The 111,281-nt window shown below is 62.5% G+C and carries 117 protein-coding genes, 2 tRNA genes and 5 pseudogenes (1 of these 124 running past the window's edge); 52 read left to right on the forward strand and 72 right to left on the reverse strand.

Annotated features, from left to right (window positions below; genetic code table 11):
* From DXY03_RS12820 to cysK, 5 genes and pseudogenes are all read left to right on the forward strand, one after another.
* Positions 1-71, forward strand: a pseudogene (locus DXY03_RS12820) (photosystem II protein D2); the annotation flags it as partial.
* Complete coding sequence (psbC, locus tag DXY03_RS08165) at positions 55-1,443, forward strand: photosystem II reaction center protein CP43 (RefSeq protein ID WP_011364942.1); 1,389 nt, start codon at positions 55-57, stop codon at positions 1,441-1,443. The pseudogene DXY03_RS12820 and the gene psbC, both read left to right, overlap by 17 nt.
* Positions 1,444-1,552: 109 nt before the next feature.
* Entirely contained in the window at positions 1,553-2,695 is a 1,143-nt protein-coding gene (locus DXY03_RS08170) for a PLP-dependent aspartate aminotransferase family protein (protein WP_115009993.1), read from the forward strand.
* Positions 2,692-4,149, forward strand: coding sequence for a PLP-dependent transferase (locus DXY03_RS08175; RefSeq protein WP_115009994.1), 1,458 nt, complete (start codon positions 2,692-2,694; stop codon positions 4,147-4,149). Before DXY03_RS08170 ends, DXY03_RS08175 begins: the two co-directional genes overlap by 4 nt.
* A gap of 93 nt (positions 4,150-4,242) precedes the next feature.
* Positions 4,243-5,229 carry a cysteine synthase A gene (gene cysK, locus DXY03_RS08180; RefSeq protein WP_006850945.1) on the forward strand — a complete coding sequence of 329 codons (987 nt, stop codon included), beginning with the start codon at positions 4,243-4,245 and terminating at the stop codon, positions 5,227-5,229.
* Positions 5,230-5,304: 75 nt separating this feature from the next.
* Here the strand turns inward: cysK and queA are convergent, their stop codons facing one another.
* From queA to lipB, 9 genes and pseudogenes are all read right to left on the reverse strand, one after another.
* Positions 5,305-6,405 carry a tRNA preQ1(34) S-adenosylmethionine ribosyltransferase-isomerase QueA gene (gene queA / locus DXY03_RS08185; RefSeq protein WP_115009995.1) on the reverse strand — a complete coding sequence of 367 codons (1,101 nt, stop codon included), beginning with the start codon at positions 6,403-6,405 and terminating at the stop codon, positions 5,305-5,307.
* Positions 6,406-6,417: 12 nt separating this feature from the next.
* On the reverse strand, positions 6,418-7,749 hold the full coding sequence (locus DXY03_RS08190) for a dihydrolipoamide acetyltransferase family protein (RefSeq protein ID WP_115009996.1): 1,332 nt from the start codon (positions 7,747-7,749) through the stop codon (positions 6,418-6,420).
* 146 nt (positions 7,750-7,895) lie between these two features.
* A pseudogene (locus tag DXY03_RS08195) lies at positions 7,896-8,143 on the reverse strand (DUF1651 domain-containing protein).
* Positions 8,144-8,967: 824 nt separating this feature from the next.
* Positions 8,968-9,636, reverse strand: a complete 669-nt coding sequence (locus tag DXY03_RS08205; protein ID WP_115009998.1) for a VTC domain-containing protein — start codon at positions 9,634-9,636, stop codon at positions 8,968-8,970.
* Positions 9,633-11,858: a hypothetical protein gene (locus DXY03_RS11890; protein ID WP_136987668.1), complete on the reverse strand. Its 2,226-nt coding sequence runs from the start codon at positions 11,856-11,858 to the stop codon at positions 9,633-9,635. Before DXY03_RS11890 ends, DXY03_RS08205 begins: the two co-directional genes overlap by 4 nt.
* Before the next feature lie 77 nt (positions 11,859-11,935).
* Positions 11,936-12,652 (reverse strand): DUF4956 domain-containing protein, encoded by a 717-nt coding sequence (locus DXY03_RS08210; RefSeq protein WP_136987669.1) that lies wholly within the window; start codon positions 12,650-12,652, stop codon positions 11,936-11,938.
* A gap of 579 nt (positions 12,653-13,231) precedes the next feature.
* A complete protein-coding gene (locus tag DXY03_RS08215; RefSeq protein WP_115010000.1) occupies positions 13,232-13,675 on the reverse strand; it encodes a YlqD family protein in 444 nt (147 codons plus the stop codon).
* 92 nt (positions 13,676-13,767) lie between these two features.
* Positions 13,768-15,681 carry an AMP-binding protein gene (locus DXY03_RS08220; protein WP_115010001.1) on the reverse strand — a complete coding sequence of 638 codons (1,914 nt, stop codon included), beginning with the start codon at positions 15,679-15,681 and terminating at the stop codon, positions 13,768-13,770.
* A 28-nt stretch (positions 15,682-15,709) separates the two neighbouring features.
* The gene (gene lipB / locus DXY03_RS08225) at positions 15,710-16,408 is read right to left on the reverse strand and encodes a lipoyl(octanoyl) transferase LipB (protein ID WP_115010002.1); all 699 of its coding nucleotides are present in this window, start codon (positions 16,406-16,408) and stop codon (positions 15,710-15,712) included.
* Between the two features lie 11 nt (positions 16,409-16,419).
* Between lipB and hpf the strand changes: the two genes are divergently transcribed.
* Genes hpf through DXY03_RS08250 form a run of 5 tightly spaced genes read left to right on the forward strand, consistent with a single transcriptional unit; the run spans position 16,420 to position 21,086 of the window.
* Positions 16,420-17,007: a ribosome hibernation-promoting factor, HPF/YfiA family gene (gene hpf, locus DXY03_RS08230; protein ID WP_115010003.1), complete on the forward strand. Its 588-nt coding sequence runs from the start codon at positions 16,420-16,422 to the stop codon at positions 17,005-17,007.
* Between the two features lie 14 nt (positions 17,008-17,021).
* Positions 17,022-17,702, forward strand: coding sequence for a deoxyribose-phosphate aldolase (deoC, locus tag DXY03_RS08235; protein WP_115010127.1), 681 nt, complete (start codon positions 17,022-17,024; stop codon positions 17,700-17,702).
* The gene (gene recO, locus DXY03_RS08240) at positions 17,703-18,476 is read left to right on the forward strand and encodes a DNA repair protein RecO (protein ID WP_115010004.1); all 774 of its coding nucleotides are present in this window, start codon (positions 17,703-17,705) and stop codon (positions 18,474-18,476) included.
* A gap of 28 nt (positions 18,477-18,504) precedes the next feature.
* Positions 18,505-19,884: an MFS transporter gene (locus DXY03_RS08245; RefSeq protein WP_115010005.1), complete on the forward strand. Its 1,380-nt coding sequence runs from the start codon at positions 18,505-18,507 to the stop codon at positions 19,882-19,884.
* 32 nt (positions 19,885-19,916) lie between these two features.
* Positions 19,917-21,086, forward strand: coding sequence for a glycosyltransferase family 4 protein (locus tag DXY03_RS08250; RefSeq protein WP_115010006.1), 1,170 nt, complete (start codon positions 19,917-19,919; stop codon positions 21,084-21,086).
* Positions 21,087-21,095: 9 nt separating this feature from the next.
* Here DXY03_RS08250 and DXY03_RS08255 read toward each other — a convergent pair whose 3' ends face one another.
* The 4 genes from DXY03_RS08255 to DXY03_RS08270 all read right to left on the reverse strand — a co-directional run bounded on the left by DXY03_RS08255 (position 21,096) and on the right by DXY03_RS08270 (position 23,254).
* Positions 21,096-21,614: an isoprenylcysteine carboxylmethyltransferase family protein gene (locus DXY03_RS08255; protein ID WP_115010007.1), complete on the reverse strand. Its 519-nt coding sequence runs from the start codon at positions 21,612-21,614 to the stop codon at positions 21,096-21,098.
* Complete coding sequence (locus tag DXY03_RS08260) at positions 21,615-22,133, reverse strand: L,D-transpeptidase (protein ID WP_244272366.1); 519 nt, start codon at positions 22,131-22,133, stop codon at positions 21,615-21,617.
* Positions 22,134-22,288: 155 nt separating this feature from the next.
* Positions 22,289-22,672 carry a hypothetical protein gene (locus DXY03_RS08265; RefSeq protein ID WP_115010008.1) on the reverse strand — a complete coding sequence of 128 codons (384 nt, stop codon included), beginning with the start codon at positions 22,670-22,672 and terminating at the stop codon, positions 22,289-22,291.
* A gap of 21 nt (positions 22,673-22,693) precedes the next feature.
* The gene (locus DXY03_RS08270) at positions 22,694-23,254 is read right to left on the reverse strand and encodes an acireductone dioxygenase (RefSeq protein WP_115010009.1); all 561 of its coding nucleotides are present in this window, start codon (positions 23,252-23,254) and stop codon (positions 22,694-22,696) included.
* Between the two features lie 68 nt (positions 23,255-23,322).
* Between DXY03_RS08270 and cobI the strand changes: the two genes are divergently transcribed.
* On the forward strand, positions 23,323-24,033 hold the full coding sequence (gene cobI / locus DXY03_RS08275) for a precorrin-2 C(20)-methyltransferase (protein WP_115010010.1): 711 nt from the start codon (positions 23,323-23,325) through the stop codon (positions 24,031-24,033).
* Here cobI and proC read toward each other — a convergent pair.
* The 6 genes from proC to der form a co-directional block, all read right to left on the reverse strand.
* Positions 24,030-24,806 (reverse strand): pyrroline-5-carboxylate reductase, encoded by a 777-nt coding sequence (proC, locus tag DXY03_RS08280; protein WP_244272377.1) that lies wholly within the window; start codon positions 24,804-24,806, stop codon positions 24,030-24,032. The two genes, cobI and proC, sit on opposite strands and share 4 nt — an antisense overlap.
* Before the next feature lie 44 nt (positions 24,807-24,850).
* Positions 24,851-25,417: a cell division protein SepF gene (locus tag DXY03_RS08285; protein ID WP_115010012.1), complete on the reverse strand. Its 567-nt coding sequence runs from the start codon at positions 25,415-25,417 to the stop codon at positions 24,851-24,853.
* A gap of 75 nt (positions 25,418-25,492) precedes the next feature.
* Positions 25,493-26,155 carry a YggS family pyridoxal phosphate-dependent enzyme gene (locus DXY03_RS08290; protein ID WP_115010013.1) on the reverse strand — a complete coding sequence of 221 codons (663 nt, stop codon included), beginning with the start codon at positions 26,153-26,155 and terminating at the stop codon, positions 25,493-25,495.
* 4 nt (positions 26,156-26,159) lie between these two features.
* Positions 26,160-26,426: a PipX family protein gene (locus tag DXY03_RS08295; RefSeq protein WP_025362464.1), complete on the reverse strand. Its 267-nt coding sequence runs from the start codon at positions 26,424-26,426 to the stop codon at positions 26,160-26,162.
* Between the two features lie 14 nt (positions 26,427-26,440).
* Positions 26,441-27,349 carry an energy-coupling factor transporter transmembrane protein EcfT gene (locus DXY03_RS08300; protein WP_115010014.1) on the reverse strand — a complete coding sequence of 303 codons (909 nt, stop codon included), beginning with the start codon at positions 27,347-27,349 and terminating at the stop codon, positions 26,441-26,443.
* Positions 27,350-27,352: 3 nt separating this feature from the next.
* Entirely contained in the window at positions 27,353-28,720 is a 1,368-nt protein-coding gene (der, locus tag DXY03_RS08305) for a ribosome biogenesis GTPase Der (protein ID WP_115010015.1), read from the reverse strand.
* Between the two features lie 130 nt (positions 28,721-28,850).
* Here der and DXY03_RS08310 point away from each other — a divergent pair, with 130 nt between their 5' ends.
* Positions 28,851-29,234, forward strand: coding sequence for a L,D-transpeptidase (locus tag DXY03_RS08310; RefSeq protein ID WP_115010016.1), 384 nt, complete (start codon positions 28,851-28,853; stop codon positions 29,232-29,234).
* A gap of 14 nt (positions 29,235-29,248) precedes the next feature.
* Here the strand turns inward: DXY03_RS08310 and DXY03_RS08315 are convergent, their stop codons facing one another.
* Positions 29,249-29,716, reverse strand: coding sequence for a DUF1823 family protein (locus DXY03_RS08315; RefSeq protein ID WP_115010017.1), 468 nt, complete (start codon positions 29,714-29,716; stop codon positions 29,249-29,251).
* A gap of 6 nt (positions 29,717-29,722) precedes the next feature.
* Between DXY03_RS08315 and dusB the strand changes: the two genes are divergently transcribed.
* Positions 29,723-30,724, forward strand: coding sequence for a tRNA dihydrouridine synthase DusB (gene dusB, locus DXY03_RS08320; protein WP_115010018.1), 1,002 nt, complete (start codon positions 29,723-29,725; stop codon positions 30,722-30,724).
* Between the two features lie 258 nt (positions 30,725-30,982).
* Positions 30,983-32,416 carry a class II fumarate hydratase gene (locus DXY03_RS08325; protein WP_115010019.1) on the forward strand — a complete coding sequence of 478 codons (1,434 nt, stop codon included), beginning with the start codon at positions 30,983-30,985 and terminating at the stop codon, positions 32,414-32,416.
* Positions 32,417-32,418: 2 nt separating this feature from the next.
* Here the strand turns inward: DXY03_RS08325 and DXY03_RS08330 are convergent, their stop codons facing one another.
* The gene (locus tag DXY03_RS08330) at positions 32,419-35,193 is read right to left on the reverse strand and encodes an RNA helicase (protein WP_115010020.1); all 2,775 of its coding nucleotides are present in this window, start codon (positions 35,191-35,193) and stop codon (positions 32,419-32,421) included.
* Positions 35,194-35,437: 244 nt separating this feature from the next.
* On the opposite strand from DXY03_RS08330, the gene DXY03_RS08335 reads away from it, so the two are divergent.
* Positions 35,438-35,668 (forward strand): hypothetical protein, encoded by a 231-nt coding sequence (locus tag DXY03_RS08335; RefSeq protein WP_114989413.1) that lies wholly within the window; start codon positions 35,438-35,440, stop codon positions 35,666-35,668.
* Here the strand turns inward: DXY03_RS08335 and DXY03_RS08340 are convergent.
* Positions 35,665-36,585, reverse strand: coding sequence for a bile acid:sodium symporter family protein (locus DXY03_RS08340; RefSeq protein ID WP_115010129.1), 921 nt, complete (start codon positions 36,583-36,585; stop codon positions 35,665-35,667). The two genes, DXY03_RS08335 and DXY03_RS08340, sit on opposite strands and share 4 nt — an antisense overlap.
* Positions 36,586-36,639: 54 nt before the next feature.
* On the opposite strand from DXY03_RS08340, the gene DXY03_RS08345 reads away from it, so the two are divergent.
* Genes DXY03_RS08345 through DXY03_RS12310 form a run of 5 tightly spaced genes read left to right on the forward strand, consistent with a single transcriptional unit; the run spans position 36,640 to position 40,019 of the window.
* Entirely contained in the window at positions 36,640-37,779 is a 1,140-nt protein-coding gene (locus tag DXY03_RS08345) for an 8-amino-7-oxononanoate synthase (protein WP_115010021.1), read from the forward strand.
* Positions 37,779-38,465 (forward strand): alpha/beta hydrolase, encoded by a 687-nt coding sequence (locus DXY03_RS08350; protein WP_244272367.1) that lies wholly within the window; start codon positions 37,779-37,781, stop codon positions 38,463-38,465. The genes DXY03_RS08345 and DXY03_RS08350 overlap by 1 nt, the downstream gene beginning before the upstream one ends.
* Positions 38,447-39,211 carry a methyltransferase gene (locus DXY03_RS08355; protein WP_115010023.1) on the forward strand — a complete coding sequence of 255 codons (765 nt, stop codon included), beginning with the start codon at positions 38,447-38,449 and terminating at the stop codon, positions 39,209-39,211. The genes DXY03_RS08350 and DXY03_RS08355 overlap by 19 nt, the downstream gene beginning before the upstream one ends.
* A complete protein-coding gene (bioD, locus tag DXY03_RS08360) occupies positions 39,208-39,867 on the forward strand; it encodes a dethiobiotin synthase (RefSeq protein WP_115010130.1) in 660 nt (219 codons plus the stop codon). The genes DXY03_RS08355 and bioD overlap by 4 nt, the downstream gene beginning before the upstream one ends.
* Positions 39,864-40,019 carry a hypothetical protein gene (locus DXY03_RS12310; protein WP_170951106.1) on the forward strand — a complete coding sequence of 52 codons (156 nt, stop codon included), beginning with the start codon at positions 39,864-39,866 and terminating at the stop codon, positions 40,017-40,019. Before bioD ends, DXY03_RS12310 begins: the two co-directional genes overlap by 4 nt.
* A gap of 4 nt (positions 40,020-40,023) precedes the next feature.
* Here the strand turns inward: DXY03_RS12310 and DXY03_RS08365 are convergent, their stop codons facing one another.
* The gene (locus DXY03_RS08365) at positions 40,024-40,284 is read right to left on the reverse strand and encodes a hypothetical protein (RefSeq protein WP_244272368.1); all 261 of its coding nucleotides are present in this window, start codon (positions 40,282-40,284) and stop codon (positions 40,024-40,026) included.
* A 31-nt stretch (positions 40,285-40,315) separates the two neighbouring features.
* On the opposite strand from DXY03_RS08365, the gene bioA reads away from it, so the two are divergent.
* Positions 40,316-41,614 (forward strand): adenosylmethionine--8-amino-7-oxononanoate transaminase, encoded by a 1,299-nt coding sequence (bioA, locus tag DXY03_RS08370; protein ID WP_115010024.1) that lies wholly within the window; start codon positions 40,316-40,318, stop codon positions 41,612-41,614.
* An 11-nt stretch (positions 41,615-41,625) separates the two neighbouring features.
* Here the strand turns inward: bioA and DXY03_RS08375 are convergent, their stop codons facing one another.
* Together DXY03_RS08375 and DXY03_RS08380 are read right to left on the reverse strand one after the other, a co-directional pair.
* Complete coding sequence (locus DXY03_RS08375; protein WP_244272369.1) at positions 41,626-41,898, reverse strand: DUF3143 domain-containing protein; 273 nt, start codon at positions 41,896-41,898, stop codon at positions 41,626-41,628.
* Positions 41,840-42,379, reverse strand: a complete 540-nt coding sequence (locus DXY03_RS08380; RefSeq protein ID WP_115010026.1) for a J domain-containing protein — start codon at positions 42,377-42,379, stop codon at positions 41,840-41,842. Before DXY03_RS08380 ends, DXY03_RS08375 begins: the two co-directional genes overlap by 59 nt.
* Positions 42,380-42,404: 25 nt before the next feature.
* On the opposite strand from DXY03_RS08380, the gene rsmG reads away from it, so the two are divergent.
* Positions 42,405-43,136, forward strand: a complete 732-nt coding sequence (gene rsmG / locus DXY03_RS08385) for a 16S rRNA (guanine(527)-N(7))-methyltransferase RsmG (protein WP_115010027.1) — start codon at positions 42,405-42,407, stop codon at positions 43,134-43,136.
* Between the two features lie 9 nt (positions 43,137-43,145).
* On the opposite strand, the gene DXY03_RS08390 is transcribed toward rsmG, so the two are convergent.
* The 14 genes from DXY03_RS08390 to rpsT all read right to left on the reverse strand — a co-directional run bounded on the left by DXY03_RS08390 (position 43,146) and on the right by rpsT (position 60,218).
* Positions 43,146-44,345 (reverse strand): aldo/keto reductase, encoded by a 1,200-nt coding sequence (locus tag DXY03_RS08390; RefSeq protein ID WP_115010028.1) that lies wholly within the window; start codon positions 44,343-44,345, stop codon positions 43,146-43,148.
* Positions 44,345-44,695: a ferredoxin gene (locus tag DXY03_RS08395; protein ID WP_244272378.1), complete on the reverse strand. Its 351-nt coding sequence runs from the start codon at positions 44,693-44,695 to the stop codon at positions 44,345-44,347. Before DXY03_RS08395 ends, DXY03_RS08390 begins: the two co-directional genes overlap by 1 nt.
* Positions 44,696-44,698: 3 nt before the next feature.
* Positions 44,699-45,091 (reverse strand): DUF1257 domain-containing protein, encoded by a 393-nt coding sequence (locus tag DXY03_RS08400; protein WP_011365007.1) that lies wholly within the window; start codon positions 45,089-45,091, stop codon positions 44,699-44,701.
* Positions 45,091-45,294 (reverse strand): DUF2997 domain-containing protein, encoded by a 204-nt coding sequence (locus DXY03_RS08405; RefSeq protein ID WP_115010030.1) that lies wholly within the window; start codon positions 45,292-45,294, stop codon positions 45,091-45,093. Before DXY03_RS08405 ends, DXY03_RS08400 begins: the two co-directional genes overlap by 1 nt.
* Positions 45,295-45,369: 75 nt before the next feature.
* On the reverse strand, positions 45,370-46,182 hold the full coding sequence (locus DXY03_RS08410) for a HEAT repeat domain-containing protein (protein ID WP_115010031.1): 813 nt from the start codon (positions 46,180-46,182) through the stop codon (positions 45,370-45,372).
* 30 nt (positions 46,183-46,212) lie between these two features.
* Complete coding sequence (locus tag DXY03_RS12760) at positions 46,213-46,338, reverse strand: hypothetical protein (RefSeq protein WP_255487747.1); 126 nt, start codon at positions 46,336-46,338, stop codon at positions 46,213-46,215.
* A gap of 30 nt (positions 46,339-46,368) precedes the next feature.
* Entirely contained in the window at positions 46,369-48,123 is a 1,755-nt protein-coding gene (locus DXY03_RS08415; RefSeq protein WP_115010032.1) for a sodium:solute symporter family protein, read from the reverse strand.
* A 54-nt stretch (positions 48,124-48,177) separates the two neighbouring features.
* A complete protein-coding gene (rlmN, locus tag DXY03_RS08420; RefSeq protein WP_115010033.1) occupies positions 48,178-49,236 on the reverse strand; it encodes a 23S rRNA (adenine(2503)-C(2))-methyltransferase RlmN in 1,059 nt (352 codons plus the stop codon).
* Positions 49,233-49,385, reverse strand: a complete 153-nt coding sequence (locus DXY03_RS08425) for a hypothetical protein (RefSeq protein ID WP_006850847.1) — start codon at positions 49,383-49,385, stop codon at positions 49,233-49,235. Before DXY03_RS08425 ends, rlmN begins: the two co-directional genes overlap by 4 nt.
* Before the next feature lie 35 nt (positions 49,386-49,420).
* The gene (locus tag DXY03_RS08430) at positions 49,421-53,509 is read right to left on the reverse strand and encodes a DNA-directed RNA polymerase subunit beta' (protein ID WP_115010034.1); all 4,089 of its coding nucleotides are present in this window, start codon (positions 53,507-53,509) and stop codon (positions 49,421-49,423) included.
* 47 nt (positions 53,510-53,556) lie between these two features.
* Entirely contained in the window at positions 53,557-55,461 is a 1,905-nt protein-coding gene (locus DXY03_RS08435; protein WP_115010035.1) for a DNA-directed RNA polymerase subunit gamma, read from the reverse strand.
* Positions 55,462-55,509: 48 nt separating this feature from the next.
* Complete coding sequence (gene rpoB, locus DXY03_RS08440; RefSeq protein WP_115010036.1) at positions 55,510-58,803, reverse strand: DNA-directed RNA polymerase subunit beta; 3,294 nt, start codon at positions 58,801-58,803, stop codon at positions 55,510-55,512.
* A gap of 281 nt (positions 58,804-59,084) precedes the next feature.
* The gene (locus tag DXY03_RS08445; RefSeq protein ID WP_115010037.1) at positions 59,085-59,873 is read right to left on the reverse strand and encodes a TatD family hydrolase; all 789 of its coding nucleotides are present in this window, start codon (positions 59,871-59,873) and stop codon (positions 59,085-59,087) included.
* 48 nt (positions 59,874-59,921) lie between these two features.
* Complete coding sequence (gene rpsT, locus DXY03_RS08450) at positions 59,922-60,218, reverse strand: 30S ribosomal protein S20 (protein ID WP_115010038.1); 297 nt, start codon at positions 60,216-60,218, stop codon at positions 59,922-59,924.
* Positions 60,219-60,320: 102 nt separating this feature from the next.
* Here rpsT and hisD point away from each other — a divergent pair, with 102 nt between their 5' ends.
* Complete coding sequence (gene hisD / locus DXY03_RS08455; RefSeq protein ID WP_115010039.1) at positions 60,321-61,634, forward strand: histidinol dehydrogenase; 1,314 nt, start codon at positions 60,321-60,323, stop codon at positions 61,632-61,634.
* Here hisD and rpiA read toward each other — a convergent pair.
* Both rpiA and DXY03_RS08465 read right to left on the reverse strand, forming a co-directional pair.
* Positions 61,627-62,346 carry a ribose-5-phosphate isomerase RpiA gene (gene rpiA, locus DXY03_RS08460; RefSeq protein WP_115010040.1) on the reverse strand — a complete coding sequence of 240 codons (720 nt, stop codon included), beginning with the start codon at positions 62,344-62,346 and terminating at the stop codon, positions 61,627-61,629. The two genes, hisD and rpiA, sit on opposite strands and share 8 nt — an antisense overlap.
* A 38-nt stretch (positions 62,347-62,384) precedes the next feature.
* Positions 62,385-63,449 (reverse strand): trypsin-like peptidase domain-containing protein, encoded by a 1,065-nt coding sequence (locus DXY03_RS08465; protein ID WP_115010132.1) that lies wholly within the window; start codon positions 63,447-63,449, stop codon positions 62,385-62,387.
* 462 nt (positions 63,450-63,911) lie between these two features.
* Here DXY03_RS08465 and DXY03_RS12420 point away from each other — a divergent pair.
* The 7 genes and pseudogenes from DXY03_RS12420 to DXY03_RS12625 all read left to right on the forward strand — a co-directional run.
* Positions 63,912-64,079 (forward strand): annotated as a pseudogene (locus DXY03_RS12420) (GRRM system radical SAM/SPASM domain protein); the annotation flags it as partial.
* A 116-nt stretch (positions 64,080-64,195) separates the two neighbouring features.
* Complete coding sequence (locus tag DXY03_RS08475; RefSeq protein ID WP_115010042.1) at positions 64,196-64,453, forward strand: hypothetical protein; 258 nt, start codon at positions 64,196-64,198, stop codon at positions 64,451-64,453.
* A gap of 110 nt (positions 64,454-64,563) precedes the next feature.
* Positions 64,564-65,031, forward strand: a complete 468-nt coding sequence (rimP, locus tag DXY03_RS08480) for a ribosome maturation factor RimP (protein WP_115010043.1) — start codon at positions 64,564-64,566, stop codon at positions 65,029-65,031.
* A 54-nt stretch (positions 65,032-65,085) separates the two neighbouring features.
* Positions 65,086-66,537, forward strand: a complete 1,452-nt coding sequence (nusA, locus tag DXY03_RS08485; protein WP_114989434.1) for a transcription termination factor NusA — start codon at positions 65,086-65,088, stop codon at positions 66,535-66,537.
* Positions 66,534-66,812, forward strand: a complete 279-nt coding sequence (locus DXY03_RS08490; RefSeq protein ID WP_115010044.1) for a YlxR family protein — start codon at positions 66,534-66,536, stop codon at positions 66,810-66,812. Before nusA ends, DXY03_RS08490 begins: the two co-directional genes overlap by 4 nt.
* A 69-nt stretch (positions 66,813-66,881) precedes the next feature.
* Positions 66,882-70,235: a translation initiation factor IF-2 gene (gene infB / locus DXY03_RS08495; protein ID WP_115010045.1), complete on the forward strand. Its 3,354-nt coding sequence runs from the start codon at positions 66,882-66,884 to the stop codon at positions 70,233-70,235.
* Positions 70,236-70,249: 14 nt separating this feature from the next.
* Positions 70,250-70,810, forward strand: a pseudogene (locus DXY03_RS12625) (low-complexity tail membrane protein); the annotation flags it as partial.
* Between the two features lie 567 nt (positions 70,811-71,377).
* Here DXY03_RS12625 and DXY03_RS12315 read toward each other — a convergent pair.
* Complete coding sequence (locus DXY03_RS12315) at positions 71,378-71,650, reverse strand: DUF3493 domain-containing protein (RefSeq protein ID WP_371637734.1); 273 nt, start codon at positions 71,648-71,650, stop codon at positions 71,378-71,380.
* Between the two features lie 43 nt (positions 71,651-71,693).
* On the opposite strand from DXY03_RS12315, the gene DXY03_RS08505 reads away from it, so the two are divergent.
* The 3 genes and pseudogenes from DXY03_RS08505 (at position 71,694) to DXY03_RS08515 (ending at position 73,468) form a co-directional block, all read left to right on the forward strand.
* Positions 71,694-71,766: transfer RNA gene (locus DXY03_RS08505), tRNA-Thr, on the forward strand.
* A 317-nt stretch (positions 71,767-72,083) separates the two neighbouring features.
* Positions 72,084-72,575 (forward strand): annotated as a pseudogene (locus tag DXY03_RS08510) (succinate dehydrogenase/fumarate reductase iron-sulfur subunit); the annotation flags it as partial.
* Positions 72,576-72,688: 113 nt separating this feature from the next.
* Positions 72,689-73,468 (forward strand): prohibitin family protein, encoded by a 780-nt coding sequence (locus DXY03_RS08515; RefSeq protein ID WP_115010047.1) that lies wholly within the window; start codon positions 72,689-72,691, stop codon positions 73,466-73,468.
* Positions 73,469-73,487: 19 nt separating this feature from the next.
* On the opposite strand, the gene DXY03_RS08520 is transcribed toward DXY03_RS08515, so the two are convergent.
* The 5 genes from DXY03_RS08520 to DXY03_RS08535 form a co-directional block, all read right to left on the reverse strand.
* Positions 73,488-73,760, reverse strand: a complete 273-nt coding sequence (locus DXY03_RS08520) for a hypothetical protein (protein WP_244272371.1) — start codon at positions 73,758-73,760, stop codon at positions 73,488-73,490.
* 218 nt (positions 73,761-73,978) lie between these two features.
* Entirely contained in the window at positions 73,979-74,167 is a 189-nt protein-coding gene (locus DXY03_RS11895) for a hypothetical protein (RefSeq protein WP_115080922.1), read from the reverse strand.
* A 66-nt stretch (positions 74,168-74,233) separates the two neighbouring features.
* Positions 74,234-75,118 carry a tRNA glutamyl-Q(34) synthetase GluQRS gene (gene gluQRS / locus DXY03_RS08525; protein WP_115010134.1) on the reverse strand — a complete coding sequence of 295 codons (885 nt, stop codon included), beginning with the start codon at positions 75,116-75,118 and terminating at the stop codon, positions 74,234-74,236.
* 62 nt (positions 75,119-75,180) lie between these two features.
* Positions 75,181-75,456, reverse strand: a complete 276-nt coding sequence (locus DXY03_RS08530) for an HU family DNA-binding protein (RefSeq protein ID WP_006850925.1) — start codon at positions 75,454-75,456, stop codon at positions 75,181-75,183.
* Positions 75,457-75,589: 133 nt separating this feature from the next.
* Positions 75,590-76,249: an MBL fold metallo-hydrolase gene (locus DXY03_RS08535; RefSeq protein ID WP_115010048.1), complete on the reverse strand. Its 660-nt coding sequence runs from the start codon at positions 76,247-76,249 to the stop codon at positions 75,590-75,592.
* Between the two features lie 41 nt (positions 76,250-76,290).
* Between DXY03_RS08535 and DXY03_RS08540 the strand changes: the two genes are divergently transcribed.
* On the forward strand, positions 76,291-78,396 hold the full coding sequence (locus DXY03_RS08540; RefSeq protein WP_115010049.1) for a glycogen-debranching protein: 2,106 nt from the start codon (positions 76,291-76,293) through the stop codon (positions 78,394-78,396).
* Positions 78,397-78,400: 4 nt separating this feature from the next.
* Here the strand turns inward: DXY03_RS08540 and DXY03_RS08545 are convergent.
* A tRNA-Gly gene (locus DXY03_RS08545) sits at positions 78,401-78,471 on the reverse strand.
* A 131-nt stretch (positions 78,472-78,602) separates the two neighbouring features.
* Here DXY03_RS08545 and DXY03_RS08550 point away from each other — a divergent pair.
* From DXY03_RS08550 to plsY, 5 genes are all read left to right on the forward strand, one after another.
* The gene (locus DXY03_RS08550; RefSeq protein ID WP_115010135.1) at positions 78,603-79,931 is read left to right on the forward strand and encodes an MFS transporter; all 1,329 of its coding nucleotides are present in this window, start codon (positions 78,603-78,605) and stop codon (positions 79,929-79,931) included.
* Positions 79,928-80,677 carry an ABC transporter permease gene (locus DXY03_RS08555; RefSeq protein WP_006850673.1) on the forward strand — a complete coding sequence of 250 codons (750 nt, stop codon included), beginning with the start codon at positions 79,928-79,930 and terminating at the stop codon, positions 80,675-80,677. The genes DXY03_RS08550 and DXY03_RS08555 overlap by 4 nt, the downstream gene beginning before the upstream one ends.
* A complete protein-coding gene (locus tag DXY03_RS08560) occupies positions 80,674-81,099 on the forward strand; it encodes a DUF3119 family protein (protein ID WP_115010050.1) in 426 nt (141 codons plus the stop codon). The genes DXY03_RS08555 and DXY03_RS08560 overlap by 4 nt, the downstream gene beginning before the upstream one ends.
* A gap of 107 nt (positions 81,100-81,206) precedes the next feature.
* Entirely contained in the window at positions 81,207-82,226 is a 1,020-nt protein-coding gene (locus DXY03_RS08565) for a DUF3086 domain-containing protein (RefSeq protein WP_115010051.1), read from the forward strand.
* Positions 82,223-82,828 carry a glycerol-3-phosphate 1-O-acyltransferase PlsY gene (gene plsY, locus DXY03_RS08570; RefSeq protein WP_115010052.1) on the forward strand — a complete coding sequence of 202 codons (606 nt, stop codon included), beginning with the start codon at positions 82,223-82,225 and terminating at the stop codon, positions 82,826-82,828. Before DXY03_RS08565 ends, plsY begins: the two co-directional genes overlap by 4 nt.
* A 19-nt stretch (positions 82,829-82,847) precedes the next feature.
* Here the strand turns inward: plsY and pyrF are convergent, their stop codons facing one another.
* From pyrF to DXY03_RS08585, 3 genes are read right to left on the reverse strand one after another with little or no spacing between them, the layout of a single operon-like run.
* A complete protein-coding gene (gene pyrF / locus DXY03_RS08575) occupies positions 82,848-83,576 on the reverse strand; it encodes an orotidine-5'-phosphate decarboxylase (protein WP_115010053.1) in 729 nt (242 codons plus the stop codon).
* A complete protein-coding gene (gene tyrS, locus DXY03_RS08580; protein WP_115010054.1) occupies positions 83,576-84,823 on the reverse strand; it encodes a tyrosine--tRNA ligase in 1,248 nt (415 codons plus the stop codon). The genes pyrF and tyrS overlap by 1 nt, the downstream gene beginning before the upstream one ends.
* Positions 84,824-84,868: 45 nt before the next feature.
* The gene (locus DXY03_RS08585) at positions 84,869-85,198 is read right to left on the reverse strand and encodes a DUF1825 family protein (protein ID WP_115010055.1); all 330 of its coding nucleotides are present in this window, start codon (positions 85,196-85,198) and stop codon (positions 84,869-84,871) included.
* 201 nt (positions 85,199-85,399) lie between these two features.
* Between DXY03_RS08585 and DXY03_RS08590 the strand changes: the two genes are divergently transcribed.
* The 5 genes from DXY03_RS08590 (at position 85,400) to DXY03_RS08610 (ending at position 89,103) form a co-directional block, all read left to right on the forward strand.
* Positions 85,400-86,107: a response regulator transcription factor gene (locus DXY03_RS08590; protein WP_115010136.1), complete on the forward strand. Its 708-nt coding sequence runs from the start codon at positions 85,400-85,402 to the stop codon at positions 86,105-86,107.
* Between the two features lie 95 nt (positions 86,108-86,202).
* Complete coding sequence (locus DXY03_RS08595) at positions 86,203-86,772, forward strand: hypothetical protein (RefSeq protein ID WP_115010056.1); 570 nt, start codon at positions 86,203-86,205, stop codon at positions 86,770-86,772.
* The gene (locus tag DXY03_RS08600; RefSeq protein ID WP_115010057.1) at positions 86,772-87,344 is read left to right on the forward strand and encodes a GIY-YIG nuclease family protein; all 573 of its coding nucleotides are present in this window, start codon (positions 86,772-86,774) and stop codon (positions 87,342-87,344) included. Before DXY03_RS08595 ends, DXY03_RS08600 begins: the two co-directional genes overlap by 1 nt.
* 56 nt (positions 87,345-87,400) lie before the next feature.
* Complete coding sequence (locus tag DXY03_RS08605) at positions 87,401-88,870, forward strand: leucyl aminopeptidase (protein WP_115010058.1); 1,470 nt, start codon at positions 87,401-87,403, stop codon at positions 88,868-88,870.
* Complete coding sequence (locus DXY03_RS08610) at positions 88,867-89,103, forward strand: hypothetical protein (protein ID WP_114989453.1); 237 nt, start codon at positions 88,867-88,869, stop codon at positions 89,101-89,103. The genes DXY03_RS08605 and DXY03_RS08610 overlap by 4 nt, the downstream gene beginning before the upstream one ends.
* Here the strand turns inward: DXY03_RS08610 and DXY03_RS08615 are convergent, their stop codons facing one another.
* The 5 genes from DXY03_RS08615 to DXY03_RS08625 form a co-directional block, all read right to left on the reverse strand.
* Positions 89,104-89,286, reverse strand: coding sequence for a hypothetical protein (locus DXY03_RS08615; RefSeq protein ID WP_115010059.1), 183 nt, complete (start codon positions 89,284-89,286; stop codon positions 89,104-89,106).
* A 223-nt stretch (positions 89,287-89,509) separates the two neighbouring features.
* The gene (locus DXY03_RS12320; protein WP_170952018.1) at positions 89,510-89,677 is read right to left on the reverse strand and encodes a hypothetical protein; all 168 of its coding nucleotides are present in this window, start codon (positions 89,675-89,677) and stop codon (positions 89,510-89,512) included.
* A 227-nt stretch (positions 89,678-89,904) separates the two neighbouring features.
* Positions 89,905-90,057: a hypothetical protein gene (locus DXY03_RS12325; protein WP_170952019.1), complete on the reverse strand. Its 153-nt coding sequence runs from the start codon at positions 90,055-90,057 to the stop codon at positions 89,905-89,907.
* Between the two features lie 134 nt (positions 90,058-90,191).
* Positions 90,192-90,359, reverse strand: coding sequence for a DUF4278 domain-containing protein (locus DXY03_RS08620; RefSeq protein WP_244272372.1), 168 nt, complete (start codon positions 90,357-90,359; stop codon positions 90,192-90,194).
* Between the two features lie 189 nt (positions 90,360-90,548).
* Positions 90,549-90,839, reverse strand: a complete 291-nt coding sequence (locus DXY03_RS08625) for a DUF3104 domain-containing protein (protein ID WP_115010137.1) — start codon at positions 90,837-90,839, stop codon at positions 90,549-90,551.
* A gap of 231 nt (positions 90,840-91,070) precedes the next feature.
* Here DXY03_RS08625 and DXY03_RS12330 point away from each other — a divergent pair, with 231 nt between their 5' ends.
* The gene (locus DXY03_RS12330; RefSeq protein ID WP_170950491.1) at positions 91,071-91,223 is read left to right on the forward strand and encodes a hypothetical protein; all 153 of its coding nucleotides are present in this window, start codon (positions 91,071-91,073) and stop codon (positions 91,221-91,223) included.
* Between the two features lie 27 nt (positions 91,224-91,250).
* On the opposite strand, the gene DXY03_RS12485 is transcribed toward DXY03_RS12330, so the two are convergent.
* The 9 genes from DXY03_RS12485 to DXY03_RS08670 all read right to left on the reverse strand — a co-directional run bounded on the left by DXY03_RS12485 (position 91,251) and on the right by DXY03_RS08670 (position 99,602).
* Positions 91,251-91,430: a hypothetical protein gene (locus tag DXY03_RS12485; RefSeq protein WP_206749729.1), complete on the reverse strand. Its 180-nt coding sequence runs from the start codon at positions 91,428-91,430 to the stop codon at positions 91,251-91,253.
* A gap of 347 nt (positions 91,431-91,777) precedes the next feature.
* Complete coding sequence (msrA, locus tag DXY03_RS08635; RefSeq protein WP_115010062.1) at positions 91,778-92,401, reverse strand: peptide-methionine (S)-S-oxide reductase MsrA; 624 nt, start codon at positions 92,399-92,401, stop codon at positions 91,778-91,780.
* The gene (gene lpxB, locus DXY03_RS08640; RefSeq protein WP_115010063.1) at positions 92,398-93,579 is read right to left on the reverse strand and encodes a lipid-A-disaccharide synthase; all 1,182 of its coding nucleotides are present in this window, start codon (positions 93,577-93,579) and stop codon (positions 92,398-92,400) included. The genes msrA and lpxB overlap by 4 nt, the downstream gene beginning before the upstream one ends.
* On the reverse strand, positions 93,579-94,403 hold the full coding sequence (gene lpxA, locus DXY03_RS08645; protein ID WP_115010064.1) for an acyl-ACP--UDP-N-acetylglucosamine O-acyltransferase: 825 nt from the start codon (positions 94,401-94,403) through the stop codon (positions 93,579-93,581). Before lpxA ends, lpxB begins: the two co-directional genes overlap by 1 nt.
* A gap of 5 nt (positions 94,404-94,408) precedes the next feature.
* Complete coding sequence (gene fabZ, locus DXY03_RS08650) at positions 94,409-94,864, reverse strand: 3-hydroxyacyl-ACP dehydratase FabZ (protein WP_115010065.1); 456 nt, start codon at positions 94,862-94,864, stop codon at positions 94,409-94,411.
* Positions 94,861-95,688, reverse strand: coding sequence for a UDP-3-O-acyl-N-acetylglucosamine deacetylase (gene lpxC, locus DXY03_RS08655; RefSeq protein WP_115010066.1), 828 nt, complete (start codon positions 95,686-95,688; stop codon positions 94,861-94,863). Before lpxC ends, fabZ begins: the two co-directional genes overlap by 4 nt.
* On the reverse strand, positions 95,688-97,901 hold the full coding sequence (locus DXY03_RS08660) for an outer membrane protein assembly factor (RefSeq protein WP_115010067.1): 2,214 nt from the start codon (positions 97,899-97,901) through the stop codon (positions 95,688-95,690). Before DXY03_RS08660 ends, lpxC begins: the two co-directional genes overlap by 1 nt.
* A 43-nt stretch (positions 97,902-97,944) precedes the next feature.
* Positions 97,945-98,697, reverse strand: coding sequence for a phosphoribosylaminoimidazolesuccinocarboxamide synthase (gene purC, locus DXY03_RS08665; protein ID WP_115010068.1), 753 nt, complete (start codon positions 98,695-98,697; stop codon positions 97,945-97,947).
* Entirely contained in the window at positions 98,694-99,602 is a 909-nt protein-coding gene (locus tag DXY03_RS08670; RefSeq protein ID WP_115010069.1) for a hypothetical protein, read from the reverse strand. The genes purC and DXY03_RS08670 overlap by 4 nt, the downstream gene beginning before the upstream one ends.
* Before the next feature lie 58 nt (positions 99,603-99,660).
* Between DXY03_RS08670 and purD the strand changes: the two genes are divergently transcribed.
* Positions 99,661-100,968, forward strand: coding sequence for a phosphoribosylamine--glycine ligase (purD, locus tag DXY03_RS08675; protein ID WP_115010070.1), 1,308 nt, complete (start codon positions 99,661-99,663; stop codon positions 100,966-100,968).
* On the forward strand, positions 100,965-103,031 hold the full coding sequence (locus DXY03_RS08680; protein ID WP_115010071.1) for an ATP-binding protein: 2,067 nt from the start codon (positions 100,965-100,967) through the stop codon (positions 103,029-103,031). Before purD ends, DXY03_RS08680 begins: the two co-directional genes overlap by 4 nt.
* A gap of 1 nt (position 103,032) precedes the next feature.
* Here the strand turns inward: DXY03_RS08680 and kaiC are convergent, their stop codons facing one another.
* From kaiC to DXY03_RS08695, 3 genes are all read right to left on the reverse strand, one after another.
* Positions 103,033-104,571 carry a circadian clock protein KaiC gene (gene kaiC / locus DXY03_RS08685; protein WP_011365071.1) on the reverse strand — a complete coding sequence of 513 codons (1,539 nt, stop codon included), beginning with the start codon at positions 104,569-104,571 and terminating at the stop codon, positions 103,033-103,035.
* Positions 104,572-104,636: 65 nt separating this feature from the next.
* Positions 104,637-105,002: a circadian clock protein KaiB gene (gene kaiB, locus DXY03_RS08690; RefSeq protein WP_114989467.1), complete on the reverse strand. Its 366-nt coding sequence runs from the start codon at positions 105,000-105,002 to the stop codon at positions 104,637-104,639.
* Complete coding sequence (locus tag DXY03_RS08695; protein WP_115010072.1) at positions 104,999-105,883, reverse strand: circadian clock protein KaiA; 885 nt, start codon at positions 105,881-105,883, stop codon at positions 104,999-105,001. Before DXY03_RS08695 ends, kaiB begins: the two co-directional genes overlap by 4 nt.
* A gap of 132 nt (positions 105,884-106,015) precedes the next feature.
* Between DXY03_RS08695 and rplU the strand changes: the two genes are divergently transcribed.
* Entirely contained in the window at positions 106,016-106,381 is a 366-nt protein-coding gene (gene rplU / locus DXY03_RS08700) for a 50S ribosomal protein L21 (RefSeq protein WP_115010073.1), read from the forward strand.
* A 45-nt stretch (positions 106,382-106,426) separates the two neighbouring features.
* On the forward strand, positions 106,427-106,693 hold the full coding sequence (rpmA, locus tag DXY03_RS08705) for a 50S ribosomal protein L27 (protein WP_114989469.1): 267 nt from the start codon (positions 106,427-106,429) through the stop codon (positions 106,691-106,693).
* 82 nt (positions 106,694-106,775) lie between these two features.
* Here the strand turns inward: rpmA and DXY03_RS08710 are convergent, their stop codons facing one another.
* Entirely contained in the window at positions 106,776-107,528 is a 753-nt protein-coding gene (locus tag DXY03_RS08710; protein ID WP_115010074.1) for a bifunctional 2-polyprenyl-6-hydroxyphenol methylase/3-demethylubiquinol 3-O-methyltransferase UbiG, read from the reverse strand.
* Positions 107,529-107,569: 41 nt separating this feature from the next.
* Here DXY03_RS08710 and truB point away from each other — a divergent pair, with 41 nt between their 5' ends.
* The 3 genes from truB (at position 107,570) to DXY03_RS08725 (ending at position 109,551) form a co-directional block, all read left to right on the forward strand.
* Positions 107,570-108,478 carry a tRNA pseudouridine(55) synthase TruB gene (gene truB, locus DXY03_RS08715; RefSeq protein WP_115010138.1) on the forward strand — a complete coding sequence of 303 codons (909 nt, stop codon included), beginning with the start codon at positions 107,570-107,572 and terminating at the stop codon, positions 108,476-108,478.
* Positions 108,479-108,531: 53 nt separating this feature from the next.
* The gene (locus DXY03_RS08720) at positions 108,532-109,275 is read left to right on the forward strand and encodes a YebC/PmpR family DNA-binding transcriptional regulator (RefSeq protein WP_115010075.1); all 744 of its coding nucleotides are present in this window, start codon (positions 108,532-108,534) and stop codon (positions 109,273-109,275) included.
* Between the two features lie 105 nt (positions 109,276-109,380).
* Complete coding sequence (locus DXY03_RS08725; RefSeq protein WP_071823080.1) at positions 109,381-109,551, forward strand: Nif11 family protein; 171 nt, start codon at positions 109,381-109,383, stop codon at positions 109,549-109,551.
* A 30-nt stretch (positions 109,552-109,581) separates the two neighbouring features.
* Here DXY03_RS08725 and DXY03_RS08730 read toward each other — a convergent pair whose 3' ends face one another.
* The 3 genes in view from DXY03_RS08730 to DXY03_RS08740 are tightly spaced (at most 19 nt apart) and all read right to left on the reverse strand, a layout consistent with a single transcriptional unit that may run on beyond the window.
* The gene (locus tag DXY03_RS08730; RefSeq protein ID WP_114989473.1) at positions 109,582-109,845 is read right to left on the reverse strand and encodes a hypothetical protein; all 264 of its coding nucleotides are present in this window, start codon (positions 109,843-109,845) and stop codon (positions 109,582-109,584) included.
* Between the two features lie 19 nt (positions 109,846-109,864).
* Entirely contained in the window at positions 109,865-110,632 is a 768-nt protein-coding gene (locus tag DXY03_RS08735; RefSeq protein WP_256377246.1) for a glucosamine-6-phosphate deaminase, read from the reverse strand.
* Positions 110,592-111,281: the end of a SpoIID/LytB domain-containing protein gene (locus tag DXY03_RS08740; protein ID WP_115010077.1), read on the reverse strand. 798 nt of this gene lie beyond the right edge of the window; the window shows 690 of its 1,488 coding nt (coding positions 799-1,488); the start codon falls outside the window, past its right edge; the stop codon is at positions 110,592-110,594. Before DXY03_RS08740 ends, DXY03_RS08735 begins: the two co-directional genes overlap by 41 nt.

Consider the following 111,281-nt stretch of genomic DNA (forward strand, 5'->3'; position numbering starts at 1 on the left):
CACCGGCTGACCAGCCGCACGAAAACTTCGTCTTCCCTGAAGAGGTTCTGCCCCGTGGTAACGCTCTCTAATCCCGGTCTTGGCGCCACTGGCGGCAAAGACCTTCCCTCCACCGGGTATGCCTGGTGGTCCGGCAACGCTCGCCTGATCAACCTGTCCGGCCGTCTGCTTGGTGCCCACGTGGCCCACGCTGGTCTGATGGTCTTCTGGGCCGGCGCCATGATGCTTTTCGAGGTGAGCCACTTCACCTTCGACAAGCCCATGTACGAGCAGGGCTTCATCTGCATGCCCCACGTCGCCACCCTTGGCTACGGCGTGGGACCCGGCGGTGAGGTCACTGATCTCTTCCCATTCTTCGTGGTCGGTGTCCTGCACCTGATCAGCTCCGCCGTGCTCGGCCTCGGCGGCCTCTATCACGCCCTGCGTGGTCCGGAGATCCTGGAAAACTATTCCTCCTTCTTCTCCCAGGACTGGCGTGACAAGAACCAGATGACCAACATCATTGGTTATCACCTCATCCTTCTGGGCGTCGGCTGCCTGCTGCTGGTCTTCAAGGCCATGTTCTTCGGCGGCGTCTACGACACCTGGGCCCCCGGCGGCGGTGACGTCCGCATGATCACCAACCCGACCCTCGATCCGGGAGTGATCTTCGGTTACCTGTTCCGCGCTCCCTTCGGTGGCGAGGGCTGGATCATCGGTGTGAACTCCATGGAGGACATCATCGGTGGCCACATCTGGCTGGGTCTGACCCTGATCTTCGGTGGCATCTGGCACGCCATCACCAAGCCTTTCGGCTGGGTGCGTCGCGCCTTCATCTGGAACGGTGAGGCCTACCTGAGCTACAGCCTTGGCGCTCTGAGCTTCATGAGCTTCATCGCTTCGGCCTACATCTGGTTCAACAACACCGCTTATCCCTCCGAGTTCTGGGGCCCCACCAACGCTGAGGCATCCCAGGCTCAGAGCTTCACCTTCCTGGTGCGTGACCAGCGCCTTGGCGCCAACATCGGTTCCGCCATGGGCCCCACCGGCCTTGGTAAGTACCTGATGCGCTCACCCACCGGTGAAATCATCTTCGGCGGTGAAACCATGCGCTTCTGGGACTTCCGTGGTCCCTGGCTGGAGCCCCTGCGTGGCCCCAACGGTCTCAGCCTCGACAAGCTGCAGAACGACATTCAGCCCTGGCAAGTGCGCCGTGCGGCTGAGTACATGACCCACGCTCCCAACGCCTCGATCAACTCCGTGGGCGGCATCATCACCGAACCAAACTCGGTGAACTACGTGAACCTCCGCCAGTGGCTGGGTGCAACGCAGTTCGTGCTCGCCTTCTTCTTCCTGGTTGGTCACCTCTGGCACGCCGGCCGCGCTCGCGCTGCTGCTGCTGGATTCGAGAAAGGCATCGACCGCAAGGCTGAGCCTGTGCTCGGCATGCCCGACCTCGACTGATTCACCGGTTCAACCCAAACGATCGTCATCAACCCTCGCCACACGGTGGGGGTTTTTTATTGGGATGGGAGAGGCGATTTCTTAGCCTGTCCGAATCGATGGATCGTCCGTGAACACAGGCTTGAACACCCGGGTGATCCACCACGGCGACAGCTTTGCGGGAGACACCGGCACGGTGATGCCGCCGATCTTCCCCACCAGCACCTTTGCCCATGGCAACGCTGGCGGATTTGATTACACCCGTTCCGGCAACCCCAACTTCCGCATCCTTGATGGGGTGCTCGCTTCGGTTGAAGGTTGCGCCCACGCCACCGTGTTCGCCTCCGGCGTCAGCGCCATCACCGCCGTGGTCTCCCAGCTGAAGCAGGGCGATCTGGTGCTCTGCGAAGAGAACCTCTACGGCTGCACCGTGCGGCTGTTCGAGCAGGTATTCGCCAAGTTCGGCCTGAAAACCGCGTGGGTGGACTTCACCCAGCCGGCCGCACTGGAGCAGATCAAAGCCCAGAAGCCGGCGATGGTGTGGCTGGAGAGCCCGACCAACCCTCTGCTCAAGGTGATCGACCTGGAGGCGGTCTGCGCCATCACCCAACCCCTCGGCATCCCCGTGGTGGTGGACAACACCTTCGCCACCGCCCTGGTGCAGCGCCCTCTGGAGCTGGGCGCCACCCTCTCACTTACCAGCACGACCAAGTACATCAACGGCCACTCTGATGCCCTCGGGGGAGCCGTGTGCACCAACGATCCTGAGTGGCACCAGAAGATGGTGTTCTCCCAGAAGGCCCTGGGCCTGCAGCCCTCCCCCTTTGATTGCTGGTTGATCACGCGGGGCATCAAGACCCTGCCGCTGCGGCTCAAGCAGCAGATGGCCAACGCCGCAGCCCTGGCCGATCAGCTGGCGGGACACGCCAAGGTGAACTGGGTGCGTTACCCCCGCCGCAGTGATCACCCGCAGCATCAGGTGGCAACCCGTCAGATGCGTGCCGGTGGCGCCATCGTGACGGTGAGCTTCAACGCCAGCCAGGAGCAGACCTATGCCCTCTGCAAACAACTGCGCTGGTTCACCATGGCCGAAAGCCTGGGCGGCATCGAAAGCCTGATCTGCCACCCCGCCACCATGACCCACGCCGCGGTGTCGGCTGAGGTGAAGGCCAAGCTGGGCATCGACGATGGCCTGGTGCGCTTATCGGTGGGCTGCGAAGACCTCGCCGATCTGCAGGCCGATCTGGACCGGGCCCTGGAGCTGCTGGCGTGAGTCCTCGCAATCTGCTCAGCGATCCGGCCTGGCAGGGCTCTGATCTCGGCCATCCCCTGCCCGACTCCCCCCATGCGGTGTCTGTGGCGCTGCCGCGATGGCGCGATGTGGTCGCCTACGAGGAGAAGGATCCGGCCTGCCGCAATGCCCTGCAGACGATCTATCCCCGCTTCGGCCTGCATCCGCTGATCCGACAACTGGTTAAGCCTTCGGAGCTTGCAGGCACCTCGGTCTGGCCCTACCCCACCGAAGCGGCAGCCCAGGCAGCCCTGGCCCACTGCCAACGCAAGGCACCGAAGAGCCGCTCGGAGCTGATCGCCATTGCTGGGCTGACCTGCATGCGCAGTGATGCAGCGGCGAGCCCCCATGCCAAAGCGTTCTGGCAGCACACCGGCCTGGGCCTCTCCTCCCGCCAGGCCGCCATCGCCCTGGGGAAAGAGACATCCCCCAGCAGCACATCCGGCGACGCGGCCCGCGAGCTGATTCGAAAGCGCCTGGCATCCATCCATGGCGTCGACGCCCAGCAAATCAGCCTGCATCCAGCGGGAATGGCCGGCCTGCATGCGGCCCTCAGCGCCATCCAGACGCTGCGGCCTGAGAAGCCCACGCTGCAGCTGGGCTTCCCCTATGTGGATGTGCTGAAGCAGCCGCAGGTGGTGTTTCACGGTGGCGAGCTGTTGCAACCGCAGAGCCTCGCCGAGGTGGAAACGGCCCTGGATCAGCTCCAGCCGGCGGCCGTGATTGTGGAGCTGCCCAGCAATCCGCTGCTGCGCTGCATGGATCTGCCGGGCGTGTCGGCCCTGGCCCGCAGCCGCGGCATTCCAGTGATTGCCGATGACACGATCGGCACCGGCATCAACCTCAATGCCCTGCCCTACGCCGATCTGATCTTCACCTCACTCACCAAGAGCTTCGCCGGCCGCGGTGATGTGATGGCTGGCAGTGTGCTGGTGAGCCCGCAGTCGACCTGGGCGGCCTCCCTGCTGGCGGCGGTTCCAGCCATCGCCCCCCTCAGCGATGCCGATGCCATCGCCCTGGAGATCGCCAGCCGGGATGTGCTCCAGCGGGTGCCGCAACTCGATGCAAACGCCCTGCTTCTGGCGGAACGGCTCGAAGCCCATCCAGCCGTGCAGCGGGTGCTGCATCCAAAGAGCTGCCCCAACTTCCGCGCCTTGATGCGCAGCGGAGCTGGCCACGGCTGCCTGCTCTCCTTTGAACTGAAGGGAGGCCAAGAGCACACCAAACGGGTTTACGACGCGCTTCGGATCAGCAAAGGCCCCAGCCTTGGCACCGATTTCAGCCTGGTGTGCCCCTACACCCAGCTGGCCCACTACGACGAACTGAGCTGGGCGGAGCAATGCGGTGTGCCGGCTGATCTGCTCCGGGTGTCCGTCGGTCTGGAAGACCCCGAGGCGCTGTGGATGCGATTTAAGCAAGCGTTTGCTGACCAATAGACCGGTGAGACTCTGAAAAAGCCCTTAACAACCGGGTGAGGAGAGGCTTTCGATCATTAGTTTGTTTTCTTCGGGCCCCTCTAGAGCAGCTCCATGTCCCGCATTTACGACGACAACAGCCAGGCCATCGGCAACACCCCGCTGGTCAAGCTGAACAACGTCACCAAAAACTGCAAGGCCACTGTGCTGGCCAAGGTTGAGGGGCGCAACCCCGCTTACAGCGTCAAGTGCCGGATCGGCGCCAACATGATCTGGGACGCCGAAAAGAGCGGAAAGCTCACCAAGGGCAAGGTGATTGTTGAGCCCACCTCCGGCAACACCGGCATCGCTCTGGCCTTCACCGCCGCGGCCCGCGGTTACAAGCTGATCCTGACGATGCCTGAGTCGATGTCGATCGAGCGGCGTCGGGTCATGGCCGTGCTCGGGGCTGAACTGATCCTCACCGAGGCCGCCAAAGGCATGCCCGGTGCGATCGCCAAGGCCAAGGAAATCGCTGAGAGCGATCCGGCCAAGTACTTCATGCCCGGCCAGTTCGACAATCCCGCCAACCCCGAAATCCACTTCAAGACCACCGGTCCTGAAATCTGGAACGACTGCGATGGCGCCATTGACGTGCTCGTGGCCGGCGTCGGCACCGGTGGCACCATCACCGGCGTCTCCCGCTACATCAAAAATGAAGCGGGCAAGGCGATCGAATCCGTGGCCGTTGAACCAACCAACAGCCCGGTGATCACCCAGACCATGAACGGTGAGGCCGTCAAACCCGGTCCTCACAAAATCCAGGGCATCGGCGCCGGCTTCATCCCCCAGAACCTCGACCTCTCCGTGGTCGACAAGGTGGAGCAGGTGACCAACGAGGAGTCCGTTGCCATGGCCCTGCGCCTGGCCCAGGAGGAAGGCCTGCTGGTGGGCATCTCCTGCGGCGCCGCAGCTGCAGCCGCCATTCGTCTGGCCGAGAAAGATGAGTACGCCGGAAAAACCATCGTGGTGGTGCTGCCCGACCTGGCCGAGCGTTACCTCTCCTCGGTGATGTTCGCTGAAGTGCCTACCGGCATCATCGAGCAACCGGTGGCTGTTTGAGCTGGCTCCACCAAAAGCCTTGGCCCCGTCGTTGACGGGGCTTTTTTTATGGCCTCACCGTGAACCGTTCAGGTCTCAGCGTGCTGGTGGGCGGGCATGGGGCTGCACCGCCGTTGCATCAATCCACATGGCATCGCCATATGAGAAGAAGCGGTAGCTCCTCTCAATCGCTTCAGCGTAGAGCTTCAACAGGGTTTCCCGGCCAATCAGGGCACTCACCAACAGCAGCAGAGAACTTTTGGGCAGATGAAAGTTGGTGAGCAGGGCTTGAATCACCTTGAACTGATAGCCCGGCTGAATCACCAGATCCACCGGCCCCGTGTAGGGCTTGAGGACACCGCCATGGGCTTGAGCGGCCCCCTCTAGGGCACGAACACTCGTGGTGCCCACCGCAATCACCCGGCCTCGACAAGCCTGCACCGCCTCCACCACAGCAGGGCTGACATCGACCCATTCACTGTGCAACTCCAAGGTGGTGAGGTCTTCCGTTTCAACGGCGCGAAAGGTGCCGAGGCCCACATGCAGGGTGATCCGGGCCAGATCCACCCCTTTCCGCTGCAAGCCCGCCAGCAGTTCATCACTGAAATGCAACCCCGCCGTCGGGGCCGCCACCGCACCGGGGCGATCGGCGTAACGGGTCTGATAACGCTGGCTGTCGCTGGGGTCATGCCGTTCGATGTAGGGAGGTAAAGGCACCTCGCCCACGTCATTGAGCAAACCCTCAATGGTTTCGGCATCCCTGCAATCACTGGGGAACTGCACCACCCGTCCACCACTGGCGGGGTCTTCCGCAAGCACCGTCAGGCTGATCGAGGTGCCATCAATCGTGAGGGTGTCGCCAGGCCGCATGCGCTTGGCAGGACGGGCCAGACAAAGCCAGCGCCCCTCCCCCCGCGGCTCCAGCACGAGCAACTCGGACAGTCCGCCCCCGGAACGGCGCACCGCCAGGCGGGCCTTCAGCACCCGGGTGTCGTTCACCACCAGCAGATCACCAGACTGCAGCTGCTCGAGCAGATCCCACACCTGGCCATGAGCGGCATCCGTTGATGGCTCCCCCTGGGGGGGAACCATCAACAAGCGAGCGCTGTGGCGGGGCTCGACCGGTGCCTGAGCGATGCGCTCAGGCGGCAGCGGGTAGTCGTAACTGCTGAGTTGCAGGTCCCTGGGGTCAGGCACGCGGGCGACCGGTCAGAGCGCCAGGCTTTCTGGACGGTTCTCGATCAGATCGGCGAGATCGTTGAGGAATGCGGCACCGTCGGCGCCGTAAATCACCCGGTGATCCGCCGTCAGATTCACCTGCATCTGACGCTTGACGGCGATGGAGCCGTCCTTGTTCGCCACCACCGTGGGGCGTGATGCAGCGACGGCGAGAATGGCTCCGGTGCCTGGGGGAAGGATCGCGTCGAAGCGATCAACACCGAACATGCCGAGGTTGGAGAGGGTGAAGGTGCCCGTGGAATACTCCTCCGGCTGCAGCTGCTTGCTGCGGGAGCGCTTGACCAGATCGCCCCACTGGCGCGACATCTCGTAGAGATCGGTGCGGTCGGCATTGCGCAGCACCGGCGTGATCAAGCCGCCGTCTTCCATCGCCACGGCGACAGCCACGTTCACGTCGGCTGGATAGGCCATGCCGGCAGCGGTAGTAGCAGCATTCACCTGGGGGTGACGCGCCAGGGTGACGGCCACAGCCTTGGCCAGCAGCGCCGTCATCGTGACGCCCTTGGGCTTCACCTGTTTGTAGAAGGCATCCAGCTTGTCGGTGGTGATGGTGTAACCGACGCGGAAGCAGGGAACCGCAAGGCTCGCCTCCATGTTTTTGTTCACCGCACCCTGGAGGGTGTTGAAGGCCACGGTCTCGCCGGGCCGACCAAAGCTGTTGCCCGCCGGCGCTGCCGGGGCCGCTGCTGCTGCAGCGCCAGCCGAGGAAACAGCTGGAGCGGTTCCTTCCGCCACCCGGGGCACGGAGATGGGCTGACCGGAGGCTTGCTGCACGTCTTCCGCCTGAATCCGGCCGTGGGGGCCACTGCCGCGCACGGTGGCCAGGTCCACACCCATCTGGGAGGCCAACTTCTTGGCCCGGGGGCTGGCAACGATGCGACCGTCGTTCACCACCGGTGCCGACGGTGCAGGGGCAGCAACAGGTGCCGGTGCAGGGGCAGCAACAGGTGCCGGTGCAGGGGCAGGAGTCGGAGCTGGGGTCTGAACCGCAGCTGGCGTTGGGGCCGGAGCCGATGCAGGGGCGCTGGGGGCCTTGGCCTGCGCGTCGGCGATCTCAGCTTCGGTTTCGACAATCAGACCGATGGTTTCGCCCACCGGTGCCGTGCTGCCAGCAGGCATCAGGACCGCTGCGAGGTAGCCGTCCTGGAACGACTCAACGTCCATGTCCGCTTTGTCGGACTCAACGACAAGAACCGACTCGCCCCGAGCCACCTTGTCTCCGGGCTGTTTCAGCCACTCCACGATCTTCCCCTCCGTCATGGTGGAGCTGAGGGCAGGCATGAAGATGTCCGTGGTCGCCAATGTCCTGCTCCTGACTGGGATTGAAGGGGGTGTTCCAACGCTTGTTCCAACAATCTGACCGAAATCAGACCCCGAAACAGGCGTTCAGTGGGTGGATTTTACGACTTGGAAGCAGGGCAGAAAGAACCCTCCGCCCTGTCCCCTACTCAAATCTTCGCCCCAGCACCCCACGCCGCTTCTTTCAACGGTCTCCATCCCTGACCTTGAAGGGTCTTCCACATTCGCTCTGCGTCTTCCTTCCGTAGATAACGACGCTCTTTCAGCAGGGGTACTTCGCCAGGAAGCAGTCGCCCCCTATCTAGAAAACCTTTGGGTCACGAACCCAAGCACTCTCATCCCGCCAGAACCGCCATATCCAACGGTCGTCGCCGTCAATCAACCATCCCTCTCTCATCACGCCACCTCCGGGCACCAACCCACTTCCGCCTCTCTGCGGACCATCCAGTTACGGCACCTCTTCGTTAGATGCTCGCCATGAGGAACCTGACGACGCTGAAGACCACAGGTCAGCAGCGTGTGGCAGTGCTGGTCGCAGACATAGGATAAGTGCTGGCAGGTCATACAGACGCAAGACGACCTGGTGCTCTTCAAACCGTCAACGAAGTCCCATTCCTCTTCGACAATCGAACCCTCTCGTAATTAGTGCAGACGTACTAGCCAGTGTTTCGAGTGATGGTCCAATAAATTTTCCCTATTGAGGGATGTCGTTGACCTTCTCGGCGAAACTACGTCGTAAGACTGTCTCACGCGAGCCCCTATTGAACCTCTAAAAACCGGCACCTTATCTGGCACTGAGATCTTTGGTTGGTCTTTCCGCGAAAGTTCAACCTAGGGCTTGAAGGTGGTTGCCAATTGGCGTCTTATTAAAGAGATTGTCATAGATAACCCATGAATCCTTTGTCTGTCTTTCACAAAGTCAATCGTGCAGGGAAGTCCAAAGTACTTTCTCCTTAGGAAAGGTCCCTGATCCAGTAGCGAATCCCTAAGAAGCAGCGACTTATCTCTGAGGTTCTGGACTGGACAGCAGGTCGGATCTATGAAGTTCTGTCAATTGACATTCGGGACCTAGTTCCTGAAAGAGCAATAGCTAGCCTAGAAGTACTATCAGAAAAACATTCAGAAAAAGACTTCAAAATTAATTTGAGCCATTTAGGCTAGGTGAGTATTTAAGATTCCAGATCGATGCAAGATTCATTGCCTAAGTATCACCTTCTTGGCTTAATAAAGAGCAGCAACCGCATTGCAGTATTTAGAGTGCCTTTCGCTAACCAAGTTAATTGCTGCAAAAGCTGAAACTCCAATAGACGAAAATTGCTCTTTCGAGCTTGAATGTTTTACTTCTAAAACATTTCGACTAGCGAAAGCCGAGATTTCAGCGGCAAATCTTTTCGCACCAGCACGAATATTCAATATTCTTCCATGGCGGATATTTGAATCGAGCGTGATTCTCAAATCCGCCTTAATTGAACTTACGAAATATTTCCTAAAATAAGTAACAACGACTTTTGGTGTGTATATTGTGTTTATCGACTCAGGTATTTGCATTGTGACGTATTTAAGATCTGTATTATCGGAATAAGATACTGAACACCAAGAATCTGAGAGAATCAGACGATCACCATTTAATTTATAGCCTGTGTCGAAAGCACGAACTTTATCCTCTAAAGTGCAGTTATTATTTAAGTTATAGAATCGTGCCCTGAATTTATGGCGACTTCCATTTCCATGAATGGAATCTGAGTATAAGGAAAAGTCACAGCTATCATAGTAAAAACTGGTGATTAATCTTGGCTCATATTCAGAAATAAAACCTTGCTCTGCCAGCGAAAGCTCAAGACTATCAGTACAAGTCGGAATGAAGCTATATTTTTTTTCGTATCTTTTCATCGAATTGTTTTTGCCCCAAACTCATTTCCATATAGTTTACCAAGCACCTGTTTTGAAGAGTATATACCATTAGTAATTTGACCATTGACAATAAACTTTGAGTCATCAGAGACTAAGGAGCGAGACAGCAAAGTCTCAGAAAACTTATTTGCAATGATGAGTTCTGGAGATCCAAACTCAGGCTTTTTTACAAATAAAGAAATAGGAACTTTGACATTACTCAAAGATATCGTATCGATATTGACCGTGGATTGGTCTTTGGCAACGATTCCTATTTCAGAATTAGTGATGTTTATACTTTTTAATTTGAGGCTAGATTTTTCTCCTGCACTCACCGCCTTATCTTTAATGTTATTCGCAGCCAATGTGCCTACATAGGCTTCAGAGAAAGATATATCTAAACAGTCATTTTTCACTTTCGAACATGCAATACTATCAACTTTAAGTTTAGAAAAATCAGAATCAATAGCATCTGATTGAATATTTTCAAGTTTAATTGACTTAAGATTCATATCACTATCGATAAAATTAACACCATCTTCACTATATGAATTGCGCACAGTCAACTCGTTGATAACAAGGCTTGAATTAATAAAGTTGAGACCTCCATGCAAGATTTTAAAATCACTAGGATTGACCCCTAATTTATTAGCTGTTAGCTTTTCGAGCTTACCTGAAATATTTTCAAAAACAACCATAGAACTTTTTTTTCCACTAAGAAATATTTGTGTATTGCCTGACGCTTTCATTGTCGAGTTTTTAAATGAGAGAGTTGTCCCTGGGGAAATAATAAATTTTGTATTTGAATTGAAAAATATAGTCTTATCTTTGTAAATTGTATCGGAAGTAATGAATACCTTACCAGAAAAATATTGAATCTCCCGATCATCAGCGCTTGCGGTATCCATGAGATTTACATACGCTGCAACTTCTTTGTTAATTGAGGGCAGCTTTACACGTATGCTACGTGCTCGATTTTTTATCTTATCCAATAAAAGAACGTGAGGAACAATAGATTTATAGAATATAGAGTCAGAGGGAGCAAAGGTTCTATATAATTCTCCTCTTACATTGGAATACATGTCAACATACGATAGAAACTTTGCAACGTAAGCTTTGCTTGAATAATAATTTAAATGATAAAGATATCTACGTACAAATTCTTCATTGGGCTGTTCCTTGGTCCCCAGAAATACTTCATAAAAAGCTTTATCTTTACAAATCCATTCGCATCTTGGCTTTTCTTTTGTCAGAAAGTCTATTAATAGAAAATCTTTGAATGATCCTGCGCCTGTGTGACCATCCACAAAAACAGGTTCTATTTTGCCATAAACTGGATTCAAGTAGAATTTAACGCTTTTCCTGACGGAGCCATGATATAAATTAAAAACATCTATGTAAGCAAAGTATCTTGCCCATTTGTCAACCAGTATATTCTCTCTTAGTAATTGTGGATCAGTGTAAATTTTATTCAATAGATGTAAGCCGTGACGTGCTATTTCCGGATTTGACTCTGACCAATATTTTCTATCTTGCAATTCAAAAGTTTTTGGTTGCTGAGATAATTCGTTTAAAGAGAATGTCGGTCCATAGCGGCGTGCATTGCTTTCGATTAATTCTCTAGCTATGTTCTCCTCAAAATGCTTGATGCCTTTATTTACGCCATTTAAATATAGCTTTGCATAATAGTGCCTAGGGGTGACTATTCCCTCGTCTCTTAAAGCTTTGCTAGAGAAAGCTTCATAAGTATAATTTCTTATAATAGGATCTTGTATTGAAAATTCTTCCATTCCCCATAATCTAGGATTCCCTCTGATATCAACTTTTGTTGAAAAGTCATTAGGGTTCTCGTAATGTAATTTGCGATCACCCTTTGGTCTTAATTTAACTCGGAATTTTTTGTAATCAGATATCAATGTTCCTTTAGATTGCATATAAGTATAGCCTGGGCAATTGTTATTCTTCATTTTTTCGCGACGTTGACATTCTAAATTCATAAGATTCTTATAATTAATAGATAATTTTACTGTCGGGATATTTGCATTATTTTGATTAAAGCTGGATAACTCTTGAATATATCGGGAAATATCATGTATAGTTAGTTCAGAATTTGCTAGACGCTTTAAATCAACATATCTTTGATAGACGATTGAAGAATAGGGGCTTAATTTAAATCTGTAAATATCATATCCAAGGAGTGAAAATGCCGCAAATGCAGACACAATTAAATAGTGCCGCTTGAGAAAGCGTAAGCTTGCGGGAATGGTAATATAGAACGATTCGTTATTAAAAAATGGTTTCATTCGATCGCATTATTGTAGAAAGAGAAAGAAATTATTTCGGGATCTTGCTCTAGAGCTTTTGTTATCAATTCGAGCTCTTTTGTATCACTAATATTTAGCATTAGGACAGCTGAAGTGTTTTCTGAAGTGGAAGATAGAGACTTTACATTGAATGACTTAATATGTTTCGAAAGTGTGTCAAATGCTCTGTAGATCGATGAAGGCTTTTCTGTCGATAACAACAATGTGTCTGAAACAAATTGGTTGATGTAACTACCTGATTTTGTTTTTGACGGTAAGATTGTTTTTCTGAAAAGCATGAAAATTATCAAAGCTCCTGCTATTAGTATCAAAGCAGTAAAAGTAAATTGCTCTGCTCCAATTGAAATACCTAGGCATACACTCCAGAGAATGAAAGATAATGTAAAGGGTTCCTTAACGGCTGTCCTAAATCTGACTACAGATAACGCGCCGACAAGACCGAGTGACAACGCTAATGATGACTTAACTATCGCTATTAGAGCACTTACGCTAAGGAGCACCATAGCCAGAGTGTTTGCAAATCCCCTAGGCGAAGAGTAAGTTAATGTATAGTTCAAATAAAGTTTACGTACAATAAAACCACACACTAATGCAACTAAAGTTATTATCAACCCTTGCCTTAAAGTAAGAGTAATCGATTCGGATAATTGATCGCTTGGGATTGATATTTCACTCAAAAGAAAGTTGGGCATAATGCTTGTGAAGATTTGAATCAATTAAAGCGCTTGTAAGGCTGAATAATTCTTAATTAATCGCTGCGTTACGTTTATTTCTGCTTGAAATCGGTAACAAGTTTAGGTAGACATGAGGCATGTGTTTTCCAAAATTCATGTGATTCTAAATCGCATAATCTTCATCATAGCATAATTCCTAAAAGCGCTACATTAGGGGGGTCGTACACCTGCCTCATTTCTCGTCTCACTAAAGCCCGAGAATCACGAATGTAGCTAGGAACTCGCTTGCCTGTTGGACTATCCATGAAAGTAGAACCTAATGATCTCATCGGAGGAGATGAAGTTAATAAAAGTTCCAAGTATCTGATAAAGCAACTGAATATCCCCCCTGAAAAGGGTTCGTGTACCTTTCAACTGCTCTTACATTCAGGATCTCTTCCTTGAATTCGATTTTGGGCGTGAGAACTGGAAATGCCCAACCTTTGTTCAACCCACAAAGGACTTGTAGTTTGGCAAATTAGAGAATATCTGTGGCCGGCAAACCCGTCTCCGGGCGGGCAGATTCGGAGAGTTTACGAGTCAGCAGAGGCAAGCCGATCAGGCTTGCTCAATCGACTGCACAACACCATCCTTCACAACGATGGCTACCTGCATCTTCTGCACCAGGTTGTCGCCAACCTTCAGTTCACAGCTGCTCTCCAGCTGACCCTGTTCAACGATCTGGTCCATCTCCAGCTCACGCACCTGAGCCTGCTGCTGAAGCAGGTTGCGCTTCTGCTCCTCCAGCTCAGCGCGCTTTGCCGCTACCTGCTGTTGAATCTGCGCCACCTGATCCTGCACGCGGGGGTCAAGCGGGTTGGCGCTCTGGCGACGCACCTGGTCCACCACGTCCTGGCCTTCCTGTTCCAGCTGAGCCAGCTGTTGGTCTGCGGTGGCAATGCCATTGCTGAGCTCGCGCTCTGCTTCTTCTTTCCAGGTGGGCGTCACGACGGCGCGGACGGTGATCGGACGCTTGATCGTCAGGGAGGTGCCGTCGGACATGGGTTCTTGGGAGACGGCCAAAGCGTGTCAGCCCTTTCACGTGGGGTCAATCACCGGACAACCGACCACACCCCAACCCTCGTCAGCCGCGGTCAACGTCCGTAAAGGCCATCGATCAACTGCTGATCGCGGCTGGTGATGCGATCACGGCGCTGCTTCAGGGTCTGGGTCAGGAGTCCGTTCTCAATGCTGAAGGGATCCACAAGCACCACCCCGGCCAGCCGTTCATCACCCCGGGAACCCGACCGCTGCTTGAGCAAGCGGTTGCATTCGCGCATCAACAAACGAAGCAGGGCCGGATCACCGGGTTGGCCGCCCAGATCCTGCGCCACGCTCACGCCGGCTTCAGCCGCCCAGGCCACGATCGCCTCAGCACGGGGAACGATCAGGCCACCGAGCTGGCGTTCGTCCTGACCCACCAGCATCACCTGCTCGATCAGGGGGCTGGCCACCAGGGCCTCTTCCAGGGGGCCGGGCTCGATGTTCTCGCCACTGCTCAACACAATCGTGTCCTTGGCCCGGCCGGTGAGGGCCACCGAACCATCCGGCAAGAGCATGCCGAGATCGCCGGTGTCAAACCATCCCGCGGCATCGAGAACCTTGGCGCTGGCCTCGGGTTTGCCGAGGTAGCCCGCCATCACCTGGGGGCCCCGCACCATCACCCGCCCCCGTTGCCGGAAGCCCAGGGGCTGGCCGTTGTCGGGATCGACGATCCGGAATTCGGTCTGGGGCATCGGCAGCCCGGAGCTGCCGCGGATGTTGCGCCAGGGCCTGCGGCAACTCACCACAGGGCTGGTTTCGGTGAGGCCATAGCCCACCAACAGCTCAATCCCCACGGCTTCAAAAAAGGCATCGATGTGGGGGGCGATAGCACCGCCACCACTGATCGGATAGGCGAGCTGACCGCCACTGAGCTGGCGACGTAGCTTCGGCCAGATCAAGGTCGAGGCCAGGGCATGCAGGGGCCAGCGCAGCGCCGCGGAGCCGCAGGCACGCAGCCGACCGGCCGCTGACACCGGTTCCAGCAGGAGGTTGCGCGCCGTGCGCACGGCTTTGCGCTGGGCAGCGCTGTTGGCCAACGCCGCCCGCAGCAGGCGCTGCCGGGAGGGGGGGAAGGTCTTGAGCACATCCTCAAATCCAGCCTGAACCGCCTCCCACAGCCGCGGCACGGTGGCCATCGCGATCGGCCGGACCCGCGGCAGATCCTTCTTGAGTTGCTTGATGGTTGTGTAGGTCTGCGTGCAGGCGCAGGAGAGGAAGAAGTAGCTGGCACTGCGCTCGTATGCATGCCAGATGGGCAACACACTCAGCACCGGAGCACCGGGATCGGGATAGGCCACACAGGCCAGTGAGCTCATCTGATGCAGCAGGTTGGCGTGGGTCAACGGGACCCCTTTGGGTTGGCCGGTCGTACCCGAGGTGTACAGAACAGTGGCCACGGCGTCTCGCCCCCCCGCCGGGCCAACGGGATCAAGGCCGGCCCCTGACGCCAGAAACGCCTCCCAGCCCATGGCGCTCTCGGCAGGCTCCCCTTCCAGCTGAAGCACGAAACGCAGCTGAGCCCTTTGCTCTGGGGGAAGGGCCAGACGACGCCACACATCAGCGTTCTGCACCACCAGGGCCGTCGCCCGGCAATCCGAAAGGATGTAGCGCAGCTCCTCCACCGGGGCCGAGGCACCGCGCACGGCATCAGCGGCACCGGCACGCATCAGGCCCTGATCCGCCACCAGCCAGCGGGGGCTGTTCTCAGCAAACAGAGCCACCACATCGCCATCGTTCACGCCATGGCGCCTGAAGGCGGCGGCAGCGGTGGCGATGCGCTCCGCCAGTTCGCCGAAATTGAAGCGTTCGGGATGCGCCACATGGGGCGCATCGACGGCGGCAATCAGCCCGTGGCGGTCGGCGAGCCAGGGCCACACCGCATCGACCCTCTGCAACTTCTGAACGTGGGCATGACGCTGCAAAGCGTCCGTTTCACGGGTTGTCGGGCTCCAGCTGGCCGTCATCTGAGGCGGGGGTTCAAACAGCTCAGGTCTATCTCGCTTCCTCCTCCCAGACCAGACCGAAACGATGGGCCAGGGCTTGCCGCAGCAACGGCTGCACCTCAGCCGACGTCAGCCCTGGCAACCAGTCCGCAAGCCGCCCGACCGCACGACCGGTGAGCCCACAGGGGGTGACCCGCTCAAACCCCTGCATCGAGCAATCAACGTTCAGGGCCAGGCCGTGCTGGGTGATCCAGCGGCGACAGCCCACACCGATGGCGGCAACCTTGCGGTTGTCCAACCAGAGGCCGGTCAACCCCGGCAGACGCTGACCCTCCAGGCCCAACTCCGCCAGAACATCCAGAACGACTTGTTCCAACTGACGCAGATACCAGTGCAAATCGGGCGTGCGGCGCTGAAGGTCCAACACCGGGTAGGCCACCAATTGGCCGGGCAGGTGATGGGTCACCTCCCCGCCCCGATCGATCCGATACAGGGGTGCCGGTGGGTCAGTGGGATCGAAATGCAGGTGCTCCTCGCTGGCACCACGGCCAAGGGTGTAGCAGGTCTGGTGCTGCAGGATCCAGACCGCCTCCGGAGCAGATGGATCAGCAAGAAGAGTGCTTTGCCAGCGCTGTTGCGCCGACCAGGCGGCATCGAATCGAACCGGATCACCGGGCTCGAAAAGAAATGCACGCTGGGGGTGGGCCGAATCGTGCGCCGTAACTAGCTTGCCGATAACAACCGGCACAGGAGTGAGGCATGAAGTTGCTGATCCATGGTCGCAACCTCGAGATCACGCCGGCGTTGCGGGATTACACCCAGACCAAGTTGGAGCGGGCCACATCGCACTTCGGTGATGCTGTTCGCGAGGCCGACGTCCATCTCTCCGTGGCCCGCAATCCCCGGGTGCCGCAGCAGACCGCCGAGGTGACGGTCTTTGCCAACGGCACGGTGATCCGCGCCCAGGAACGCAGTGAAAACCTGTACGCCAGCATCGATCTGGCCGCTGGGAAACTGGCCCGCCAACTGCGTCGCTGGAAGGAACGCCACAGCGATCACCACCACAGCCACGGCCACAGCGCCAGCCACACCCCCAGCACGGATGTGGTCAACGATGCATCCACCGTTGAAGCCTCCCTTCTGCAAGGGCGTGAGGCGGAACTGCCGGATCCGGGAGTGCGACGCAAATATTTCGCCATGCCGCCCATGGGCCTTGAGGAGGCACGCCGCCAACTGGATCTGATCGACCACGACTTTTATCTGTTCCGGGAGAAGGAGAGCGATCAGCTGCAGGTGATCTACCGCCGCAACCACGGTGGGTATGGGGTGATTCAGGCTCGTGAGTGACCTCCCGGCCCGCCATGGCTGATCCAGCCCAAGAGCTCCCCGACCTCCCCCCCCGGCTTGATCAGGCGATCCTCGACCCCCTGCTGACCCGGGACCAGCTCCAAGCCCTCTGTGATTCCGGGATGCAGGAGGGCGTGCGGGCCATCTGCACCACACCGCGTCAGCTGCCGCTGCTGCGGGAGCGCATCGGCACGACCGACGCAGGTCCTCGCCTGGTGGCGGCCATCGGCTTTCCCTTCGGAACCATTCCCGCTGAGCTCAAGCTGGCGGAAGCGGAGTGGTGTGCCGCCCATGGCGCCCAGGAACTCGATGTCGTGCCCGATTTCAGCGCTTTGGCGAACGGCGATTCAGGCGCGTTTGCCGAGGAACTCGCCGCCCTCTGCGAGCTGGGGCTTCCCGTGCGGGCCGTCCTGGACATGGCCCGTCTGGAGAATGAACAGCTGGAACTGGCCGTGGAGGCCGCCATTGATGCTGGCGCTGCGGGACTGCAGACCAGCAACGGCTTTGGCCCGGCTTGCCATGCCGATCAGATCCTTGCGTTGAAACAGCTGATCCGCAAACGCTGCGCCATCAAGGCAGCCGGTGGCATCCACAGCCTCAGCCATGCAGGAGACCTGCTGTTGGCGGGGGCCGATCTGCTGGGCACCAGCAGCGCGCCGGCTCTTCTGCAGGCCCAGCGCCGCCCCGCGGCCTGAATGGCAGAACGACGCCTCACCGGACTCGCCCTCAAGGTGGGACCCCTCGGCGAGCACGACCGCCTGCTGAGCCTGCTCAGTGATGCGGAGGGCGTCAGTCGCTTCGCCGTTCCCGGAGCGCGCCGCCCCAAGAGCAGTCTGGCCGCCGCGGCCCCCCTCACCCTGCTGGAACTGCAGGTGGGAGGACGCAGCGGCCTGGACCGGGTGCGACAACTGCGGGTGCTGCGCAGTTTTTCCGGCCTCGGGCAACAGCTGGAAACCCTGGCTGCGGCGCAGGCGCTTTGTGATCTGTGCCTTCAACTGGCGGCCCAGGACCCTGTGGACGGGCTGCTAGGCACGATGCAGCTGCACCTGGAACGCCTGGAGGAGCACCGAGCTGACCCGGAGCTGGTGCTGGCCGGCACGGTCCAGGCCTGCATCCATCTGCTCACCCTGGGGGGTTATGGACTGCCGTTGCAAACCTGCTGCATCACGGGCGATCCCCTCGAGCCACCGCTTGGCCAGTGGGACTGGCGCTGCAGCCTTCTGCCGCAGGACGGCTTTGCGATCGATGAGCAGCCCGGGGCGGCGATTCAGCTGAATCCCTCCGAACTGGCCCTGCTCCAGCGACTGACCCGGGCCGAACTGCCCCGTCGCCGGGACGGTGAGCTGATGGGCCCCCCAGCCGTGTGGCGCCGGCTGCTGCGGGTGGTTGAGATCTGGAGCCGGACGCATCTGAACCGACCCAGCAAAGCCCTGGCCATGCTGCGAGAGACGCTCCTGGCAGGCGCGTGAGCCATCATGGCCGCGATGCAATTGCCCCTTGAGCGGACCGAGCCTCACCACCCCTGAACCCGCTCTGCCTACCGGCAGCAACCCGGAGGGAAAGCGTGGCTTGGAAGCCGTGCTGCGCCTCAAGGACTTCCGCAAACTCTGGCTGGGGCAGATTTTTTCCCAGCTGGCGGACAAGTTCTACATCGTGCTGATGGTCTTCCTGATCGATCAGCACCTGCTGCTGAAGGGGCAGGGAAGCGGCGTGCTGGCGGAGATGGCCTCGGATTACGGCCTCGACATCAGCACACGCACCCAGGTAATCACCCTCCTGGCCACAGGCATCTTTGTGGCCAACACCATCCCGGCCATGCTGCTGGGAACGGTGGCTGGGGTCTGGGCTGACCGCTGGCCCAAGCGTCGGGTGATGGTGGCCAGCAACGCCATCCGAGCCCTGTTGGTGGTGTTCGCACCGCTCTGTCTGCTGCCGGGGCCCATCTGGCTTGGTCTGCCCTGGGGCTATTGGGGGCTGGTGGGCATGACCTTCCTGGAGTCAATCCTGACCCAGTTTTTCGCCCCCTCCGAACAGGCCACGATTCCTGTGGTGGTGCCGGGAGATCACCTGTTAGCGGCCAACTCCCTCTATCAAGCCACCAGCATGGGGGCAACGATCCTGGGCTTCGCGCTGGGGGAACCGATTCTTCGTGCCCTGCACAGCAGCCTGGCGATCATCGGCATCGATGGCGGCGAGTTTTTGCTGCTCCCGCTCTGTTACGGCCTTGCGGCCCTCAGCCTGTCGCGCCTGAAGCTGCAGGAAGCCCCAAAGCCCCCCTCCAATACATCGGTGTGGACGGAGATCGGCGAAGGATTGCAGGTGCTTCGCCGGGTGCCTTCAGTGCGTGGCGCCATGATTCATCTGGTGCTGCTCTACAGCCTGTTGGCAGCGCTTTACGTGTTGGCGCTCCAGCTGGCTGCCCTGATCGAGAACCTGGGGCCCTCAGGCTTTGGTGCCTTGCTGGCCATGAGTGGACTGGGCATGGCAATCGGAGCTGTGGTGATCGCCCAGCTGGGCCATCGGTTCAGCCGCCGCCGGCTCACGGCAGCAGGCCTGGGAACCATCACCTGGACCCTGGTGCTGCTCAGCCAGCTGCGGGGATCCCTGGCCTTCACCCTGAGCCTCTGCGGAATCCTGGGCATCGGAGCAGCTCTGGTGGCGATCCCAGCCCAGACCACGATTCAGGAAGAAACCCCCGAAACCGAGCGCGGCAGGGTGTTTGGACTGCAGAACAACCTGATCAACATCGCCCTGAGCCTGCCGCTGGTGCTGGCGGGCACTTTGGTGAGCAGCATTGGTCTCCAACCGGTGCTGTGGCTGCTGGCGGGGTTGGCCCTGGTGGCAGCGTTGATCGAACGGCCGTGGCAACGCTGCTAACTTGCCGTTTCGCCTGAGGAGGCCCAACCCGCTTGGCGCAGATTGCGTGGCTCGGCAAGAAGTCTCCCTTCTGCGGGAATGTGTCCTACGGGATCAGCACCACGGAGGCCCTGCGCAAACGCGGGCATCAGGTGCACTTCATCCATTTCGATAACCCGCGCAGCCCCGAGCGCGACAACACATCGCTGCTGGCCAACGATCCGGACGTCAGCCTGCCTTATCTGGTCAAATCGCAGGTCTACACGATCCCTTCCCCCGGGGCACAGCGGGAGCTGAGGGAGTCCCTGGAGCGGCTGCAGCCCGATCTCGTGCACGCCAGCCTCACCCTTTCACCCCTGGATTTCCGCCTGCCGGAGCTCTGTCAGCAGCTGGGCGTTCCCCTGGTGGCCACCTTTCATCCCCCCTTCGATGCAGGCCTGCGCAACCTGACGGCGGGCACCCAACAGCTCACATACCAGCTGTATGCACCGGCCCTGGCTCGCTACGACCGGGTGATCGTGTTTTCACAGCTTCAGGCGGACTTTCTCGAGCGCCTGGGCGTTCCCGCCGATCGACTGACGGTGATTCCCAATGGTGTGGACCCCGATCGCTGGTGCCCCACCAGCCCCGGCACCCTTTCGCTGATGCATCAGCAGGTGCGGCAACGGCTGGGCCGAGAACGGACTTTCCTCTACATGGGACGCCTGGCAACGGAGAAGAACGTTGAAGCCCTGCTGCGGGCCTGGCGGCTGGTTTCACCGGAGGGCTGCCGGTTGGTGATCGTCGGCGACGGGCCGCTGCGCAACAGCCTGATGAACCAGTTCAACGACGATCGGATCCTCTGGTGGGGCCACGAGCCAGACCTGGACACCCGGGTTGCACTGCTCCAGTGCGCTGAGGTCTTCATCCTGCCAAGCCTTGTGGAGGGCCTGTCGCTGGCCCTACTGGAGGCGATGGCCAGCGGAACAGCCTGCGTGGCCACCGATGCCGGTGCCGATGGCGAGGTGCTGGAGCAAGGGGCGGGAATCGTGCTGAGCACCCAGGGCGTCACCACCCAATTGCGCACACTGCTACCGGTGCTCAGGGACCAGCCGGTGCTGACCGCGGAACTAGGCCGCAAAGCTCGGCTCCGCGCCTTGGAGCGCTACACGATTTCCAGCAACATCGACGCCCTCGAACAGCTCTATGCCGACCTGATGCAAACCAGCACGGTCGCCGCATGAGCCAGGCGATCAGCGCCAGTCCAAGCCAGGAACCCAGCCCACAATCGCCGAGGTGACTGCGGCGTATTGGCTGTAATCCGGATGCAGCGCCCGCAACCCCTGCTCCTCGAAGCGGGCTTTGCCCCGCAGCACAGCCGCCAGGCTGACCAACAGCAACAGATGGAGCGGGCTGCCTGTGGCCAGCACCACTCCTGCGGAACACAGCAACACCGCCCGGTACAAGGGATGCCGGCAGATGGCGTAGGAGCCTGTGGCGATCAACTGATTCGCCGGCTTGGGCGCTGGCAACGGCGAAAGGCTGGCCCCGAGACAGCGAAACGCCTCAAGGGCCCGAAACAGGCCAAAAGCCAACAGCAGCAGGCCCAGCCCGAACAAGGGTTTGGGCCAAATCGCCACACCGAAGCTGGCGGGAGCTGGCCAGACCGGCAGCAGATGGGCCGTGATCAGCAGCAGCTGGGCCAGCAGCCACCACTCACCCCGACGGTTGTCCAACCAGCCGCCCCAACTGAAGCCCCAATCGGAGAACATTCACTCGCTCACCACCAATGTTCGGACGTTACGGCGCTGCACCAGACCCGCCAGGGTCTGCATGTCGTCCCAGCGAATCAAGCCAACACAGCCGAGCGTGCCGCTGTTGGCGTTGCGGTTGGCACTGGGGTCGAGATGAATGCCCAGATGGCCTCGCCCCGTGGGGAACTGCGGTTCAATCCCAATCCAGATCGGCCCGAGTTCCTTTGGATCAGCGGGACCCAGGGGCTCCACCGGCCCAAGGACGTAGCGACCGGCGGGGAGCGGCGCGCGGGTGCCGGAGCGATGGCGATCGGCGTTCTGACGGTGGGCCCGACCGCTGACGGCATCGAAGTGCTGCACGGGCTGACCAGGGGTTTCCAAACGCAAACTCCAGATGGGGTCGCCCGTGCGCGGGAGGGATCGCGTGGTGCGGTTCAGCACCAAAACCGACTCATTGGCGGAGGTGGAGATGGATGGCGAAGTGGTGGAAAACCTGGAGGCAGAGGCCAGATCCATCTCAGTGGCAGAACAGGGCACGACCAACAGCGCCAGCAGCTTCAACGCGAGACACGACCGAACGACCACAGCAGCCAGGCAAACAGGCCGGAACCCTATGGGCGGTTTTTATTCGCTGAGGAAATAAAAGCCAGCGCTCTCACTGTCCCCTTCTGAGACCCAGCTCGAGAAAAGGTTCAGAGCTCGTTTTCGGCCAGCCGCAGCGCTTCAGCCTCCTTGGTGGGATCCAGGGCGCAGCTGTCATCCAGCAGGCGCTGCAGGTGTGGGCTGACGGCGACCACAAGGGGATTGGTCAGCACGCGCCGGCTGATGCCCAACTCCTCGAGCGAAATCGCCAGGGCTTGGCTGGCCTGGCGGCGCGGCAGACGCCCCTTCTCCAGCTGACAGTCGCTGCTGGCCTTGGCCATGGCGGCATAGCCGCGAATGCGGCGGGCCAGCACCACCACGGCAACCCGGCGCTGAACCTCGGGTGCCAAAGGAGCATCCTCGGCAGCAACAGGGGTGGGTGTTGCCATGGGCAGACCCAGCAACAGCGCAGCAAGGAAGCGGTGGAGACGCATCAAGGTGTCTGGAACGCCCCCTCAGTCAAGCCTGGGAAATCGCTGGGCGATGCTGCTGCCGGTGTACTGCGCCACCCATCCCTCGGGGTTGTTGAACCAACGCACAGCACAGAACTGAGGCTGAGAGCCCATGTCAAACCAATGACGGGTCCCGGCAGGGACCCGCATCAGGTCGCCCCGTTCGCACAGCACGCTGAGCACCTCGGAACCGATGTGCAGCACAAACAAGCCGCACCCTTCCACAAAAAAGCGCACTTCGTCTTCAGCATGGGTGTGCTCCTCAAGGAACTTGCGGCGCAAGGGCTCGCGATCGGGGTGATCCGGCGTCATCCGAATCGCATCGACCGTGGCGTAACCGCCATCGCGTTGAACCCGGGCAATCGCATCGGCATAGGCCTGGAGGATGGTGGCCTGGTCGGCCCCCTCCGGCAGACCCTGCTCCGCCGGCCATTGCTCAAAGCCGATACCCCGGCGGCTGAGCTCCGACTGAATCACGGCCGGATCGTTGCTCTCCAGCGCAGGCATGGGCCCATTCACAGCATGGGCTGAGCTTTCGTCTGGAAAGATGCTGAGACGACTCATCGTCTGGACCCCGGGCGCATCGACTGCTGACCATCATCGATCCCGCCACGACTGGGGGTCTCACACTGGTGGGGGTCGGCCCCGGCGATCCTTCCCTGCTCACCCTGGCCGCCGTTGAAGCCATCCGCCAAGCGGAGGTGGTGGCCTACCCGGTCGGACGACCGGGGGCCGACAGCATGGCCGCCAAAATCGCCGCGGCCTGGATCCGCAGCGACCATCAGCGTCTGCCCTTGTTGTTCCCGATGGTGGAAGCCGCCGAACCGCGGCGCGCCGCCTGGGGATCAGCGGCGCAGGAGCTGCAGCAGGCCATCCGTTCCGGCCAGCAGGTGGCACTGCTGTGTGAGGGAGATGCCTCGCTGTTTGCGAGTTGCAGCTACGTACTGCTGGCCCTGCGTCAGGCGTGGCCCGAATGTCCCATCAGCGTGATTCCCGGCATCACCTCCTGCTCGGCAGCCGCGGCTGCGGGCCTCTGGCCCCTCGCTCTGCAGCAGGACCAACTGCTGTTGCGCCCTTGCCCCGACACACCCGAGGAGCTGGAGCGGGTGCTGGACACCGCCGCGGCAACGGGACAAGTTCTGGCCCTGCTGAAGCTGGGTCGGCGCTGGAGTTGGGTGCAACCCCTGCTGAAGCAGCGAGGCCTGCTGCAACAAGCACTGTTTGCCGAGCGGGTCGGCTGGCCCGACCAGCAGATCTGTTGCGCGGATGCCGTTGCGGCCGAACCTCGCCCCTACTTCTCGCTGCTGCTGATCCGGCAGGGTTGGCCGGAGGTGCTGCCCTAGGCCAGCTCTCGGCTGCGTTCCGCAGCAGCGACGACTGCTTCGATCAAGGCGGAGCGCAGGCCGATGCGTTCGAGCGCGCGAACGCCGGCGATGGTGGTGCCCCCCGGGGAGGTGACCATGTCCTTGAGCTGGGCAGGGTGCAGATTGCGACGGTCCAGCAGCTCAGCCGTTCCAGCCAGGGTGCGGTGGCTCAGCCGCAGGGCCAGGTCCCTGGGAAGACCGGCGGCAACAGCCCCATCGGCCATGGCTTCCGCCACCAAGGCCACAAAGGCAGGGCCCGACGAGGTGAGGGCAAGGAACGCATCGAGCTTGGCTTCCGCCAACTCCAGAACTTCGCCCACATCGGCGAACAGCTGCCGCACCTGATCCCGTTGCCCTTGGTCGATCCCCTCCCCCCAGGCCAGAGCTGTCAAACCAGCTCCCACCAGCGCAGGGGTGTTGGGCACCGCCCGCACACAGCGATGACCGGGAAACAAATGCTGCAACCGCGCCAGAGACACCCCCGCCAACACAGAAATCAACAGCGGTTGACCCACAACAGGTGCTGCAGCTGCCGCAACAGCATCGAGTTGCTGCGGCTTCACCGCAAGCAGCTGGATCGGAGCCGTCCAGACCTGCTGAGCGGAAGGGTCATCAGCCGCAACCAAACCGATGCCAGCCGGAAGGCCCCTACGTCGTTGCTCAAGGGAGCCAGATCCTCCGACCACCGCCAACAGCTGGTCGGCCGGAATCCGTCCACGCTCCAGGAGAGGAACCACAAGGGCCTGAGCCATGCGACCCAGGCCGATCACACCGAAAGCAGGCTGCACTGCGGGCTTCAGAGAGCGGCTGCCCCCCAGGCGGGCGAAGGTGCGCTGGCGGATTCGTCGACATCCGCCACATCGGCCTCACGGCTCACCACCGTTGGAGCCGAGGCTTCGTCTTGACCGGTGTTGGTCACGGTGACGCAGCTGGGGGCGAACAGGAAGATGCTCTCGCCGACGCGCTCCTGGTGTCCATCGATCGCGAAGGTGCCACCAGCAACGAAATCAACAGCACGCTGGGCCTGGTCGGGCTCCATCATCGTGAGGTTGAGGATCACCGTCTTGCGCTCCCGCAGCGCCTGAATGGCCCGAGGCATTTCATCGAAGCTGCGGGGTTCCATCACATTCACCTCGGACACAGCATTGCTGATGCCGGGCATGCCGATCACGTTGGATCCAGGCAGATCACCACCCAGGTCAAACGGGTTGGAGTCTCCAATGGTGGCCAGTGCACCACCGTCAGCCTGCAGGGCGCGATGGTCCTGGTCATCTTGCTCGTCGTCGTAGGCGAAATCATCCAATTCGCCATCGAGATAGTCATCGCCAGCGACGACGGCACGGAGACGGGAGATCAGCGACACCTTGGGATTCCTCTCGGTCTGAATGTGGTTCGAAAACCATGTCCCTGGATACCGTTTTCGCTGCGGCGGGGCAAGTCAATTCGCAGCGTCTGTTGACACCAATCTCGGACCGAACAGGGCCGAACCGATCCTGAGCCAGGTGCTGCCCGCTTCAGCAGCCTCTTTCCAGTCCGTGCTCATCCCCATCGAGCACTCCGCCAAGGCCAGCCGATCCGCCAGGGCACGGCAGTCGGCAAACAACGCCTTGCGCTGCCCTAGGGCCATCTCGAGCGGCGCCATGGTCATCAGACCCGAGATCCGCAACCCCGGCAGAGCCTGCAGATCAGACCAAATGGCACCGAGTTCATCGGCCGACAGCCCCCCTTTGCTGGGATCGGGCCGCAGTTTCACCTGCAGCAGCACTTCAGGTTGACGACCCTCCTCCACGGCGATGCGCGACACCCGTTCGGCCAGCGCCAGAGAATCCACCGAGTGAATGACGTCGAAGGCCTTCACCACCGGCCGCACCTTGTTGCTTTGCAGGCGACCAATGAAATGCCAGCGCAAGTTCAGATCGATCAGCTCCTCCTGCTTCGGCAGAGCCTCCTGCACGCGGCTTTCCCCGAAATCACACTGACCAAGCTCCGCCACGCAACGCACGGACGCGGCTGGATGCCCTTTGCTCACGGCCAGAAGCCTGGATGAAGAGGGGCGGGCTGCCTGGAGCACCTGCCAACGCGCCGCGAAGGAATCGGTCAAGGGTTCAGATGAACGTCTGATCGAACAGCTGACTCCAGGACTCCAGGTCGTCCGAGCCATCACGACGGCAACGGCCCAGATGCACCTCAGCGTGGTGACGCGCATCCCCGTAGGGAATCACTTCGAACTGGGCGCCACGGGGCTGCAGGGTGACCAGGAAGAACATGCGCTGGGCATACAACGTGGCGTAGACGTCACGGCCCTCACCTGCCGGAGCCACCCGATAGAGCATCCCGAAGGTGGGGTGGTTCAGATATCGCTCGGACGCCATGCCGTGATCGGAGCTCATAGAGCACCGTACTGACCACGGAGCCCAATCACCAACACAAGAACGACCATCGCCAGTCCATTCAGCAGAGGAGCAGCCCGATCAGGCGGCATGCGGAAGTACGACGGACCAAGAATTCGACCCCCACGGGCGACAAGGGCATCGGCCCCCTGCTCAGCCCTGAGAAGGATGTTGGCCAGCAGCCGCTCTCCGACGGCCAGCACCAGGCCGAAACCGGCCTTGAAGCCCAGCTGGCGCAGGTTGACCGCACGACTGGCGAGGGAGCGCAGCAAATTCTGGAGCTCCTCCTGCACCAGAGGCAGAAAGCGAAGTGCCAGCAGCAATTGAAACCCCAGCCGCTCTACAGGACATCCCAGCCACTTCAAGGGAGCCAGGCACCAGCTGAGGGCCCAGACCAGATCCTCAGGCGGGGTCGTGATCAGCATCAGGTTGACGCTGTGAATCACGGTGAAGATCAAGGTGGACGTTCGCAGCCCCAGCAGCGCCGAGGCCCGATCCACCACCAGCGGCCCCAGCTGGAGACCGCCCAACTGCAGGGGGCCGAGGCGCAAAAGATCCCAGGAGGGGCCTTCCGTCTCGAGCCCCGGAAGCTCGGCCGGATTGCGCAGCGGGAAGGCCGCAGGGGGATCCACAGCCGGCAAGAACATCGACAGGAGGCCCACCACAACGGCCAAGGCCGTGAGCAGCAGCACAGACCTCCACCACAGCGAGCGAGCCAGTCCACTGCCGAAGGTGATCAGCACCAGAGCCACCACCAGGCCAACGCGCCAGAGGGGCCCCGCCAGAACAGGCGTGAGCAGGAAGAAAAGGGACCAGGCCAGCTTCAGGCGAGGGTCCAAGCGCCGGAGCCAACCCGTGGACCCATCAACGTATTGGCCGATCGGGACCTGGCGCAACCAGTCCATGGCTCAGCCTTTACGACTCTGCTGACGGGCCAGGTCGCGTTCGGCATCACGCTGTTGCTTGCCGCGCCAGAACAGACGCAGCGGGCTGCCATCGAAACCGAGGCCCTCACGGATCTGACGCTCCACATAGCGCCGGTAGGTCTCTCCGAACAACTTGGGGTCGTTGACGAACAGGGTGAAGCTGGGCGGCCGGCTGGCCACCTGGGTGCCGTAATACAGCTTTCCTTGGCGTCCACCGCGGGTGGTGGGGGGACTGCGCCAGCTCAGTGCTTCCTTGAGCACCTCGTTCACAACGGAGGTACTGACGCGGCGACGGTGCTGCTCAACCGCCAGGGCGGCCAAGGCAAAGATGCTCTCCACACGCTGGCCGGTGAGCGCCGAGGTGAACAGCATCGGAGCCCAATCGAGGAAATAAAGCTTGGAGCGCAGCTCCTTTTCCATCGCCGTCATGGTGTGGCTGTCTTTTTCCACCGCGTCCCACTTGTTGACGACCACCACGCAGGCACGGCCGTCCTCTTCAATGCGACCCGCCAGGCGCTGATCCTGCTCGGTCACCCCATCGAGGGCATCGATCACCAGAACACACACATCACTGCGTTCAATGGCCTTGAAACTCCTGTTGATACCGAAGAATTCCGGGCCGTAGTTGACGCTGCGCCGCCGGCGGATGCCCGCCGTGTCCACCAGGCGCCAGGGACGATTCTCACGAATGATGCTGGTGTCAATCGTGTCGCGGGTGGTGCCGCGGATCGGGCTGACAATCGCCCGCTGCTCTCCGCAGATGGCATTCAGCAGACTGGATTTCCCGACATTCGGCCGTCCGATGATGGCCATCTGAATCGGCTCCTCCTCGTCACCCTCCTGATCCTTCGGGGGGAAAAAGGTGAGCACCTGATCCAGCAGTTCTCCGGTGCCGGCGCCGTGGATGGCCGAGATCGGATGGGGTTCACCCAGGCCAAGGGCCCAGAATTCGCCGGCCATCGCCAGGCCCTGTTCCGGCGACTCGCACTTGTTCACCGCCAACAGCGTGGGACAGCGGTGACTGCGTAGGAATTCAGCGATGGACTCGTCAGCGGCCGTAAGCCCCTGCTGACCGTCCACGATCACCAGAGCCACACTGGCTTCCTCGAGCGCCAGAGCCGCCTGCTCCCGGATCTCCGGCAGGAACTCGCTGTCGTCGTCGAACACCAGTCCACCGGTGTCGACGACCTTGAACTCCCGATCGCCCCAGTAGCCGTCCTGGTAGGTGCGATCACGCGTCACGCCAGGCTGATCGTGAACGATGGCTTCCCGGCTGCGGCACAGCCGATTCACCAAGGTCGACTTACCGACATTGGGGCGTCCGATAATTGCGACGACAGGACGCGCCAAGGGTCTGCTCAGGCCAATCTTTCACCCTACAGAGACGCCATAAAGCCCCCTGGAGAACCGAAATTCTTCCGGAGCGAGACTAATAAGTCTCAACTGAGACAGCTAAGGCGGGTTCAGCTTTTTCCTCGCCATGCTCGAGCTCGTCGCCAGCCTTGTGGTCGACCTCTCCGACCAACGCCTGACCGTCTACAACAGCGATCAGGAGGTGGTTCGCGTGATTCCGGTCAGCACCGGCAAAGCCTCAACGCCAACACCGATCTTCAACAGCAAGGTTTATACGAAGTACCGATCCACCACGATGTATGGACGCACCTACACCGTTCCCGGGGTGCCGTTCACGATGTGTGTGAGCCCGAACGAGGCCATCTGCCTCCACGCCGCCCCCTGGCAGGAGAACGCCGGGAAACCCTTCGGCGTGCCCCGCAGCCATGGCTGTGTGCGCATGCCGCTGAACCACGCCCGTTGGCTGTTCCACAACACCCCGAAAGGCACACCCATCACGATTCAGGCCTGAGTTAGGCCACCGGATCACTTCACCGGCAGATCGCCGGGGTGTCCCTGCACCGGATCGACAGGAGGGGGGAGCTCAGGCCCCAGGGGCCCCTGCTCCGGCAGGGGCTCGCCCCGCTGGGCCAGCCAGGACAACAGCCAGTTCACGGCGGTAGCCCGTCGGGTTCGGCGGGGGTACAACTCACCGATGCGGTACCCCGCGAAATTGAGCTGTTGTTTGAGCAGCTGTTTGTGTTCCTTGGGAACCGAGCGGGTCAAACGAACCGACGCCGGACGCTCCGCGATCAGCTCGGGAGCCTCAGGGAAGGCATCGGCCCATTCGGAGGGGGTGTCGGGACCGGCACACCACTGCGGCTCAGCAGGCTGATAGCCCAGGCGTTCCCAGATCCTTTCGCAGACAAAGCGATCGCTGCAGCGGTCCTCGAGGATCTGCACCAGCAACGAACGACTGAGCGGCCAGGGCATGTCGGTTGCGTTGTGCAGCATGGACCCATGATTGCTTCATCCCCTCTGCAGCTTCCCGGCAATGGAACCGCGCGTCAGCTGCGCTGCCGTGTGCTGCAGTCGCCGCTGGCAGGGGTGAGCGATCGGATCTTTCGCGGTCTGGTGCGGCGCTGGGCGCCCGACGCGCTGCTGTTCACCGAAATGGTGAATGCCACCAGCCTCGAGATGGGGCATGGGCTCTGCAAGGTGGAGTCGCTCGCCCAGGAATCCGGGCCCATCGGCGTGCAACTGTTCGACCACCGCCCCAAGGCCATGGCTGATGCAGCACGACGGGCTGAAGCCAGTGGGGCCTTTCTGATCGACATCAACATGGGCTGCCCTGTGCGCAAGATTGCCCGCAAAGGGGGTGGTTCCGGCTTGATCCGTGATCCCGAGCTCGCCATCAAGATTGTGGAAGCGGTGGCAGATGCCGTGGCGGTGCCAGTCACGGTGAAGACACGCCTGGGCTGGTGTGGCAGTGATGCCGATCCCGTGCACTGGTGCCAGCAGCTGGAACAAGCCGGCGCACAACTGCTCACGCTGCATGGACGCACCCGCGAACAGGGCTTCAAGGGCGCTGCGGACTGGAGCGCGATTACCCAGGTAAGAAAAGCCCTCACAATCCCCCTGATCGCGAACGGCGACATCAACAGCCCCGACGATGCCCTGCGCTGCCTGCAGCAAACCGGCGCAGCGGGCGTGATGGTGGGCCGAGGCACGATGGGAGCCCCATGGCTGGTGGGACAGATCGACGCCGCTCTAGCTGGTCTTCCGATCCCCGACACACCCAACCCGTCAGCACGGCTTGCACTGGCCCGCGATCAACTGGACGGCCTGGTGGAGGATCGCGGCGACCATGGCCTGCTGATCGCCCGCAAACACATGGGCTGGACCTGCACGGGCTTCCCCGGTGCCTCGCGACTGCGGCATGCCCTCATGCGAGCCCCCACGCCCGCCCAGGCCAGGGAGCTGCTGACGCAGCAGATCGACGCCCTGGCAGCCTCCACTTAATCCATCCCGGAGTCAACCGACACAAATCAAGTCATGCACTCAAACGCGTGAACCGGCAGCCAGTCTTGACGATTGGGTTTCAGCAATTTCCTACACACTGAAACTCAGCTGGACTCAACGTCTGAACCCACGCTCTCACCAAAGGTTTCGTCCATGCCTTCCGCCTCCGAACTGTTGGGAGACCATGGTGAAGGCTCAAGGGACAACACCGGTCCGTTAATGCGGATCGCCGCCACGACCAACGGACAGTGATCACAGATGATCGATGCAACGCCCGCTCGCGCCGAGGATCCGATGACGCAGCCGTTCAGGATTGAAACCGACAGCCTGGGGGGCATTGAGGTGGCGTCCGAAGCGCTCTGGGGAGCCCAGACCCAGCGGTCGCTTCAGAACTTCGCCATCAGCGACGAACGGATCCCGCTCGAAATCATCCAGGCCCTGGCCTGGATCAAGCGTTCCTGCGCCACGGTGAACGGCGAGCATGCGCTTCTGAACTCTCAACAGGTGGAGCTGATCTGCACGGCGGCCGATGCCATTGCCGCTGGCCAGCACAACGACCAGTTCCCACTGCGGGTCTGGCAGACCGGAAGCGGGACCCAGACCAACATGAACATCAACGAGGTGATCAGCAATCTGGCGTCTCAAGCCTCAGGCACCGCCCTCGGCAGCCACACCCCAGTGCACCCGAATGACCATGTCAATCGGTCGCAATCCACCAATGATGTGTTTCCCGCAGCGATCCACGTCGCCGCGGCCAAACAACTGAAGGACGGGCTGCTGCCGGCACTCGATGCCCTGGTGCAGGCCCTGGATGCCAAAGCCCAGGCCTGGATGCCCATCGTCAAGATTGGCCGCACCCATCTGCAGGACGCGGTGCCCCTGCGTCTGGGCGATGAAGTGGGCGCCTGGCGGGATCAACTCAAACAAGCCCAGGCATGGCTGGAGGACTGTCTGGTCAGCCTTGGCGATCTTCCCCTGGGAGGCACCGCCGTGGGCACGGGATTGAACACGCCGCCGGGCTTCCGCCATGCCGTTGCAGAAGAGCTGAGCCGGGTCGCCGGTGTCAGTGTTCGTCCCGCTGACAACCTCTTCTCTGTGATGGCCGGCCATGACGCCCTCGTTCAAGCGATGGGCCAACTTCGCCTGCTGGCGGTGGCCCTGCTCCGGATCGCCAACGACGTGCGGCTTCTTGGGTGTGGCCCCCGGGCAGGTCTGGGCGAGTTGCGGCTGCCCGCCAACGAACCCGGCAGCTCGATCATGCCGGGAAAAATCAATCCCACCCAGTGCGAAGCCATGGCCATGATCTGCACCCAGGTGATCGGTCTCGATGGCGCCGTGGCAGCCGCTGGCGCAGGCGGCCATCTGCAGATGAATGTCTACAAGCCCTTGATCGGCTTCAACCTGCTGCAGTCGATCCGCATGCTCAAGGACGCCATGACCAGCTTCCGCCAGAACCTGGTGGAGGGTTTGGAGCCGGATCGGGAGCAGATTCAGCGGTTCGTGGATCGCTCCTTGATGCTGGTCACCGCCTTGACCCCGAGCATTGGTTACGAGAAGGCCAGTGCCATCGCTCAGCATGCCCACCATCAGGGGTTGACGCTGAAGCAGGCGGCCCTGGAGCTCGGCCACATCAGCGAAGCCGACTTTGATCAGCAGGTGAATCCCGGCGCCATGGCCGCTCCGGACGCCTGAACTCAGGCGGCCCGCTCCGTTGCCGGGTTGAGCGCAGCGGAGGCCGGCACCAGATCCTCGGCCTCGGCCACGGGGAAGCGGTTGATCGCTTTCAGAGCCTGACGGGCATGGCTGCGCAGTTGCTCGCTGATCGCTTCGCAGTAGGGCACCTGGGCCAGAAGGTCCACGGTGCGGCGCATGATGCGCACCACATCGCCCTCATCCAGCGAGGTATTGGCGATCAGATCGCTCCAGGAGGTTCCCCGCGCCCAGGCATCCACAAGGCCCATGAGCTCGGGTTCCCACCAGGCCGGCACCACCACACCGGCGCGTTCCTGGGCCCGCAGCAGCTCGCGACGCAGACCCGAAAGATCCTGCAGGGCTTCCTCAGCCGCCGCAGGTGGCGGGAAGCCACTCCACAGGTCGGGGCGGTTGACCTCGGTGCTGATCGCCTCGAACACCGCTGCAAGGTCCGGGGGGGAGAGGTCATCGAGATGGCCACTCATCAGCGCCAGACCCAGCCAGAGTTCGTTGTCGCCCCGCAATGCAGCAACGGTGCGGCCGATCTCCGTGGGATCCAGCTCATCGAGGCATCCGAAGTGCTGCAGGATCTCCATCAAGGCCAGGAAGGTCTCCCAGTGGCGGTTGGCCCGCTGATGCAGCAGCTGCTGCCGTTCAGCGATCTCCAGCTCCAGATCTTCCATACGCCGGCGGTGCTTCTTCAGCTGTTTGCGATCTCCCCAGCGATGGGCCGGATGCTGCTCCTGCTCCTGCTCGAGATCTCGCACCAGCCGGGCCTGGGTCAACACCTCCCCAGCCAGGTCGTATTGAGGGGTGGTCATGTCGTGGCGCCGGGCCATGTGGGCCACGGCTAACGCCAAACCACCACTGGCCTGATCGCCATGGCGCAACTCACCGGAGCGGGACAGCTCCGGGATCTCGAGCCCGTCCACCTGCAGACAACTGAGCTCCGCATGGATGCTCACCACGGCCTGACAGGGCAGCAGGATCCAGACGTTTTCGTCCGTCAGACAGAGCAGCAGCGGGAACTGACCGGGCCCCTTCACCTTCTCAACGATCACCGCGGGCGCGACGCGCCCTCGCAGCTGCGGCGATTTCAGGCTGACCAGGGTGCCGGTGCTGGCGAACTGCAGGGCCATCGTCAGCTCATTGGCCAGCGTCTCCTCGGCCTGCTGCTGAAGGATGCGGAGCAAGCGCCGCTCTTCGCGGAGCCGCCCACGCATTTTTTCGTACTCCTCAAAATCTTCCCAGGGGATGTCGCCGGCGACACCCTCCAGCTGGCTGAGTTGCAACCGCAGCTGGGACAGGTTCTCCTCGTCCTCCACGAGGTCAAGCCCCGCCAGATAGCGGCCAAAACTGCGCTCCACCAGCTCCCTGGCCTTGGCCAGATCGTGGCGTTGCAGCAGGTTGAGAACCATGCCGTAGCTGGGGGTGAACTGGCTCACCAGGGGGTCAGCAGGACTTGTCGCCAGGTGACCTGCTTCACGCACACCTTCGAACCGGCTTTGCACCGTCACGACGTAGCCCTGGGAGTCGAGGCCACGCCGCCCGGCCCGGCCGGCCATCTGGAGGAACTCACTGCCCATCAGCGGGCGATGCCCCCGCTCAGTGCGCTTGGAGAGAGCCGCAATCACCGTGCTGCGGGCCGGCATGTTGATGCCTGCCGCCAGGGTCTCCGTGGCGAAGACCACCTTCACCAACCCCTGCTGGAAGAGCTCCTCGATCAACTCCTTCCAGGCGGGCAGAACACCGGCGTGGTGGGCAGCGATGCCCCGCAGCAGCGCATCAGCGTGAATTCCATCCCGAACGGCCTCGGGGTTGTCTTGGCTGTAAGCGGTTAAACGCTCCTTGATCCGCGCCTGCTCCTCCTGGGTCACCAGGCACTGCACCCCCAGATCACGCACCGCCTTGTCACATCCGCGGCGGCTGAAGATGAAATAGATGGCTGGGAGCATCTGCCGCTCCGCCATCTGAGCCACAACGAAGCTGATCGGCGGTGGCTCCGGTTGCGGCGGCCTCTGGGAACGCCCTTTGCGCTTGTGCCCCTTGGGCGCGCGCCAGACCTTGCAGTTGGGATGAAGACCCGTACCGGCTTCGTTCAGCAGTGGATGTAACCCCTTGGCACTGCAGAAGCTGAACTGCAGCGGCACCGGCCGGTGGTCACTCATCACCAACGTGGTCGGACCATGCACCTTCTCGATCCAGTCGGTCAGCTGCCCGGCATTGGCCACGGTGGCCGAAAGCGCCACCAGCTGCACCGTGGGTGGGCAATGAATGATCGACTCCTCCCAGACCGTGCCGCGCTGGGAGTCGTTCATGTAGTGGCACTCATCGAGCACCACCGCCTCCACATCAGCCAGGGGATCGTCGTGCTCATCCGCCTCGGCGTAGAGCATGTTGCGGAAGATCTCCGTGGTCATCACCACGATGGAGGCCTCGCGATTCACGCTGAGGTCACCGGTCATCAAACCCACGTTCTCCGCACCGAACTGATCGCGGAAATCGCGCAGTTTCTGATTGGAGAGAGCCTTGAGAGGTGTGGTGTAAAAGACCTTCTGGCCGTGGGCCAGGGCGCGATGAATGGCGTATTCACCGATCAGGGTTTTGCCGGATCCTGTGGGGGCACTGACCACAACCGAATGACCCTGGTTGAGGGCATCCATGGCCTCCAGCTGGAAATCATCCAGCGGGAAGGGAAAGATTTCTGAGGGATTCAGTGGGGCACTGCGATCGACATCGGGCTCGGATCGGGGCGTGGCCGGTGTCGATTGGTTCATCAAATGATCTTAAGGATCCTGACTAAGCTCTCTTTCAAACAAGCGATAAGCCGCGCCAATGCAATCAATCAGATGTGCCGACCTCCTTTGACGGAACCGCGCCAGATCATGAAAAGTAGTGAAGAGAATGCTTCGAGCTCTGGTGAGACCACCGGAGCTTTTTTTGTGCCTGCCTCCACTGCGGCGAAGGGTGACAGAGGCACTGCGCCAGTGCCATGACGGAGAGGATTGAGCCCCACCGCCTGTGACCAGCACTCAGCTCACCAAGCCGCGGCCGGCTGAAGACACCCTGATCGATGCTCTGAGGGGCTGCCGCGACGTGAAGGAGCTGAAGGCCCTCGAACAACGCCTGGCATCTACAACCGATGCGCCGCCGCTGTTCACCTGGATCTGCGATCTGCTCGTGGCACGGCGCATCTCCCGTGGCCTCGCCGCCCGCCTGCTGTTTGAACTCCACAACGGGGACTCGACCTAGGGCGAGCGGCGCCTCCACACGGCAGCAAGGGCGCTGCCGATCAGGCAGTGAATCACCGCAGAGATGGCACCCGGCAACGCCGTGAGGGGACTGGCGAACCCGCCACTGCGGGCGAGCACCACGGCCAGTCCCGAGTTCTGCATGCCCACCTCGATGCTGATGGTGCGCTGGGCCTGCACGCTCTGCCCCGCCAGCCGGGGAATCAGCCAGCCGAGCAGGAAGCCGCCGCCATGCAGCAGCAGGCAAGCCAGGATCAGCACGGGCCCCTGCTGACGCAGCACAGCCGTCTGGCTGCCCACGATGCTGGAGACGATCATCACGATGGCCATCACTGCCAGGGGAGGCATCACCGGCTCAATCCGCTTGGCCACACAGGGCAGACCACGCTTGAGCACCACCCCAACGGTGACCGGCAGCAACACCACTTGGAGCACGGCCAGGAACAAGGCCCAACCGTCCACCGGCACGTACTGACTGGCCAACACCTGCGTGAGACGCGGGGTCAACACCACCGCCGCCAGGGTGCTGATCGTGGTCATGACCACCGACAGCGCCACATCGCCGCGGCCGATCAGAGCCACCACATTGCTGGCGGTCCCCCCCGGGCAGCAGCCGACCAGAATCAAGCCCACCGCAAGCGGGGCAGGCAGATGAAGAGCCGCCGCGATCCCAGCGGCAAGGGCCGGCATCACCAGGAACTGCACCAGCACCCCCAGCAGCATGGCGCGAGGGCGTCGACCCACCCGCACGAAATCAGCGGGTATCAACCCGACGCCCATGCCGAGCATGATCACGCCGAGTCCAAGGGCGATCAGTGGCCCCTTAAACCAGATGAACAGCGGGGGATGCAGCAAGGCCAGCAGAGCTCCCAGCAACGTCCAAAGCGGAAAGAGCAGAGTGAAACGCTCCCAGGTCATGACGATCAGAGGACTGCGGCCATCCTTGTTCAAGGCGGATTCCAGACTGTTGTGATGCGGGACCACGCTTCTCCCATCCCCCCAGCCCGCCGCCGACGCCTGCGGAGCTTGAACTCCGGCCAGGAGCCCTGGCAGCTGCAGGATCCCGCCGGAGCCGGTCAGCTGGTTGATCTGGCGAGCAACGACTACCTCGGGCTCAGCCGTCATCCCGATGTGCTCGCAGCGGCATCGGAGGCCATGGCCTCCGATGGCGTCGGTGCCGGTGGATCTCGCCTGATCACCGGAACCCGACCACGCCATCTGGAGCTGGAAGCAGCTCTCGCCACCTGGCTGAACCGTGACCGGGTGCTGCTGTTCCCCAGCGGATTTCAAGCCAACATCGCCGCCCTAACGGCCCTGAGTGACAGGCACACCATCGTGTTGGTGGACCGGCTGATCCACCACTCGCTGCTGGCCGGTGTCCGCACCAGTGGGGCGCGGCTGCAACGCTTTGCCCACAACGATCTTGAAGATCTCGACCAGCGGCTGCAGCGGCTCAAGCCGACAACACGGCCACCACTGGTGGTGACGGAAAGCCTGTTCAGCATGGAAGGCACCAGCCCTGATCTGCAGGGCATCGCCGACCTTTGTGCCCACCACGGTGCACAGCTGCTGGTGGACGAAGCCCATGGCCTAGGGGTGCTGGGGCCCGGCGGCCGTGGGCTTTGCCATGGACTCCAACGGCCTGTGGCCTTGGTGTGCGGCACCTTCGGCAAGGCCTTCGGCAGCGGAGGTGCATTTTTGGCTGGGGACCACACCACGATGGAGCTGCTGCTGCAAACCAGTGGGGCCTTCCGCTACACCACGGCCCTGGCCCCACCGCTGGTGGCGGGAGCCCAGGCTGCCCTGCGCCTGATCCAAGCCCATCCCAACTGGGGAAGGGAGCTGAGCCTGCGCTCGGAACGCTGGAGGACAGCACTGGCGCACCAGGGCTGGGCGAAACCGGCAGGACACGGCCCCGTTCTCCCGCTGTTGATCGGGGACGACCAGGACGCGCTCGACCTCCAGCAACAGCTGGAGCAGGCGGGGCTGCTGTCGGTGGCGATCAGGCCGCCCACGGTGCCGGAGGGGACCGCCCGTTTGCGCCTGGTGCTGCGGCGGGACCTGCCGGAGGGCACATTGGAGCAACTGCTCGCAGCCCTCGGCTCTCGATGATGCAGGTCCTGGCGATGCATGGTTGGGCTGGCCAGGCCGGCACCTGGTCCCACTGGCGACAACGCTTTGAAGACGGGGGAGCGAAATGGTCCAGCGCGGACCGGGGCTACAGCGGCGGTGAGACCGTTGCTCCGGCATGGCCCCCCGGCCCAGGACGCAACCTGTTGATCGCCCACTCCCTGGGGCTGCACCTGCTGCCGGCAGCTGTGCTGGCGCAGGCCAATGCGGTGGTGCTCCTGGGGAGCTTCAGCGCCTTCGTGCCACATGGGCGCGCAGGGCGCGCGGTGGCAGCGGCTCTGAAGGGGATGCAGGCGGCCCTGGGCACCGACGAGGAACTGACGATGCTGGAGCGCTTCCTCGACAAAGCCGCTTCACCCCATGCCCGCAGCGCCCTGCCCCCAGCCCCCCTGCTGCAGGGTTTGACGAGCCTGGGGCGCCAGCGGCTGCAGCAGGATCTGGAGCTTCTGGCGCGCTGCCAGAGCCTGCCAACGGGCTGGCCTGAAGCGGTGCCTGTGCTGGTGGTGCAGGGCGAACAGGACGCTGTGGTACAACCCGCATCAGCACAGCAGCTGATCGATGACCTCGGAGCGCAACCGCTGACCCTGCAGCGGGATCCGAATTGGGGCCACGCACTGATCACACCAACGGTGCTCTCGGTGGTGCAGCAATGGCTGGGGGCCCTGTGATTCGCCCCGACCAGGTACTGGAGCGCTTCAGTCGCGCAGCACCGACCTATGCAGGCGAGGCGTTGCTGCAACGGGCCATGGCCTGGCGCCTGGCCAAACTGAGCCGTCGCTGCTCCATTCGGCGCGGCCTGTGGGCTGACCTCGGCAGCGGCACCGGTCATCTGGCCGCAGCCCTGGAAGTCGCTCATCCAGGCCAGCAGGTGATCCGTCTTGACGGCAGTGCCGCCATGTTGAACAGCCACCCCCATGGAACACACACCCTGCGGCATGACCTGAGCCGCGGGTTACCGAACTGGAGTGAGCCTCCGCAACTGCTGGCCTCCAGCTTTGTTTTGCATTGGTTACCGGATCCAGCCCAGCAGCTTCGGCGTTGGGTGGATGCCCTGCCAAAGGGGGGCTGGCTGGCCCTGGCGGTGCCGGTGGCTGGAAGTTTTCCGCAATGGCAGCACGCCGCCCGGGCAGCGAATCAAACCTGCACGGCCTTGTCCATGCCGGTGCGGGAGCAACTGATGGCAGCCCTACCGGATGGGGTAGTGCAACGGGACGAGTGCCTGAGCTTCACCCAACACGCCGCCAATCCACTGCGGCTGCTGCGACCGATGAGCAACATCGGCGCCTCCGTCACCAACGTGGGCCAGCTCTCCCCAGGCCAATGGAAGGCCGTCTTCCGGGCTTGGCCCCAAGCCGATGCATCAGCCGGGTTCGCCCTGACCTGGAGGATGTGGGTCCTGATGGTGAAGCGATGAACGGCAGCGTCAGTCGCCTGGTGGTGTGCGGAACCGACACGGACGTTGGCAAAACCGTGGTGAGCGCGTGGCTCGTGCAGGGGCTTCAGGCCAGCTACTGGAAACCGGTGCAGAGCGGACTGGAGGGCGGCGGTGACCGCGAACGGGTGCGGCAGCTGTTGAACCTCCCGCTGGAACGGATGCTGCCCGAGGCCTATGCCTTCCGAGAGCCGGTCTCCCCCCACTGGGCCGCCGAACTGGACGACACGCCACTCGACCCTGCCCAACTCGCCATTCCCCAGCATCAGGGATCCCTGGTGGTGGAGACGGCTGGAGGGTTGATGGTGCCCCTCACCCGCAACTGGCTCCAGATCGATCAACTGGTGGAGTGGCAGTTGCCCATCGTTCTGGTGGCCCGCAGTGGACTGGGCACCCTCAACCACACCCTGCTCAGCTTGGAAGCGTTGAGACGGCGGAATCTCACGGTGTTGGGACTGATCCTCAACGGCCCCCTCCATGCCGACAACCCGGGGACCCTCAAGCAATTCGGTGACGTCCCCGTTCTGGCGCAGCTCCCGCCCCAGGCCTCGCTCTCAGCAACGGTTCTGGAGCGGCTTTGGCACGAGCAAAATCTCACCACTACATTCCGAGAAGTGTTGAAGCGCTCGTCCCCGTGACGTCACGTCAAACCCTCGCGACCCTGGCTGTTTCAGCACTCTGCGTTGGGATTCTGGTGCTGTTCACCGACATCGAGGTGCAGCTGGTGCGCTGGGTGAACTGCAGCGCCATCGCCACAGAGGCGGAAAAGAACAGTGACGTCTGCCGCTGACCCCTCAGCCCAGGGCCTTTGAACCGGTAGGGCAGGTGCCCAGACGCATCGCGGCATGGCGCACGGCGACCCGCAGCGGCCATCCGTGACTGAGTTCAGCCTGGATTACCTCCAGCTGGGAGGACGACCAACCCCGCAGCTCGAGATCACTGCGAATCTCTTGCCAGTCGCCCTCAGGGACAACGAGACGTCGCTTGGCCGACGGCTCAGGCCGCGTGTTGGGAACAAAACGCTTGGATTGACGACGGGTACGTGGGGCAGCCATCCGGGGCATCTCCAACAGCTCCAGATTCAATATGGCAAAAGCTGCCGCTGCTGCCATGGGGTCGATCCGCCATCCGAATCTGTGGCCCCCCTTCACCCAGATGGCCAGCGCAGCCAACTCCCAACGGGTGGTGTCTGGAGACGGTGCCCTGCTGATCCGTGAGCAAGGCGAGCCCCTGATCGATGCCATCAGCAGCTGGTGGGTCACCCTGCACGGCCATGCCCATCCGGTGTTGGCCAAGGCCATCGCCGATCAGGCCGCCCGCCTCGAGCAGGTGATTTTTGCCGACTTCACCCATGAGCCTGCTGAACAGCTGGCCGTACGTCTGAGCGGCCTCTGCGGCCTGCAACGGCTGTTCTTCTCCGACAACGGCTCTACTGCGGTGGAAGTGGCGCTCAAGATCGCCTGCCAGTGGTGGGCCAACCGGGGCCAACCGCGCTATCAGATCGTCGCCTTCGACGGGGCGTACCACGGCGACACCTTCGGAGCGATGGCCGTCGGCGAACGCAACCTGTTCAGCGCCCCCTTCGAAGACAAGCTCTTTCCCGTCGCCCGGGTTCCCTGGCCGGCCACCTGGTGGGACGACGATGCCGTGGAGGCCAAGGAATCGGCGGCACTCGAGGTGCTCGAGCGCGTGCTGGAGACACCGACAGCGGCGGTGATCCTCGAACCGCTGCTGCAGGGGGCCGGCGGCATGGCCATGGTGCGGCCCGAGTTTCTGAGGCAAGTGGAGGCACGCACCCGCCAGGCGGGAGCCCTGCTGATCGCCGATGAAGTGCTTACCGGCTTCGGACGCTGCGGCGACTGGTTCGCCAGCCGGCGAGCGGGCATCCGGCCGGATCTGATGGCCCTGTCCAAAGGCTTGACGGGGGGATGTCTGCCGATGGGCGTGACCATGGCCAGCGAAGCGGTGTTCGAAGCCTTCGTCGGTGACGACCCCTGCCTGACCCTCTGGCACGGCCACAGCTTCACGGCCAATCCGCTGGGCTGCGCCGCGGCCAACGCCAGCCTCGACCTGCTAGAGCGCAACCCCGCTGCCTTTCAACAGTTCGAACAACGGCATCGTCCTCATCTGGAGCGGTTGGCGCGCCATCGGAAGGTGCAACATCCCCGGCTGACGGGGACGGTGGCCGGCTTCGACCTCGTTGTGGAGGGGAGCTCGGGCTACCTCAACCCGGCGGGGCCGAAGCTGAAACGGCTGGCGATGGAGAACGGCGTCTTCCTCCGCCCCCTGGGCCGAGTGGTCTATCTGCTGCCACCGCTCTGCATCAGCGATGCCCAGCTGGAACGCTGCTATTCGGTGCTGGAACAGGCCCTCGATCAGCTCTGAAGCTGCTGGCCTCAGGGCCCCGCCTGAATCGCCGCCTCGACATCGGCCCTGGAGAGGCCATAGGGCAGCGAACACTGCACCATGGCCTCCAGGGAACCCGGGTGCCAGATCACTTTGAGGTCCTCCCGTTCCAGCAGCAACAACGCTCGCCATTCAGAACGCTCGAGCATCCACTGGGAGGGGTTGTCGTCCATGCGGACGGCACCCAGCTGCTGGAGCCAAGCCTCAAGCGCCGGGAGAGAGTGCTGATTCAGCGAGATGCTCTCCGGGGGCAGGGCGGCCATCAGGTTGCGAACGCACGGATGTGTTCTGAGTCTGCTCATCCGCCAGCCAACTCGGCGACACCTGCCAATCGCGGCCCTGGGCAAGCGCCACCCCCAACCCCAGCACCAGGCTGAGCAACAGCGCGATGCTCAACAGCACCAGCGAGAACCATTCCCCACCGGAGAGGGGCCTGCGTTGACCAATGCCCTGCCAGGCATCCGGGCGGGATTCACGCTGCAGTGGCGGGGGCGATGACGGCGACTGGGCGCCAAGACTGAGGGTTGCCTGGCTCTGGCGCAGCAGAACGTCGTAGGACTCCTTGAGCTGCTGAAACGCAATGCTGGCCTGCTCGGGCGGCAGTTGCGTGGTGTCGGGATGCAGGGCCTTGGACTGGCGTCGAAAGGCCTGGCGCAAGGTTTCTGCGTCAACCCCGGGACGCACGCCAAGCCGTTCGTGATGGCTGGGGCGGGCTTCGGACACAGGGGACGGCCGGTCCTTCATCCTAAGAAGAGTTGTTGCTGCAGCCATGGCCGCCACCGCGCCTGAACCGGCGTTCTGGGACGCCCTGGGATGGCAGCCATCGCAGGCGCAGCGCGACCAGCTGGTGGAGCTTCAGGGCCTGCTGCAGAGCTGGAATGAACGGGTCAACCTGACGCGCCTGGTGAACGGCGACGATTTCTGGATTGGTCAGGTCTTCGATAGCCTCTGGCCGCTGGCGGCGGAACTCCAGTCCGCAGACGAGCCGCAGCACTGGATTGATGTGGGAACCGGAGGAGGCTTCCCCGGCCTCGCCATCGCCATTGCCCTTCCCCAGGCACAGGTGACCCTGCTGGATTCCGTCGGACGCAAGACCGCCGCCGTGGAGGCCATGGCCGGAAGCCTGGGCCTTGCCGATCGGGTGCGGGTCCGCACCGAGCGGATCGAAACCACCGGGCGCGATCGCCACTTCCGCGGCAGCTTCGATCGCGCCGTTGCCCGGGCTGTGGCAGCAGCTCCCGTGGTGGCCGAATACCTGGTGCCCTTGCTGAAGAGCGACGGCCAAGCCCTGCTGTATCGGGGCCAGTGGACGGACAGCGATGCCGTGCCGTTCAACAGGGCCCTGCGGCTGCTTAAGGGCCATCTGATCGAGGTGCAGCACAGGCAACTGCCCGGTGATCGCGGCACGCGGCACCTGCTGCGGGTGCAAGCGAACGGCCCCTGCCCCCGCAGCTACCCAAGGGCCGTTGGAACACCCAGCCGGGATCCTCTGGGGAGCTAAGAGGAACGCTCAGACACTCGACAAGCGCATCTGGGATTCGCCCTTGAGCCGCTGCTTGAGGCTGCGCAGAATCTCTGGGATGCGCTCACGCCACGGGCTCTCCTGCAGGACGCTCTGCAGCTCTTCGACACTGACCTCCGCATCAAAGCCATCGGCATTGGCCCCGGCAAACCAGTGGCCGCCGGAGCCCAGCAACCCATAGCGGGCCTTGGCATAACTCTCGAGATCCCAGGCCTCCAGCAGGTTGTACAGCCAAAGCAACACCGGCAGGTTGATTTCCCCAGGCGTCGCATGCCAAGGCGGCAGCCCGACGGACCAGGTGGCCATCCAGTCACGACCTAATGCTTCATCGGCCGCCTGCCGAAGCCGCTGATCCACTGGAGCAACCAAGGACGCTGCCTCCGGCAGCAGGCGCAACGCCTCCAGGTGAAGCTCGAGATCCTCCGGCCGGGCCGCTCCCACGCTGATGGTGTGAACCCGCGGATCCTGGAGACAGAACAGGTCGTTGAAGACGATGGGATGCAGCGGTGCACAAAGCTCCAACAGCCGTTGGGATGGCGTGTGCAGATGGCCGCCCTTGTCCGTAGGACTTATTATGAAAACCCCCATGTCCTGACGGCGGGCCGCATCCAAGGCAGGGCCGTTGTCCTGGCGGATGTAATACCAGTGCAGATTCACGTAATCGAAGGCACCGGAGTCGCAGGCCTGTGCGATCAAAGCGGTGGGGCCATGGGTGGAGAAACCCACGTGACCAATACGGCCCTCCGCCTGCCAGCGGCGCACCACCTCCATGCAGCCCCCGGGTTGAAGGGTCTGCTCAAGATGCTCCGGCAGGTTGATGCCGTGCATGGCCAGTAAATCAAGGCGATCACAGCCCAACCGCTCAAAACTGAGCTCCAGTTCCGCCTCGAAGGTGTCGGCATCGGGCCGTGGAGGCACCTTGCTCTGCAGCAGACGGGAGGGATCGGGTGTGCGCGGCAGGGCCCAGCCCAGCTGACGTTCGGAGCTGCCGTAGTGCCGCGCCGTTTCCACATGGTGAAAGCCCAGATCCACCGCGCGCTTCAGGGTCGCCTCGAGCTGGGTCTGCGATGCAGACGTGATCTCATCAGCAGGAAGGTCGGTCCAGCTCTGCTGAAAGCGCATTCCCCCGAGAGACAACAGGGGGATCTCAAGCTCCGTGCGGCCGAATCGGCGGGTGGGAAGCGCCATCAACCCTGAGGACGGGGTTGCAGATTCTGGCGAATCAGGTTTTGCCGCAACGTTTCCAACGATTCAAAGGGAACCCAGTGAATGCAATCCACAGGACAGGTGTCGATGGCCTCCTGAATGCATTCGGTGGAGTCACCGTCCTGTCGGATGGCCCTTGAGCGTCCCAGATGCGGCTCCACAACAAAGGTGTTCGCAGCCACGTGAGCGCAATAGCGACAGCCGATGCAGACGGCTTCATCCACCCAGACAGCCTGATCGCGCATGTCTCCCCCGAGGAGGGGTTCCCTCCCGGTGGCCTGCTCCTGCGGGCGAGCGGGGGCGGAAAAGGCGTGAGATGAAGGATCAGCCAGGATTCAGGCGTCCCAGCGGGTCACCACGAGTTCGATCGAACCATCCTCGGTTTGGGTCTGCTCGGCGACCTGAAATCCTTCCTTGGTGGTGGCAGCCAGAACCGTATTCAGGGCGTAGCGCTGGGTGAGCTTAGAGAGAAAACGTTCCACAGGAATCTGCTGCTTCCACAGATCAAGGTCGGTGACCAGCTCATAGGACTCCGATGCGCTGTTCCAGCGGAAACCGATGTCACCACCGTCCTGTACTGCGATGGCCAGATCAGCGGTGACGGTCTGGCCGCGGTAGCCGCGCACGGGACGTTCACCCTGATCAGGGGCATAGCCCATGTCTTCCAGGGCTTTCACCAGAGGCTCCAGCTGACGCAGTTCGGTTTTGACGGTGCTGAAATGCGACATCAGTTCAAATGAGCGGGAAGAGACTGGGACTGGACCTCAGGCTGCAGAAACGCTTCGGATGTGGACTCCTGACGTTCAACCGTTCCTAGAGCAGCTTCCACTTCTTCAGTGAGCTGCTGGCACGCTTCACCAGCAACACCCTCGACCCGTTCTTCCACACGGCCGTCAGGCCGAATGGTGAAACGAATGGTCTTCTGAGGCATCGAAGAAGCGTGATTTGCGCAGCAATCTAGTGGGGGTCACCCCTGAATGTTGCGTTTGCCGTTACAAGAGCGGCGCTACAGGATGAAACCGTCGTTGATCAGAGCCTGGAGGCGTTCCAGCACCAGCGGATCCTCCAGCTGTTCGAGGGCAGTTCTGGCCTCATCGCGCACGGAGATCTCCCCGTCATGGAGCAGGGCACTCACCAGAGCTTCAACGATCTCGGCTTGCCGCGGCTGCACCAGCTGATCCATCAAACGGCCCAAAGCCCAGATGCAGTTGCTGCGCACCACCGCTTCACTGTCGATGCGCAGACTCACCAGCAATTGCCCCGCTGCGGGGTCGGCCTTGACCGGAGAACGGCTGCCGGCTTCCGCCAGGGATCCCGGACACCAGAGGCGCACCGCTGCGACATCCGTCTGCAGCGCCCGGATCAACGGATTGAGCACCGGAGCATCGGGGAAATTACCCAGGCTCCAGGCCGCAGCCTTGCGGACGTAGGCATTGGCATCGAGCTGCAGCAGCTGCAACAGCGGCTCAACAGCCGGCGGTGATGGATTGCGGCCCAAGGCGTAGACGGCACTCATCCGCTCCACCGGACAGGAGTTCTGGAGCAAGGGCAGCAGAAGGGCAATCGAACGGGGATCACGGTGTTCACAGAACACCTGCAGGCCCTGCAGCCGTTCTCCGTGGTTGCCACGCAACCAGACCAGGCCCTGGTCACAGGCCCGGGCAATCTCCAGGGAGGAATCCTGCTCGGCGTCATCGAGCTGGATCGCATCAAGCGGATCAACGTCGTCTTCCGCCGCCAGCTCACGCGCCAGCAGATCAGGATCCACAGAAAGGCTGGACAGCCCCTGGTCCTTCTGTTGGCTGCGGTCGTCAGTCATGCAGGGATGCTACGGGAGCCATTCCAGGACTCAACCCAGCGGGGCTGGAGCCAGCATGTCACCGGGAAGCCAGATGCGGGCACTCACAGCGAACAACGCCAGGGCAAACAGAAGAACAATCAGAGCCGGCAGAAGCGTGGAACGAAAAAACGACACCGGAACAGGCCAATCAAGGCGTCATTCTGCTCAAGAGGGCACGGCATCGACTCGCCGCCGCAGCTGCCAGATCGAGAGGATCAGCACCGACAGACCGATCCAGCCACTCCACTGTTGATGCAACAGGAAGCCTCCGGTGCCGAGCAGGCCGCCAAACAACACGCCACAGGCCAGCACGAAGCGCCGCAGCATGGCGGGCAACGACTCCATCGGCATGACGCCGAAGCGCTGGCGCAGGCGTGACCAACCGGGGCCCGGAGGACGCACCGTCCGCACAAACCGCTCCAAAACAGCATCCGATTCCGGCGGTGTGCTCAGCATCACCGTCAACCAGACCACAGCGGAGAGGCCAGTGATCACCGCAATGCGAACCCCGTAATCATCGATCCGAACCAGGGGCACCACCGAGGTGAACACCCCAACGAAAAAGCCGCAGAGCATCGCCGACAGCTCCGCGGCGGCATTCACACGCCACCAGAACCAGCGCAGCACCAGAACCACACCGGGGCCGGACCCGATCGCGATCACCAGCCGAAACACCGTGCCGATGCTGTCGCTGATCAAAGCGGTGATCACCCCAAGCACGAGCAGCAGAACCGTGGTGAGTTGTCCCACCAGCAACAGCTCCCGCGAACCGGCAGAGGGCCGAACAAAGCGCTGATAGAGGTCGTGGGTGAGGTAGCTGGCTCCCCAGTTCACCGAGGTGCTAACGGTGCTCATGAACGCCGCCACCAGAGAGATCACTACCAGGCCGAGCGCCACCGGGGGCAGCAGTTGCACGGCCAAAGCGGGATAGCCGAGCTCAAAATCAGCGCCAGCTGGCAACAGCACCAGGGCCGCCAACGCGACCACGATCCAGAGCCAGCTGCGCACGAGGTAATTCACCACCAGAAACACCCAACCCGCCAGCCGCGCCTGCTGCTCATCGCGGGTGGCCAGCATGCGCTGGATGAACTCGCCACCCCCATCGCTGCGGCGGAAACTCCACCACTGCACAGCGATGTAGGCCGTGAACATCGGGATGCTGATGCCACTGCCCTGCAACCAGTGGAAGCCCGCGTCATCCCAGGTCCAGGGCACCAGGGACAGCAGCTCCGGCCGTTGCAGCGCCTGCAGTTGCTCCAACAGCGCTGTCATCCCTCCTGCGGCATGGAGGGCAGCCGCAGCCACGGCCAGGGCACCCGCCAACGCCAGCACAAGCTGGACCAGATCGGTGACCACGACGGCCCAGAGCCCACCGGCCACGGTGTAACTCATAACAAGCAGAGCCACGACCATCAGGAGCCAGACCGTGTCCGTCAGTCCCAGTGCTGCGGGTTGACCCGACACCAGCCCCAGCGCTTCCACCACCTTGCGGAGGGCGAGAAAGGCATAGCCGATGCCGATGCAGTTCACCGGCACGGCCAGCAGGAAAGCCTTGATGCCGCGCAACCAAGCCGCCGCCGCTCCGCCATAGCGCAGCTCGGTGAAGGCGGCGTCGGTGAGCACACCACTGCGGCGCCAAAGGGGTGCGAAGACAACGGCCATGGCCACGTGGGCCAAACCAAAGCTCCACCACTCCCAGTTGCCCGCCAGGCCGCGGGCACCCACCAGGCCGGCGACGTAAAGCGGCGTATCGATGGAGAAGGTGGTGGCCGCCATCGAGGCGCCGGCCAACCAGCCGTTCAGACGACGGCCAGCCACGAAATAATCCGCCTCGCCGCTGTTGCGGCGGGCCAGCCACAACCCCAACACCAGGGTGAGAACGAGGTAAGCAGCGAGAAGCAGCCAATCGATCGCTGTCATGCGCAGAACCTGTTCCTGAGCAGTCTGCTGAGGAACAGAGCATCAGCCCACCCGTCAACTACCGGATGAATTGGGGGCCATCTGCTGACGCCGGAGCTGACCGCAAGCTGCATTTTGATCGAGCCCCCGGCTGGCCCTGAGGCTCACGGCAACTCCGCGCCGCTCCAACACACGACGAAACGCCTCGATCCGCTGCGGCGTTGGTCGTTTGAACTCCTCCTCCTCAATCGGGTTGTAGGCGATCAGGTTCACGTGGCTCTGGAAACCACCAACGCGATCCGCCAGCTCTGCGGCGTGCTCGGGCTGATCGTTGAGTTCACCAAGCAGGATGTACTCAAAACTCACCCGCCGACCGGTCACATCCAGATAGTGACGGCAATCCTCGAGCAAAGCCTCATAGGGGTAGGCATGGGCTGTGGGAATCAGCTCCTCGCGCAGCCGCTGGTTGGGGGCATGGAGGCTCACCGCCAGGGTGAACTGGGCGCGGCCCAACCGCTGCATGGCCAGTTCCGCGAGTTGCGGCAAGGTTTTCGGAACACCCACCGTGCTGACGGTGATGCGGCGCTGGCCGATGCCGAGATCATCATTGAGGCAGCGGATCGCCTCCAGCACAGCGCTGCTGTTGAGCAAGGGCTCGCCCATGCCCATGAACACGATGTGGGAAGGACGACGGTCCATCGTCTCACGCACACTCAGCACCTGATCCACGATTTCGTGGGTCTGAAGTGAACGCTGCAACCCCCCTTTGCCGGTGGCACAGAAGCGGCAAGCCATGGGACAACCCACCTGGCTGGACACACAGACGGTGAGGCGTTGGTCGGTGGGAATCCCGACCGTTTCGATGGTTTCGCCGTCCTCGGTGGAGAGCAGCAATTTGGTGGTGGCATCCGTGGCCACCGAACGATGCACTTCCTTCAGCCGGCCCACATCAATGCCGCTCTCCAACAAAGCGGCACGCCAGGTCTTGGGAAAGACCGTGATGTCGGCCAGGGATCGAGCCCCCTTGGCATAGATCCAGTCATGCAGCTGACGGCCGCGGAACGGCTTTTGCCCCTGGGCGACGGCCCAGTCCTGCAGCTCGACCGCGCTGCGACCCAGCAGAGCCTGGGTCACCAGATCAGCAGACCATGGCCAAGCTTGATCTCCACCGCCATCAAGGCGATGAAGCCAAGCATGGCCAGACGTCCATTCAGCCGCTCGGTATGGGTGTGGAACCCATATTTGGGCAGGCGTCTCTTGGGGATCTCAGTGGGCTCAAGCATGGAAGGGGCTGCAATGGTGAACGATTGAGCGGAGCTCATTCGTCAGAGAGCAGGCCCTCTTCCTGAAGACCCTCAACGGCTTCAGCATCGACCACCTGCTCTTCCTTCAGCTCATTGTCGGCGTCCGGACGGGTGAACGCGGCGAAATTACTCGCCGAGGGGTCGATGTTGTGGCGGGTGCGGGTGGCCTCGAGATCGGCGTCACTGGGGTCATCCAGCACCGCACTGGCGCTGGCCGCAGGGGGCATGTCGACGGTGTAGTCGGGACGCAGGTTCTGCATGCGGCGGTAGCCGGCCGGGTCCTCCGAAAGGATGTCGGGGTGGGGGCCAGCCTCCTTCTGCAGCTCTTCTTCGAAGCCGCTGAAGCCGGTACCTGCAGGAATCAGGCGACCGATGATCACGTTCTCCTTGAGACCACGCAGCCAGTCGCTCTTGCCCTCGATGGCGGCTTCTGTAAGCACCCGGGTCGTCTCCTGGAAGGAGGCGGCGGAGATAAAGCTGTCGGTGTTGAGCGACGCCTTGGTGATACCCAACAACACCGGGGTGAACTCGGCGGGAGCGCCACCGGTGATCGCCATGGCCTGGTTGGTGTCTTCCACCTGACGCAGTTCGATCAGCTCACCCGGCAACAGGGTGGTGTCGCCGGCATCTTCGACCCGCACCTTGCTGGTCATCTGACGGACGATCACCTCGATGTGCTTGTCGTCAATCGAGACGCCCTGGGACTTGTAGACGTTCTGAACCTCAGTCACCAGACGATGCTGCAGGTTGGCGATCGCCTCCTGGGCGGCCTCCATCAGAGGCTTGCGGCTGCGCAGATCTTCGAAGTAGCACTCGAGCAACTCGTGGGGGTTGATCGGGCCATCGGTCAGCAGTTCACCAGCGGTGACCTGTTGGCCGTCGCTCACCATGATGTTGCGGCCGAGCAAGATCGGATATTCGCCGATGGCGTCATCGGATTCGATCACGTTGACGGCGAGGGACTCGTCATCTTCACCCTGCTTGATCTCTACGGTGCCGGGCTTCTTGCAGAGAATCGCGGATTCACGGGGGCGACGGGCCTCCAGCAATTCCTCGATTCGGGGCAGACCCTGAACGATGTCACCGGTCTTCTGGCGTTCGAACACCAGCAGGGCCAGGCCATCACCGCGCTGCACCAGATCTCCATCACGCACATGCAGGACGGAGTCGGGCGACACCATGTAGGGACGTCCCAGACGCAGGGTGACGCTGTTGCCGCTGACGGCCTCGATCTCACCACAGCAGGTGGCGGTTTCGCCGTCGGCAAGGGCATCGCCATCGACAATCCGCTGACCGACGCTCACCACCGGCTTGCCGGAGGTGCTCAGGGTGGTGGTGTCTTCGGGGCGTTCCACGATCATCCGACGCACCGGGTCGGCTTCCGTGGCCTCAGGCAACTGCGCCAGACCGGCCTGCTTGCAGAGGATCTGCGTGGTGGCGACGACATCGCCAGCCTTCACAGACACACCATCTTCGACCTGCAGCTCGGTGTGGGTTGAGCCGTGGCTGGAGTCGGACATTGTGTCGCGACGCACCAGGATCGACTCGAGGATCACAAGGCGCAGACGGGAAATAGTCTTGGCCCGCTTGTCGGGAGCCTTCTCCACATCCACCGTCATCTGCGGGGTGGTGTCGAAGGTCTCAAGCAGCAGCTGGGTCTTGAGCAGCTCCACCCCTTCAACAGACTTGATCAGTTCGTTGTCCTTGAACGCCAGACGCTGGGTGGCCTTGATGCCGAGGTGAGGGCCATTGGCCTGCTTCACATGGGACAGCTCAGGCAGCTGGGCCTCGTTGGGAATGGTGTACTCCTCAACCGGACGCAGCAGCAGACCCTTGCCTTCGGGGGTCTCGACCGTCTGCACGTACTTCATCGTGTCAACGGACAGCCCCTTGGCGATGTCTTCGCCGGGGTTGACCATCTGACCATCACCCTCGAAACGCTCCAGCGCCTTGGCATCGGTGCAGAGGTGGAACTCACCACTGCGGACGATGATTTCGCGCAGGATGTCGTTCTTCTGGGTGACGGTGACGATGCCCGCGGTCTGGCTGAAGATGTCTTTGACAACCTCGGTGCCGGCCTCGATCCACTGACCGTCGGTGATCATCAACAGAGAGATGTCCTTGTTGATTTCGTGGGTCTCCTGGGGGATCCACAGCAGGGTGCCGCCCTTGTTGACCTCGTAACCGTTCTTGGCGGAACGGGCCTTCTTGATCGCCAGCCCAGGGGCGAACTTCACCAGACCACCGGTGCCGGTGCGGAAGCGGTCATCCGCCAGTTCAGCGATGACCTCACCGGAACCGATCTTGCTGCCGGGGATGGTGTTGAGGCGGTAACGGGTGCCGTCTTTGGCCTCGAGGTTCCAGATCTCACCAGAGTGGGTGGACTCCTCCAGAAGTTTGAAGTCCTTGAGGGTCATCGCCGTGGTGACGATCTGGACCTCTCGGGAATCACCGATGGAGTCGCGCAGGCGCACTTCACCGCCGTACTCACTCCGCTGGCTGGCTTCGGCCAGCACCTGACCCTCAGTGACCTGGGTCTCGCTACCGACCACGGGCTGAGCGTTGGGCGGCAGGTTGTAGACGTCGCCGGAAAGCACCCACATCCGGCCAAGACGCTGGGCCTTCAGGGTGATGTTGCCCTGGCGGTCGGTGACCTCACGGGGCTGGATCGCCTCCTCGTAACGCACCTGGCCAGCCAGGTCGCAGATCACGTCCTTGGTGGCCTTCTCCACACTCTTCTTGACCGCACCAGCGGCGATCTGCGCCACCGTGACGTCGGCATCGATGTCAGCACCGTTGTCGACGAACAGCAGGGAGCCGTTGGTGATCTCGATTTTCTGGGCCTTGCCCTTGCCGGACGGCTTGATCGTGAGGTTGAAATCAACCTCAGCCTGTTGGGCGTTCACACCGTGGGGGGTGCGGTAGGGACGCACCCGCGCCTTGCTGCCGAACTCGACGGTGCCCGCCACCTTGGAGCGAACCACACCGGTCTCAGCGGTGGACACACCACCGGTGTGGAAGGTCCGCATGGTGAGCTGGGTTCCGGGCTCACCGATCGACTGGGCCGCGATGATGCCGACGGCTTCACCCAGGTCGACCAGTTCGTTGTGGGCCAGTGCCCAGCCGTAGCACTTGCGGCAGACGGAACGGTTGGCTTCACAGGTGAGCGGCGAACGCACACTCACGGCCTTGACGCCAGCAGCCTCGAAGGACTTGGACAGAGGCGGATCAATTTCGGTGTCGCGCTCAGCCAGCACTTCGCCATCTGCATTCACCACCTGGGCGGCGGTCAGGCGACCCACAAGCCGACTGCCAAATTTGCCGTCCTCAGCGTCGACCACGATGTGGCGGGTCGTGCCGCAGTCGTCCTCACGGACGATCACATCCTGAGCAACGTCCACCAGACGACGGGTGAGGTAACCGGAGTCGGCGGTGCGCAGCGCCGTATCCACCAGACCCTTCCGGGCGCCGTAGGAGGAGATGACGTACTCGGTGACCGTCAGACCCTCACGGAAGTTGGTGCGGATCGGAAGGTCAATGATTTCACCCTGCGGGTTGGCCATCAGGCCGCGCATGCCCACCAGCTGACGCACCTGGGACATGTTTCCCCGGGCGCCGGAGTTGGCCATCATCCACACCGAGTTCAGTGGTGCGTTCTCGTCAAAGTTCTTTTTGACGGCATCAACCAGACGCTCGTTGGTCTCGGTCCAGGTGTCGATGACCTTGGTGTGACGCTCCACCTCGGTGATTTCACCCAGGCGATAGCGCTCTTCGGTGGCCGTGATCTGTTCCTCGGCCTGGCCCAGCAGATCTTTCTTCGCCTCAGGCACCTTGAGGTCGTCAACGGAGATCGACACAGCCGCCTGGGTGGCGTACTTGAAGCCAAGATCCTTGAGGTTGTCGGCCATGGCCGACGTCACCGCCGTGCCGTGGTTCTTGTAGGACCAGGCGACGAGCTGCTTGAGGGCCCGCTTGTCGATGACCTGGTTGCGGAACGGGGGTGGGGTCTTCGAGAGCGGACGCGATGCGCTCACGGGAGCCTCTTTGGCGGCCTTGGAGGCCTTGCTGGATTTGGGCTTGCGGGATTTCGAGGACGAGGTCATGGCTGCGCGCGGATCAGGAGTTAAGGAGGAAGGACGTCTGGCTTGATTCAGGCGGCGGCCACCGCGTCGATGATCGTGTGATTCATCACCACGCGGCCCACAGTGGTGAGGATGTAGCGGCTTATCAGGGCACCGTCTTCATCGAAACGGTCGCGGCGGTAGTTCCACTCTTCGATGCGCGTGCCATCGCTGAGGGATTCGCTCTTGCTGGGCGCATCCAGCTCTTCATCGTCCTGAACTTCACCGTTGAAGCGGACCCACACCCAGTCGTGCAGACCGATCCGGTTGTCTTCGAAGGCGTGGATGACATCCTCCAGACCCGCGAACGTGCAGCTGCGATCGCCGAAGTCGGGCTTGGAGACACCGGGTTGAAGCGCCGTCAGGTAGTAGGAGCCCAGCACCATGTCCTGGGATGGGGTGATGATCGGCTCACCGGTCGCAGGCGACAGGATGTTGTTGCTAGCCAGCATCAGCATGCGGGCCTCGGTCTGCGCCTCGATGGCCAGGGGCACGTGAACGGCCATCTGGTCACCGTCAAAGTCAGCGTTGAAGGCTGGGCAGACGAGGGGGTGCAGCTGAATGGCACGGCCATCCACCAGCTTGGGTTCGAAGGCCTGAATGCCGAGACGGTGCAGGGTTGGAGCACGGTTCAGCAGGATCGGATGGCCGTCGATCACCTCTTGCAGCACCTGCATCACTTCATCGTCGGCCCGCTGAATCAGCTTCTTGGCCGCCTTGATGTTGTTAACGATGTTCTGGCGGATCAGGCGGTGGATCACGAAGGGCTGGAACAGCTCGATCGCCATCTCCTTGGGCAGACCGCACTGGTGCATCTTCAGCTTCGGACCCACCACGATCACGGAACGACCGGAATAGTCGACCCGCTTACCCAGGAGGTTCTGACGGAAGCGGCCCTGCTTGCCTTCAATGATGTCGCTCAGTGACTTGAGCGGACGGTTGTTGGCACCCACGACGGTGCGACCGCGACGGCCGTTGTCGATCAGGGCATCGACGGCCTCCTGCAGCATCCGCTTCTCGTTGCGGACGATAATTTCAGGGGCCAGGATTTCCTGGAGCCTTGCCAGACGGTTGTTGCGGTTGATCACCCGCCTGTAGAGATCGTTGAGATCGCTGGTGGCGAAGCGACCACCATCGAGCTGCACCATCGGGCGCAGATCGGGCGGAATCACCGGGATCACATCCAGCACCATCCACTCGGGACGAGCGTTGGTGGCGATGAAGTTGTCGATCACGCGCAGACGCTTGATCAACTTGGCGCGCTTCTGACCCTTGCTGCCGTTGATCTCCTCACGCAGCTGCTCAGCCACTTCATCGAGGGTGAGGTCTTCCAGCAATTGCTTGAGGGCCTCAGCACCGATGCCCACGACGGGCTCGTTCTCGATCTCGGAATCTTCGGCGTAGATCTCGTCTTCAATTTCCAGCCACTCGTCTTCAGTGAGCAGCTGCTTGTACTTCAGGTCCTTGTGGTCGCCGGGATCCAGCACCACGTAGCAGTTGAAGTAAACGATCTGCTCCACATCCCGCAGGGGCATGTCCAGCAAGATGGCCACGTAGCTGGGGATCCCCTTCAGGTACCAGACGTGGGAGACGGGGGCCGCCAGCTTGATGAAGCCCATGCGGTGACGACGCACGCGGCTCTCGGTGACCTCCACACCGCAGCGTTCACAAACGATGCCCCGGTGACGCACCCGCTTGTACTTGCCGCAGTGGCATTCCCAGTCTTTGGACGGGCCAAAGATCTTTTCGCAGAACAGCCCGTCCATCTCGGGCTTGAGGGTGCGGTAGTTGATGGTCTCCGGCTTGGTGACCTCACCGACCACCTGGCCGTTGGGCAGGGTGCGCTGTCCCCACTCCATCACCCGATCGGGTGAGGCGAGGGTGATCTTGACGTAATCGAAGTGGTTCTCGGTGCGGAGGTTGCTGTTGGTCATTGACGGTTAAGGAAGAAGGAGCGGGGAATCGGTTCGTTCGTTGATCCGTCAGTCCTCGTCGTAATCCGCGACGCCGAGGGATTCGTAGGTGGGCCTGCTGGGGGTGCTGCGACGTGGGTTCACGTCCTGCATCAGATCCACTTCCTTGCCTTCGTCGGTGTAGACGGCGATGTCCAGACCCAGGGACTGAAGCTCGCGCATCAGCACCTTGAAGGATTCCGGTGTACCCGGGCGGGGAATCGGCTTGCCCTTGACGATGGCATTGAGGGCCTCGTTGCGGCCCTGCATGTCGTCGGACTTGACCGTGAGCAGTTCCTGCAGGGTGTATGCGGCGCCATAGGCCTCGAGGGCCCACACCTCCATCTCACCCAGACGCTGACCACCTTGCTGCGCTTTACCGCCCAGGGGCTGCTGGGTGACCAGGGAGTAGGGGCCGGTGGAACGGGCGTGAATCTTGTCGTCCACCAGGTGAACCAGCTTGAGGAAGTGGGAGTAACCCACGGCCACGGGCTGATCGAAGGGCAGACCAGTGCGGCCATCCCTCAGCTGCAGCTTGCCGGGATCCTCAGGGTCGTACACCCAACCCTTGCCGGGCTGCTTGGCGGCTTCCTTGAGGAAGGTCTCGACGGTCTGCTGGGACTTCTCAGCACCGTGCATCTCATCGAAGGGAACGATGCGCACGCGGCAATCCAGGTTGGACGCGGCCCAACCCATCAGCAGCTCGAACACCTGACCCACATTCATCCGGCTCGGCACACCCAGAGGGTTGAGCACGATGTCGACCGGGGTGCCGTCGGGCAGATAGGGCATGTCCTCCCGAGGAAGGATGCGGCTGATGATGCCCTTGTTGCCGTGGCGGCCAGCCATCTTGTCTCCGACCTGGATCTTGCGGCGCTGGGCCACATACACCCGCACCACCATGTTGGCGCCGGGGGGCAGCTCATCACCCTGTTCACGGGTGTAGATGCGCACATCCACAACGCGGCCACGCTCGGTGCCGGGCACCCGCAGGGAGTTGTCGCGCACGTCGCGCGCCTTCTCACCGAAGATCGCGCGCAGCAGCTTCTCTTCCGGCGGCTGATCGGATTCACCCTTGGGCGTCACCTTGCCCACGAGGATGTCGCCGCTTTCAACGAAAGCGCCCACGCGGATGATGCCCATCTCGTCGAGGTTGCCCAGGCTTTCCTCAGCGACGTTGGGAATTTCGCGGGTGATCTCCTCAGGTCCGAGCTTGGTCTGACGCGCTTCGATCTCGTACTTCTCGATGTGAACCGAGGTGTAGAGGTCGTCGGTGACCAGACGCTCGCTGACCAGCAGCGCGTCCTCGTAGTTGTAACCCTCCCAGGGCATGCAAGCGATCAGAACGTTCTGACCCAGGGCGATCTCACCGCCTTCACAGGCGGAACCATCCGCCATCACCTGGCCGACGATCACCGGATCGCCGCAGCGGACGATCGGGCGCTGGTTCAGGCAGGTGTCCTGGTTGGAGCGCTGATACTTCTGCAGGAAGTGGGTGTGGTCGTTGCCGTCCTCGTCCTGAACAACGATGGCGTTGGCATCCACATAGGTCACGGTGCCATTCACCCGGGAAATAGGCACCATGCCGGAGTCGCGGGCCACCTGGGTTTCCAGGCCGGTTCCCACCAGGGCACGCTCAGGACGCAGCAACGGCACAGCCTGACGCTGCATGTTGGAGCCCATCAGGGCGCGGTTGGCGTCGTCGTGCTCCAGGAAGGGGATCAGGGACGTTGCCACGGAGATCACCTGCACCGGTGAAAGGGCGACGTAGTCGACCTGCTCAGGGGGGACCTTTTCGAAGTCCTGGCGGTAACGCACAGGAATCAGATCCGCCGAGATCCGGCCGTCGTCCTCGGTGGCCACATCACCAGGGGCGACGCGTACTTCGTCTTCCCGGTCGGCAGACAGGTAGATCGGATCGCCATCCTTCAGAACGACACCGTTCTCCACCTTCCAGAACGGCGTTTCGATGAAGCCGTACTCGTTGACCCGGGCGTGGGTGGCCAGGGAGTTGATCAGACCGGCGTTGGGGCCTTCCGGCGTCTCAATCGGGCAGAGACGGCCGTAGTGGGAGGGATGAATGTCGCGGACGGCGAAGCCGGCACGCTCACGGGTGAGACCGCCGGGTCCAAGGGCCGAGATGCGGCGCTTGTGGGTGAGCTCAGCCAGAGGGTTGGTCTGGTCCATGAACTGGCTCAGCTGGCTGGAGCCGAAGAACTCCTTGATCGCCGCCACCAGGGGCTTGGGGTTCACCAACTGGGCCGGGGTCAGCGAATCGGTTTCGCCGACGGTCATCCGTTCCTTGATGATCCGCTCAAGACGGTTCAGACCCACCCGAACCTGGTTCTGCAGGAGTTCTCCCACGGAACGCACGCGGCGGTTGCCGAGGTGATCGATGTCGTCGAGGCTGGCGCCGCCGACATCCAGTTCCAGGTTGATCAGGTAATCGAGGGTGGAGAGCACATCCTCATGGGTGAGGGTGCGCACGGTGTCGGGGATGGTGAGGCGCAGCTTCTTGTTGATCTTGTAGCGGCCGACCCGACCGAGGTCGTAGCGCTTGGGATCGAAGAAACGGGTCTGCAGCAGCTGCTGACCGCCACTCACTGAGGGGGGTTCACCCGGACGGAGTTTTTTGTAGAGCTCAAGCAGCGCTTGGTCTTCCGAGCTGATGCCCTCGTCGTTGGCTGCATCAATCGACTTCTTGTAGAACTCGGGGTGACGCAGCTTGTCGAGCACGTCGTTGTCAGACAGACCCATGGCACGCATGAGCACGTGCGCGTTGATCTTGCGGGTCTTGTCCACACGAACGTGGAGCAGGTCGTTCTTATCTGTCTCAAACTTCAGCCAGGCACCCCGGTTGGGGATGACGCTGGCGTTGTAGGTGCGCCGGCCGTTTTTGTCCATTTCATCCTTGAAATAGACACCGGGGCTGCGCACGATCTGGTTCACGATCACGCGCTCAGCGCCGTTGATGATGAAGGTGCCGCGCTCGGTCATCAGCGGCAGTTCGCCGATGAAGACCTCCTGCTCCTTGATCTCACCGGTCTCCTTGTTGACCAGGCGGCAGGTCACATACATCTGTGACGCGAAGGTCGCATCACGGCGCTTGGCCTCTTCCACATCGTGGCGGGGGCGCTTCAGGCGGTACTCGCTACCGATGAAGTGCAGCTCCAGCTTGCCGGTGTAATCCGTGATCGGAGAGAAGCTTTCCAGCTCCTCGATCAGACCTTGATCCAAAAACCACTTAAAGCTGGCCCGCTGCACCTCCACCAGATCAGGGAGGTAGGTGGCGGTCTTGGCGACCTGAATCGCGCTGCTGCTCATGCGGGGACCGGCAGAGAGGACGAAGGGACTGGGGAGGACTGGATTGGCGGCAGAAGCTCACCTGACAGGACGACTCGACACAACAGCGTCACCGACGGTTTCCAGGACGGAACCGACAGCGCCGCTGCTGCTGTTCAGAAATCGCGGGTCAGATCAGCTGACGACGACAAGTGCACCGGAAGGAAATGGACGCTTCAGGCACCACACACAAGACGGAATCCTGCGCATGGCCAGGCCAATACAACATCTTACATATGGACTCGACACCGTTGGAACTCCGGTTAAGGGAGTCCGAACAAACGCCGGGCGTTGGCGGTGCTACTGCAGGCCACGCTGTCGAAATCCACGCCGCGCAGCTCAGCCACCCGCGTAGCAACGGAAGCCACGAAGGCGGGCTCGTTGCGCTTGCCGCGGCGAGGCACAGGGGCCAGGAAGGGGCAATCGGTTTCCACCAGAAAACGATTCTCAGGCACCTGACGGGCACAGTCGTGGGTGGGCTCCGCCTTAGGGAAGGTGACGGTGCCGCTGAAGCTGATGTAAAAGCCGAGCTCCAGGAACTGGTGCATTTCATCGGGGGTACCGCCCCAGCAATGCATCACCCCTCCGGGGCAACGGCCCTGCGCCTTGCGGGTTCGCAGTTCCTCCAGCATTGGCTCGGCGGCATCCCGGCAGTGAATGATCACCGGCAGGTTCAACTCCACCGCCAGGTCCAATTGAGGGCGCAGCACAGCAAGCTGCTCCTCGAGATTCTTGTCTCGGAAGAGATCGAGGCCGAGTTCGCCGATGGCGACCACCCGATCGTCCTCCAGAGCTGCCCGGCGCAGCACCGCCACCGTGTCATCCCGCCAATGCTCGGTGTCCAGTGGATGGACACCGACGGAATAACGCATCTCCGGGAATCGATCCGCCAGGGCACGGATCGCCGGGATTTCGGAGGGTTCGACGCAGGCGTGCAGCAGTGCACCAACCCCAGCCTCACGCCAGCGTGAAGCCACCTCATCGAGGTCGTCGTCAAAGTTGCGGAAGACGATGTGACAGTGGCTGTCAATCAACGTCGGGGTGGGGGACACAGCTGGGCCGAAACGCGCTTTCGACCCATTCTGCCGATTGAAACCGAATCAGCTGGCGGGCTCGAGCACCTTGCGCACGGCCGCACTGAGGCGGGACTTCTGGTTGGCACCGTTGTTGCGGTGCAGCACACCCACCTTCACGGCCTTGTCGATCTTGCTGAAGGCGGCACGCATGGAGGTCTGCACGCTGGCCTTGGCTTCATCGCCAGGGGTGGCACCGTAGGCGTCACAGGCGGCGAAGCAGCGCTTCATCAGGGTGCGCATCGACGACTTGTAGGTGCGGTTGCGCAGACGGTTGCGCTCAGCAATCTCAATTCGCTTCTTGGCTGACTTGTTATTGGCCACTGAGGCTTAAACGTTGCGAACAATCCAGCACCATACTCCTTGACAGGACCCCCTTCCCTGGGTTGTGGAGTCCTAACTTGACCGAACTCTCCCACTGTTCCTTTGTCTGTTAGCCAGCCGGCCGTTGCTCCCCTTCGCATCGTGCGGGATCTGGACCGGGCCCAGACGGAGCTGAAACGGTTGTCGAGCCGCACCACACAAACCCAGCAGGGTGAAGCCCGTGAGCGGGTTGAAGCCATTCTCACAGCGGTGCGCGACCGCGGTGATGCCGCCATTGCCGACTTCACCGAACGGTTCGATGGCTTCCGGCCCGAACCGATGGCGGTGTCCCCCGAGGCCCTCGAACAGGCCTGGACGTCGCTGCCGACCAACCTGCGGGATGCCCTGGAGCTGGCCCATCGCCGCATCACTGATTTTCACCAACGCCAACGTCCCACCGATCTGGCGGTGACGGGCCCCCACGGCGAACAGCTTGGGCGGCGCTGGCGGCCGGTGGAGCGGGCGGGGCTCTACGTGCCCGGAGGACGGGCGGCTTACCCCAGCACCGTGCTGATGAATGCGGTGCCAGCCAGGGTCGCCGGCGTCAAAGACGTGGTGATCTGTTCTCCCGCCAGACGTGATGGTGCGGTGAACCCCGTGGTGCTGGCAGCGGCCCACCTGGCCGGCGTGAAAACGGTGTTCCGCCTCGGAGGTGCCCAGGCTGTCGCCGCCATGGCTTACGGCAGCGAGAGCGTGCCCAAGGTGGACGTGATCAGTGGCCCCGGAAACCTCTACGTCACCCTGGCGAAACAGGCGGTGTACGGCCAGGTGGCCATCGATTCCCTAGCGGGACCAAGCGAAGTGCTGGTGATCGCAGACCACTCCGCCAATTCCGATCAGGTGGCAGCGGATCTGTTGGCGCAGGCGGAGCACGACCCCCTGGCGGCGGCGGTGCTGATCACCACCGACCCTGCACTGGCCGACAGGATCAACGCCGCAGTGGCCGAACAGCTGGCCGATCACCCCCGCCAGGAGATCTGCGAAGCCGCTCTGCGGGACTGGGGGCTGGTGGTGGTCTGCGACGACCTCGAGAGCTGTGCCCACCTCAGCGACAGCTTCGCCCCCGAACACCTGGAGCTGCTGGTGGAGCGGCCCGAACCCCTGGCGGATCGTATTCAGAACGCCGGAGCAATTTTCCTGGGCCCCTGGTCCCCAGAAGCGGTGGGGGATTACCTGGCAGGCCCGAACCACACGCTGCCCACCTGTGGAGCCGCGCGTTTCAGCGGGGCCCTCAGTGTTGAGACCTTCATGCGCCACACCTCGCTGATCGGTTTCAACCGGGCTGCCCTGGAAGCAACGGGTTCAGCTGTGCAGGAGCTGGCCACCAGTGAGGGCCTGCACAGCCACGCTGAATCGGTGCGACGGCGCCTCAGCTGAGGCGCTTCTCCAGGCTGCGGACACCCGCCACACCATCGGTGATCTCACCGACCAACACCTCATCGGTGATGTTGACGAACAGGCCGTTCTCCAGCACACCGGGAATGTTGTTGATCGTCTGCTCCAGGGCCACTGGATCGCTGATGCCGCCGTCGAGCTTGGCGTCCAGCACCAGGTTGCCCTGATCGGTAACCACAGGGCCGGCCTTGCGCTGGGCCATGCGCAGCTCAGCGCTGCCCCCGAGTGCTTCCAACTGCTGCTTCACCTGGCGCCAGGCCCCTGGGAGCACTTCCACCGGCAGCAGAAAACCGAGGTTGAGACGGTCCACCAGTTTGGTGGAGTCCACCACCACCACAAACCGATCCGCCCGTGCCGCCACAAGTTTCTCCTGCACGTGGCATGCGCCACCACCCTTGATCAATTGGAAGCCAGGGTCGACTTCGTCGGCACCATCGATGGCCAGATCAATCCGGCTGACTGCGTTGAGACTGAGCAGGGGAATGTTGAGCTCAGCGGCCAGCACCTCTCCTTGGAAGGACGTGGTGACACCGACGATGTCTTTGAGTTCTCCGCTGGCGAGCTTGGCCCCCAGGCCCTGAATCATCAGAGCGGCGGTGGAGCCTGATCCCAGGCCCAGCACCATGCCGTCCTTGATCTGTTCCACGGCGGCATCAGCCACCGCCTGCTTCATCTGGGTCTGTAGATCAGCCATCGGGTCACGTCCTTTGGGCGCGACCGTAGCAAGGGGTTTCAGGCCATCCCAGGCAGGGGCTCCGGTTTGACGGACAGGGTGAGCTCGCGGCCGGCCCGCAGCACTTTCAGAGGCAGAGGAACATCAATGGCGGCGGCATCCACCACCTCGAGCAGCGCCTGAGGGTCAGCAATGTCGCGCTCATCCACCGTGATCAACAGATCGCCGCGGCGCAGTCCTGCTTTTTCGGCCGGGCCATCGGGCAGCACGGCTTGCACCAGGGCACCGCTGCGTTCCGGCAGCTGCACAAGGGCATTGGGGTCCTTGTTGTGCTCCCGCGCGATGCGCGGTGTGAGCGCCACCAGTTGCAGACCGATGTAGGGGTGCACCACTTCACCCTGCAGCTGGAGCTGATCAGCCACCCGGCGGGCCAGGTTGATCGGGATGGCAAAACCGAGGCCGGCCCCAGGGCCCGACCGCACCAGGGTGTTGATGCCAATCACCTGGCCATCGCCGTTCACCAACGGCCCACCGGAATTGCCCGGGTTAATGGCGGCGTCGGTCTGAATGAGTTCCAACCGTTTGTCGGCGAAGCCAAGGCTGTTGATGTTGCGGTGCAGGCTGCTGACGATGCCCAGGGTCACCGTGCGTTCCAATCCGAACGGGGTGCCGAGGGCGATCGCCCAATCTCCCACCTGCATGGCTTCCGAATCACCAAGGGGAGCCCGTGGCGGCAGTTGATCGCCCTCGAGACGCACCAGGGCCAGGTCTGTCACCGCATCGGTACCCACCACCCGTCCATCCCGCTGTTCCCCGTCGGCCAGGGTGACGCTGACGGACTCCACCCGATCCACCACATGGGCATTGGTGAGCACGAGGCCCTTGGCATCGATCACCACACCAGAGCCTTGGCCCCGTTCCCGCTCCGGACCTGCCGGAGGGTCCCCCAGCAGGTCCCGCAACAGGGGGTCAAGCAGCGTGGGGTCAAACGGCTGACGTTCCACGGTGCGCTCGGTGTCGATCCGAACCACCGCCGGCGCCACCCGCTGAACGGCATCGGCCACAAAGCTGTGCTCCAGGGCCTGCGCTGAGTCACCTTTACCGACCAGAACCGCTACTGCCATCAGAACGGCCAGGAGTTGACGCAGGGCGTACCGCAACACAAGACCTCTAATTGCCTTCTTTTTATCGGATCCAGCCGGAGACATGGGCCCTGGTCCAAATCGATCGCAATCTCAGCACCTCCATTGCGATGCGCGGTCGAGCTTGAACATTCCAGATAACAAATCAGCAAACGCAGTTTTCGCATGCGTGCACTTCTGGCTACAGCGGCAGCTCTGCTTGCCCTGGCTGGCCCGGTTGCCCTCACCCCTCAAGCCTCCGCGGAGAGCACAACGCTTAAGGCGGTGATCTTTGAGGAGGTCAAGCCGCTGGATCAGAAAACAGATGCCGGCTACGAAGGCCTCGGGGTTGACGTTCTTGAACAGATCCGGATCCAGGCCAAACGCCGCATGGTGGGCTACCGGGTGGCCAAGTCGGTGAACGACGGCATCGGCGCCGTGATCACCGGCAAAGCCGACATCGCCTGCGGCGGGGGCAACGGCAGCAACAAGTTCTGGAAACACGGCACCCTCGCCGCCAGCGAAACCAACGCCTGCCGCTTCGGCACCCAGATCCCCATGCAAGTGCTGTTGGAGCGCTTTGAAGAAGGCCCTCCCCTGACGCCACTCACACCCAATCCATCGGGGGCTTGATGCGATCGATCGCTGTTCTGCCCCTTCCAGCAAATGGGCGGGTTTTGATGGCAACCGATCGCACAGCAGCTCTTGCGTCGACTGCTTAGGTTCGAGCCCTTTTATGAGCTTCACCCTTGAGCGAATCCGCCGCTTCACAACGCTGTGAGCTCTGCCAGGTCGTGATCGAAGAGCGTCCTGGCCTTGCCGATGTGGTGACGTTCAGCAATGGCCCCCAGGGCAGCCGCAGCAAACTCTGGAGCCGCGTCTGCCAGTACGTGACCGATCCGGAGCGTCGACGCCTCTGCATCAATCAGGATTCCGACGGGCGCGGCGCCGAACAGCCGGGCGACGCCTTTCCCGATGCACCGGCCATCGATCTGGGCAACAGCTGACGGCGGGCAGACGGTCCCTTACATTGAAGGTGTGTCCGACGGGCATCTCCCTGCGGGAGATCGGTCACAACTGAAATGCACGTCGGTCCGACGTCCGCCCTCAGTTCGCGTTGCCTCATCCTCTGCTTCCGGATCTCGAAACGCTGGTCACCGATGTGGCCGTCAGCAAAGGCTTTGCCCTTTGCGGCATTCAGCTGCTCACCCACATGAGCCCGATGACCCTGGAAGTGCAGATCCGCCACAGCAGTGGAGCGGATGTGAGCCTTGATGACTGCGCCGGTTTCAGTGGCGTGCTGGGGGATGCCCTTGAGGCCTCCACCCTGCTCACTGACGCGTATGTTCTGGAGATCAGCAGTCCCGGCATCGGCGACCAGCTGTCCAGCGATCGCGACTTTGAAACCTTCCGTGGGTTCCCCGTGGAGGTTCATCACCGCGACAAGGACGAAAGCGAGCAACGCCTGGAGGGCCTCTTGCTCGAACGCGACGCCGACACGCTGCAGATCAACATTCGCGGGCGAATCAAACGGATTCCCCGGGATTGCGTGATCGGTGTCCGCCTCACGAGTCCAGGCAGCTGAACCCAGCGTTCACACCCCTGCAACCGCTCCTTTCTTTTCCCCTAACCCAACGCGATGGCTCTCGTCCTGCTTCCCGGTCTCAGCAACCTGATCGACGACATCAGCGAAGAGAAGAAGCTGCCGCCCCAGGTGGTGGAGGCAGCCCTGCGGGAGGCCCTGCTGAAGGGCTATGAGCGCTACCGGCGCACCCTGTACATCGGCATCAGCGAAGACCCCTTTGATGAGGAGTACTTCAGCAACTTCGATGTTGGCCTCGACCTTGAGGAGGAGGGCTACCGAGTTCTCGCCAGCAAGATCATTGTTGATGAGGTGGAGAGCGAAGACCACCAGATCGCGATCGCCGAGGTGATGCAGGTGGCCGATGACGCCCAGGTGGGCGACACGGTGGTGCTGGATGTCACCCCAGAGAAAGAGGACTTCGGCCGGATGGCCGCCGCCACCACCAAGCAGGTGCTGGCCCAGAAGCTGCGTGATCAGCAGCGCCGCATGATCCAGGAGGAATTCGCTGATCTGGAGGATCCGGTGCTGACGGCACGGGTGATCCGCTTCGAGCGCCAATCGGTGATCATGGCGGTCAGCTCAGGCCTGGGCCGTCCGGAAGTGGAGGCTGAACTCCCCCGGCGCGATCAACTGCCCAACGACAACTACCGCGCCAACGCCACCTTCAAGGTCTTCCTGAAAGAGGTGAGCGAAGTGCCCCGCCGGGGACCGCAGCTGTTCGTCAGCCGCTCCAATGCCGGTTTGGTGGTCTACCTGTTCGAGAACGAAGTTCCCGAAATTCAGGAAGGATCCGTTCGGATCGTGGCCGTGGCCCGTGAGGCCAATCCCCCCTCCCGTTCCGTGGGCCCCCGCACCAAGGTGGCCGTCGACAGCATCGAACGCGAGGTGGATCCCGTCGGCGCCTGCATCGGCGCCCGCGGCTCCCGCATTCAGCAGGTGGTGAACGAACTGCGTGGAGAAAAAATCGACGTGATCCGCTGGTCGCAGGATCCAGGCCAGTACATCGCCAACTCCCTCAGCCCCGCTCGGGTGGAAATGGTGCGCCTGGTGGATCCCGTGGGCCAGCACGCCCATGTGCTGGTGCCCCCCGATCAGCTAAGCCTGGCCATCGGCCGCGAAGGCCAGAACGTTCGTTTGGCAGCCCGACTCACCGGCTGGAAAATCGACATCAAGAACTCCACCGAATACGACCAAGAGGCAGAGGATGCCGTTGTGGCAGAGCTGATCTCCCAGCGGGAGGAGGAGGAAGCCCTCCAGCAGCAAGCCGAAGAACGGCTGGCCGCCGAACAGGCCGCTCGGGCGGAAGAGGATGCACGCCTGCGGGAGCTGTATCCGCTGCCCGAAGACGAAGAAGAGTACGGCGAGGAGCAGGCCGAGCAGGAGTTCTCTGAGGAGGAGCCCGCTGAGGTGGAAGCCGGCAGCGAAACCGAGTTCGAGGCCGAGGCTGAAAGCACGGACGCAGCGGCTGAGGCCGATGCCGAGCCCGATCAGGAGCAGGTCCGGTGAGTGACCGCCCCGTCCTGCGTCGCTGTGTGGCCTGCCGCCAGCTCTTGGATCGCCGCCAACTCTGGAGGGTGATCCGCGACCATCAGGACGGAGTTCTCCTCGATAAGGGGATGGGCCGTTCGGCCTATCTCTGTCGCGAGGAGAACTGCCTTGAGGAGGCAACCCGTCGCAAGCGTCTGCAGAAAGCCCTGCGTTGTCCGGTGCCCGAAACAGTGCTTGCGGTGTTGAAACAGCGGCTTAACCAAAGCGTTGGTGAATCCGCTGAGGCAGACTGAACATTGGCCCCACCTTGTGCGAGGCCACCGCGGCATTCCATGCCCGGACCGATCGGAGACCCGAACTGAATGACCAGCAGCGGCAAAGTCAGAATTTACGAGCTGTCCAAGGACCTCGGCCTTGAGAACAAGGACGTGCTGGATGCGGCTGAAAAGCTTTCGATCGCTGCGAAGAGCCACAGCAGCTCGATCAGTGACGCTGAAGCCGGAAAGATCCGTTCACTCCTCGGCAAAGGCGGGAATGGTGCGAAACCCGCTGCCGCGGCCCCTGCCAAGCCCGCAGCTGGCAAGGCCATCCTCTCGGTGAAGAAAGCGGCCCCCGCCGCGCCAAGCAAGCCCGCCCCAGCGGCGAGCAAACCGGTCGCCAAGCCTGTGGCTGCCAAGCCCGTGGTCGCCAAACCCGTGGCGGCTGCCAAGCCGCAGGCGGCCCCGAAGCCTCCCGCAGCGGCTACCCCCAAACCGGTGATCAGCAAGCCAGCGGCTGCACCGGTGAAAGCCTCAGCAGCACCGGCGCGGCCCGCCGCTCCTCAGAAACCCCCCGCAGCCCCAGCGCGACCAACGGCGGCAAAACCCGTTCCACGACCTGCCGCGGCCAAGCCACAGGTTGTCAGCAAGCCGGCTGCAGGCAAACCGGAACTGGTGAGCAAGCCCAAGGCTGCTGCCAAACCCACGGCACCCACGCCGCGGCCCACACCGGCTCGCCCGACGCCACGCCCCGCTGGTGCTGGAAGCCCAGCGCGGCCCACCCCTGGCCAGGGGCAGCCCAAGCCACAGATCATCCGCGCAGGAGCTCCATCTCGGCCCGGCGCGCCAACCCGTGCCGGTGCCCCCACAAAGCCTGGTGCACCCTCACGGCCCACGCCGAGGCCTGAACTGGTGGGCAAACCCGTGCCCCGCCGTCCGGCAGGCACCGGCGTGCCTCAACGCCAGGGCAGTCCAAGCCGCCCAGGAGCCCCCACCCGACAGGGTCGCCCCGGGATGCCCCCCCGCAGCGGCAACACCCTTGAACTGGTCGGCAAGCCGATTCGTCGCGACGGCAGCAGCACAGGTAGCGGTCGCCCTGGTGCGCCCACCCGTCCGGGAGCGCCTGGACGTCCCGGCATGCCCGCTGGAATGCGCAAACCGGTGGCTCCCGGTGAGCTCATGCAGCTGCAAAAGCCTGTCGGCAGGCCAACGGCACCGGCACCCCGCCGTGCGGATGCACCCACCAAAACCGGTGCAGGTGCAGGAACAGCCACCCCGCCCGTGGCGCGTCCGAATGCCCCCTCGGCGCCCCGCCGTCCCAGCTTCCGTCCAGGTGGCCCTGGTGGCCAGCGGCGGCCAGGCCGTCCCGAATGGGATGACAGCGCACGGCTCGATGCTCTGCGCAGCCGCTCGCCGCAGAAGCAGCGCCAGAAGGTGCACATCATCGGTGAAAACGATGATTCCCTGGCGGCACAGACCGGCGGCTTCGCCGGTGAACAGGAGAACATGGTTCTCTCGGCGAGCCTGGCTCGTCCCGCCAAGCCCAAGTCGCAGCAGCGCACCGCACCCAAGCCGGTGGCGGCGATGCGCAAGCGCAAGAAGGAAACCGCCCGTCAGCGTCAGCGCCGGCGTGCCATGGAGCTGCGGGCAGCCCGGGAAGCCAAGCAGGTGCGTCCCGAAATGATCGTGGTGCCGGAGGACAACCTCACGGTGCAGGAACTGGCGGACATGCTGAGCGTCGAAAGCTCAGAGATCATCAAATCCCTGTTCTTCAAAGGGATCATCGCCACGGTCACCCAGACCCTGGACATGCCCACGATCGAAGCCGTTGCCGACGAATTCGGTGTGCCGGTGCTGCAGGACGACGTGGAGGAGGCGGCCAAGAAGACCGTCGAGATGATCGAAGAGGCCGACAAGGCTCACCTGATCCGACGTCCGCCCGTGGTCACCGTCATGGGCCACGTCGACCACGGCAAAACAAGCCTGCTGGATGCCATCCGTCAGGCCCGCGTCGCTGCGGGTGAGGCCGGCGGCATCACCCAGCACATCGGTGCGTATCAGGTTGAGATCGAGCACAACAATGAGCAGCGCAAGCTCACCTTCCTGGACACTCCGGGCCACGAAGCCTTCACGGCCATGCGAGCCCGCGGCACCAAGGTGACCGACGTGGCTGTGCTGGTGGTGGCTGCTGATGACGGCGTCCGCCCCCAGACCCTGGAAGCCATCAGCCACGCCCGGGCCGCTGAAGTGCCGATCGTGGTGGCGATCAACAAGATCGACAAGGAAGGTTCATCGCCCGAGCGGGTGAAGCAGGAGCTGTCTGAGCAAAACCTGCTGGCGGAAGACTGGGGCGGCGATGTGGTGATGGTGCCGGTGAGCGCCATCAAGGGCGAAAACATCGACAAGCTGCTGGAGATGCTGCTGCTGGTCACCGAAGTGGAAGACCTGCAGGCCAACCCGGATCGTCTGGCCCGCGGCACCGTGATCGAGGCCCACCTCGACAAGGCCAAAGGCCCCGTGGCCACGCTGCTGGTGCAGAACGGCACCCTCAAAACCGGCGACGTCGTCGCCGCTGGCCCGGTGCTGGGCAAGGTGCGCGCCATGGTGGACGACAACCGCCAACGCCTCAAGGAAGCGGGCCCCTCCTTTGCTGTGGAGGCCCTGGGCTTCAGCGAGGTGCCCACCGCCGGTGACGAGTTCGAGGTGTACCCCGACGAGAAATCGGCCCGGGCCGTTGTGGGCGATCGCGCCTCCGATGCCCGTGCCACCCGTCTTGCTCAGCAGATGGCTTCACGACGGGTCTCGCTCACGGCCATGTCCGGCCAGGCCAATGACGGCGAGCTGAAGGAACTCAACCTGATTCTCAAGGCCGACGTTCAAGGCTCCGTGGAAGCCATCCTCGGATCGCTCGAGCAGTTGCCCAAGGATGAGGTACAGGTGCGGGTGCTGCTGTCGGCACCTGGCGAGATCACCGAAACCGACGTCGACCTGGCCGCCGCCTCCGGCGCGGTGATCGTGGGCTTCAACACCTCCATGGCCTCCGGCGCCAAGAAAGCGGCGGATGCCACCGGGGTGGATGTGCGCGACTACGACGTGATCTACAAGCTGCTGGAAGACATCCAGTTGGCGATGGAAGGTTTGCTGGAGCCGGAACTGGTGGAGGAAGCCCTGGGCGAAGCCGAGGTGCGTGCCGTCTTCACCATCGGCAAGAGCGCCGTGGCCGGCTGTTATGTCACCACCGGCAAGCTGCATCGCAACTGCCGGGTGCGGGTGCACCGCGGCAAACAGGTGGTTTACGAGGGCGACCTCGACTCCCTGCGTCGCAACAAGGACGACGTCAAGGAAGTGGCCACGGGCTTCGAATGCGGTGTCGGCACCGATCGGTTCGCCAACTGGGAAGAAGGCGATCGCATTGAAGCCTTCAAGATGGTCACCCAACGCCGCAAACTCACCACCTGACCCCGCAAGCGATCGTGCAGCCCCGCAGCGAGCCCCTGCTCTGGCTTCAGTGCCTGGCCCTTGGAGCCATTCCCCTGGAGCTGCTGCTGATCCGCCTGGTTCTGGCCGGCGCGGATCCTGGTCCTGTTCCCGGTGTAGAGCGATTTCTGATCTGGGGGGTGGGAGTTCTGGCCCCAGCCGTCGCGTTGTGGCGACGGCCCGCCGACTGGGGCTCACTTTTGTTCGTACGTCAGCCGCTGGCCAGCCGCAACAGCGATCAACTCCGCATCAGTGCATCCCAAGGCGGCTTGAGCAGCCGCGCCGCTGTGGTGATCGCCGCAGTGGTCCTGTTGCCCGTGCTCTGGTGGATGGACGATTCAGCGGTGCTGGCGAGTGAATTTTCCCCGGTGTCGGGACAATCCCGTCTGGTCACCCTGTTGCTGGTCAGCCCATTGCTGGCCTTGATGGTGTGGCAGGTGCAGCAACTGATTCAAGCCGCAGCACTGTTGCTTGGATCACCAGCAACCGTCGCCCCTGCCGATTCGGCTTTTCGTGCTGATGCACTGGCAACGCAACGCACCAGCCTGGGCCTCCAACTTCTCAACCTCCCTGGCCTGGAGTGGCCGGAGCCTGTGGTGGAGCCGATCAAGCAAGAGCCCGACAAGGCAATCGGGGTGGAAGACACTGCTTCGGAGACGGACGACAGCACTGGTCAAGCCACTGCTGATCAAGCCAGCACTGACAACGAAGCGCACGACGGGGAAATTCCAGCCGACAATCCGGTAACAGCTGCAGTGTCTGACGAAGCTGATCCCGAAACCGTTCCTGAGCCCGTCGTTGCCGAAGCTCAAGCTGAAGAGGCTGCTCCAACAAGCGATCAGGACGCCGATGAGGCCATGGACGTGGAAGACACCACGCCGGAACAGGGCAGCAGCACTGAAGACGTCAGCACCGCCGACATCAACCCTGACAACGAAGAACCAGACGTCGAACCACCAGACAACCAAGAGCCAGACGGCGAAAGTTCAGCCATCAATACAGCGACGGCTGAAGAGTCTGATGTCGTCGAGCCCGAAGCGCTGGAACCCGTCGATTCAGAGGATCAAGACGACATGTCTAAAAACGACGACGCTAAAGACATCAATGCGGTTGACGCCGACGAATTAATCGTCGCTGCTGCTGCCCCTGTTGCGGTCGAACCAGAGCAATCCGGAGAAGAGCAGGAGAGCACCCCCCTGGATGCCGAAGTCAGCCAGATCAACGCTGTCACCGGCGGAAGCACGGAACACCATCGTGAACAGGCCGAGTCCAGCGGAAGCAAAGAGAGCAAGCCAGACGAGCCGTCTGAGCCCACGCCAGGGGGTCTGTGATTCCTTGAGCAACCGTTCCCGCAGGGCGGGATCCAGGCCAGATTTGGGGCTGGGATTATCGGGCAAACGTCCAAGTTGGATTCAGAGCAAATGTTAAATTGCTAGTGATGCCGATGTAGCTCAGCCGGTAGAGCAACGCTTTCGTAAAGCGTGGGTCGCCTGTTCAAGTCAGGTCATCGGCTTTTTAAGCAGTGGTGCGTTAAATCAGCCGGATTCAATGCACGTCTAATTAACACATAGCCGCTTTAATCCAGAAGACGAGCAGAGATCATTCCCGCTGGTGATCCTTCCACTGAGAAGATCAATCTAGGGAATAATCCAGTGATCTGGATTCACATCAGCCGACACGTCAGCCGCCTCAGGATTCTGAAGCGCAAGAATCCTTCACGACCGAAGTTTGAGCTGACGCCTTAACCAGGGCGTCATGATCGTTTCTTCAACAAGGCGCTGGCACGAGCCATCGGCGATCACCCGTTCAAAACCGGTCTGAATCGCGGCTGCCAGCTCCGTATGCCAGCTCTACCTGCGGGAGTACAACGATAGTGCGGTGCTGACCCTGGATCCATGGCGCGCCAAGGCCTTTCCTCCGATCCAGGATCTGATGGTGGACCGCTCCGCCTTTGACCGGCTGATCGCCGCCGGCGGCTACTGCTCAACGGGCACCGGCCAGGCCCCCGATGGCAACGCCCTGCCCGTGGGCCGGGAGCAGGCCACCAGCGCCTTCAGCACGGCAACCTGCATCGGTTGTGGCGCCTGCGTCGCCAGTTGCCGCAATGCCTCGGCAAGCCTGTTCGTGGCCGCCAAGCTGGCGCACTTGGGTCAACTGCCGCAGGGGCAACCGGAACGGGCCAGCCGCGCCGACGCGATGCAACGCCAGATGGAGGCCGAGGGCTTCGGCAGCTGCAGCAGCAACCTCGAATGCGAGGCGGTCTGTCCCCAGGAGATTTCCGCCGACTGGATCAGCTGGATGCATCGGGAACGCAGAAGCTGACTGAGCCAAAACACCACAATCGCTGCTGCGCCAGCCCAGAGATCATCAGAAACTTTTTGCCAATAACCCACAACAAATCACTACTGTTTTAAGGATCGACGCAAGCCAAAAGCATGCAATCCAACCCCCAGCCGGAGCAGATCACCAAAACCGTGGTGGGCGTGACCACGGTTTTCATTGGAGGCATTGCTGTGCTCTCCAGCGTGTTTGTTGTTCCCGCTGGTGAAGTTGGCGTGGTCACCACCCTTGGCAAAGTCTCCAACACGCCAAGAGAGCCGGGGTTGAACCTCAAACTTCCGTTCATTCAGTCGACCCATAATTTCAGCGTCAGAACGCAGGTCATCCCCGAAAAATTTTCAACACTCACCAAAGACCTGCAGGTGATCGAAGCCACAGCAACGGTGAAATATGCGGTCAAGCCCGGAGAAGCCCCCAGGATCTACAGCACGATTGCCACCGATGACTCTGCGATTTACGCCAGGGTGATCCAGCCATCACTGCTGAAATCACTGAAATCGGTGTTCTCGAAGTATGAACTCGACACCATCGCCACCGACTGGAACAACATTTCCACCCTTGTGCAAGAAAGCGTCTCCAATGAGCTGAGCAAATTCGACTATGTGGCCGTTAAAGGCCTGGACATCACGGGCCTCAAGATTGCTGAGGAATACCGAGCAGCCATCGAGCAGAAGCAGATTGCGCAACAGCAGCTTCTGCGCGCCAAAACAGAGGTTCAGATCGCCGAGCAGGAGGCCCTGAAGTTTCAGACCTTGACCCGCTCGCTCAATGACAGCGTTCTCTACAAGCTGTTCCTCGACAAGTGGGACGGGAAAACAAAGGTGGTTCCGCCCATTCGTGGTGGCAGCACGCCACCGGTGATTGTTGGCCGATAACGGGATGCAGCTGGCTGCATCAGAGCCCAGCGCAGCCGCAGGTCGCCGCCTGCAGATCAGCAATGGCCTCGGCGCCACGGCCCGCCCGGAGCTGCTGCATCACAAGATCCGCCTGAACCCCCAACAGCAGGGTCTGGCAGGGATAGGCACTGCGGGCTGACGCCTGTTGCTGCAGGGCCTCCGCCTCGACCAAGGCCTGTTCACAGAGCTGAGGCTGACGGCCCTCCAAGCAGCGCCTGGCTCGGGCCTGAAAGGCTGCCAAGGGCGACGCACGCACCACAGGGGCCGCCATAGCGAGGAGCAGCAGGACTGTGACGGAGCGCGCGAGCAGGGCTCAGGGGGGCGATTTGCTGAGATGATGCCTCAACTTCGACCCATCGCCCCGCCGTGTACACCGACTGGACCGCCATTGCCCTGCTGCTGTTCACCGCGGTGCCGCTGTTGATCGTTGTGGCGACGGCCACCTACTTCGTGATCCAGAACGATCAGAAGACTCCCCTGGGCTGAGGATCAAGCCAGGGGCCGGGTCGGACAGCTGAGTTTGGCCAGACCTGGGGTGTTGATGGGCTGGTGGTTCAACGGTGCCGACTGCACCGCTGAACTGATCTGACCAGTCCCCAGACAGACGATGCAGGTGCGGAAGCGGTCCCCCGACACCCGCTGCATCCCACTGCCTCCACAGACGGTGCACGTGCACATGATCCCAAGGATCAGACGGTGGATTCAGTGTGGGTGGAAAACCCGCCGCTGATCCCGAAGTGTTCCTTAAGAAATCACTGCATTGATCTCTTGCTGCGTCAAGTGTTCGAGCAACTCTGTTGCACTCAGGCGCGCACCAGGATCCAGCAGCTGAAGCCCTGAGGCCAAGCGACCAATCACCGCAGCCGCATCGAGCCCCGCGGCACGGAGCGGTTCCAGACCGGAACTGGCCTCACGCTTGGACAGTTTCTGGCCGCTGGCATCACAAAGCAGCGGCCCATGCCGGAACTGGGGTGGTGATTCACCCAGGGCCGCAAAAAAACTTCGCTGGGCTGGCAGGGCCTCGCGCAGATCAGCACCACGCACCACATCGGTGATGCCGAAGCTGAGTTCGTCGATCACGGTGGCGAGCTGGTAGGCGATGAAGCCATCGGCACGCCGCAACACCACATCGCCACTGCTGTGGGGATCGTCATCAGCCACCCGCAGGCGCCAACTGGGGAGCCGCTGCTGCTGCCAGCCCCAGTGGTGCCCAGCCGTCCGGCAGACGCCGGGATAGATCGGCTGACCGGCAAGCTGCCTTCGGGAGCAGCGACAGGCGAACAACCATCCGGATCGGCGTAACCACGACAACCAGGAGTGGTAGATGCCACGCCGTTCGCTCTGGAGCAGCACCGGCCCATCCCATTCGAGGCCCAGCCAGCGCAAATCGCTTTGGATCGCCTCGATGGCACCGGCGCGGTTGCGCGGCGTATCGAGATCATCGATGCGCAGCAACCAGGCCCCACCGGCCTGACGGGCCGCCAACCACGAGAGCAGAGCCGTTTGCAGGTTGCCGAGGTGGAGCACCCCCGTGGGAGATGGGGCGAAACGGCCGCGGTAGCCACCGGCGGCTGCCAAGGCTCGCCCCCGCTCCAGATGCTGTTGCAGATGCTCCGGAAGTTCCTTCATCTGAACAGCCATCAAAAAAGGCGACCCACTGGGCCGCCCGGAGAACGAGGTTGAGGCGCTGATCAGCCCTGAACGCGGTCCTTGAACATCTTGCCGGCGGTGAAGGCGGGAACGCGCTTGGCGGGAATCGCGATCTTCTCGCCGGTCTTGGGGTTCAGACCCTGACGGGCGGAACGCTCACGGGGCTCAAAGGAACCGAAACCGAGGATGGACACTTTCTTGCCTTCCACCACGGAGTCGATGATCGTGTCGATGGCGGCGTCGACAACCATGGAAACGTCGGTCTTGGTGAGCTCGGTGCGAGCAGCCACCAGATTCACCAGATCAGCTTTGTTCATTGGTTAGAGAGAGTCGGGGGGCGGGAGACGGCTCAGATACGGCGTCGTGGGCTCGCCGCTGCCTTCCCCAAGCGGCCCAATCGTATGGAGAGCAACCGGTTGCTGCAAGCGAAACGTGTTGTGCCGCAACGCTTTAGCTGTTGTCCGCCGCATCGCTCCAACCGCTGAAGGGCACTAGCCGCTCCCCACGCAAGGCACCAAGCGCAGCCCCAGAAAGCAGTTGGGGACTGGCATCTGAAGGAATCCAATCCCTGAGCCTGGCCAAGCTGTTCAGCTGTCTGGGCCAGTGGAATGTGCGGGCATGGCGCATCGGCGCGAGCTGACCCGGAGCCCATGGCGTTAGCAAACGCCCGCAGAACAACAGTTCATTTGGTGCCGGGGCGAACACCACACAGCTCCCCGGCGTCGGCCCCGGCGTCCACAACAGCCGCAAACCACTCACCGTGGTGTGTTCCTCGGCAAAGGTGTCCAACGGCTCCACATTGGGCAGGAGATAAGCCTCCTGTTCCTGCACCAGCACCGGCCATCCCAGGCGCTCCTGAACGCGACGCAAGCGCCCATGGCCTTCTCGGCTGGTGAGCAAGATCCTCGGGCTGCGGGTTCCCGCCAGCTGGCGCAGAGCCGTGAGGCTGGCCTCCGTCAACGGCGGGCAGTCCACCAGCACGGGCTCGGGATCCAGATCCAGCCACCAGGAACTGCCCCCCTGGCTGTCGCGGTTGGGCGGAAACAACCAGAGGTCGTCACGCAGCTGCTGCGGCGGCCGGCCGGCCTCAAGTGTGGTGGTCATCGCCATTGGTTCAAAACAACGGACCAAACCTCTAGTTTGAAGTCGAGATGCCCCAACGGGCCTTGAGTGGCATTCACCCCGGTTCTCCCTGGCCCCTGGGCAGCAGCCTCACCAGTCGAGGTGTGAACTTTGTGCTGGCGGCTCCCGGGGCCGACCGCATTGAATTGCTGCTCTACAGCAACGGCAACGATCGCAGCCCGGAGCGGGTGATCGAACTGGACGGCCGACGCCACCGCTCGGGCGACTACTGGCACGTGGAAGTGGAGGGGGTCGGCGAAGGCTGCTGTTACGGCTACCGGGTCTTCGGGCCGCTGGCGCCGGGGGGCCATGGCTTCCAGCCCTCCAAGGTGCTGCTGGACCCCGCCGCCCGTGCCATCAGTGGCTGGGACGTCTATGACCGGGTGCTGGCCACCGGACCCTCACCCAACGCCCATGCCTGCCTCAAGGCGGTGGTGTGCGAACGGGATCTGTTCGATTTTCAGGCCCATCCGCGCCCGCGCCACAGCTGGCAACGCACGGTGATCTACGAGCTGCACGTGGGGGGCTTCACCCGCCGTGAGGATGCCGGGGTCGCCGTGGAACACCGCGGCACCTACCTGGGCTTGATCGAGAAGTTGCCCTACCTCAAGGAGCTGGGCATCACGGCAGTGGAGCTGCTGCCGGTGTTCTGCTTCGACCCGGCCGATGCCCCCCCGGGCCGCGACAACGTGTGGGGGTACAGCCCCCTGAGCTGGTTCACACCCCACCACGACTACTGCAGCAGTAGCAATCCATTGCAGGCCCGCCATGAGGTGCGCCAACTGGTGGCCGCCTGCCATGACGCCGGCATCGAAGTGCTGCTGGATGTGGTCTACAACCACACCACCGAGGGCAACCGCCATGGCCCCACCCTGAGCTGGCGGGGTTGCGCCGACAACGTCTACTACCACCAAAACGAAGACGGCGACTATCAGGATGTGAGCGGCTGCGGCAACTCGATCGCCGCCAATGCGCCGATCAGCACCCAGCTGATCCTCGAGTCGATGCGCTGCTGGGCCCTGGAACTGGGGGTGGATGGCTTCCGCTTCGATCTGGGCATCGCCCTGAGCCGCGGCGACCAGCTCAAACCCCTGAATGAGCCGCCCCTGTTCGCGGCAATGGAGGCCGACCCGCAGCTGAGTGATCTCAAATTGGTGAGCGAACCGTGGGACTGCGGCGGTCTTTATCGGCTGGACGACTTCCCCGCCAAGCGGATCGGCACCTGGAACGGCCATTTCCGCGACGGGGTGCGGCGCTTCTGGAAAGGGGACGACCACAGCACCTGGAGCCTGGCCCAGCGGTTCAAGGGCAGTCCCGATCTCTATGACGGCAAGCCCGTGGCCCTGGGGCGTTCGGTGAACTTCATCACCGCCCACGACGGCTTCACCCTGGCGGATCTGGTGAGCTACAACCGCAAGCACAACCTGGCCAACGGCGAAGACAACCGCGACGGCGAGAACCACAACATCAGCTGGAACCACGGCATCGAAGGCCCCAGCAGCAACCCCCTGGTGCAAAGCCTGCGGCGGCGTCAGCAACGCAACCTGCTCAGCTCGCTGCTGCTGGCCCGTGGCGTGCCGATGCTGCTGATGGGCGATGAAGTGGGCCGCAGCCAAGGGGGTAACAACAACAGTTGGTGCCAGAACAGCCCCCTGGGCTGGATGGTCTGGAATGAAGACCAGTGCGACCTGGAGCTGAAGCAATTTCTGCAGCGGCTGCTGCGGCTGCGCCAGTCCTTGCCGCAACTGTTTAATCCCTTGGTGCCGCCGCGGGAAAGCAACCGCATATCAGCGGAACAACCATCGGAGCAGCGCAGCGATCTCTGGCGTCAATGGCACGGGGTGAACCTGGCCAAACCCGACTGGGCCGCCTGGAGCCGCACGACGGCTACCAGCCTCCACCGCGGCAGCCGCGGGGCGCTGCTGTGGATGGGCTTCAACGCTTACAAGGAAAGCCTCAGCTTTGAGTTGCCGGTTCCGGCCTCCCCCTGGAAACGGGTGATCGACACCTCATTGCCCAGCCCCAAGGATTTCCCAGCCGAGCCAGCCAGCTTCAGCGGCGTTGAGATCCCCTTGCAGAGCCGGAGCTTCGTGCTGCTGCTCGCCGAGGAGGAAACCTCAGGCCTGCGGTTGTGATCAGAGCGGGTGACGGGAATCGAACCCGTGTCATCAGCTTGGAAGGCTGAGGTCTTACCATTACACAACACCCGCATAGTACAAACGAACCACTGCCCCTGGGGCTGGTGGTGTCGTGAGCACGCATTCATTATGGCAATCCGCCTGCCCGAAGCCTCCGCGTGACACCGACCGACGCATCCCTGAAGGGATCCCGCCGCAGGCTGATGCTGGCTTACGGCCTGGGCGACGCCGGCACCGGACTTGCCGCCACTCAGCTGGGCTTCTACCTCTTTCCGTTTTTCATCTGCGCTGCTGGCCTGCCGGCCTTCATCGCTGGTTCCCTGCTCACGGTGAGCAAGGTGTGGGATGCGCTGAATGATCCGTTGATCGGCTGGCTCAGCGATCACACCCGCAGCCGCTGGGGCCCGCGCCTGCCCTGGATGCTCACCGCAGCCCTGCCGCTGGGTATCAGCCTGACGGCGATGTGGTGGGTGCCCCCGGGCGACACGCTGCAGCGCACCACGTATTACGCGGTGATGGCGGTGTTGCTGATGACCGCCTACACCAGCGTCAACTTGCCCTACGCGGCCCTCAGCACCGAACTGACGCCGGACACCGCCATTCGCACCCGCCTGAATGCGGCGCGGTTCACCGGATCAATCCTGGCGGGCCTGAGCGGACTGACCGTGGCCTCGGTGGTGCTCACCGACGGAGGTGGGGGCTACCTGGCCATGGGCCGAATCACCGGCAGCATCGCCGCCACCACCACGCTGCTCTGCTGCTGGGGCCTGGCCCCCTACGCCAAGCGGGCCCAACGGCCGGTGCCCAACAACGAGCCGCCGATGCAGCAGCTGAAGCGGGTGATGGCCAACCCCCGTTTCCGCCAGGTGCTGGGGCTGTATCTGCTGCTCTGGTTCGGCCTGCAACTGATGCAGGTGGTGGCCCTGATCTGGCTGGTGCAGGTGGTGCATGTGCCCGCCAACCTCTCCACCTGGATCCTGCTGCCCTTCCAGATCGCCGCCCTGCTGGGGCTCCAGCTCTGGAGCAACCTCAGCAACCGCATCGGCCGCGTCGCCACCCTGCGCTGGGGCGCGGGGCTGTGGATCAGCGCCTGCCTGATCTCAATGCTGTTCCCGCCCCTGGCGGCGGATCCCGGCCCGCTGCAACTGCTGCCGCTGGTGGGGCTGATCGCCCTGGTGGGGGTGGGAGCGGCGACGGCCTATCTGATCCCCTGGTCGCTGCTGCCCGATGCGATCGACGCTGATCCGAGCAAACCCGCCGGGCTTTACACCGCCTGGATGGTGTTCGGCCAGAAGCTGATCATCGGCCTAACCATGTCGGTGTTTGGCAGCCTGCTCTCGCTCACCGGCTACATCTCCGCCAAGGGGGGCAACTGCAGCGGGGCACTGAGTTTCATCGAACAACCGAATTCAGCCCTGCTGGCGATCCGCCTCTGCATGGGTCTGATTCCCGCCATCCTTGTGCTGCTTGGCCTTGTGGTGATGCGAGGCTGGCCCGACCGTGGAGCCCACCTGCAGAAGGCCGCCGGATGAACACGCCCCGTTCCATCAAACGCTTGGGCACCAGCCTGCTGATCGGAGGCCAGGCCGTGGCCGCCACCCTGCGCGGTCGCATCAATCGGGGTGAGCTGTTTGAGCAAATGCTGGAGGCCGGCCCCGGCAGCCTGCTGATCGTGCTGATCATCTCGGTGGCCGCCGGCTCGGTGTTCAACATTCAGGTGGCCGCGGAACTCACCCGCCAGGGGGCGGGATCAACGGTGGGCGGCATCCTGGCGATCGGCCTGGCACGGGAGATCGCGCCCCTGCTCACCTCCTGCCTGCTGGCCGGCAAGGTGGCCACCGCCTACGCCGCCCAGCTAGGGACGATGAAGGTGACCGAACAGATCGATGCGATCACCATGCTGCGCACCGACCCGGTGGAGTACCTGGTGGTGCCCCGGATGATCGCCATGGTGGTGATGGCACCGGTGCAGTGCTTCTTCTTCTTCTTCGTGGCGGTGTGGTCAGGCCAGCTCACCAGCACGGCCCTCTACAACATCCCTCCGGCGGTGTTCTGGACCTCGGTGCAGACCTGGATGAACCCTCTGGACCTGCCGTTCATGCTGGTGAAAGCCCTGGTGTTCGGGCTGATCATCGCCACGGTGGCCTGTGGCTGGGGCCTGACCACCCGCGGCGGTCCCAAGGAAGTGGGCACCAGCACCACCGGTGCGGTGGTGATGATCCTGATCCTGGTGGCCCTAATGGATGTCGTTCTCACCCAGGTGCTGTTCGGAGCATGAGTTCAACCCCCGCCCCCGTCACCCTCAAGCCAGACGTGCGGCTGCCTTTGCTGGTTGTGGCCCTTGGCCTGGCACTGCTGCCGCTGCCGCTTTCGCCCTGGCCCACCTTGGTGGTGGTGCTGTTCGGCCTGTTTCTGCTGATCCAGAGCGCCAGCCTGCGACTCGAATTCAAGGAAGACGCTCTGATCGTGTGGCAGAACAGCCGCGAGCTGCGGCGTTTCCCCTACGACCAATGGCTGAGCTGGCGACTGTTCGCACCCTGGCTGCCGGGCCTATTTTATTTCCGCGAAACCCAGAGCATTCACTTCCTGCCGATCCTGTTCAGCCCCAAGGAGCTGCGGGAACAGCTGGAACTGCGGGTAGGAGCCCTGGAAGTACCGAACGACGACACGGAATACAACACGAGCAATAGCAAGCAGTAGCACGATTTCAAGACGATTTCGTGCCGATATCCATGCAATTTCGTGCATACCTGTCGCAGTTGTGATGCCACCTGTTTTTCTGCGGCCTGGTCGGCTGGAATGGAGGGATGGAGAGCACGGCAGCTGACGCAATGCCCGACGACACCGACCTGACCCCCCAGGCGCCTGAACCGGAGCAGCCCCCGGCGGAAACCAGCGGCGACACCAGCCCAGAACCCGCCAACACCACCAGCACCGAGCCCGCCGCCACAGAAGCCAATCCCGTAATGGAGCTGGCCCTCAAGGATCTGCAGGACCGCCGCGATGCCCTGGTAACGGAGATCAACGCCCTCAGCTCCCGCAAGCAGCAACTCGAGACCGAACTGAAGGCCAACTTCGCCGGCCAATCGGACGCCATTGCCCGCCGCGTGAAGGGCTTCCAGGAGTACCTAGGCGGCGCCCTGCAGGATCTTGTACAGAGCGTGGAAAACCTGGAGCTGGTGGTGCAGCCGATGGTGGTGCAGCCCTCCCCCCTCGATCAGGCGGCAGACAACGCAGCGGTGCCGGACAAGCCCGGTGACAGCACTCCGCCGCCCGCGGTGGCCGACACCTTCCGCCCGGATGAAGAGCTGATCCGCCAGACCCTGGAGCGCTTCCTCAAACAGCCAGACGTCTACGCCGACCCCTGGAACCTGCGGCGCAGCATCGATGCCCGCGACACGGCTCTGCTGGAGGACTGGTTCTTCAATCAAGGCGGACGGGGCGCCCAGCCCAGCCGCGGCACCCGACCGCGCAACATCCTGGTGAGCGCGGCCCTGATCGCGGTGATCGGCGAGCTGTATGGCGATCAGTTCCAGTGCCTGGTGCTGGCCGGCGGCCCCGAACGGCTCGGCGAATGGCGGCGCGGCCTCCAGGACGCCCTCGGCCTGGGCCGGGAAGACTTCGGCCCCAGCAGCGGCATCGTGCTGTTCGAACGGCCCGAAGCCCTGGTGGAGCGGGCCGACCGGCTGGAGGAGCGAGGCGAAGTGCCCTTGATCCTGATCGATGCCGCCGAGCGCAGCGTCGACATCCCTGTGCTTCAGTTCCCCCTCTGGCTGGCCTTCGCGGCCGGACCAGGTGAACGCCTCGACGACGACGATCTGCTGTGACTCAAACAGCCCTCACCGCCCTGCTGCTCCTGGCCATCGGCTACCTGCTGGGAGCCATCCCCAGCGGTTACCTCGCGGGCCGCTGGCTCAAGGGCATCGATCTGCGCGAGTGCGGCTCCGGCAGCACCGGCGCCACCAACGTGCTGCGCAACGTGGGCAAAGGGCCGGCTCTAGCGGTGTTCCTGATTGATGTGGGCAAAGGCGCCCTGGCGGTGCTGCTGGCGAAGAGCTTTGGCCTCAGCGACTGGCTACAGGTGCTGGCGGGCCTGGCGGCCTTGGCCGGTCACATCTGGCCGGTGTGGCTGGGCCGGAAGGGCGGCAAGGCAGTGGCCACCGGCCTGGGCATGTTTCTGGGGCTGGCCTGGCCGGTGGGGCTGGCCTGCTTTGGCCTGTTCATGGCCGTGATCTCGATCTTCCGGATCGTTTCGCTCTCCAGCGTAGTGGCCGCCATCGGACTGCCGCTGCTGATGCTGATCTCCGGCGGCAGCAGCGCCTACGTGGTGGTGTCGTTGGTGGCCAGCCTGATGGTGCTCTGGCGCCATCGCAGCAACATCGAGCGACTCTTGGCGGGCACCGAACCCAAGATCGGGCAGAAGTCTTGAGCACTGCCGCCGGCAGCGATCAGCCCAGGAGCTCTCCGCAACAAGCAGCAAATGCCGCACTGGGATCCTCAGCCTTGCTGATCGGCCGGCCGATCACCAGCTGGCTGGCACCTGCGGCGATTGCCTCAGCCGGCCCCATCACCCGGGCTTGATCACCAACAGCCTCACCTTTGGGGCGGATGCCTGGGGTGACCAAGGCAAACGGCTCAGGATGCTGCGCACGCAACGCCGCGGCCTCCAGGGGTGAGCACACACATCCACCGATTCCTGATGTAGCCGACAGCTGCGCCAACACCGGTACCCGTTCGGCGATGCCCTGGGCAATGGCGAGCTCCCGTTGCAGTCGTTGCTCTTCCCAGCTGGTGAGCACCGTCACCGCCAGCAAGGTGGGGGCGGGTTGGCCAGCCCCTTGGGCCCCTTCCTCTGCCGCGGCCTGAGCTGCCTTGAGCGCTTCGCTGCCGGCGCAGGCATGCACTGTGATCAGTTCGGCCCCCAGCGCCGCCGCCCGCCGGCAGGCACCGGCCATCGTGGCCGGGATGTCGTGAAATTTGAGATCAAGAAACACCCGCAGCCCCTGCTCGCGCAGCTGGGCCACCACCTCCGGGCCGGCCTGCACAAACAGCTCCAGGCCCACCTTCACCCAGCGCAGCCCCTCCACCTGGGCGGCAAAGCGCAGCGCCTGCTCAGGCGCCATGCCATCGAGGGCAACGATGATCCGATCGGCGGGGTCAGCGGGATGCAAGGTCATCAGCCCACCAAACGACGGAAGGTTTTCTTGCCCAGCTGCAGCACCTTGCCCTCCAGTTCCGCCGCTGAAGCGAACTCCTGGTTGGGGTCGGTGATCTTCTCCCCCTCCAGCCGCGCCGCACCGCCCTTGATCTGACGGCGGGCTTCACTGCTGCTGGCGCAGATCCCCACCGCACTGAACAGATAAAAGGCCTTGGCCGGGAAGTTCACCTCCGCCAGCGACGCCTCGGGCACATCAGCACCGGCATCGCCACTGCCGCCCACCAGGGTGGCGGCATCGCTCTGGGCCTTCTGGGCGGCATCGATGCCATGGCGGCTGGCAGTCACCGCCAATGCCATCGCCTTCTGCTTCTCGCGCGGGTTCTCCGGCAACGAGGCCAGATCCAAATCGGTCAGCAAGGTGACGTAGTCGTCGATCGCCGCATCGCCGACCTTCTCCAACTTGGAGTACATCGAGAGCGGATCCTCCTCCAGCCCCACCACGTTGCCGAGGCTCTTGCTCATCTTCTGCACCCCGTCCAGACCCACCAGGATCGGCAGCAAGAGCCCGAACTGGGTGCCCTTATCGAAGTGGCGCTGCAGGTCGCGGCCCATGGCCACGTTGAACTTCTGATCGGTGCCGCCCAGCTCCACATCCGCATTCACCGCCACCGAGTCGTAGCCCTGCAGCAACGGGTAGAGGAATTCATGCAGCGCGATCGGAGTGCCGCTGCCGTAGCGCTTGGAGAAGTCGTCCTTGGCCAGCATCTGGCCCACGGTGCCGGTGCCGAGGAGGCCGATCACCGCCGGCAGGTCCATGCCCTCCAGCCACTCGGAGTTGTATCGCACCTCCAGGCGGCCAGGGGTCTCGAAATCGAGCAGCGCCGTTTCCTTCGGCTGGTCTTGCCCCAACTGGCGCAAATAAGTGGAGGCGTTGGCGGCCACCTGCTCCTTGGTGAGCTGCACCCGCGTGGCGCTCTTGCCGGTGGGATCACCAATCCGCGCCGTGAAATCGCCGATGATCAGTACCGCCGTGTGGCCCGCGTCCTGGAAGGCCCGCAATTTGCGGAAGAGGATGCTGTGGCCCAGATGGATGTTGCTGCCGGTGGGGTCGATGCCCAGCTTCACCCGCAGCGGCCGGCCTTCTTTTTCGGCCTGGGCCAACCGGGCCGCCAGGGCCTGATCCGCATCACTGGGATCCCCGGCCGGGAACAGGTCGGCCATGCCCCGCGACAGCCAATCCGGCAACGACGGGATGGAGTCCGGCATGGGGAGGCGCAATGAGCGAGCGCTCGCGATCGTACGAGTCTTGGCTCAGCTAGAAGGCGGCTGCTCGATCTGCGCCTTCATCCGCTCAAGGGTGGAGTTCATCTGATCGAACATCTGCTCGGGGGTGATGCCGAACTGGCTGAGCTGGGTGCGCAGCTGCTCCACCGTGAGCTTGGCCTGGAAATCCTCCGAGAGTTCAAAGCGCTTCATGAACACGCGGTAGCGGCCCATCAGCTCTTCCATCGTCTCGATGAACTTCTTCTTGCCCTCCCGGTCGAACTTGCCGTACTCACTGCCCAGCTGCATCAGCTGCTGGTAATCGCCGAACAAGCGCTTGGCTTCGTCCTGAACGATGTCGGAATCGAAGAAGGCCATCGTCGGCGTTGCGCACTGCTTCGGCAAAGTCTGCCAAGGATTCGCCAGGGGCAACGGGGGTGATCGCCGCACCTTTGATGGCCGATCACAGAAAGGTTTTGTACGGTCTTGCTGACCCGCACCACCCTTTGGTGGCATCCGAATTCATGGTGAGTTTCGGGCCGCCTCCAGGATGTGGACTTCACCGCTCAGCTCGGCGCGATGCGTGAGCTTCCCCAGCGCCATCGGTACCTGTTGGAGGGCCGCCGCATCGTGGTGGCCTCCGCCGATCGCGTCTTAATCAGCGGCCTTGTGCACAGCCTTGATGGCATCGGCTCCCTGGTGGGGGCCGCCAGCACCGAAACAGAAGTCCTCGCCTGCCTTCGCAACACAGCCGCTGATCTGCTGATCTGCAGCGACCAACTCGAGCGCGGCACCGGCCCCTCCCTGGTGGCGGCCGCCAAAGTCCAGCAGCCCTCCCTGCGCTGCCTGATGTTGATTCAGCGCCCGTTGCTCAGCACGATTCACGCCGCGGCCAAGGCGCAATGCGAAGGGCTCTGTAGCCATGAGCGCATCGGCAACGGCGGCCTGATCAGCGTGCTGCGCGCCATGGAGAGCGATGGCAGCCACATGGATCCGGTGATTGCAGGCGTGGCCAACCACGACCGTGGCCCCAAAGGCGCCGCCCATCCCCTCAGCGACGTGCTGAGCCTGCGGGAGGAAGACGTGCTGCGCGGGCTCTGCAAGGGCCTCAGCAATCAGGAGATTGCCGATCAGCTGCACCTCTCGATCGAAACCACCAAGCACTGCGTCACCGGGCTGCTGCGCAAACTCGATGCCAAAAGCCGCACCCAGGCGGTGCTGATCGCCTTTCAGCGCAACCTGGTAGATCCACCGCTGCCGATTCCCCGCTGGACCCCCTCGACTTGAAGGAACCCGCTTGGTGCCAGAACAACCAGATGCGCCAGTTGCGCTGACGCAGCCCCTGCACCCTCGTTAAGGTCAGCCCATCTCTGCTGAGCAGCATGCCCCGCAGCCACTGGTTGGATCCCCTGGCCAGGCGAGTGCTGCAGGCCACCGGACAGCTGCCAGCACCACCCCGGCCGGCCCCAGCGCAACCTTTACCAACCGTGCCCGAGCCGTCGGCTTGGGTGATGGATGTGAACCGGGCCAGCCGCGATCAGTGGCTGCAACTGCCCGGCTGCAGCCAGGACACCGCCGATCTGCTGGTGCGGCTGCAGCAGGGTGGGGTGCAATTCGCCAGTGCCGATGATCTGTTCCGGCTGCTGGAGCTGCCGAGCGATCTGGCAAGGCTCTGGACACCCCATCTCCTCTTCCAGTGGCACGGCGATGCCCCACCGCAGCCACAAGCCGCTCCCCTCGACCTCAACAACGCCAGCGCCGATCAGCTGGCGCTGCTGGGCTGGCCGGAACAACGGATAGCCAACCTGATGCGGGAACGCCGCCGCGCCGGTTTCAAGGATCTGGCCGATCTGCAGGAGCGGCTCTGCCTTCCCGCTAGCAGCGTGGAAGTCCTGATCGGCCGGGTGAGTTTCGGCAGCCGCCGCGCCGGGCCCAGCCTGCCTCTGCCCTGATGCAGGGGGATCTGTTCTCCACCGGTGCGCTGGCCTTCAACAACGGGCCCGACCTGCCCCTGCAACGGGAGCAGCTGCTCGCCTGGCAACAGCGGCTGCATGCCCATCAAGCGCCGCTGTTCCGCGGCGAACGTGCCAGCACGGCCCAGGGAGATCTGTTCGGTGCCAGCCCCGACGACGCTGCGGCGGCCATCGATCCACTGGCCCTGACCCCCCTGGCGATGAGTTTCTGGCGCTGGCCGGAACCGTCCCACCGCGGAGCAGCGATTTATCTGGTGATGGACAGGCCAGCCCAGCTGGAGCAGCCGCTTCTGCTCTATGTGGGCGAGACCCTGGCCGCCGAGCGCCGCTGGAAAGGTGATCACGACTGCAAGGCCTACCTCGCCGCCTACGGCGAAGCCCTGCAGCGCTGTGAGCTGAGCGCCCAGCTGAGCATCCGCTTCAGCTGTGATGTGCCCCGGGCCACCCGCGGCCGGCGGGCCCTGGAACAACAGCTGATCCAACGCTGGTGGCCGCCGTTCAACAAGGAAACCCGCCAGCGCTGGGCCACCCCCTTCACCGCAGAGCTCTGAGGGCCGAGGGAGTCGCACAGGATCGCTACGCTCATCCTTTGTTGACGCGTCCACTCATGCGCTTCTCCCTGTCCTCCGCCGGTTTGCAGGAGTGGAACGGCGATGTGCTGGCGGTGGGGCTGCCCCAGGGCGATATCGATGCCACGGCAACGGCCCTGGAACAACGCTTTGCCGGCATCACCGAGGCCCTCAAGCAGCAGGAGTTCAAAGGAAAGCCTGGAGATCAACTGGTGATCACGCCCCTGGGCGGGGGCCCGCAGCGCCTGGTGGTGCTCGGCCTGGGCGAGAGCGATGGAATCGACGCCGACCGCTTGCGCGGCGCCGCCGCCCGGGCCGCCAAGGCCGCCATCGGTTGTGAGGGCAGCCTCGGCCTGAACCTGCCCTGGGCGGGAACCGAGGCCACAGAAGCCGCCCGCATCTGTGCAGAAGCCGTCCGGCTCTGCCTCTACAAAGACCAACGCTTCCGCAAGGAGCCGGACCCGCGCCGGATCCCCGAGGCCCTGGAGCTGATCGACCTAAGCCCCGCCGCCGAAAGCGGCTTTGCGGCAGTGAATGCCACCTGCGCCGGTGTGGAACTGGCCCGAGAGCTGGTGGCGGCCCCTCCGAACGTGGTCACCCCGGCGGCCCTCGCCAACACAGCCGCAGGCATCGCCAAGGACCATGGCCTTGAACTCAAGGTGCTCGAGCGCAGCGACTGCGAAGCCAAGGGCATGGGGGCCTTCCTGGCGGTGAGCCAGGGCTCCGACCTACCCCCCAAGTTCATCCACCTGATCTATCGCCCCGAGGGCGAGGTGAAACGCCGCGTTGCCCTGGTGGGCAAAGGCCTCACCTTCGATTCCGGCGGGTACAACCTCAAGGTGGGGGCCGCCCAGATCGACATGATGAAGTTCGACATGGGCGGCAGTGCCGCTGTGATCGGTGCCATGCGCAGCATCGCCGAACTCAAGCCGGCTGGCGTTGAGGTGCACATGGTGGTGGCCTCCTGCGAAAACATGGTGAACGGCTCCGCCGTCCACCCCGGCGACATCGTCACGGCCGCCAACGGCATGACGATTGAGATCAACAACACCGACGCCGAAGGCCGCCTCACCTTGGCCGATGCCTTGCTCTATGCCTGTGAGCAGAAGCCCGATGCCGTGGTGGATCTGGCCACCCTCACCGGAGCCTGCGTGATTGCCCTGGGGGATGAGATGGCCGGGCTCTGGTCCAACAATGACGACTTGGCGGAGGCCCTCGATGCCGCCGCTCAGACGGGCGGTGAAGGGCTCTGGCGCATGCCACTGCGGCAGTCCTACAGGGATGGATTGAAGTCATTGCTGGCCGACATGAAGAACACCGGCCCGCGGCCCGGTGGTTCGATCACAGCAGCCCTGTTCCTCAAGGAGTTCGTGGCCAAAGACACGGCCTGGGCCCACATCGACATCGCCGGCCCGGTGTGGAGTGACAAGGGCAAAGGCGTCAATCCCGCTGGTGCCACCGGCTACGGCGTGCGCACCCTGGTGAACTGGGTGCTGGCTCAGTCATGAGCCGCTCCCCGGTGCGCTGGTACATCAAGGCCCAGCTGGGGGTGCTGCTGCTCCCGGTGGGCCTCTGCCTGTTCGGCGAGGCGGTGAGCCGCAAGGTGGTTCAGATGCTGGGCAAGGACGCAGGTCCCTGGTTCTGGTATGGAACCCTCAGCCTGATTTGCATCAACGCCGGCATCGGTCTGATGATCGACAGCGGACTGACCCGAGGCTTTCCAGGACGACGTCAGAACTGATCAGGAAGCAACAGCCTGCAATTCGAGGGAGCGGTCTGGTGTTTCCAATGCATGAATCTGCCACCGTGCTCGCTCGGAGCAAGTTTCCAACACACGATCAAGATCATCCGATGCGTGCTTCGGCGACGCGTAGGGACCGATATGACGGGTGCCAAGACCATCCTTAATGGTCAGCAGATACATACAACCCTCCTCTCACCGCCTGATCGTAAGCATGGGCTGAAGCATCGTCGATGGCCGGAAACCCGTCTGTTCACTGAGAACTTGCTGAATCAATCAGGCTGCCGCGCTTAATCTTTTCAACAGGTTAGATGTTGGTTTCTTAAGGAATTCGACCAAATCCGATCAAGTATCGGCCGGCGAAATCCCCTGGAGCGATACAGGGTATCGCTCCATTTCATCGGGCTCAGTTGGCTTCAGTGACAGCCACTGGAGCAGCAGACCTGCCAGACATCTCACGCAGAGAGCCAGCAGCACAGAGGGTTGAAAGCGCGATCGCAACCAGGGCGGCGCTGTTGATCAGCTTCAGCGCGACGGGCAGATGGGTGTTGACCATCTCACGGACGTTTGCCATGAAAAAAAGTTCATAGTGAACATCTTCATGGTGCGGCCCCTGTCAACGCAGCGAGGGCTCCCGCAGAGCACAGTCCTTTTTCTTGGGTCCCTCACACCAGAAGCGTTTTGTTGTGATGGCGACGACCAGCCCCTGGAGCCCAGGCCATCCTTAGAGGGCTTCTTTCGGTGAAGGGGCAATGCGTCGAACGCGGGGGTGCTTAGGGAACACCCCCCCTTTTTTGGGCATCAAGCCACAAGGACAAGGGCGATGTTGAGAATCGCCAGCCCCACCAAGAACACCGCCGCCAGCAACGCGGCTTCGGGGAAGAACTTGGCAATCACAAAACCCACCCCAAGAAACACCGAGGAGATCACGATGGCGGTGAGATCCGATCCCATCGGCGAATGCTGACTGGCTCGCACACAGGATGCCGGGATCTCCCTTGGACCGTGGCTTGCCTCCCTCCAGCTGCCCAACAAAAAACCCCTGCCCTTGAAAGGGGGCAGGGGCAGGAACCAACGGGCGCTTCGGGCTACTTGGTGCAGGTGACGCCCCGGTAGGTGAGGGTGCGACGGCTTTCGCCAATAAGTTCCTTGCGGCAGGTGTTGTAGTGCTCGCGGCGGTAGGTCAATTCAACGCAGGCCTTGGGAGTGGCTGGAGCTGCTGCATAGGTGTGGCCTCGATATAGAAGTGCAGTCATTGGATGTTCCTCGAAGAAATCCAAGTCCCCGTTCCATGGCTTGGAGCATCTGCGCCCCCTCAAGAGGGGGTGAACGTTTTGTAGCGGTTACTACAAACTACTTACAAGACAGCCGTCAAGCCCGTGTCGTTCACGCGAATACACACCGCCCCTTGATCAAGGCCCCTGCTCGATCAACGCCCTGTTCGATCAACAGCCCGAAGAGACAGGCGCACTGGCGGGCCATCCATCCATCGACCAGATCACATCCGAGACCGCATCGGCATTGATCCATTTGATGACGCCCGTATCCACGTCAGCCACCTGAAACAGAGACGGAAGCCTGGGGTGGCGAGCACTTCCCTCGCAGAAGAGCACCTGCCCCATCCACCAATCCCCTTGATCGAGCTGGTCTCCAGCGACGATCACAAAGTGCCCTGGGCGGACGTGGAGAAAGGGAGCCTCCGCCTTCACCGCGAGATCACCGTGATCAACCGACATGAGCCACCCACAAATCAGTACATCTGTACTCATAGCCATGTCGATATGGGTTTGGCAAGCCGTCAATCGCGCTGGCGTTGAACCGCGGACGTGTTGCCAGACACTGACGTAAGCACTTTTGCTCCCTGGACGTTGACCCGTGGGCGTCTAGGTTTCGACAGTCTTCAGACCCGTAGGCCCCCTTTCGATCGCACAAGGCCCTGAGCCTGCCGCCGTCGAGAACGCCAATCGATGACTGACCGCACTCTCAGCATTTCCGATGCCCTGCGCGAAGCGCAGCTGCAGCGCCTGGAAGCCTCCCTGGCCTGCAAGGCGGCATCCAAGCCTCAGGCCACGACACAGCCAGCAAAAGAGAAGGACAAGGACGCCAAAGCAAGCGACTGATCGCAACAGTCCCCACGCATTCCTTGATCAGATCGGCATATTGAGGAGCATCCGGCAACTGCCGGTGTCCTCAAGTGCTGTGCTGTGGAGTCGCTGCTCTCGATCCTGTTGGGCGTCTCCCTCGCGTGGGCGATCACGCGGGCGATCATCTGGCTGAGCGACCGTGCCCGCATCCGCGGGCGCTCTGCCGAGGAATGAGGCTGCCATCCTTGAGGTATGGACCGATCCCCTGCAGAACAGGAACTCAACCGCATTGAGCGCGAACTGGATGCGAACGAACCGGAGGCAAACCACCTGCGAAGCGGGGTGGTGGTCAGGGTGGTGAAGAACAGAGAGGAAAGTCAGACAGAGGAAAGTCAGACAACCGATCCCTGGATGTCGTGCTGGTCACAGCGCTGTTGCTATTCGTTGTTGCCGCAGCACTGGTGTTCGCAGGCCGGCTTAGCTCCACACAACGGATGCAACTAACAGCTGGTTCCGTCGGAGGAGCGGTTGGCCTGTTGCTCAGCTATGGCGTCGGAAGGCTGAGGCCTTAAGCCCATCGGAACTGAGCTTTACTTCCCCCAGGCGTTACCGGAGCGAGCGTTGTCGCCCCAGACGCTGTCGAGTCTGCGGTCACGACCGCAGCTGAACCGGTAGAAGTTGTATTTGACGGCGTTGTTCTCCGCGTAGTTCTGGTGGTATCCCTCGGCGGGCCAGAAGCGAGCCGCCTGCCGGAGCTCCACCTTCAAGGCAGACCGGGGTTGTCCGAGCTCACGGGCCGCCGCCGCCGCACTGGCCTCAGCCGCCTGAGCCTGGGCGTCATCAGCCGTGAAGATCACCGGCCGGTAGGCATCACCGCGGTCGCAGAACTGGCCGCCGCCATCGAGGGGGTCCACATTGCGCCAGTAGCTGCGCAGCAGCTCCGCGTAGCTGATCTGATCCGGATCAAAGCGCACCTGCACCGCTTCCTGATGCCCCGTCGTCTCACTGCTCACCTGCCGGTAGGTGGGGCGCTCCAGCTGCCCGCCGCTATAGCCGCTCACGGCATCACGCACCCCGGGAAGATGTTCCAGGTCGTGCTCCATGCACCAGAAACAGCCACCGGCAAAGACCGCCGTCTGCAGCTCAGCCATGGCGCGCTGGGGCCAACTGAGCAGCATCAGGCAGGTGAACAGCAGCAGCAGGGTTCGTTTCATCCGATCACCTGATCAAAGATGGCCTTGGCCGCCCGCTCGGTGACCCCAGGAGCACCCAGGGTGGTCCGCAGCCGTGCATACCCCTCCAGCATGGCCTGGCGCTCTGGGGTGTCAGTCAGCAGAGGAAGCGCCCTCTCCACCAAAGCTTCGGCCGTGAGTTCGTCCTGGAGCAGCTCCGGCACCAACCGCTGCTTGAGCAACAGATTCACCGGCGAGATGTGATCCACCTGGAAGCGCAGCACGTGGCGGGCAACCCAGGCCGTCAGTCGGCTCACGCGGTACCCCACCACCTGGGGAACCCCCTGCAGGGCCAGCTCCAGGTTCACCGTGCCGGATTTGCCGAGGGCAAGATCCGCCGCCGCACAGAAGGTGGTTTTCAACCCATCCGCTTCAGAGGCGGGAATCACCCGGGCGTGGCGCACACCGGCCTCCTGAAGTGCTGCAGCCAGGGGGGCTTCGAACTCCGCAAGCCCAGCGGGCAGCAGCACCTGAAGATCAGGATGACTTTGCTGCAGCAGGGCCGCCGCCTGAGCCAGCGGTGGCATCAAGTAGCGCAACTCTTGGGTCCGTGAGGCAGGCAGCAACAAAAGCACTGGGGCGTCAGGGTCCAGACCCAATTGAAGGCGGGAGCTAGCGCGATCAGGAAGATTCTGAAAGCTATCCAAGAGGGGATGGCCCACCCAGCTCACATCCGCACCGCGGGCGCTATAAAACTCGGCCTCAGCAGGGAAGACCGCCAGAACCTTGTCGGTAAATTCGATCAATCGCGTGCTGCTGCCATCACCGAAGCGCCAGGCCCACTCCTGGGGAGCGATGTAATACGTGATCGGCAGCTTGGGCTGCTTCCGCCGCAGTTTTGTGCCCAGGCGCACATTGGCTCCGACATAGTCAATCAGCACCACCCCATCAAGGGGTTGTTCTTCCAAAAGCGCATCCACCCGGGCCTGCAGCCGCAGCGTGGGAAGAATCAACGGAGCGGCCTCCCACAGGCCGATAGCCCCCATCGGCGCGGTGTCGGCGATCAACACCGCGCCTGCCGCCTCCATTCGCGGACCTCCCAAAGCCAGCACCTCCAGCTCAATCCCCCGTTGTTCAGCCTCCAAGCTCAAGGCGCGAATCAACAGGCTGCCCTGCAGATCACCGGAGACCTCCCCGGTGCTTATCAGCAGCCGAACCATCAGCGGGCCTGCACTGGCATCGGACCCCGTCGGCCCTGCCCCGTGGAGGCTTCAAGGAACCGGCAGAAGTGCTCAGCCGCAGGCAGCAAGGGCTGGCTGCGGGCCTGCTGAAGCGAATCGGCAATCACCAGGTCAGAGCGATAAAACAAATTCCAGATCTCCTGAAGCTGCTTGAGTTCAGCGCCATCGTGGTTGGCAGCCAGGCCACTACGACGCATCCCCACGCGGTTCAACCCCCGCACGCGGCCCGGATGGCCTTCCACCAGGCAATAAGGGGGAACATCCCGGTCGACGCGGGTCATCCCGCCCACCATCGCCATCCCACCGATGTGAACGAACTGGTGAATGCCCAGACAGCCACCAATCACCGCACGGTCTTCGACCACCACGTGGCCCGCTACCTGAATGGCGTTGGACATCACGATGTTGTTGCCGAGATCGCAGTTGTGGCCTAGGTGGCAATAGGCCATCAGCAGGTTGCCGTTACCGATGCGGGTCACCTCGCCCTCTTCGGTGGCGCGGTTGATCGTCACGCATTCCCGCAACGTGTTTCCATCACCGATCAACACCTCGGTGTTGGCACCGCGGTACTTGAGATCCTGCGGCGGAAGACCAAGGCAGGCGCCTGGATAAACCTTGTTGTCACGCCCCAGGGTTAGCCGACCATCTAAGACGGCATGGGGACCGATCCAGGTGTTCTCACCGATCACCACCTCAGGGCCCACCACCGCACCCGGGCCGATGACCACGCCGGAGGCCAGCTCGGCCTTCGGGTCCACCACCGCCGAGGGGTGAATCTGCTGTGACGTCGTTTGCTGCGACATCCCGCTCAATCCACCAGGGAGAACATCAATTCCCCAGAACAGACCAGATCGTCGTCAACCGTGGCCTCCGCCTTCACCTTGCCGAAACGTTTGCGCTTGAGGCTGAGCAGTGCACAGCGGATCACAAGTTGGTCTCCAGGAACCACAGGGCGCCGAAAGCGTACCCCGTCAATCCCGGCAAAAACGAACAGTCCCTTCGGCAGATCGGGCATCTGGGTCACGATCAAACCACCCACCTGCGCCATGGCCTCGACAATCAGCACCCCTGGCATCAGAGGACGCTCGGGGAAATGCCCCTGAAACTGGGGCTCGTTCATGGTCACATTCTTGATGGCCGTGGCCGAAACCCCTGGCTCATGAGCGATGACCCGATCCACCAGCGCGAAGGGGTAACGGTGCGGGAGCAATCCGGCGATCTGCTCGCTAGTGAGCACGACGTTTGGGGTGGTGGATTCAGTCACAAAGCGGCTGCGAGATCAGTGTGAAGACCATGGGATCCCTTGTACACAAGAACCTGTGCCTGGGGAAAACCGACGAGTGCCAGGTCGCCGATTAAGTCCAAGAGCTTATGGCGCACTGGTTCATCCTCGAACCGCAGCGGTGGATTTATCCACTGATCACCGTCACAGACGAGGGCATTGTCCAGGGCTCCGCCCTGGATCAATCCGGCAGCGCGCAGCTGCTCGATCTGCTCCCTGAAACCAAAGGTGCGTGCTGGAGCGATCTCATCGACGAAACGTTGTGGCGTGAGCTCCAAGGCGAATTGCTGTCGCCCGATGGCCGCCTGCGGAAAATCGATAATCCCCACAACGCCAAAGCGATCAGACGGGGTGGCAGTGATCACACTGTTGCCGCGTGTGCGCAGCAGGGGTTGCTCGAGCCGCGGTGCAGCCAGCCGCGGGGTGGCCGCTGGCACCAACCCAGCGCTGGCGATCGCCTCCACCCACCCCAGTGCTGAACCATCCAGCAGCGGAACTTCATAGCCGTTCAGGCCAATCTCCACATGGCTGAGCCCACAACCGGCCAGGGCGGCCAGCAAATGTTCGACGGTAGCGACCATGCTGGAACCCAAATCCAAGGTTGTGCATAGCTGGCTGTCGCGCACCTGATTCGGCCGCAGCTGGATCGGCTGTTCCATCCCCGGCAAACGCATGTAAAACCCCGGCTGATCCGTCGGCCGAAGCTCCACCGTGGCCTCAGCCCCACTGTGGAGGCCGACTCCAGATCGTGATGTCTCCGCCGCCATTGTCCAGGCAGCGGAATAGTCCTGAGGCCAATCGGTCACTAGAACTTCCAGCCCACGCCAAGATTGAAGCGGTAATCGGATGTGAAGTCTTTCGTGGCCACTTCGAGTCGAATTGGACCAACCGGAGTGGTCACAATCACACCGGTACCCACGGAGACACCGGAGCCGTCTTTGTTCAGCAGCAAACCGGGTTTGCCAGGAACGTTTTCCTGGGTACCGAAATCAGTACCTGCATCCATAAACACCTCGCCCGAGAAGATACTTATCAACGGGAAGCGGTACTCAATAGTGAGTTCACTGAAGGCTTTGGACACTGCAAGGTCACAGTCATACCAACCACGAATCGAGTTAGATCCGCCCATACAGAATGCCTCGTAGGGAGGCGCTTCTCCCAGGATGAGGCCACCCTTGAGTTGCACACCGATAGCCTGTGGGCAATCGGCGTCTTCACCGGGCTTGGGACGGCAACCCTTGTGGATCTTCAGCCAGTCCACAGGGAAGAACTGGGTGTAGCTAGTTCTCAGCCGATTGAAGGTGGGCGAGTCATTATTGATGCCAACGAATTGCTCAGTGCCTGCACTAAAGAAGTTACCGCTGGTGGGATTGCGAGGGTTGTTGAGAGTGTTGTAGGTGGATGCGAAACGCGCCCCAATCAAAGTGTTGCTGTCTGCACAGTTATACGAAATGCAAATAACCTCATCATTACCAATCTCACCATTTCCATCGCTGAGCTGTTTGGTGGGGACACCGTAAGGCCTTGAACCACCTGTGAAGTTGATTGGCCTTACTTCAGCAAAAGACATACCGGCCACAAGATTCCACTTGGAGTCCTTGTATGGATCACCACCATTCAATGGACGGGCGAAGGAGAAGCTGCCACCGGTCTTGCGCAGAACTACTGTGTCGCCCTCGTAATCAAACCAGCTGACATTCGGGAAAGCAGCCGAAGCAAGATTTACATCGTCCGGTGCCTTATCTGTGCCGCCGTTGCCAGTGAAGCTGTAGGCCTTTCCTGTTTGGTACGCAGAATTGGAGCTGTTATTAATGTACCCCTCTACCGTTCGGATATACCCGTTGGCTTCGCTTTGGAAAACCTGAGGAACCTGCTGACTTAAAAACAACGAAGTACGGAAGCTAGTGCGATGCGTGTCGCCATAGATCCAGGGATCCGAGAACTGCAGATTGGCCAGACCACCGTACTGACCATAAGTAATATTGCTGCCAATATTCCAGGCTCTGCCAAGGAAATTGGTCTCTTGCAATTGCACCTGACCAAATAGTCCCTGGCTCTGGCTGTAACCGATACCGCCGGACAGCTGACCGGTGGACTGCTCGACAATCCCGAGCACGATCACCACATCACCAGGCTGCTCCGGTACAGGCCGCAGAGAAACCTTCACATCGCTGAACAATTGAGTGCCATACAACCGTTTGATATCGCGCTCAAGCTGATTACGGTTAAACGGATCGCCAGGCAGAATAGAAATCTCTCTAGTAATCACCCATTTTTTGGTCTTGCCTCGGATAGTTACGCCGTTCTCGTCGACGTCATCTCCATCCTGAGTGATGAAATTGACCTCGACGCCCGCCACATTGCCTTGGCGCAATTTCAGCGTGACCACACCGTCAGGGCTTACACGTTGCGGTCCTGATACCCGCGCCAGGGAATAGCCCTGACCGGCCACGGAGGTCTGCAGGGCCTTCATCCGCTGCTGCAGATCGTTGAGGTTCAGCGTGCGGCCGTAATCGGAGGCAAACGTCTCCTCAATCAGATCATCCGAGAGGAGATTCTCCTCATCACCGTTGATCTCCACGGCACTCAGCGGAGGGAAGGGCTGCACCTGCACAACCACTTGAACCCCGAGCGGTCCGTTCTGAGGAACGATCCGCACATCTGAGAACCAACCTGTGGCCTGAATGCCATTCAGATCGTTCTGCAGCTCCTCGCGGGTAACACGCATCCCCGGACGCACCTGCATGGCGTCGTAGGTGGAGATCTGAAGACGTTCCTCTTCCGGGTGGCCCTCGATGCCCTCAATCAGCACCTCGGAGATCAACACCCGGGGCTGTTCCACCAGGGTGTCTTCAAAAGCGGTGTCTTCACCAACAACCTCTTCAGCCTCAGCAGCTGGGTCCCCAGGCATGGCCTCCTGAGCCATCACAGGTGGAGCCACCAGGGGGATCCCCAGCATCAGACCCAGAACCGTGCCACGAACAGCAACCGAGGAGCGGCGGGACGAACGGCGGGTCATCGAGACGCAGGCTGGGCCGAAGCCACAAATAGGTGCGCCGACCTTACAGGCAGTTGCGGGGGTTGGGGCAGCTGCCTTGGACCCGTTTAAGGACCTCCCCGTAGGCCTCCATCACCCCACCGAGATCCTTGCGGAAACGGTCCTTGTCCAAAATCCGGTCCTCGGCATTGCTGCTGCGGCGATCCCAGAGCCTGCAGGTGTCAGGGCTGATCTCATCGGCGAGCAGGAGTGTTCCGTCCGCAGCCAGCCCCAACTCCAGCTTGAAATCCACCAGTTGCAGATCAAGCCCCTCAAAGAACGGCAGGAGCACGGCATTCACCCGGCGGGCCAATTGTTCAATCGCTGACAGTCGTGCTGGGTCTGCCACACCAAGCAGCTGCACGCGCGCCTCAGTGAGCAGCGGATCGCCCAGGGAATCGTCCTTGTAATAGAGATCCAGCAGGGCGGGTTCGATGGCTGTGCCCTCCGCGATCGGCGTCTGACGGCAAAGCGACCCCGTGGCGATGTTGCGCAGCACCACCTCAAGGGGAATGATCTCCACCCGACGCACCAGCATCCAGGTCTCCCCGGCCGTACCGCAGTAATGGGTCGGCACCCCCTCACGCTCCAGCAGCTCGAACAGGCGTGCTGAGATCTGGCAGTTCAGCCGACCTTTGTCGTCCAGCTGGGCTTTCTTCTGGGCATTGAAGGCGGTGGCGTCGTTCTTGAACTCCACCAGCACCCGGTCGGGATCCGTGCTGGCGAACACCCGCTTGGCCTTGCCTTCGTAAAGCAGCTCTCCGTGATCGGGCGTCATGGCGACGGTGCAACGGCTGATGGTCTTACATCAGCATGGCCTCCGGGATCCCGGGGTGAACGCAGCAGGGGATCGGGTTCGGCCTCCGGCTGCAGTTTCTGGAGCGCATAACGGTCATTGAGAACAGTGGCCAGCCGTTGGATGCGCTGCCGCGGCCGCGCGCCATCGCCCCCAGCCGCCAACTGCAGGTGCAGCTGTTGATGCAGCAGGTCCATGGCCAGTCCCCAGGCCTCCGCTGCCGCGGCTTGGTCCAAGGCGGTTTCCAGCAGCTGATCGGCCTGCTCGAACTGATCGGCATCGAGCCATTGCGCCGCCCGCGCCAGTCGTTTCGCCCCCTGAACGCCCGTCAGATCGCCCAACAGCTGCAGCTCCACAGCCACAGCGTTGTGGCCCAGAGCCGCTTCATGCAAAGCCAACTGATCGAGCCCATTGCCCTGATCCGACAACGGCTTTCCAGGGAACAGAGGCGCATCCAGGGCTTTCAGATTGCCATCCACCAAACGGCGCAGCGCCAAAGCTGCCTGGCGGTGATCCAGGGCCGCTGCAGCAGCACGCCAGCGCAACAACAACCACTGACGCCGTTCATCGCCAACGCGGGGGATGTAGCGGTTGAGCACCACGGCTGCAGCTTCGGGGGCACCGCAGCTCATCAGGGCTTCGGCATTCGCCAGCACCAGCTCCAAGGAATCGATCACCGGATGCAGCTCCAGCAACCGATCACGCAAGGCCTGGCGACGGCCGTCGGAGTTGGCGATGCGGGGGTTGAGACAAGCCTGCTCCGCCGCGGCCAGATCCATCTCAGCGAGAACGCTCTGAAAGCGTTCCTCGCGCATCACCTGCGGATCCGGGGCTGCCGTGACAGCAGCCAGAAGGGTGAGGGCGAAGGGGAAAAGGGGAGTCCCCATGGCGGGCTGCGGTCTACAAAGGAAAACCTACGAGGCCCAAACCATTCCTCCCGCAACCATGGCCATGTCGTCCACCCGTCCCACCACGCTGCCCGCCCTCCAACGTGCCCTCGTCGTCGGTGGCGGCGGCAGGGAACAGGCCCTGGCCTGGGCCCTGGGCCGTTGTCCGGGCCTGGACACGGTCTGGATCACCCCTGGCAACGGCGGCACGGAAGGCAGCGCCATGGCGGTGGGCGAAACCGACAGCGCTGGGTTGATCGCGCTGTGCCAGCAGAACGGCGTCGACCTGGTGGTGGTGGGTCCGGAAGCGCCGCTGGCCGCTGGTGTTGCCGATGCCCTGCGCGATGCGGGCTTTGCCGTGTTCGGCCCGGGAGCGGAGGGGGCCCAACTGGAGGCGAGCAAAGCCTGGGCCAAGCAGCTGATGCAGGAGGCGGGGGTCCCCACCGCTGGCCACTGGGCGGTGACCAGTGAAGCCGAGGCCCTGGCGGTGTTGCAAGAAGTGCAACGGCCTCTTGTGGTCAAAGCCGATGGCTTGGCCGCCGGCAAGGGCGTCACGGTGGCGGACAGCGTGGAGGAATCGGAAACCGCCATCCGCGAAGCCTTTGAAGGGCGTTTCGGTGCCGCCGGCTCCCAGCTGGTGCTGGAGGAGCGGATGGAGGGCCCTGAAGTGTCAGTGTTCGCCCTCTGCGATGGGGAGCGGATGGTGCTGTTGCCCCCGGCGCAGGACCACAAACGGCTCAAGGACGGTGATCGCGGACCCAACACCGGCGGCATGGGCGCCTATGCCCCCGCCCCGCTTCTGGATGCCGAGGGCCTCGAGGAGGTGCGCCGCATCGTGCTCGAGCCCACCTTGAAGGCCCTGCGCCAACGGGGCATCGATTACCGCGGCGTGATCTATGCCGGCCTGATGATCACGGCCGATGGGCCCCAGGTGATCGAGTTCAACTGTCGCTTCGGCGATCCCGAATGCCAGACATTGATGCCCCTGCTCGGCCCTGAGCTCGGCGCCGTGCTGCAGGCCTGTGCCCTGGGACGCCTTGATCTGGCCCCGCAGCTGAGCATCGCCGAACGCTGCAGTGCCTGCGTTGTGGCGGCCGCCGAGGGCTACCCGGAGGCTCCCCGCAAAGGCGATGCGATTCGCATCGACCTCGCCCCCAGCCCCAACCATCAGCTGTTCCATGCCGGCACCCGCCGCGACAGCTCAGGCGAACTGCTCACCGCAGGGGGCCGGGTGCTGGCCGTCGTCGCCCAAGGCGATGACTTCGATGCCGCCTTTGCCGGGGCCTACAACGGCCTCAATCAGCTGGATTACGCCGGAATCACCTACCGTCAAGACATCGGCCATCAGGTGCGCTCGGGCGGATGAGCAGCGGCAGCGGAGCAGCAATCGCTGATTGGGCGCTTCCCCCCAATGGCAAGCCGCCGGGGGACGACCAGAACCTCTGGGACCGCATCACCGCCTGGTGGGCGGAATTCACCCTCCAGACCAAGCTGCTGGCGATTGCCACCCTGGTGGTGAGCCTGATGATGACGGGCATCACCTTCTTCGCGCTGAACGGAATTCAGCGCGATGCCGTGATGAACGACACGCGCTATGCCCGGGATCTGGGCCTGCTGCTGGCCGGCAATGTCACTGAGCTGGTGGCGCAGGGCCAGGACCGTGAGCTGGCCAACGTGGCCGAAAAGTTCTGGCGTTCCAGCCGCAGCGTCCGCTACATCTTCTTCGCCGATCCCGAAGGCGTCGTCTACCTGGGAATCCCGATCAGCGGAACCCCCAGCAGTGGCGATGGAGAGCTTCGTCTCAACCGACGACTGGAGCTGCCCGAGGAGCTGCGTCGACGCCCCCAGAACCCCCTGGTACGACAACACCTCACGCCCCAGGGTGCCGTCACCGATGTGTTCGTCCCCCTGATCCGCGGGGGTCAGTACTACGGCGTTCTCGGCCTTGGGGTGAACCCGAATGAGACGGCCCTGGCCAGCGCAGCCCTCACCCGGGAGGTGACCGTGGCCGTGTTCATCTCGATCTGGGTGCTGGTGATCCTGGGCGCGGTGTTCAACGCCCTCACCATCACCCGCCCGGTGAAGGAACTGCTGCGGGGGGTGCGCTCGGTCGCCTCCGGCAACTTCGGTGCCCGGGTTGACCTGCCAGTGGGCGGGGAATTGGGGGAACTGCTCACCGGCTTCAACGCCATGGCCTCCCAGCTCGAGGCCTACGACGAGGCCAACATCGAGGAGCTCACCGCCGCCCAGGTGAAGCAGCAGTCGTTGATCGCCACCATGGCCGACGGCGCCATGCTGCTGGATGCCGACGGCCGCATCGTGCTGGCCAATCCCACGGCACGGCGTCTGTTCCGCTGGGAAGGGCGCAGCCTGGAAGGCCAGGAGCTGGTGGGGGAACTGCCGGAACTGCTGGCCATCGAACTACACAGTCCCCTCGATTCCCTGCTCGGTGGCGCGGCAGACAGTGAAGACCTGCGCTGCAGCGTGGGGGAACCGGCCCGCACCCTGCGCATCGTTCTGCAAGCGGTGCGTGATGCCAGCGGTGAAACCCTCAAGGGCATCGCCGTCACCATCCAAGACCTCACCCGCGAGGTGGAACTGAATGCGGCCCAGAGCCGCTTCATCAGCAACGTCTCCCATGAACTGCGCACGCCGCTGTTCAACATCAAGAGCTACGTCGAAACCCTGCACGACCTCGGCGATCAGCTCAGCCCCGATGAACAGAAGGAGTTTCTCGGGGTCGCCAACGACGAAACCGATCGACTCACCCGGCTGGTGAACGATGTGCTGGACCTCTCCCGGCTGGAGTCGGGCCGGACGCTGCAGTTCGAACCGATCAGCATGCGCCCGGCCATGGAGCAGACCCTGCGCACCTACCGGCTGAATGCCGAGGATCGCCAGGTGGAACTGGTGCTGGATGTTCCCGAAGAACTGCCCGAGGTGCTGGGCAACTGGGACCTGCTGCTCCAGGTGCTCGACAACCTGGTGGGCAATGCTCTGAAGTTCAGCCGTCCCGGCGGCCCCCTGGCGCTGCGGGCCTATCCCTGGCCCGACGCCTGTTCGGTGGAGGGAACGGCGATCACCAACAGTGATGGACCCACCTGTGCCCTCACCTCACCGCTGCCCAAGCTGAGGGTGGAGATTGCCGACACGGGCTGCGGCATCAGCAGCGCTGATCAGGAGCGCATCTTCGATCGCTTCTTCCGGGTCGAGAACGCTGTTCACACAGAAGTGGGCACCGGACTGGGTCTTTCGATCGTGCGGGGCATCCTCGAGAAACACGGCGCCCAGGTTCAGATGGCGAGTGAGCCCGAGGTGGGCACCACCTTCTGGTTCGACCTGCTCCTTGCGGAGGCCGACAAGGATGAGCTGCAACTGCAGGCGGAACGGCGCAGCCGCAACGCCATCGCCGAGGCCGTCGAGCCTTAGATCAGTCCTCGGTGGAGACGCCGCGGGCGATTCGCGACAACTCGCTGCGCTCATCGGTGGTGACCCGATGGGGCACACCGGAAATGATCCGCTCAAAGTTGGAGAAGGAATCCTTGATCTGAGGGCCATTGCCCGTGATCACAAATTCGCGGATGCCCTTGTCGTGCCATGAACCGCGCATCTTGAACACGTTCAGGGCGCGGGCCATCTCCCCGCGGATCTCCACGTACTGCAGCAGCAGGATCGTGTCGGTGATCGTGGAGATGTGGGAATCGGTGATCGAATGGCTGCCCATGAACTCCTCGGAGGTGTTCGTGAAGAAGCCGGCGATCTCCTCCTGCTTGGCGTAGCCGGTCACCCCGATAACGAACTGACGGAAGGCGTTGTGGCTCACACCGCGCGCCAGGGCCGAGAGGGAATCGATCGCCATCCGCGACGGTTTGAACTGGCTGATCTCCGTCTTGATGATCTGCAGGTGATCCTCAAGGCCCGTTGATTCGGGATAGGCGCAAATGATCTTGAGCAGCCCGTCCTGCTCCATCTGCTCGAAGTCGATGCCCCAGCTGGTGCCGTTGCGCAGCAGCTGAGCCCTCGATTCCTCATAGGCAAACAGGATCGCGCGTTCCTTGTTGCGGCAGGCGTCTTCGATGAATTTGGAGACGAGCATCGTCTTGCCCGTTCCGGTGGCGCCGGTGGCCAGGATGATCGAGTCCTTGAAGAAACCTCCGCCGCACATGTCATCCAGGCGCGGCACGCCGGAGCTGACCCGAACGTTGGATGAGCGCTGGGTGAGGCGCATGGCCCCGAGCGGGAAGATGCTGATGCCGTGGGTTCCCATGGTGAAGGGGAACTCGCCCTTCATGTGGGTGGTGCCCCGCAGCTTGAGAATCTCCAGGGTGCGCCGACGCCGCTCTCCCTCGAGCACGTTGCGCAGAATCACCACGTTGTCGGAGACGAATTCCTCAACGCCGTAGCGGGCAATCGGGCCGTACTCGTCGATCCGTTCGGTGGTCATCACCGTGGTCACGCCGATTTCCTTGAGCCTCGCAATCAGCCGAAAGATCTCACGGCGCACCACGAACACAGCGTCGTACTGCTGGAACACCGCCGTGATTGAGTCGATGGCGACGCGCTTGGCCTTGTATTTGCGGATGGCGTAGTTGATCCGCTCGATCAAACCGGAGAGATCAAAACTGCCGGCCACGTCCTGGCCGTCCGGATCCGGTGAGGCGTCGAGGATGAAGAGCTTGTCCTGCTCGACCATCTCCTGCAGGTTCCAGCCGAAACTGGCGGCGTTGCGCAGGATGTCGAGGGGTGATTCCTCAAAGGTGACGAAGATGCCGGGTTCGTCGAACTGCTTGATGCCGTTATGGAGGAAGTGCAGCGAAAACACCGTCTTGCCGGTGCCGGACGTGCCGCTGATCAGCGTGCTGCGGCCGATCGGCAGGCCGCCCTGGCACACATCATCAAAGCCCTCGATCCCTGTCGGGAGCTTTTGAACCTGCATCTGAGGCTGACCGCTGGTCGGAGGGAACTGCATGGCAACCACCTATGACTTGACCGTAGTGAGCAGGAGATGAACCGTGCTGGAGCGCACCATGTCGCTTAAGGATCTGAAGAAATCGTCGTGTCGGTCTCCTCATCGACCGCATCGATCAAGCTCGAACTGAGCGACGTATCAGACAGCTCGTCGTAAAGCAGATCCAGACCGATCAGCACCCGCTCGCGATCGGAGAGGTCACCGATAATGCGGCGCACCGGCGGGGGAAGAATCTTGGACAACGTCGGCGTTGCCAGGATCTTGTCTTCCTCGGCCAGTTGCGGATTTTTGAGCACATCAATCACCTTGAGGGCATACACCCCCCGGAATTCGGTCTCAAGGATGTTGCGCAGCGTTTTCAACGCCCGCATCGAATTGGGCGTGTTGCCCGCCACGTAGAGCTTGAGGATGTAGGTCTTGCGGGGACTCATGACGACTCCTCCGAGGCATCGAGCTGATCCGTCGGGCGACGTACACGGCTGGAAGCCGTGCCCGACAGAGGAAGGTCCGGCGGAATGGAGCGCCGGTACATCTCACACAGATGCGCCATCACATCAAGAAGCGCAAGGCGGTAATCCTGAAGAAAGTCATGTTTGTGGCCCTCCAAACTCAGTTGTTTCCAGAATTCATCGATGAGATCCACGTGGATCTCAACGGTGCGGGTGATCGGCAGATCACTGAAGAAAGCGGTGTTGACGAAGCTTTCCAAGGCCTGATTGGCCGCGGCCGGATCGCTGAAATAACTCGCCAGCAGGTCTCGATAGGTGCGTTGAAGCGACAGCAGCAGATCCCGGCGCTCCTCGGGGGGCAGGCTGCCCAGGAAGCGCGATGGATCTCGCTTGTAGAAGACCCCTAGGTAGCCGAGTCGCTCCTGCAGGCGATCGGAAAGGTTGCTGACGGCGCGGGAGGAGGAGCTGCTGTCGTCCGTGCGTCCGTCGGCACGGCCCTGGCGCAGAAAACGCGAAATGGCCGCATCCACGTTGTATCCCAGCTGGGCCAGCTGGTCGTCGGGCAGATGCAACTCCTCGGGGTGGTAATCCACCTGCCCCTTCACCTCTCCAACGATCACGGCAGGGAAGAGCAGACCCGCCGCCAGCAGTTGCTCCTTGGCTGAAGCATCGAGCAGGCTCTGCTCGAGCACCACAGCGTCGAAGTCGTCCTGCCGGGGTCCGAGAACAGCCGCAAGGGTCTCCCCAGGATCAACCGTCAGAACAACAGACTCGTAACGGTTGGCCGGCAGCCAGGGGCGGCAGGCTTCCACCAGGGCTGGGCTGGCCAGCACGAGAGCAACAGTGAGGGCCGGCCTGGCCATCCGGGCATCCGCAGCGTCGAGATATCTGAATCTTGACGATGGGGCGCGTCAGAGACGAAGATCTTTGTTTGTCTTTCGATTGCGGCTCAGGCCTGAATCGGTTCGCCGAGCCTGAACGCGTCTTTTCACCTTATGGCCGACACCAAACCAGCCGCGGAACAGAGCGGGACCTACGCCATCGTTGAGGCGTCTGGCACCCAGATCTGGCTGCAGCCCAACCGCTACTACGACATCGATCGGCTTCAAGCTGAGGTGGATGACACCATCAAGCTTGAGAACGTTCTCCTGGTGAAGGACGGCAAGGGCACCACCCTCGGCCAGCCCTACGTCAAGGAAGCCAGCGTGTCCCTGAAGGTGATGGCCCATCGCCGTGGACCCAAGGTGATCGTTTACAAGATGCGCCCCAAAAAGAAAACCCGCCGCAAGAATGGTCACCGGCAGGAACTCACCCGGGTGATGGTTGAGTCCATCTCCGTGGGCGGCAAGGCCATCAGCTGACCTCTCCCCTTCGCTCCATCAACCGCCCCACCAGCATCTCTTCTCATGGCACATAAAAAAGGCACAGGCTCAACCCGTAACGGCCGCGACTCGAACGCCAAACGCCTTGGTGTGAAGGCCTACGGCGGCGAAACCGTCACCGCCGGTTCCATCCTGATCCGCCAGCGCGGCACCTCCGTTCTGCCCGGCGTCAATGTCGGCAAAGGCAAGGACGACACCCTGTTTGCCCTCACCGACGGCATCGTGAAGTTCGAATCGATCCGCCGCGGCCTGCGCAACCGCAAGCGCATCAACATCACTGCAGCGGTCTGAGTTTCAAGGCCAACGTCCATCCAAAGCCCCAATGCCAGCTGGCACCGGGGCTTTTTTGTTGGCAACTTGTGTTGCCGCAGCCTCAGGAACGCCGGTAGAGCCGGGCCGTGATCAACAGGGGGTGAAACACCTCCAGGAACTGAGCCTGCAGGGTGCGGAAGAACCCATCCACCAGGGCCGGATCATCGAAATGGAAGGGGTACTCGCCCTGATGCCCTTTGAAGAAGTACCAGTTCAGAAGCGCGATGGCCCCGGGGGACATGCGCTGGTGAAACTCCAGCAACTGCGCCGAGGGATCCGGCAGGTGTTCCAGCACATCGAGGCAGACCACCGCATCGAAACGAACATCGCCTGTGCTGCTGAGGTCGCGATGCACCGAGAGCTTGTCAGCCAGCCCCAGGCTTTGCGCCCGTTGCTGAACAAAAGCCTGGTTGTGGGGATTGAGGTCGACAAACCAGACGTGATCGACCTCAGGCAGCGCCGCCGCTGATAGGGCGTGGGTGCCGATGCCACCGCCGAAATCCAGCACCTGGCCCTGCACCGCCATGCCCTGCAGCCGCAGCGTGTCGGCGATGTAGTCCGCACTGGAGAGGTGCCAGGCCGCCAGCTCCAGCAGGTGTCCCGTGCCCACCGTGTCCTCATAGAAGGCGGTGGCGTCCTCCGGCCGGAACGCACCGGGATGGAGATCCGCCAGGTCGTCGGTGCTGCTGGGCAGACGCTGCTCAAGCTGATCCAGCGTCAAGTCGAGGTAGCGACTGAGGTGTTGCTTGATGCCCAAACCATCCGCCAGGAAAGCGGAGACGTCCACGTCCGTGCTGCTGCGGAGCTGGGGCATGGATGGGCATCAGGAAGCGGCCAACCTACGCAGCCGGCGGAATGCAACAGTCAGGTCACCCCGCTCCAGCCCCGGTGAACGGCCCCTTCGGCTTCGTGGTGATCGACAAGCCCGCAGGCCTCACCTCCCATGCCTGCGTCAGCCGCCTGCGCCGCAGCTACGGCCTCAAGCGCGTGGGCCATGGGGGCACCCTTGATCCTGCCGTCACCGGGGTTCTCCCCATTGCCCTAGGGCCGGCGACCCGATTGCTGCCGTACCTCCCCGGAGAGAAGACCTACACCGGGGTGATTCAGCTGGGCCGGCGCACCAGCAGCGACGATCTGGAAGGAGAGCTGCTGGAGCAGCAGGCCTGGCCATCCCTTGGCGAAGCCGAGCTCAACAGCAGCCTGGAGGCGTTCCGGGGCGCGATTGAACAGCGTCCTCCGCAAGTCTCCGCCCTCCATGTGGATGGCGAACGGGCCCACGCCAGGGCACGGCGCGGTGAAGCCATGGATCTGCCGCCACGGGCCGTCACCGTGCACCGGCTGGAGCTGTTGGATTGGAATGCGGCCCTGGGGGAGCTCAGCATCGAGGTGCACTGTTCCGCCGGCACCTACATCCGCTCGATCGCCAGGGATCTGGGGGACCGCATCGGCTGCGGAGGTTGTCTGGCCTCCCTGCGCCGGACCCAAGCCCTGGGGTTCCATGCGCATCAGGCCCATCCCCTGCCGGAGCGAGACGCTGTGCCGCCCGATCCCCTCTCGCCGCTGCTGGCCCTGGGGGCCCTGCCCCGGCGTGATCTCAGCGAAGCCGAGCAGATCGACTGGCGCTGCGGCCGACGCATCGCGATGGATCCAGGGCCTGGAGAGGCGGTGGTGGTGTGCAATGCGGATGGAAGCATGGCCGGCATCGGCCACCGCGAGAGCGAAGGTCTGCTGCGACCCAAGGTGGTCTTCGATGCAGCAGGCTGAAACCAACCGGTCGCTCAGTACTCTCCGAGCGCATCCCGCCCTGCCCTGACGCGATGGCTGGCCACAGCAAATGGTCCCAGATCAAACGCACCAAGGCCGTCGTCGACGCCAAACGTGGTGCGGTGTTCACCCGGCTGGGGCGGGAAATCATGGTGGCGGCCCGTGCTGGGACCGATCCCGCCGGGAATTTTCAGTTGCGGACGGCCATCAGCAAAGCCCGTGCCGCTGGGGTGCCCGCCTCCAACATCGAGCGGGCCATCGCCAAGGGGTCAGGTCAGGCCGGTGATGGAGCCCAACTCGAGGAGGTGCGCTACGAGGGCTACGGCCCCGGCGGCATGGCGGTGCTGGTGGAAGCGCTCACGGACAACCGCAACCGCACCGCGGCGGATCTGCGGCTGGCCTTCAGCAAGAACGGCGGAAATCTGGGGGAAAACGGCTGCGTGGCCTACCTGTTTGAACACCGCAGCGAAGTGATCCTCAACGCTGGCCCCGACGACGAGGAACGGTTACTGGAAAGCCTCCTGGAGCTGGAGGCCGATGGCTATGAGCTGTTGGACGAATCAGTGATGGTGCACGGCCCCTTTGAGGCCTTAGAGAGCCTTCAGGACGGCTTGCGACGGGCTGACTGGAATGTGCGGGAATGGGGCCATCACTGGTCCGCCCAGACCAGCGTCTCTGTGAACGATCCCGACACCGCCCGCAGCTGCCTCAAGCTGCTGGATGCCCTCGACGGGCTCGACGATGTGCGCAGCGTCAGCGCCAACCTCGATCTCGCCGACGGACTGGAGCTCGACTGACGCCTCCTTAAAGTTTGACGTCAGCAAATCCGCACCAAAGCTTGAGGCCCTGAGCCCCGATCGACCCCAGCGCTAGGCCGAAGACATCCCTTCTGAAGGATCGCCATGTCCATGAAACAGCTGGAGACGTTCATGTCGCGGGTGCAGAGCAACGACTCGATCCGCGATGAGGTGCAGCGCTGCGGCAAGGACAACTCCTGCGTGGTCAAGGTCGGGGCCAAACACGGCCACAAGTTCTCGCCAGCACACCTGAGCCGCTGGCAAAAGGAACACTGACACCCGACCAAGCCGGCGGCTGGGGCCCCCTCAGGGGGACTCAGTCGCCTTCTCCTCCTCGCCATCGGGTTGCTGACGGATCATCCGCGCCAGCATCTCCAACTTGGCGTTTTCCGATTCCGAGGCCCGGGTGGCCATCCAGGCACTGGCCGCCTTCTGCTGGGCCAGCTGCTGCACCAACGCCAGGGCCGTCTCGCGCAACTGCTCAAGGTCCTGACAGTCCTGAATGAAGCGCGTCCAGCGTTCCGCCTCAAAGCTCTGCTCAAGGCGCCGTTCCACGGGGTCGATGCTCATCGCCGCTGCTCTCGGATGTTCAAACTAAAGCTGCTGCATCGCACCAGAGCCAGACATTGGGATGGGTCAGCAGCCAGCTGGCGGGCAGCGCAGGATCCGGCTCCGTTAAGTCCAACAACCGCTTGAGGATGCTGGCCTTGGCGGCGCCGGTCACCACCAGATGAATCTCAGCAGCCTCGAGGATCTCCCACAGGCCCAGGGTGATGGCCCGCTGCGGCACAGCCTCAACGCAACCATCGAAGAGCACCGCGTTCTGCTGCCGGGTTGCAGGGGTCAGCTCCACCTCATGGCAGTGCTGATCAGGGGGACAAGGCGGCTCGTTGAAACCCACATGACCATTGCTGCCGAGCCCCAGAAGCTGCAGGCCGATGCCCCCGCAGCCGCTGAGCTGCTCGCCATAGCGGCGCGCGGCAACCGCTCCGTCAGCGGCCGTGCTGTCGGGCAGATGCACCGCTGAGGCGGGCAAGCCCAGGGGTGCAGCGAGGTGGTGGGTCATGTAGGCCCTGTAGCCCCGGGGATCGTCCGTCGAAAGTCCGAGGTATTCGTCCAGATTGAAGCTGCACCATCGGGCCCGCAGGGCCTCCAGCTCATCGGCAGACCACGACAGCAGCCGTTCAACCAGGGTGCGATAGAGCGGCTCCATCGTGCGTCCCGTGGCGAGGCCCAAGGGCTTCAGGGGATCAGGCCCCTGCCAACTGCGCAGATGACGCTCCAGATGGGCCGCCAGCACAGCGCAGAGATCCGTGTCACTGGAATGGCGTTGCAGACGACAGGGAAACCGTGCCAAAGGGCGAAACCGGCATGTCTCTCCAGAGTGGCTTCGTTGGGGGCTTCAGCGCCAGCGATGGGTCGTGGTGCGGCTGGTAGGGAACAACCTCAGCCCCGCGGTAATAGTGCCGAAGAATCGAGCGGAAGTGAGCCCCCTGCTCCGCCAGACCATGGGCTCCCCACTGACTCATGCCAACGCCATGGCCATAGCCCTGGCCCTTCACCAGCAGCTGGAGTCCGCCAGCGGACCAATGACGCACCCATGTCTTGCTGACCAGCACCGGCGGAGGGGCCACCAACAGGGGCAGCCGTGCTTCCCGCTGGCGGGCCACCGATGCGGTGATCCGCTCAATGCGGGAGCCCGGGCGGGAGGTTGCAGTCACCCGCCGCACCGGAAGCTCCACGGGAGAACGCTGCCCCCCCGCCACCATCTCAAAGTTCACCAGCGTGCTTTTGAGTCCCAACCGCTTGCGCAGCTCGCCGCCGCTGAGCACGAGCGATCCGCGGGGCCCGCGCAAGCGGGCCTCACGCACCCGTCCGCTGGCGGAACGACTCAGCACCTCAACGTCCTGGAGCCCACCCGTTTCGGGCAGCCGCTGACGCAGCCCAGCCGAATCAAACCATTGTTCCCAGCGGTGCACCGGGCTGTGCTGATCGTGATCGGGGAC

The sequence above is a fragment of the Synechococcus sp. N5 genome, from assembly GCF_900473925.1.
In the GTDB taxonomy this organism is placed as follows: domain Bacteria; phylum Cyanobacteriota; class Cyanobacteriia; order PCC-6307; family Cyanobiaceae; genus Parasynechococcus.

Coding starts and splice junctions, on each gene's coding strand:
- kaiC (WP_011365071.1), bottom strand. CDS start 104,571: ATGCAGTTCCCTCCGACCAGCGGTCAGCCTCAGATGCAGGTTCAAAAG.
- DXY03_RS08710 (WP_115010074.1), bottom strand. CDS start 107,528: ATGCCCCAGCTCCGCAGCAGCACGGACGTGGACGTCTCCGCTTTCCTG.
- lpxB (WP_115010063.1), bottom strand. CDS start 93,579: ATGGTTCGGCTGCTGATAAGCACCGGGGAGGTCTCCGGTGATCTGCAG.
- DXY03_RS08695 (WP_115010072.1), bottom strand. CDS start 105,883: ATGGCCAGGCCGGCCCTCACTGTTGCTCTCGTGCTGGCCAGCCCAGCC.
- DXY03_RS08670 (WP_115010069.1), bottom strand. CDS start 99,602: ATGGGGACTCCCCTTTTCCCCTTCGCCCTCACCCTTCTGGCTGCTGTC.
- pyrF (WP_115010053.1), bottom strand. CDS start 83,576: ATGACCTTGCATCCCGCTGACCCCGCCGATCGGATCATCGTTGCCCTC.
- hpf (WP_115010003.1), top strand. CDS start 16,420: ATGAAGTTGCTGATCCATGGTCGCAACCTCGAGATCACGCCGGCGTTG.
- DXY03_RS08430 (WP_115010034.1), bottom strand. CDS start 53,509: ATGACCTCGTCCTCGAAATCCCGCAAGCCCAAATCCAGCAAGGCCTCC.
- DXY03_RS11895 (WP_115080922.1), bottom strand. CDS start 74,167: ATGTGCACGTGCACCGTCTGTGGAGGCAGTGGGATGCAGCGGGTGTCG.
- DXY03_RS08365 (WP_244272368.1), bottom strand. CDS start 40,284: ATGGCTGCCCCACGTACCCGTCGTCAATCCAAGCGTTTTGTTCCCAAC.
- purC (WP_115010068.1), bottom strand. CDS start 98,697: ATGACGCCCGATCACGGAGAGCTGCTTTACGAAGGCAAGGCCAAGCGG.
- cysK (WP_006850945.1), top strand. CDS start 4,243: ATGTCCCGCATTTACGACGACAACAGCCAGGCCATCGGCAACACCCCG.
- gluQRS (WP_115010134.1), bottom strand. CDS start 75,118: ATGAAGGAACTTCCGGAGCATCTGCAACAGCATCTGGAGCGGGGGCGA.
- DXY03_RS08535 (WP_115010048.1), bottom strand. CDS start 76,249: ATGGCGATGACCACCACACTTGAGGCCGGCCGGCCGCCGCAGCAGCTG.
- DXY03_RS12485 (WP_206749729.1), bottom strand. CDS start 91,430: ATGGCAGCCTCATTCCTCGGCAGAGCGCCCGCGGATGCGGGCACGGTC.
- nusA (WP_114989434.1), top strand. CDS start 65,086: ATGGCTCTCGTCCTGCTTCCCGGTCTCAGCAACCTGATCGACGACATC.
- DXY03_RS08615 (WP_115010059.1), bottom strand. CDS start 89,286: ATGTATCTGCTGACCATTAAGGATGGTCTTGGCACCCGTCATATCGGT.
- DXY03_RS08300 (WP_115010014.1), bottom strand. CDS start 27,349: ATGGACTGGTTGCGCCAGGTCCCGATCGGCCAATACGTTGATGGGTCC.
- DXY03_RS08415 (WP_115010032.1), bottom strand. CDS start 48,123: ATGACAGCGATCGATTGGCTGCTTCTCGCTGCTTACCTCGTTCTCACC.
- DXY03_RS08660 (WP_115010067.1), bottom strand. CDS start 97,901: ATGACCCGCCGTTCGTCCCGCCGCTCCTCGGTTGCTGTTCGTGGCACG.
- DXY03_RS08380 (WP_115010026.1), bottom strand. CDS start 42,379: ATGAAGGACCGGCCGTCCCCTGTGTCCGAAGCCCGCCCCAGCCATCAC.
- lpxA (WP_115010064.1), bottom strand. CDS start 94,403: ATGTCGCAGCAAACGACGTCACAGCAGATTCACCCCTCGGCGGTGGTG.
- DXY03_RS08400 (WP_011365007.1), bottom strand. CDS start 45,091: ATGTCGCATTTCAGCACCGTCAAAACCGAACTGCGTCAGCTGGAGCCT.
- DXY03_RS08585 (WP_115010055.1), bottom strand. CDS start 85,198: ATGGCCTTCTTCGATTCCGACATCGTTCAGGACGAAGCCAAGCGCTTG.
- DXY03_RS08625 (WP_115010137.1), bottom strand. CDS start 90,839: ATGTCGGTTGATCACGGTGATCTCGCGGTGAAGGCGGAGGCTCCCTTT.
- rsmG (WP_115010027.1), top strand. CDS start 42,405: ATGGCCGCCACCGCGCCTGAACCGGCGTTCTGGGACGCCCTGGGATGG.
- DXY03_RS08550 (WP_115010135.1), top strand. CDS start 78,603: ATGCTGGCTTACGGCCTGGGCGACGCCGGCACCGGACTTGCCGCCACT.
- DXY03_RS08555 (WP_006850673.1), top strand. CDS start 79,928: ATGAACACGCCCCGTTCCATCAAACGCTTGGGCACCAGCCTGCTGATC.
- DXY03_RS08315 (WP_115010017.1), bottom strand. CDS start 29,716: ATGCTGCACAACGCAACCGACATGCCCTGGCCGCTCAGTCGTTCGTTG.
- purD (WP_115010070.1), top strand. CDS start 99,661: ATGGCCATGTCGTCCACCCGTCCCACCACGCTGCCCGCCCTCCAACGT.
- DXY03_RS12330 (WP_170950491.1), top strand. CDS start 91,071: ATGACTGACCGCACTCTCAGCATTTCCGATGCCCTGCGCGAAGCGCAG.
- DXY03_RS08515 (WP_115010047.1), top strand. CDS start 72,689: ATGCAATCCAACCCCCAGCCGGAGCAGATCACCAAAACCGTGGTGGGC.
- rpoB (WP_115010036.1), bottom strand. CDS start 58,803: ATGAGCAGCAGCGCGATTCAGGTCGCCAAGACCGCCACCTACCTCCCT.
- DXY03_RS08435 (WP_115010035.1), bottom strand. CDS start 55,461: ATGACCAACAGCAACCTCCGCACCGAGAACCACTTCGATTACGTCAAG.
- DXY03_RS08610 (WP_114989453.1), top strand. CDS start 88,867: ATGAGCCGCTCCCCGGTGCGCTGGTACATCAAGGCCCAGCTGGGGGTG.
- DXY03_RS08255 (WP_115010007.1), bottom strand. CDS start 21,614: ATGTTCTCCGATTGGGGCTTCAGTTGGGGCGGCTGGTTGGACAACCGT.
- DXY03_RS08390 (WP_115010028.1), bottom strand. CDS start 44,345: ATGGCGCTTCCCACCCGCCGATTCGGCCGCACGGAGCTTGAGATCCCC.
- DXY03_RS08425 (WP_006850847.1), bottom strand. CDS start 49,385: ATGCTTGAGCCCACTGAGATCCCCAAGAGACGCCTGCCCAAATATGGG.
- DXY03_RS08405 (WP_115010030.1), bottom strand. CDS start 45,294: ATGCCTCAGAAGACCATTCGTTTCACCATTCGGCCTGACGGCCGTGTG.
- DXY03_RS08410 (WP_115010031.1), bottom strand. CDS start 46,182: ATGACTGACGACCGCAGCCAACAGAAGGACCAGGGGCTGTCCAGCCTT.
- DXY03_RS12320 (WP_170952018.1), bottom strand. CDS start 89,677: ATGGCAAACGTCCGTGAGATGGTCAACACCCATCTGCCCGTCGCGCTG.
- recO (WP_115010004.1), top strand. CDS start 17,703: ATGGCAGAACGACGCCTCACCGGACTCGCCCTCAAGGTGGGACCCCTC.
- DXY03_RS08680 (WP_115010071.1), top strand. CDS start 100,965: ATGAGCAGCGGCAGCGGAGCAGCAATCGCTGATTGGGCGCTTCCCCCC.
- DXY03_RS08590 (WP_115010136.1), top strand. CDS start 85,400: ATGCGTGAGCTTCCCCAGCGCCATCGGTACCTGTTGGAGGGCCGCCGC.
- DXY03_RS08330 (WP_115010020.1), bottom strand. CDS start 35,193: ATGAACCAATCGACACCGGCCACGCCCCGATCCGAGCCCGATGTCGAT.
- DXY03_RS08295 (WP_025362464.1), bottom strand. CDS start 26,426: ATGGCGTCCGAGCGATATCTGAACCACCCCACCTTCGGGATGCTCTAT.
- DXY03_RS08375 (WP_244272369.1), bottom strand. CDS start 41,898: ATGGCCGCCCTGCCCCCGGAGAGCATCTCGCTGAATCAGCACTCTCTC.
- deoC (WP_115010127.1), top strand. CDS start 17,022: ATGGCTGATCCAGCCCAAGAGCTCCCCGACCTCCCCCCCCGGCTTGAT.
- DXY03_RS08595 (WP_115010056.1), top strand. CDS start 86,203: ATGCCCCGCAGCCACTGGTTGGATCCCCTGGCCAGGCGAGTGCTGCAG.
- DXY03_RS08560 (WP_115010050.1), top strand. CDS start 80,674: ATGAGTTCAACCCCCGCCCCCGTCACCCTCAAGCCAGACGTGCGGCTG.
- DXY03_RS08340 (WP_115010129.1), bottom strand. CDS start 36,585: ATGACCTGGGAGCGTTTCACTCTGCTCTTTCCGCTTTGGACGTTGCTG.
- DXY03_RS08725 (WP_071823080.1), top strand. CDS start 109,381: ATGTCCATGAAACAGCTGGAGACGTTCATGTCGCGGGTGCAGAGCAAC.
- bioA (WP_115010024.1), top strand. CDS start 40,316: ATGGCAAAAGCTGCCGCTGCTGCCATGGGGTCGATCCGCCATCCGAAT.
- infB (WP_115010045.1), top strand. CDS start 66,882: ATGACCAGCAGCGGCAAAGTCAGAATTTACGAGCTGTCCAAGGACCTC.
- DXY03_RS08265 (WP_115010008.1), bottom strand. CDS start 22,672: ATGCGTCTCCACCGCTTCCTTGCTGCGCTGTTGCTGGGTCTGCCCATG.
- DXY03_RS08520 (WP_244272371.1), bottom strand. CDS start 73,760: ATGGCGGCCCCTGTGGTGCGTGCGTCGCCCTTGGCAGCCTTTCAGGCC.
- DXY03_RS08220 (WP_115010001.1), bottom strand. CDS start 15,681: ATGACGGCCAGCTGGAGCCCGACAACCCGTGAAACGGACGCTTTGCAG.
- DXY03_RS08730 (WP_114989473.1), bottom strand. CDS start 109,845: ATGAGCATCGACCCCGTGGAACGGCGCCTTGAGCAGAGCTTTGAGGCG.
- rpiA (WP_115010040.1), bottom strand. CDS start 62,346: ATGGCTGATCTACAGACCCAGATGAAGCAGGCGGTGGCTGATGCCGCC.
- DXY03_RS08270 (WP_115010009.1), bottom strand. CDS start 23,254: ATGAGTCGTCTCAGCATCTTTCCAGACGAAAGCTCAGCCCATGCTGTG.
- DXY03_RS08600 (WP_115010057.1), top strand. CDS start 86,772: ATGCAGGGGGATCTGTTCTCCACCGGTGCGCTGGCCTTCAACAACGGG.
- DXY03_RS08465 (WP_115010132.1), bottom strand. CDS start 63,449: ATGGCAGTAGCGGTTCTGGTCGGTAAAGGTGACTCAGCGCAGGCCCTG.
- DXY03_RS08355 (WP_115010023.1), top strand. CDS start 38,447: ATGGCTGGGGGCCCTGTGATTCGCCCCGACCAGGTACTGGAGCGCTTC.
- kaiB (WP_114989467.1), bottom strand. CDS start 105,002: ATGAGTCCCCGCAAGACCTACATCCTCAAGCTCTACGTGGCGGGCAAC.
- bioD (WP_115010130.1), top strand. CDS start 39,208: ATGAACGGCAGCGTCAGTCGCCTGGTGGTGTGCGGAACCGACACGGAC.
- DXY03_RS08540 (WP_115010049.1), top strand. CDS start 76,291: ATGCCCCAACGGGCCTTGAGTGGCATTCACCCCGGTTCTCCCTGGCCC.
- DXY03_RS08310 (WP_115010016.1), top strand. CDS start 28,851: ATGCTCGAGCTCGTCGCCAGCCTTGTGGTCGACCTCTCCGACCAACGC.
- rplU (WP_115010073.1), top strand. CDS start 106,016: ATGGCCGACACCAAACCAGCCGCGGAACAGAGCGGGACCTACGCCATC.
- dusB (WP_115010018.1), top strand. CDS start 29,723: ATGATTGCTTCATCCCCTCTGCAGCTTCCCGGCAATGGAACCGCGCGT.
- DXY03_RS08325 (WP_115010019.1), top strand. CDS start 30,983: ATGATCGATGCAACGCCCGCTCGCGCCGAGGATCCGATGACGCAGCCG.
- DXY03_RS08605 (WP_115010058.1), top strand. CDS start 87,401: ATGCGCTTCTCCCTGTCCTCCGCCGGTTTGCAGGAGTGGAACGGCGAT.
- DXY03_RS12325 (WP_170952019.1), bottom strand. CDS start 90,057: ATGGGATCGGATCTCACCGCCATCGTGATCTCCTCGGTGTTTCTTGGG.
- tyrS (WP_115010054.1), bottom strand. CDS start 84,823: ATGCCGGACTCCATCCCGTCGTTGCCGGATTGGCTGTCGCGGGGCATG.
- DXY03_RS08720 (WP_115010075.1), top strand. CDS start 108,532: ATGGCTGGCCACAGCAAATGGTCCCAGATCAAACGCACCAAGGCCGTC.
- truB (WP_115010138.1), top strand. CDS start 107,570: ATGCAACAGTCAGGTCACCCCGCTCCAGCCCCGGTGAACGGCCCCTTC.
- DXY03_RS08620 (WP_244272372.1), bottom strand. CDS start 90,359: ATGACTGCACTTCTATATCGAGGCCACACCTATGCAGCAGCTCCAGCC.
- msrA (WP_115010062.1), bottom strand. CDS start 92,401: ATGAAACGAACCCTGCTGCTGCTGTTCACCTGCCTGATGCTGCTCAGT.
- DXY03_RS08530 (WP_006850925.1), bottom strand. CDS start 75,456: ATGAACAAAGCTGATCTGGTGAATCTGGTGGCTGCTCGCACCGAGCTC.
- rpmA (WP_114989469.1), top strand. CDS start 106,427: ATGGCACATAAAAAAGGCACAGGCTCAACCCGTAACGGCCGCGACTCG.
- proC (WP_244272377.1), bottom strand. CDS start 24,806: ATGGCTCAGGCCCTTGTGGTTCCTCTCCTGGAGCGTGGACGGATTCCG.
- DXY03_RS08345 (WP_115010021.1), top strand. CDS start 36,640: ATGCGGGACCACGCTTCTCCCATCCCCCCAGCCCGCCGCCGACGCCTG.
- DXY03_RS08350 (WP_244272367.1), top strand. CDS start 37,779: ATGCAGGTCCTGGCGATGCATGGTTGGGCTGGCCAGGCCGGCACCTGG.
- DXY03_RS08205 (WP_115009998.1), bottom strand. CDS start 9,636: ATGAAAAGATACGAAAAAAAATATAGCTTCATTCCGACTTGTACTGAT.
- DXY03_RS08210 (WP_136987669.1), bottom strand. CDS start 12,652: ATGCCCAACTTTCTTTTGAGTGAAATATCAATCCCAAGCGATCAATTA.
- DXY03_RS08215 (WP_115010000.1), bottom strand. CDS start 13,675: ATGTCCGACGGCACCTCCCTGACGATCAAGCGTCCGATCACCGTCCGC.
- DXY03_RS08565 (WP_115010051.1), top strand. CDS start 81,207: ATGGAGAGCACGGCAGCTGACGCAATGCCCGACGACACCGACCTGACC.